Source organism: Paraburkholderia silvatlantica (assembly GCF_003096715.1).
GTDB lineage: Bacteria > Pseudomonadota > Gammaproteobacteria > Burkholderiales > Burkholderiaceae > Paraburkholderia > Paraburkholderia silvatlantica.
Genome location: NZ_QEOL01000016.1, coordinates 56,713 through 172,055 on the forward strand (window position 1 = coordinate 56,713; position 115,343 = coordinate 172,055).

99 protein-coding genes and 4 pseudogenes (2 of these 103 only partly in view) are annotated in these 115,343 nt (G+C 66.2%); 52 read left to right on the forward strand and 51 right to left on the reverse strand.

Annotated features, from left to right (window positions below):
* Positions 1-74, forward strand: partial view of a DUF4410 domain-containing protein gene (locus C7411_RS21105; RefSeq protein WP_110386114.1) — the final stretch only. Its footprint begins 586 nt before the window's first position; only the last 74 of its 660 coding nucleotides appear in the window; its start codon lies beyond the left edge, outside the window; it ends in the stop codon at positions 72-74.
* 13 nt (positions 75-87) lie between these two features.
* Here the strand turns inward: C7411_RS21105 and C7411_RS21110 are convergent, their stop codons facing one another.
* From C7411_RS21110 to C7411_RS21125, 4 genes are all read right to left on the reverse strand, one after another.
* Positions 88-792, reverse strand: a complete 705-nt coding sequence (locus C7411_RS21110) for a glutathione S-transferase N-terminal domain-containing protein (RefSeq protein ID WP_110386006.1) — start codon at positions 790-792, stop codon at positions 88-90.
* 151 nt (positions 793-943) lie between these two features.
* On the reverse strand, positions 944-1,717 hold the full coding sequence (locus C7411_RS21115) for a bestrophin-like domain (protein WP_110386007.1): 774 nt from the start codon (positions 1,715-1,717) through the stop codon (positions 944-946).
* A 126-nt stretch (positions 1,718-1,843) separates the two neighbouring features.
* On the reverse strand, positions 1,844-2,566 hold the full coding sequence (locus C7411_RS21120) for a dienelactone hydrolase family protein (RefSeq protein ID WP_110386008.1): 723 nt from the start codon (positions 2,564-2,566) through the stop codon (positions 1,844-1,846).
* Positions 2,567-2,652: 86 nt separating this feature from the next.
* Positions 2,653-3,072, reverse strand: coding sequence for a secondary thiamine-phosphate synthase enzyme YjbQ (locus C7411_RS21125; protein WP_110386009.1), 420 nt, complete (start codon positions 3,070-3,072; stop codon positions 2,653-2,655).
* A gap of 180 nt (positions 3,073-3,252) precedes the next feature.
* On the opposite strand from C7411_RS21125, the gene nfsB reads away from it, so the two are divergent.
* Positions 3,253-3,903 carry an oxygen-insensitive NAD(P)H nitroreductase gene (gene nfsB / locus C7411_RS21130; protein ID WP_110386010.1) on the forward strand — a complete coding sequence of 217 codons (651 nt, stop codon included), beginning with the start codon at positions 3,253-3,255 and terminating at the stop codon, positions 3,901-3,903.
* A gap of 88 nt (positions 3,904-3,991) precedes the next feature.
* Positions 3,992-4,447: a PACE efflux transporter gene (locus C7411_RS21135; protein WP_110386115.1), complete on the forward strand. Its 456-nt coding sequence runs from the start codon at positions 3,992-3,994 to the stop codon at positions 4,445-4,447.
* Positions 4,448-4,475: 28 nt separating this feature from the next.
* Here the strand turns inward: C7411_RS21135 and C7411_RS21140 are convergent, their stop codons facing one another.
* From C7411_RS21140 to C7411_RS21155, 4 genes are read right to left on the reverse strand one after another with little or no spacing between them, the layout of a single operon-like run.
* The gene (locus C7411_RS21140; RefSeq protein WP_258365436.1) at positions 4,476-6,110 is read right to left on the reverse strand and encodes an efflux transporter outer membrane subunit; all 1,635 of its coding nucleotides are present in this window, start codon (positions 6,108-6,110) and stop codon (positions 4,476-4,478) included.
* Complete coding sequence (locus C7411_RS21145) at positions 6,107-9,421, reverse strand: efflux RND transporter permease subunit (protein ID WP_110386012.1); 3,315 nt, start codon at positions 9,419-9,421, stop codon at positions 6,107-6,109. Before C7411_RS21145 ends, C7411_RS21140 begins: the two co-directional genes overlap by 4 nt.
* Positions 9,418-12,564 (reverse strand): efflux RND transporter permease subunit, encoded by a 3,147-nt coding sequence (locus C7411_RS21150; RefSeq protein WP_110386013.1) that lies wholly within the window; start codon positions 12,562-12,564, stop codon positions 9,418-9,420. Before C7411_RS21150 ends, C7411_RS21145 begins: the two co-directional genes overlap by 4 nt.
* A gap of 18 nt (positions 12,565-12,582) precedes the next feature.
* Entirely contained in the window at positions 12,583-13,908 is a 1,326-nt protein-coding gene (locus C7411_RS21155; protein ID WP_110386014.1) for an efflux RND transporter periplasmic adaptor subunit, read from the reverse strand.
* 378 nt (positions 13,909-14,286) lie between these two features.
* On the opposite strand from C7411_RS21155, the gene C7411_RS21160 reads away from it, so the two are divergent.
* Positions 14,287-14,508, forward strand: coding sequence for a hypothetical protein (locus tag C7411_RS21160; RefSeq protein WP_110386015.1), 222 nt, complete (start codon positions 14,287-14,289; stop codon positions 14,506-14,508).
* Between the two features lie 24 nt (positions 14,509-14,532).
* On the opposite strand, the gene C7411_RS21165 is transcribed toward C7411_RS21160, so the two are convergent.
* Positions 14,533-15,348, reverse strand: coding sequence for an AraC family transcriptional regulator (locus tag C7411_RS21165; protein WP_110386016.1), 816 nt, complete (start codon positions 15,346-15,348; stop codon positions 14,533-14,535).
* A 175-nt stretch (positions 15,349-15,523) separates the two neighbouring features.
* Between C7411_RS21165 and C7411_RS21170 the strand changes: the two genes are divergently transcribed.
* The 3 genes from C7411_RS21170 to C7411_RS21180 all read left to right on the forward strand — a co-directional run bounded on the left by C7411_RS21170 (position 15,524) and on the right by C7411_RS21180 (position 19,794).
* Positions 15,524-16,756 (forward strand): AAA family ATPase, encoded by a 1,233-nt coding sequence (locus tag C7411_RS21170; RefSeq protein ID WP_110386017.1) that lies wholly within the window; start codon positions 15,524-15,526, stop codon positions 16,754-16,756.
* 14 nt (positions 16,757-16,770) lie between these two features.
* Complete coding sequence (locus tag C7411_RS21175; RefSeq protein WP_243413267.1) at positions 16,771-18,546, forward strand: cobaltochelatase CobT-related protein; 1,776 nt, start codon at positions 16,771-16,773, stop codon at positions 18,544-18,546.
* Positions 18,547-18,663: 117 nt separating this feature from the next.
* On the forward strand, positions 18,664-19,794 hold the full coding sequence (locus C7411_RS21180) for a J domain-containing protein (protein WP_110386019.1): 1,131 nt from the start codon (positions 18,664-18,666) through the stop codon (positions 19,792-19,794).
* Between the two features lie 19 nt (positions 19,795-19,813).
* Here C7411_RS21180 and C7411_RS21185 read toward each other — a convergent pair.
* Together C7411_RS21185 and C7411_RS37590 are read right to left on the reverse strand one after the other, a co-directional pair.
* Positions 19,814-20,038 (reverse strand): annotated as a pseudogene (locus C7411_RS21185) (DHCW motif cupin fold protein); the annotation flags it as partial.
* A 188-nt stretch (positions 20,039-20,226) separates the two neighbouring features.
* On the reverse strand, positions 20,227-20,403 hold the full coding sequence (locus C7411_RS37590) for a hypothetical protein (RefSeq protein WP_165822850.1): 177 nt from the start codon (positions 20,401-20,403) through the stop codon (positions 20,227-20,229).
* Positions 20,404-20,968: 565 nt separating this feature from the next.
* On the opposite strand from C7411_RS37590, the gene C7411_RS21200 reads away from it, so the two are divergent.
* Positions 20,969-22,594, forward strand: a complete 1,626-nt coding sequence (locus tag C7411_RS21200) for an AMP-binding protein (RefSeq protein ID WP_110386116.1) — start codon at positions 20,969-20,971, stop codon at positions 22,592-22,594.
* A gap of 26 nt (positions 22,595-22,620) precedes the next feature.
* On the opposite strand, the gene C7411_RS21205 is transcribed toward C7411_RS21200, so the two are convergent.
* From C7411_RS21205 to C7411_RS21215, 3 genes are all read right to left on the reverse strand, one after another.
* The gene (locus tag C7411_RS21205; RefSeq protein WP_243413268.1) at positions 22,621-24,078 is read right to left on the reverse strand and encodes a PucR family transcriptional regulator; all 1,458 of its coding nucleotides are present in this window, start codon (positions 24,076-24,078) and stop codon (positions 22,621-22,623) included.
* Positions 24,079-24,108: 30 nt separating this feature from the next.
* The gene (locus C7411_RS21210) at positions 24,109-25,287 is read right to left on the reverse strand and encodes a porin (RefSeq protein ID WP_110386021.1); all 1,179 of its coding nucleotides are present in this window, start codon (positions 25,285-25,287) and stop codon (positions 24,109-24,111) included.
* 121 nt (positions 25,288-25,408) lie between these two features.
* Positions 25,409-27,325: a bifunctional sugar phosphate isomerase/epimerase/4-hydroxyphenylpyruvate dioxygenase family protein gene (locus C7411_RS21215; protein ID WP_110386118.1), complete on the reverse strand. Its 1,917-nt coding sequence runs from the start codon at positions 27,323-27,325 to the stop codon at positions 25,409-25,411.
* A 307-nt stretch (positions 27,326-27,632) separates the two neighbouring features.
* Between C7411_RS21215 and aroQ the strand changes: the two genes are divergently transcribed.
* The 11 genes from aroQ (at position 27,633) to C7411_RS21270 (ending at position 40,359) form a co-directional block, all read left to right on the forward strand.
* The gene (aroQ, locus tag C7411_RS21220; protein ID WP_110386022.1) at positions 27,633-28,088 is read left to right on the forward strand and encodes a type II 3-dehydroquinate dehydratase; all 456 of its coding nucleotides are present in this window, start codon (positions 27,633-27,635) and stop codon (positions 28,086-28,088) included.
* Positions 28,085-29,005: a shikimate dehydrogenase gene (locus C7411_RS21225; protein WP_110386023.1), complete on the forward strand. Its 921-nt coding sequence runs from the start codon at positions 28,085-28,087 to the stop codon at positions 29,003-29,005. Before aroQ ends, C7411_RS21225 begins: the two co-directional genes overlap by 4 nt.
* Positions 29,006-29,145: 140 nt before the next feature.
* Positions 29,146-30,432, forward strand: a complete 1,287-nt coding sequence (locus tag C7411_RS21230; protein ID WP_243413275.1) for an MFS transporter — start codon at positions 29,146-29,148, stop codon at positions 30,430-30,432.
* A 121-nt stretch (positions 30,433-30,553) separates the two neighbouring features.
* Positions 30,554-31,222, forward strand: coding sequence for a TetR/AcrR family transcriptional regulator (locus C7411_RS21235; RefSeq protein WP_110386025.1), 669 nt, complete (start codon positions 30,554-30,556; stop codon positions 31,220-31,222).
* Positions 31,223-31,539: 317 nt separating this feature from the next.
* Complete coding sequence (locus C7411_RS21240) at positions 31,540-33,213, forward strand: methyl-accepting chemotaxis protein (RefSeq protein WP_110386026.1); 1,674 nt, start codon at positions 31,540-31,542, stop codon at positions 33,211-33,213.
* A 13-nt stretch (positions 33,214-33,226) separates the two neighbouring features.
* Positions 33,227-33,721, forward strand: a complete 495-nt coding sequence (locus C7411_RS21245; protein ID WP_110386027.1) for a chemotaxis protein CheW — start codon at positions 33,227-33,229, stop codon at positions 33,719-33,721.
* The gene (locus C7411_RS21250; RefSeq protein WP_110386028.1) at positions 33,718-35,202 is read left to right on the forward strand and encodes a CheR family methyltransferase; all 1,485 of its coding nucleotides are present in this window, start codon (positions 33,718-33,720) and stop codon (positions 35,200-35,202) included. Before C7411_RS21245 ends, C7411_RS21250 begins: the two co-directional genes overlap by 4 nt.
* Entirely contained in the window at positions 35,195-35,887 is a 693-nt protein-coding gene (locus C7411_RS21255; RefSeq protein WP_110386029.1) for a chemotaxis protein CheW, read from the forward strand. Before C7411_RS21250 ends, C7411_RS21255 begins: the two co-directional genes overlap by 8 nt.
* Positions 35,884-38,166 carry a hybrid sensor histidine kinase/response regulator gene (locus tag C7411_RS21260; protein WP_110386030.1) on the forward strand — a complete coding sequence of 761 codons (2,283 nt, stop codon included), beginning with the start codon at positions 35,884-35,886 and terminating at the stop codon, positions 38,164-38,166. The genes C7411_RS21255 and C7411_RS21260 overlap by 4 nt, the downstream gene beginning before the upstream one ends.
* Positions 38,163-39,188 carry a chemotaxis response regulator protein-glutamate methylesterase gene (cheB, locus tag C7411_RS21265; RefSeq protein WP_110386031.1) on the forward strand — a complete coding sequence of 342 codons (1,026 nt, stop codon included), beginning with the start codon at positions 38,163-38,165 and terminating at the stop codon, positions 39,186-39,188. The genes C7411_RS21260 and cheB overlap by 4 nt, the downstream gene beginning before the upstream one ends.
* Before the next feature lie 187 nt (positions 39,189-39,375).
* Positions 39,376-40,359, forward strand: a complete 984-nt coding sequence (locus tag C7411_RS21270) for a diguanylate cyclase (protein ID WP_207786555.1) — start codon at positions 39,376-39,378, stop codon at positions 40,357-40,359.
* A gap of 12 nt (positions 40,360-40,371) precedes the next feature.
* On the opposite strand, the pseudogene C7411_RS21275 reads toward C7411_RS21270, so the two are convergent.
* Positions 40,372-40,593 (reverse strand): annotated as a pseudogene (locus tag C7411_RS21275) (hypothetical protein); the annotation flags it as partial.
* A 148-nt stretch (positions 40,594-40,741) separates the two neighbouring features.
* Between C7411_RS21275 and C7411_RS21280 the strand changes: the two are divergent.
* The 3 genes from C7411_RS21280 to C7411_RS21290 are packed head-to-tail and all read left to right on the forward strand — an operon-like array spanning position 40,742 to position 43,111.
* Positions 40,742-41,695, forward strand: coding sequence for a transcriptional regulator (locus tag C7411_RS21280; RefSeq protein WP_133253685.1), 954 nt, complete (start codon positions 40,742-40,744; stop codon positions 41,693-41,695).
* A 55-nt stretch (positions 41,696-41,750) separates the two neighbouring features.
* Entirely contained in the window at positions 41,751-42,269 is a 519-nt protein-coding gene (locus tag C7411_RS21285; protein WP_110386034.1) for a sigma-70 family RNA polymerase sigma factor, read from the forward strand.
* Positions 42,266-43,111 (forward strand): anti-sigma factor family protein, encoded by an 846-nt coding sequence (locus tag C7411_RS21290; protein ID WP_110386035.1) that lies wholly within the window; start codon positions 42,266-42,268, stop codon positions 43,109-43,111. Before C7411_RS21285 ends, C7411_RS21290 begins: the two co-directional genes overlap by 4 nt.
* A 99-nt stretch (positions 43,112-43,210) precedes the next feature.
* Here C7411_RS21290 and C7411_RS21295 read toward each other — a convergent pair whose 3' ends face one another.
* The 4 genes from C7411_RS21295 to C7411_RS21310 all read right to left on the reverse strand — a co-directional run bounded on the left by C7411_RS21295 (position 43,211) and on the right by C7411_RS21310 (position 46,904).
* Positions 43,211-44,983 carry a trypsin-like peptidase domain-containing protein gene (locus C7411_RS21295; RefSeq protein WP_110386036.1) on the reverse strand — a complete coding sequence of 591 codons (1,773 nt, stop codon included), beginning with the start codon at positions 44,981-44,983 and terminating at the stop codon, positions 43,211-43,213.
* Positions 44,984-45,302: 319 nt separating this feature from the next.
* Positions 45,303-45,635, reverse strand: a complete 333-nt coding sequence (locus C7411_RS21300; RefSeq protein ID WP_110386037.1) for a DUF4148 domain-containing protein — start codon at positions 45,633-45,635, stop codon at positions 45,303-45,305.
* 130 nt (positions 45,636-45,765) lie between these two features.
* Positions 45,766-46,335: a chromate transporter gene (locus tag C7411_RS21305; RefSeq protein WP_110386038.1), complete on the reverse strand. Its 570-nt coding sequence runs from the start codon at positions 46,333-46,335 to the stop codon at positions 45,766-45,768.
* Positions 46,332-46,904, reverse strand: coding sequence for a chromate transporter (locus C7411_RS21310; protein ID WP_110386039.1), 573 nt, complete (start codon positions 46,902-46,904; stop codon positions 46,332-46,334). Before C7411_RS21310 ends, C7411_RS21305 begins: the two co-directional genes overlap by 4 nt.
* A gap of 22 nt (positions 46,905-46,926) precedes the next feature.
* On the opposite strand from C7411_RS21310, the gene C7411_RS37090 reads away from it, so the two are divergent.
* The 6 genes from C7411_RS37090 (at position 46,927) to C7411_RS21335 (ending at position 53,938) form a co-directional block, all read left to right on the forward strand.
* The gene (locus C7411_RS37090; protein ID WP_133253686.1) at positions 46,927-47,181 is read left to right on the forward strand and encodes a hypothetical protein; all 255 of its coding nucleotides are present in this window, start codon (positions 46,927-46,929) and stop codon (positions 47,179-47,181) included.
* A 30-nt stretch (positions 47,182-47,211) separates the two neighbouring features.
* Positions 47,212-48,315 carry an extracellular catalytic domain type 1 short-chain-length polyhydroxyalkanoate depolymerase gene (locus tag C7411_RS21315; protein ID WP_110386040.1) on the forward strand — a complete coding sequence of 368 codons (1,104 nt, stop codon included), beginning with the start codon at positions 47,212-47,214 and terminating at the stop codon, positions 48,313-48,315.
* 224 nt (positions 48,316-48,539) lie between these two features.
* Complete coding sequence (locus C7411_RS21320) at positions 48,540-49,793, forward strand: YbiU family protein (RefSeq protein ID WP_110386041.1); 1,254 nt, start codon at positions 48,540-48,542, stop codon at positions 49,791-49,793.
* Positions 49,794-49,895: 102 nt separating this feature from the next.
* On the forward strand, positions 49,896-50,939 hold the full coding sequence (locus C7411_RS21325) for a transporter (RefSeq protein WP_110386119.1): 1,044 nt from the start codon (positions 49,896-49,898) through the stop codon (positions 50,937-50,939).
* 271 nt (positions 50,940-51,210) lie between these two features.
* Positions 51,211-52,821: an EAL domain-containing protein gene (locus tag C7411_RS21330; protein ID WP_110386042.1), complete on the forward strand. Its 1,611-nt coding sequence runs from the start codon at positions 51,211-51,213 to the stop codon at positions 52,819-52,821.
* A gap of 139 nt (positions 52,822-52,960) precedes the next feature.
* The gene (locus C7411_RS21335; protein WP_110386043.1) at positions 52,961-53,938 is read left to right on the forward strand and encodes a sulfonate ABC transporter substrate-binding protein; all 978 of its coding nucleotides are present in this window, start codon (positions 52,961-52,963) and stop codon (positions 53,936-53,938) included.
* Between the two features lie 37 nt (positions 53,939-53,975).
* Here the strand turns inward: C7411_RS21335 and C7411_RS21340 are convergent, their stop codons facing one another.
* From C7411_RS21340 to C7411_RS21360, 5 genes are all read right to left on the reverse strand, one after another.
* On the reverse strand, positions 53,976-54,917 hold the full coding sequence (locus C7411_RS21340; protein ID WP_110386044.1) for an ABC transporter substrate-binding protein: 942 nt from the start codon (positions 54,915-54,917) through the stop codon (positions 53,976-53,978).
* Between the two features lie 113 nt (positions 54,918-55,030).
* Complete coding sequence (locus C7411_RS21345; RefSeq protein WP_110386045.1) at positions 55,031-56,074, reverse strand: ABC transporter permease subunit; 1,044 nt, start codon at positions 56,072-56,074, stop codon at positions 55,031-55,033.
* A 41-nt stretch (positions 56,075-56,115) separates the two neighbouring features.
* The gene (locus C7411_RS21350; protein WP_110386046.1) at positions 56,116-57,669 is read right to left on the reverse strand and encodes a sugar ABC transporter ATP-binding protein; all 1,554 of its coding nucleotides are present in this window, start codon (positions 57,667-57,669) and stop codon (positions 56,116-56,118) included.
* On the reverse strand, positions 57,656-58,915 hold the full coding sequence (locus tag C7411_RS21355) for an ROK family transcriptional regulator (RefSeq protein ID WP_110386047.1): 1,260 nt from the start codon (positions 58,913-58,915) through the stop codon (positions 57,656-57,658). Before C7411_RS21355 ends, C7411_RS21350 begins: the two co-directional genes overlap by 14 nt.
* A 327-nt stretch (positions 58,916-59,242) precedes the next feature.
* Positions 59,243-60,370 carry an MBL fold metallo-hydrolase gene (locus C7411_RS21360; RefSeq protein WP_110386048.1) on the reverse strand — a complete coding sequence of 376 codons (1,128 nt, stop codon included), beginning with the start codon at positions 60,368-60,370 and terminating at the stop codon, positions 59,243-59,245.
* Between the two features lie 88 nt (positions 60,371-60,458).
* Between C7411_RS21360 and C7411_RS21365 the strand changes: the two genes are divergently transcribed.
* The 6 genes from C7411_RS21365 to C7411_RS21390 all read left to right on the forward strand — a co-directional run bounded on the left by C7411_RS21365 (position 60,459) and on the right by C7411_RS21390 (position 65,998).
* Positions 60,459-61,076: a TetR/AcrR family transcriptional regulator gene (locus C7411_RS21365; protein WP_110386049.1), complete on the forward strand. Its 618-nt coding sequence runs from the start codon at positions 60,459-60,461 to the stop codon at positions 61,074-61,076.
* Between the two features lie 213 nt (positions 61,077-61,289).
* Positions 61,290-61,712 carry a YciI family protein gene (locus C7411_RS21370; RefSeq protein WP_110386050.1) on the forward strand — a complete coding sequence of 141 codons (423 nt, stop codon included), beginning with the start codon at positions 61,290-61,292 and terminating at the stop codon, positions 61,710-61,712.
* Between the two features lie 31 nt (positions 61,713-61,743).
* Entirely contained in the window at positions 61,744-62,166 is a 423-nt protein-coding gene (locus C7411_RS21375) for a VOC family protein (RefSeq protein WP_110386051.1), read from the forward strand.
* On the forward strand, positions 62,109-63,467 hold the full coding sequence (locus C7411_RS21380) for an RNA polymerase sigma factor (protein WP_243413276.1): 1,359 nt from the start codon (positions 62,109-62,111) through the stop codon (positions 63,465-63,467). Before C7411_RS21375 ends, C7411_RS21380 begins: the two co-directional genes overlap by 58 nt.
* A 113-nt stretch (positions 63,468-63,580) precedes the next feature.
* A complete protein-coding gene (locus tag C7411_RS21385) occupies positions 63,581-64,651 on the forward strand; it encodes a hypothetical protein (protein WP_110386053.1) in 1,071 nt (356 codons plus the stop codon).
* A 147-nt stretch (positions 64,652-64,798) separates the two neighbouring features.
* Positions 64,799-65,998, forward strand: coding sequence for a DUF2235 domain-containing protein (locus tag C7411_RS21390; protein WP_110386054.1), 1,200 nt, complete (start codon positions 64,799-64,801; stop codon positions 65,996-65,998).
* A gap of 60 nt (positions 65,999-66,058) precedes the next feature.
* On the opposite strand, the gene C7411_RS21395 is transcribed toward C7411_RS21390, so the two are convergent.
* Positions 66,059-66,721, reverse strand: coding sequence for a hypothetical protein (locus C7411_RS21395; RefSeq protein WP_110386055.1), 663 nt, complete (start codon positions 66,719-66,721; stop codon positions 66,059-66,061).
* A 336-nt stretch (positions 66,722-67,057) separates the two neighbouring features.
* Between C7411_RS21395 and C7411_RS21400 the strand changes: the two genes are divergently transcribed.
* Together C7411_RS21400 and C7411_RS21405 are read left to right on the forward strand one after the other, a co-directional pair.
* Positions 67,058-68,299 (forward strand): hypothetical protein, encoded by a 1,242-nt coding sequence (locus C7411_RS21400; protein ID WP_243413277.1) that lies wholly within the window; start codon positions 67,058-67,060, stop codon positions 68,297-68,299.
* An 82-nt stretch (positions 68,300-68,381) separates the two neighbouring features.
* Positions 68,382-69,200, forward strand: a complete 819-nt coding sequence (locus C7411_RS21405; protein ID WP_110386057.1) for a peptidoglycan-binding protein — start codon at positions 68,382-68,384, stop codon at positions 69,198-69,200.
* A gap of 136 nt (positions 69,201-69,336) precedes the next feature.
* Here the strand turns inward: C7411_RS21405 and C7411_RS21410 are convergent, their stop codons facing one another.
* The 6 genes from C7411_RS21410 to C7411_RS21435 all read right to left on the reverse strand — a co-directional run bounded on the left by C7411_RS21410 (position 69,337) and on the right by C7411_RS21435 (position 76,460).
* The gene (locus C7411_RS21410; protein ID WP_110386058.1) at positions 69,337-70,269 is read right to left on the reverse strand and encodes a PfkB family carbohydrate kinase; all 933 of its coding nucleotides are present in this window, start codon (positions 70,267-70,269) and stop codon (positions 69,337-69,339) included.
* Positions 70,266-71,714, reverse strand: coding sequence for a purine-cytosine permease family protein (locus tag C7411_RS21415; RefSeq protein ID WP_110386059.1), 1,449 nt, complete (start codon positions 71,712-71,714; stop codon positions 70,266-70,268). Before C7411_RS21415 ends, C7411_RS21410 begins: the two co-directional genes overlap by 4 nt.
* Before the next feature lie 34 nt (positions 71,715-71,748).
* Positions 71,749-72,792 (reverse strand): ADP-ribosylglycohydrolase family protein, encoded by a 1,044-nt coding sequence (locus C7411_RS21420; RefSeq protein ID WP_243413269.1) that lies wholly within the window; start codon positions 72,790-72,792, stop codon positions 71,749-71,751.
* A gap of 5 nt (positions 72,793-72,797) precedes the next feature.
* Complete coding sequence (locus tag C7411_RS21425) at positions 72,798-73,526, reverse strand: GntR family transcriptional regulator (RefSeq protein ID WP_110386061.1); 729 nt, start codon at positions 73,524-73,526, stop codon at positions 72,798-72,800.
* A gap of 158 nt (positions 73,527-73,684) precedes the next feature.
* On the reverse strand, positions 73,685-74,710 hold the full coding sequence (locus tag C7411_RS21430) for a porin (protein WP_110386062.1): 1,026 nt from the start codon (positions 74,708-74,710) through the stop codon (positions 73,685-73,687).
* A gap of 439 nt (positions 74,711-75,149) precedes the next feature.
* Positions 75,150-76,460 carry an MFS transporter gene (locus C7411_RS21435; RefSeq protein ID WP_110386063.1) on the reverse strand — a complete coding sequence of 437 codons (1,311 nt, stop codon included), beginning with the start codon at positions 76,458-76,460 and terminating at the stop codon, positions 75,150-75,152.
* A 567-nt stretch (positions 76,461-77,027) separates the two neighbouring features.
* On the opposite strand from C7411_RS21435, the gene C7411_RS21440 reads away from it, so the two are divergent.
* Positions 77,028-77,471: a MarR family winged helix-turn-helix transcriptional regulator gene (locus C7411_RS21440; protein ID WP_110386064.1), complete on the forward strand. Its 444-nt coding sequence runs from the start codon at positions 77,028-77,030 to the stop codon at positions 77,469-77,471.
* A 78-nt stretch (positions 77,472-77,549) separates the two neighbouring features.
* Here the strand turns inward: C7411_RS21440 and C7411_RS21445 are convergent, their stop codons facing one another.
* The 5 genes from C7411_RS21445 to C7411_RS21465 all read right to left on the reverse strand — a co-directional run bounded on the left by C7411_RS21445 (position 77,550) and on the right by C7411_RS21465 (position 83,482).
* Positions 77,550-79,838: a xanthine dehydrogenase family protein molybdopterin-binding subunit gene (locus C7411_RS21445; protein WP_110386065.1), complete on the reverse strand. Its 2,289-nt coding sequence runs from the start codon at positions 79,836-79,838 to the stop codon at positions 77,550-77,552.
* Positions 79,839-80,063: 225 nt separating this feature from the next.
* Positions 80,064-80,708 (reverse strand): isochorismatase family protein, encoded by a 645-nt coding sequence (locus C7411_RS21450; protein WP_110386066.1) that lies wholly within the window; start codon positions 80,706-80,708, stop codon positions 80,064-80,066.
* Positions 80,709-80,745: 37 nt separating this feature from the next.
* Entirely contained in the window at positions 80,746-81,777 is a 1,032-nt protein-coding gene (locus C7411_RS21455) for a 2,5-dihydroxypyridine 5,6-dioxygenase NicX family protein (RefSeq protein WP_110386067.1), read from the reverse strand.
* 24 nt (positions 81,778-81,801) lie between these two features.
* Positions 81,802-82,683, reverse strand: coding sequence for an alpha/beta fold hydrolase (locus C7411_RS21460; RefSeq protein ID WP_110386068.1), 882 nt, complete (start codon positions 82,681-82,683; stop codon positions 81,802-81,804).
* A gap of 46 nt (positions 82,684-82,729) precedes the next feature.
* Positions 82,730-83,482: a maleate cis-trans isomerase family protein gene (locus C7411_RS21465; RefSeq protein ID WP_110386069.1), complete on the reverse strand. Its 753-nt coding sequence runs from the start codon at positions 83,480-83,482 to the stop codon at positions 82,730-82,732.
* 295 nt (positions 83,483-83,777) lie between these two features.
* On the opposite strand from C7411_RS21465, the gene C7411_RS21470 reads away from it, so the two are divergent.
* From C7411_RS21470 to C7411_RS21485, 4 genes and pseudogenes are all read left to right on the forward strand, one after another.
* Positions 83,778-84,962 (forward strand): FAD-dependent monooxygenase, encoded by a 1,185-nt coding sequence (locus C7411_RS21470; RefSeq protein ID WP_110386070.1) that lies wholly within the window; start codon positions 83,778-83,780, stop codon positions 84,960-84,962.
* 129 nt (positions 84,963-85,091) lie between these two features.
* Positions 85,092-85,595 (forward strand): (2Fe-2S)-binding protein, encoded by a 504-nt coding sequence (locus tag C7411_RS21475; RefSeq protein ID WP_110386071.1) that lies wholly within the window; start codon positions 85,092-85,094, stop codon positions 85,593-85,595.
* 6 nt (positions 85,596-85,601) lie between these two features.
* Entirely contained in the window at positions 85,602-88,064 is a 2,463-nt protein-coding gene (locus tag C7411_RS21480; protein ID WP_110386072.1) for a cytochrome c, read from the forward strand.
* A 63-nt stretch (positions 88,065-88,127) separates the two neighbouring features.
* A pseudogene (locus C7411_RS21485) lies at positions 88,128-88,321 on the forward strand (XdhC family protein); the annotation flags it as partial.
* Positions 88,322-88,455: 134 nt separating this feature from the next.
* On the opposite strand, the gene solA reads toward C7411_RS21485, so the two are convergent.
* From solA to C7411_RS21500, 3 genes are all read right to left on the reverse strand, one after another.
* Positions 88,456-89,613 (reverse strand): N-methyl-L-tryptophan oxidase, encoded by a 1,158-nt coding sequence (gene solA, locus C7411_RS21490; protein WP_110386073.1) that lies wholly within the window; start codon positions 89,611-89,613, stop codon positions 88,456-88,458.
* A 182-nt stretch (positions 89,614-89,795) separates the two neighbouring features.
* Positions 89,796-90,893, reverse strand: a complete 1,098-nt coding sequence (locus tag C7411_RS21495) for a porin (RefSeq protein WP_243413270.1) — start codon at positions 90,891-90,893, stop codon at positions 89,796-89,798.
* A gap of 456 nt (positions 90,894-91,349) precedes the next feature.
* Positions 91,350-92,909 (reverse strand): SH3 domain-containing C40 family peptidase, encoded by a 1,560-nt coding sequence (locus tag C7411_RS21500; protein WP_110386074.1) that lies wholly within the window; start codon positions 92,907-92,909, stop codon positions 91,350-91,352.
* A gap of 357 nt (positions 92,910-93,266) precedes the next feature.
* On the opposite strand from C7411_RS21500, the gene C7411_RS21505 reads away from it, so the two are divergent.
* Complete coding sequence (locus tag C7411_RS21505; RefSeq protein WP_110386075.1) at positions 93,267-93,494, forward strand: hypothetical protein; 228 nt, start codon at positions 93,267-93,269, stop codon at positions 93,492-93,494.
* 11 nt (positions 93,495-93,505) lie between these two features.
* Positions 93,506-93,641, forward strand: a pseudogene (locus tag C7411_RS38315) (CmcJ/NvfI family oxidoreductase); the annotation flags it as partial.
* Positions 93,642-93,755: 114 nt separating this feature from the next.
* Here C7411_RS38315 and C7411_RS21515 read toward each other — a convergent pair.
* The 6 genes from C7411_RS21515 to C7411_RS21540 all read right to left on the reverse strand — a co-directional run bounded on the left by C7411_RS21515 (position 93,756) and on the right by C7411_RS21540 (position 99,245).
* Positions 93,756-94,583: an ABC transporter permease gene (locus C7411_RS21515; protein WP_165822853.1), complete on the reverse strand. Its 828-nt coding sequence runs from the start codon at positions 94,581-94,583 to the stop codon at positions 93,756-93,758.
* Positions 94,576-95,766: an ABC transporter substrate-binding protein gene (locus C7411_RS21520; RefSeq protein ID WP_110386077.1), complete on the reverse strand. Its 1,191-nt coding sequence runs from the start codon at positions 95,764-95,766 to the stop codon at positions 94,576-94,578. Before C7411_RS21520 ends, C7411_RS21515 begins: the two co-directional genes overlap by 8 nt.
* Before the next feature lie 28 nt (positions 95,767-95,794).
* Positions 95,795-96,559: an ABC transporter ATP-binding protein gene (locus C7411_RS21525; protein WP_110386078.1), complete on the reverse strand. Its 765-nt coding sequence runs from the start codon at positions 96,557-96,559 to the stop codon at positions 95,795-95,797.
* Positions 96,556-97,635 carry an acyl-CoA dehydrogenase family protein gene (locus C7411_RS21530; protein WP_110386121.1) on the reverse strand — a complete coding sequence of 360 codons (1,080 nt, stop codon included), beginning with the start codon at positions 97,633-97,635 and terminating at the stop codon, positions 96,556-96,558. The genes C7411_RS21525 and C7411_RS21530 overlap by 4 nt, the downstream gene beginning before the upstream one ends.
* The gene (locus C7411_RS21535; protein WP_110386079.1) at positions 97,632-98,198 is read right to left on the reverse strand and encodes a carboxymuconolactone decarboxylase family protein; all 567 of its coding nucleotides are present in this window, start codon (positions 98,196-98,198) and stop codon (positions 97,632-97,634) included. The genes C7411_RS21530 and C7411_RS21535 overlap by 4 nt, the downstream gene beginning before the upstream one ends.
* 90 nt (positions 98,199-98,288) lie before the next feature.
* Positions 98,289-99,245, reverse strand: coding sequence for an AraC family transcriptional regulator (locus C7411_RS21540; protein ID WP_110386080.1), 957 nt, complete (start codon positions 99,243-99,245; stop codon positions 98,289-98,291).
* Between C7411_RS21540 and C7411_RS21545 the strand changes: the two genes are divergently transcribed.
* From C7411_RS21545 to C7411_RS21565, 5 genes are all read left to right on the forward strand, one after another.
* On the forward strand, positions 99,244-99,441 hold the full coding sequence (locus C7411_RS21545; protein WP_110386081.1) for a hypothetical protein: 198 nt from the start codon (positions 99,244-99,246) through the stop codon (positions 99,439-99,441). The two genes, C7411_RS21540 and C7411_RS21545, sit on opposite strands and share 2 nt — an antisense overlap.
* A gap of 266 nt (positions 99,442-99,707) precedes the next feature.
* Positions 99,708-101,405: an ABC transporter substrate-binding protein gene (locus C7411_RS21550; RefSeq protein ID WP_110386082.1), complete on the forward strand. Its 1,698-nt coding sequence runs from the start codon at positions 99,708-99,710 to the stop codon at positions 101,403-101,405.
* A 1-nt stretch (position 101,406) separates the two neighbouring features.
* Positions 101,407-102,336 carry an ABC transporter permease gene (locus C7411_RS21555; protein ID WP_110386083.1) on the forward strand — a complete coding sequence of 310 codons (930 nt, stop codon included), beginning with the start codon at positions 101,407-101,409 and terminating at the stop codon, positions 102,334-102,336.
* Entirely contained in the window at positions 102,333-103,193 is an 861-nt protein-coding gene (locus C7411_RS21560) for an ABC transporter permease (protein ID WP_110386084.1), read from the forward strand. The genes C7411_RS21555 and C7411_RS21560 overlap by 4 nt, the downstream gene beginning before the upstream one ends.
* A complete protein-coding gene (locus C7411_RS21565; RefSeq protein WP_110386085.1) occupies positions 103,190-104,953 on the forward strand; it encodes a dipeptide ABC transporter ATP-binding protein in 1,764 nt (587 codons plus the stop codon). Before C7411_RS21560 ends, C7411_RS21565 begins: the two co-directional genes overlap by 4 nt.
* A gap of 112 nt (positions 104,954-105,065) precedes the next feature.
* Here C7411_RS21565 and C7411_RS21570 read toward each other — a convergent pair whose 3' ends face one another.
* From C7411_RS21570 to C7411_RS21585, 4 genes are read right to left on the reverse strand one after another with little or no spacing between them, the layout of a single operon-like run.
* A complete protein-coding gene (locus C7411_RS21570) occupies positions 105,066-105,641 on the reverse strand; it encodes a peroxidase-related enzyme (protein WP_110386086.1) in 576 nt (191 codons plus the stop codon).
* Positions 105,638-106,183, reverse strand: a complete 546-nt coding sequence (locus C7411_RS21575) for a hypothetical protein (protein WP_110386087.1) — start codon at positions 106,181-106,183, stop codon at positions 105,638-105,640. The genes C7411_RS21570 and C7411_RS21575 overlap by 4 nt, the downstream gene beginning before the upstream one ends.
* Before the next feature lie 23 nt (positions 106,184-106,206).
* Positions 106,207-107,682, reverse strand: a complete 1,476-nt coding sequence (locus tag C7411_RS21580) for an NAD(P)-binding domain-containing protein (RefSeq protein WP_110386088.1) — start codon at positions 107,680-107,682, stop codon at positions 106,207-106,209.
* Positions 107,679-108,680 carry a LysR family transcriptional regulator gene (locus C7411_RS21585; RefSeq protein ID WP_110386089.1) on the reverse strand — a complete coding sequence of 334 codons (1,002 nt, stop codon included), beginning with the start codon at positions 108,678-108,680 and terminating at the stop codon, positions 107,679-107,681. Before C7411_RS21585 ends, C7411_RS21580 begins: the two co-directional genes overlap by 4 nt.
* A 331-nt stretch (positions 108,681-109,011) precedes the next feature.
* On the opposite strand from C7411_RS21585, the gene C7411_RS21590 reads away from it, so the two are divergent.
* From C7411_RS21590 to C7411_RS21605, 4 genes are read left to right on the forward strand one after another with little or no spacing between them, the layout of a single operon-like run.
* Positions 109,012-110,211, forward strand: a complete 1,200-nt coding sequence (locus tag C7411_RS21590; protein WP_373682621.1) for an ABC transporter substrate-binding protein — start codon at positions 109,012-109,014, stop codon at positions 110,209-110,211.
* A gap of 26 nt (positions 110,212-110,237) precedes the next feature.
* The gene (locus C7411_RS21595) at positions 110,238-112,061 is read left to right on the forward strand and encodes an ABC transporter permease (protein WP_110386090.1); all 1,824 of its coding nucleotides are present in this window, start codon (positions 110,238-110,240) and stop codon (positions 112,059-112,061) included.
* 10 nt (positions 112,062-112,071) lie between these two features.
* The gene (locus C7411_RS21600) at positions 112,072-112,944 is read left to right on the forward strand and encodes an ABC transporter ATP-binding protein (RefSeq protein ID WP_110386122.1); all 873 of its coding nucleotides are present in this window, start codon (positions 112,072-112,074) and stop codon (positions 112,942-112,944) included.
* Between the two features lie 43 nt (positions 112,945-112,987).
* On the forward strand, positions 112,988-113,728 hold the full coding sequence (locus C7411_RS21605; protein WP_110386091.1) for an ABC transporter ATP-binding protein: 741 nt from the start codon (positions 112,988-112,990) through the stop codon (positions 113,726-113,728).
* Between the two features lie 266 nt (positions 113,729-113,994).
* Here C7411_RS21605 and C7411_RS21610 read toward each other — a convergent pair whose 3' ends face one another.
* Both C7411_RS21610 and C7411_RS21615 read right to left on the reverse strand, forming a co-directional pair.
* Positions 113,995-114,822: an amino acid ABC transporter permease gene (locus tag C7411_RS21610; protein WP_110386092.1), complete on the reverse strand. Its 828-nt coding sequence runs from the start codon at positions 114,820-114,822 to the stop codon at positions 113,995-113,997.
* Positions 114,812-115,343, reverse strand: partial view of an amino acid ABC transporter permease gene (locus tag C7411_RS21615; protein ID WP_110386093.1) — the 3' portion only. Its footprint extends 212 nt past the window's final position; 532 of the gene's 744 nt are visible here — the last part of the coding sequence; the start codon falls outside the window, past its right edge — the gene reads right to left on this strand; the stop codon is at positions 114,812-114,814. Before C7411_RS21615 ends, C7411_RS21610 begins: the two co-directional genes overlap by 11 nt.

Here is a 115,343-nt window from a genome sequence, read left to right on the forward strand (position 1 = left end):
GCAAGAACGTGGACCGCGCGGCGGCCGAAGTGGCCGACTCGGTTGCGGCGCGCGTGAAAGCGGCGCCGCAATGACGCCCCGGGCGCGTTAGCCGCGCGAGGGAATGTTGAGCCCGCGCGCGACCGCCGGCCGTGCGACGAATGCTTCGAGCACGCGCGCGACGTTTTTGAAATCGGCGTAACCCACGAGATCACTGGCCTCGTAGAAGCCAACAAGGTTGCGCACCCAACCAAACGTGGCGATGTCGGCGATCGTGTACTCGTCGCCCATGATCCACTTGCGCCCCTCGAGGCGCTGGTCGAGCACGGCGAGCAGACGCCGCGACTCGGCGACGTAGCGGTCGCGCGGACGCTTGTCCTCGTACTCCTTGCCCGCGAACTTGTGGAAGAAGCCCACCTGACCGAACATCGGCCCAATGCCGCCCATCTGGAACATGACCCACTGGATCGTTTCGTAGCGCGCCGCGCCTTCGCGGGCGAGGAAGCGGCCGCACTTGTCGGCGAGATAGATGAGGATCGCGCCCGATTCGAACAGCGCGAGCGGCTCGCCGCCCGGGCCGTTCGGATCGAGGATCGCGGGAATCTTGTTGTTGGGGTTCAGCGAGAGGAATTCCGGCGACATCTGGTCGTTCGAGTCGAAGCGCACGAGATGCGGCTCATAAGGCAGGCCGCTTTCCTCCAGCATGATGGAGACCTTGACGCCATTGGGCGTGGGCAGCGAATAGAGCTGGATGCGATCGGGGTGAAGCGCTGGCCACTTGCGGGTGATGGGAAATGCGGAAAGGTCGTTCATGCGCGGTCCTTGAAGTCCCTCAGCGACGGGGCGCGGGCCACGAAAGGCGCGCCACGGCCTGCCGGGGAAGCGGGAGTGGAGTCAGGCCGCCAAGTTTAGTGGAAATGGCGCGCGCCGTCTTTTCGCCTCAAGGCGCGGCGTGGCGCGGCGCTCAGGGATTGGCGGGCATGGATTGCGCGAGGCTCAGCAGATTGAGCGGCGCGACGCGAATGAGGCCGCCGCGCGGGCTGTCGATATCGGCGATGAGCGTGAGCGAAAGCGTCACCGTGATGGGCAGGACGAGCAGCAGCACGCGCCGGCCGACCTGGCCGTGCGCGCCGTAGCCCTGCATCAGGTTGCTGAAGACGGCGATCAAGATCATCAGCGCCCACGCGGCGACGGGAATGCGATTGATCCACGCGGCCTGCGTATAGCCTTGGGAGTTGATGACGTCGTTCATGCCGGCGAGCACGAGCGCCATCACCGGATTCGGCTGCGCCTTCGCGGCGTCGCGCACGTTCGCCCAGAGCTGCGCCTGAAGCTCGGTGGTGTTGCGGTTGATCTCGTCGAGTCCGGCGGCGTCGTGCACGACATAGAACTGGATGCGCGCCTGGAGGTAGCGGGCGAGCAGCGCCTTGGTCTGGGCAGCCGCCTCGCCGCCAAGCAGCTCGGCGCGCAGGTACTCCGTGCCGATCGCATTGGCTTCCTCCTCCTCCAGGTTCTTGCGCTGGTCGTAGCGGCTCACGGCCATCGAAAGCGTGAAGCCGATCAGGAGTGCGAGCAGCGTGAGCGTCGCGCCCTGCACGATCTTGTAGTTTTCGCGGGCTTCCTCGGCGAGCGGGAAGTATCGGTGCAGCACGCTCGTGCCCAGCCAGGCGGCGAGCGGCAGGACCACAATGAGCACGATGAGCAGAAGCGCAGGGCGCTGGAGGATTAGCGGCGTCATGGAGTCTCCGCGAAAAGCGTGAGAGGGACGAAGGCGCTGCAATGCCAATCGGCGTCGCCCGCGCGAGGCGGGGCGACGCCGATTCTACGACAGGTCCGCACGGCGGCGCGGGCCGCTGCCGGCGTTTCAGCGCACCGTGCGCTGCGGCCACATCGTGCGGCCCCAGAACGTCAGCGAGCGGTCCCACGCGAGCTGCGCCCAGACCGGGTCGTACTGCGTGATGGCGATGCGGCTCGGACCCACGGCGGTCTCGTTCGCGAACGCGTGGTGGGCGAAATAGCGATGGAATTCGACGTCGACGTTGGCGCCCTTGAGCTTCGTTTCGAGCTCCGCCACGGTTTCGATGCTGAACGCCTGGTCCTGGGTCGCGAAGTGGCCGAGGATGGGCGCCGTGATCTTGCTCGCATCGAGGTATTCGAGCGGCGGGAAGCCGTACCACACCACGGCGCTCGCCAGGCCCGGCACCATGGTGGCCGCGAGCAGCGTGAGCGCGCCGCCCATGCAGTAACCCGTCACGCTCACGCGGTCCGTGAGCGTCTTCAGGTAAGTGACTGCGCCGTACACGTCCTGCGAAGCGGCGTCCGCGAAGTCGAGGCCCGTCATCAGATGGTGGGCCTCTTCCTGTTCGACGGTGCTCTTGCCGCGATAGAGGTCGGGCACGAGCGCGAGGTAGCCCGCCTGCGCGAGCCGGTCGGCCACGCCGCGGATCTGGTCGTTCAAGCCCCACCACTCCTGGATCACGACGATGGCGGGTGCGCCCTCGGTCTTTTCCGGTTTGGCGAGATAACCCTGGAGCGACTGGCCATCAGGGCGGGTAAAGGAAATCATGGAACCGGCGGACTGTTTCATTTGGGGCAACCCTCGCTGAGTCGGTTGAACGAAAGACGCAAGCATAGCGCTTGCGTACGGGATTTGTGTGTAAGCGCCTGAGGGGCTCATTCTCCGATCAAATGCAGCACGATGTCGCGCGTATGCGCCGCGCGCCGGTGCTCGAACACATAGATGCCCTGCCACGTGCCCAGCACGGGATTGCCGTGCTCGACCGGGATGCAGAGTTGCGTGTGCGTGAGCACCGTGCGCAGATGCGCGGGCATGTCGTCGGGGCCTTCGGTGTCGTGCTCGTAGCGCTGCGGATCTTCGGGCGCGAGCTGCTCGAAGTAACGTTCGAGATCGCGGCGCACCGAGGGATCGGCGTTTTCCTGGATGACGAGCGACGCCGACGTGTGGCGGCAAAAGAGGGTGAGCAAGCCGGTGGCGATGCGCTGTTCGCGCACGAACGCGCGCACCTCATGGCTGATTTCGACGAGCCCGCGCGTGCGCGTGCTCACCGGCAGATGATGGATGGCCTGGCGCATGATCGGTATTCTCCTGACGGGCGGCGGCGCATGGCTCGTGAGCCGTCGCGGCGATTCGAGCCTTCAAGCATAGCGCAGGCGGGCTGGGCGCGCAGAGCGCTCCCGCAGCCGGCGCACGATGCTGGTACGATGTCGGCCTGGCCGGCTACTGGCCCGACCGCACATGAAGGAGAAAACCACTTGAACCTTACCCGCTTCGCCAAAGCCCGCCACGCCACCAAGGCGTTCGATCCCGCCCGCAAGATTCCCGCCGCTGTCATCGACGAACTCAAGGAGCTGATCCGCTTCAGCCCTTCCTCGGTGAACTCGCAGCCGTGGCATTTCGTGGTGGCCGCAAGCGATGCGGCGCGTGCGCGCATCGCCAAGGGCATGGAAGGTTTCGCGTACAACGAACCTAAGGTCTCGCGTGCCTCGCACGTGTTGGTGCTGTGCGTGCGCACCGACATGGACGAAGCGCACCTCGCCGAGGTGCTCGCGCAGGAAGAAGCGGACGGCCGCTTTGCCAATGCCGAGGCCAGGGCCGGCCAGGAAAAGACGCGCTCGTTCTACGTGAACCTGCATCGCGAGCGCAACGACCTGCCGGCGTGGATGGAGAAGCAGGCGTATCTCGCGCTCGGCACGCTGCTGATCGGCGCATCGACGCTCGAAATCGACGCCTGCCCGATGGAAGGCTTCGACGCGAAAGCGCTCGACGAGGAACTGGGCCTGCGCGAGCAGGGCCTCACCGCGCTCGTGGTGGTCGCTCTCGGCTACCGCAGCGCCGACGACTTCAACGCGAAGCTGCCGAAGTCGCGTTTGTCCACGGCTTCGGTATTCACCGATCTCGGTTGATTCGCGAAGGTCTTCGCCGCACTCGCAGCAGGCGCGGCGAATGACACGGCCCGAAGCCACGCGGGAGCCGCATCAGGAGCATTCGTCCATGCAGGGTATCAAACGCCGGATCGTGTACGTCACGCTGTTCGAAGGCATTGCGATCCTGATTACCGGCACGAGCTTCGCGTCGCTCTCGGGTAGCGGCATGGACCGCGCGGGCGCGGCGGCGGTGTTTTCGTCGCTGATCGCGGTGGGCTGGAACTTCGTCTTCAACCTGCTGTTCGAGCGCTGGGAAGCGCGCCAGACAAAACGCGGCCGCAGTGTCGCGCGCCGCATTGCGCATGCGGTCGGCTTCGAGGGCGGGCTCGTGGTGCTCCTCGTGCCGATGATCGCGCTCACCCTGCACGTGTCGTTGATCGAGGCGTTCGCGATGGATATCGGCCTCTCGGTGTTTTTTCTCGTCTACAACTATGTCTACAACCTGATCTTCGACGCCGTATTCGGCCTGCCGGCTTCCGCCATGCCGGTGACGAGCGCTTCGGAAACGCAGCCGCGCGCGTAGCGCGGGCGCTTTCGATCAGGGGCTGAGGTCACGGGTTCGCAGCGGCGCCCTGCGTCCGGCTCGCTTCCACGTTCGCGGGACCACCGGTCGCGCTTGCGCCCGCCGCCGCGGCGTCGGAGGCCGGCGTCACCGCACGCGCGGGATGCTGCGCATCGTGCAGCTGCCCGGACCAGCCACCGCCCAGGTCGCCGATCAGCGAAGCCGTGTCGAGCAGCCGCTGCTGACGCACGTTGAGCGCGCTCTGCTGGTTGGTCACCTGGGTAGCCAGCGCCGTGGCGACCGTCGTGTAGTCTACGGTCCCCGCCACGTATTCGTTTTGCGCGATCTGCGCGCCGCGTATGGCGTCGCGTACGGCGGCGTCGAGCACGTCGGCCTGCTGCGCGAGGATGCGCAACCCCGAGAGATCGTTCTCGACACCCTGGAACGCCGTCAGCACCGTGCCACGATAGTTCGCCACCGCCGCGTCGTAGCTCGCGCGCGCGGCCGCGACCTGGCCGCTGCGCTGGCCGCCGTCGAAGATCGTCTGGGTCGCGCTCGCGCCGAGCGACCACACATAGTTGCTCATGTGCAGCAGGCCCGAAAGCGGCGACTGCGTGAAGCCGTCGAGCGCGGTGAGCGAGATCGACGGATAGTATGCGGCCACGGCCACGCCGATCGCCGCATTGGCCGACGCCATCTGGCGTTCGGCGATCGCAATGTCGGGCCGCCGCTGCAGCAGCGTGGAGGGCACGCCAGCGGGAATGGCGGGCAGCGCGGGAAGCTGCGTGCTGTGCGGGATATCGACCTCTTCGGGGTTGCGGCCCACGAGCACCGCGATGGCATGCTCGTTTTGCGCGCGCGCCACGCCCAGCGCGATCAGGCTCGCGCGCGCCGATTCGAGCTGCGTGCGCGCTGAAATCAGGTCGGACGGCGGCACGGTGCCGGCCTGGTCCTGGTTGGCCACTACGCGCAGGAAGTCCGTGTACGCCTGCACGGTATGCGTGAGCAGGTCGATATCGGCATCGGTGATGCGCAGATCGATCACGGCGTTTGCCAGTGCGATTTGTTCGGATAGCGTAGCGTTCGCGAGCGTCGCCTCGCTCGCCTGGGCCGTGGCCGACTGTTCCTCGATCTGGCGGCGCACCTGACCCCAGAGGTCGATGTCCCAGCTCGCGTTCGCTTCGAGCGTGCCGCCGTTGACGATGCGCGCGCCGCCCGGCGTGGATGTGATGCTGCTCACGCTGCTGAGCGTGCCGGTGGAGGAGCGCTCGCGCGCGAGCGAGCCGGTGACGCCGATGACCGGGAAGAGGCTCGCGCGCGCGACGCGCACTTCGGCGAGCGCTTGCTGGTAGTTAGCGTAGCTCTGCCGCACGGTCTGGTTCGAGACCTGGACGAGCGGTTCCAGCTCGTCGAGCAGCGGGTCCTGGAAGGCGGTCCACCAGTCACCCTTGGGTCCCTGAGCGGCTTCGGGTTCGGCCTGGGTCCAGCCGGGCAGTTCCTTCCACGTGGCGGGCACGGCGACCTGCGTGCGGTGGTAGTCCGGCCCGACCATGCAGCCCGCGAGCAGCAGCGCCGCGATGAAGGGGGTAAATGGCAACGCGGGCGGCAGCGCGCGCGTGGCAGCGCTTGCGGCGGCGCAGATCAGCATTCGCATGAGCGATGGATTAGGGCGAGTCTTCATCATGATGCGCTCTCATCGGCCTGGCGATTCCACGGCAGGCGCGCGGCCCAGCGCGCGAGGCGTGCGCGCAGGCGGTCGAGGAACAGGTAAATCACCGGCGTGGTGTACAGGGTAAAGACCTGGCTCAGGAGCAGGCCGCCCATGACCGTCACGCCGAGCGGCTGGCGCAGCGAAGCGCCCTGGCCGATGCCGATGGCGAGCGGCAGCGCGCCGAGCACGGCCGCGAAGGTCGTCATCATGATTGGGCGCAGGCGCACCACGGCGGCTTCGTGAATCGCGCGGCGCGCCTCCAGGCCCTCGTTGCGCTGCAACTGGATGGCGACGTCGACCATCATGATGCCGTTTTTCTTCACGATGCCAATGAGCAGAATGATGCCGATCATCGCGATCACCGAGAACGGCGTGCCGAAGATCAGCATGGCGAGAATCGCGCCAATGCCGGCCGAAGGCAGTGTGGAGAGGATCGTGAGCGGGTGGATGGTGTTTTCGTACAGCACGCCCAGCACGATATAGACCACGGCGAGCGCGGCGAGAATGAGCAGCGGCACGACGCTCATGGACTGCGCGTAGGCCTGCGCCGCGCCCGCGAACGCACCGTGGATGGAGGCCGGCATGCCGATGTCGCGCTCGGCCTGCTCGATGATCTTGCCGGCCTCGGAAAGCGAGCCGCCCTTGGGCAGATTGAACGAAATCGTGCCCGCCACTTCGGTGCCCTGGTGATTGACCTGGGTGGCCGTGTGGCGCGTTTTCCAGTCCATGAGCGCCATGAGCGGCACCATGGTTTCGGCGGCCGTGCTGTCCGCGCTGCCGCTGGAGCTGCCGCCCTTGCTGTTCGCGATCGCGTTGTTTTGCTGGTTGGCCACCGCGTTCGCGTTGCGCTCGTTGGTGTTGCCGCTCGTTGCGCCCCTCGTGGTCACGGCCGTGAAAGGCGTGACGCCCGAGATGACGCTCGCGGGCATTTGCGTTTGCGCGGCGCCGCTGGCGTTGCCCGCTGCCGTGCTCAGCCAGATATCCTGGAACGACTGCGGAAACTGCCAGTACTGCGGCGCCACTTCCATCACGACGAAGTACTGGTTGATCGCGTTGTAGATGGTCGAAACGGTGCGCTGGCCAAAGGCGTCGTAGAGCACGTTGTCGATCTGGTTCGGGTCGAACCCGTAGCGTTTGGCGGTCGTGCGCTGCACCGTCATGTAGGCTTCCAGACCGTTTTGCTGCAGGTCCGAGTTCACATCCGACATCTGGCCGCGGTGCTTGTTCAGTTCGTCCACAAGGCGCGGCACCCAGGTGAAGAGGGCGTTGGCGTCGTCGCTCGTGAGCGTGTACTGATACTCGGCCGCCGACTGCCGCCCGCCGATCTGCAGGTCCTGTTGGGCCTGCATGAATAGCCGTGCGCCCGAAACGGCATTGAGCCTGGGACGCAGGCGGTTCACGACCTCGGTGGCCGAAAGACGGCGCTCCGCGATCGGCTTCAGTTCGACGAACACGGTGGCCGAATTGAGCGCCCGTCCGCCCGTGAAGCCCGCCACCGATTGCACGGCCGGATCGGCCTTCACGATGGCCTGCATCTGCGCGAGCTTCTTCTCCATGGCGGTGAACGAAATGCTCTGGTCCGCGATGATCTGCCCGATCAGAATGCCGGTGTCCTGCTCGGGGAAGAACGTGCCGGAAAGCAGCCGCGCGAGGAACACATTGCCCACCAGCAGCGCGAACAGGACGAAGATCGTGAGCCGCGCGTGATTGAGCGCGACGTCGAGCGTGCGCGAGTAGAACTGCTTGAAGCGCTCGAACTGCGCGTCTATCCACACGGCCACGCGCGAGGGCTTGCGATGCAGCGCCTCGCGCTTTAGCACGTACGCACACATGGTGGGCGTGACGGTGAGCGAGATCACGAGCGAGATGAGGATCGCGATGGAGAGCGTCATCGCGAACTCGTGAAAGAGCAGGCCGACGATGCCCGGCATGAGCAGAATGGGCAGGAACACGGCGATGAGCGAAAGGCTCATGGAAAGCACCGTGAAGCCCACTTCGCCCGCGCCTTTGAGCGCCGCGTCCTTCGCGTCCATGCCCGCCTCGAGGTGGCGCACGATGTTCTCCAGCACCACCACGGCGTCGTCCACCACGAAGCCCGTGCCGATGGTGAGCGCCATGAGCGAGAGATTGTCGATGCTGTAGCCGAGCAGGTACATCGGCCCGAACGTGCCCACGATGGAAAGCGGCAGCGCCACGGCCGGGATGAGCGTGGCGCGCGGCGAGAGCAGGAACACGAACACCACGCCGACCACGAGCAGCACGGCGATGAAGAGCGTGCGTTCGGTGTCGGCCACGGAAGCGCGCACGGACTCGGAGCGGTCGATCGCCACGTCCACCTTGATCGTGGCAGGCAGCGCGGCCTCGATGGAGGGCAGGCGCGCGCGGATCTGCTGCACCGTCTTCACGACGTTGCTGCCGGGCATCGGGTAGACGATCACGAGCACGGACGACTTGCCGTTGTAGAGGCCCGCGTTGCGGATGTTTTCGTTGGAGTCGACGACGGAAGCCACGTCGCGCAGGAACACGGGCGCGCCGTTGCGATAGGCGATCACCACGTCGCGAAACGGCGCGGCCTTGCTGATCTGGTCGTTCGAAATCACCGTATAGCGCTGGTCGCCCTGGTCGATATGGCCTTTCGCGCTGTTCGCGTTGGCCGCGCCAATCGAAGCGCGCACGTCTTCGAGGCCGATCCCGTAGCTGTTGAGCTTGCCCGGCTGCAGCTCCACGCGCACCGAGGGCAGTGCGCCGCCGCCCAGCGTGATCTGGCCCACGCCGTCCACCTGCGAGAGCTGCTGCTGGATGACCGAATCGGCGGAATCGTAGAGCTGCGCCTTCGTGAGCGTGTCCGAGGTGAGCGCGAGCACCATGATCGGCGCGCTCGCGGGGTTGTACTGGCGGTACGTCGGGTTGCTGCGCAGCGTGGTGGGCAGGTCGGCGCGCGCGGCCTGGATGGCCGCTTCCACGTCGCGCGCCGCGCCGTTAATGTCGCGGTTCAGGCCGAACACGACCACGATGAGCGCGGTGCCGGTGTTGCTGATCGACGTGAGCTGGCTCACATCCGCAATGGTGCCGAGGCGGCGCTCGAGCGGCTCGGCCACGGTGGACGCCATGATGTCCGGGCTCGCGCCCGCCATGTTGGCCTGCACCACGATCACCGGGTAGGCGATGTTGGGCAGCGGCGCGACCGGCAGCCGGAAAAAGGCGAGCATCCCCGAAATGAGGATCGCGATCGCGAGGAGTGACGTCGCGACCGGCCGCCGGATGAAAAGCGCCGAGAGGTTCACGGCGTGCCCTCGGGCGCGGGGGGGGCGCGATTGCCGGTACCGCCGTCCTCGTGGCTATCAGGCGTGCGCTTGCGGCCGAAGCGTTCGGCCAGGCGGTCGAAGAACAGATAGATCACGGGCGTCGTAAAGAGCGTGAGCATCTGCGAAAGCGTGAGCCCGCCGATGATCGCAAGACCCAGCGGGCGGCGCAGCTCCGACCCCGTGCCGCTGCCGAGCAGCATGGGCAGCGCGCCGAGCATGGCCGCGAGCGTGGTCATGAGAATGGGCCGGAAACGCAGCAGCGACGCCTCGAAAATCGCCTCGCGCGGCGGTTTGCCCTGCACGCGTTCGGCTTCGAGCGCGAAGTCCACCATCATGATGGCGTTCTTCTTGACGATGCCGATCAGGAGCACGATGCCGATGATGCCGATCACGTCCAGGTCCTTGCCCGCGATCATCAGCGCGAGCAGGGCGCCAATGCCGGCCGAGGGCAGCGTCGAAAGAATCGTGACCGGGTGCACGTAGCTCTCGTAGAGCACCCCGAGCACGATATACACGGCCACGAGCGCCGCGATCAGCAGATACCCCTCGCTGGCAAGCGAATCCTCGAACGCCTGCGCCGCGCCCTGGAACGACGAGGTGATCGAGGGCGGCAGGTTCGCGGCGGCTTCTGCCTTGCGCACGTCGCGCACGGCGGCGGAAAGCGACGCGCCATCGGCGAGATTGAACGAGATCGTGACCGAAGGGAACTGTGCGAGGTGGCTGATCATGAGCGGCGAGCGCGTAATGCTGATCTTCGCAATGCCCTTGAGCGGCACCTGGCCTTCGCTGCTCGTCTGGCTCGGCAGATACAGGTCGCCGAGCGATTCGACCGTGGGCAGCGCCTCAGGCTTCGCCACGAGAATCACGCGGTACTGGTCCGACTGCTGGAAGATGGTCGAAACGATGCGCTGGCCCAGCGCATCGTAGAGCGCGTTGTCGATCGTCGCCGCCGTGATGCCGTAGCGCGCCGCGAGCTGGCGGTTCACTTCGACGTTCACGGAAAGGCCGTCCGTGTTGAGGTCGCTCGTGACGTCGCGGATCGACGCGATCTGCTTCATGCGCGCGATGAGCGCAGGCACGTACTGCTCGAACGCGTCCTGGCTCGGCCCGCGCAGCACGAAGTTGTACTGGTTGCGCGAGACCGTGGTGTCGAGCGTGAGGTCCTGCTCGGGCTGGATGTAGAGGCGCACGCCCGCGACCTTCGCGACCGACTGCTGAATGCGCCGCCCGATTTCGTCGGCGGTTTCGGAGCGGTCGTCGTGCGGCTTCAGGTTGATGAGGAAGCGCCCGTTGTTGAGCGTGTTGTTGATGCCGTCGATGCCCACGTACGAGGTGAGCGACACGACATCGGGGTCCTTGAGGATTTCCTCGGCCAGCGCGGACTGGCGCCGCACCATCGCCTGGTAGGAGATGGAGTTGTCGGCCACGCTGATGCCTTGCAGCACGCCCACGTCCTGCACCGGGAACAGGCCCTTCGGAATCACGACGTAAAGCAGTCCGGTGAGCACCACCGTCACCAGGAACACGACGAGCGTGAGCGTCTGGTGGTCGAGCACCCAGCGCAGGCCACGCTCGTAGGCGTTGAGCGTCTTGTTGAAAAGCCCTTCGCTGATGCGCTCGAAGCGGCTGGGGTGGCGCTCGGCCTGAGCGCGCAGGATGCGCGCGCACATCATCGGCACGACGGTGAGCGAGACGACGGCCGACAGCACGATGGTCACCGCGAGCGTGACGGCGAATTCGCTGAAGAGGCGTCCGATCACGCCGCCCATGAAGAGCAGCGGAATCAGCACGGCGATGAGCGAGATCGTCAGCGAAAGAATCGTGAAGCCGATCTGGCCTGCGCCTTTTAACGCCGCCTGCAAGGGTTTGTCGCCTTCCTCGAGGTAGCGCACGATGTTCTCGATCATCACGATAGAGTCGTCCACCACGAAGCCCGTGGCGATGATGAGCGCCATGAGCGAGAGGTTGTCGATCGAGTAGCCCAGCTCGTACATGATCGCGAGCGTGCCGATCAGCGAGACCGGCACCGAGATGCTCGGAATGATGGTCGCGGGCAGATTGCGCAAGAACACGAAGATCACGGCCACCACGAGCGCCACGGCGAGCACGAGTTCGAAAGCCGCGTCGCTGACCGAGGCGCGGATCACGCCCACGCTGTTCGACACCACCGTGACCTGCATGCCCGCGGGCAGCGCCGCTTCGAGCTGCGGCAACTGCCGCATGATCTGGTTGACGGTGGCGATCACGTTCGCGCCCGGCTGGCGCTGCACGTTCAGCACAATGGCGGGCGTCTTGTTGTACCAGGCGCCGCGCTCCACGTCCTGCGCGGCCGTGGACACGCGCGCCACGTCGCGCATGAACACGGGCGAGCCGTTCTGATAGGCGATGACGGTGTCTTCGTAGTCTTTCGGGTCCGAGATCTGGTCGTTCGAATTGATCGTGTAGTTCAGCTCGGGGCCGTCGAAGTTGCCCTTCGGGTTGCTCACGTTGACGTTGGCGAGCAGCGTGCGCAGGTCGTCGAGATTCAGGCCGAAGGCGGCGAGCTTCTGCGGGTCGGCTTCGACGCGCACGGCGGGCACGTTGCCGCCCGCGGTGGTGACGAGGCCCACGCCCGGCACTTCGGAAATCTTCGTGGCGAGGCGGTTGTTGGCCGCATCCTGCAACTGCGTGAGCGACATCGACTTCGACGTGACCGCGAGCGTGAGGATGGGCTGGTCGGCCGGGTTCACCTTGGCATAGGTCGGCGGCGCGGGCAGGCCGCTCGGCAGAAAGCTGTTGGCCGCGTTGATGGCCTGCTGCACGTTCTGCTCGGCCACGTCGAGGCTCAGCGAGAGGTCGAACTGCAGCGTGATGACCGAGGCGCCCTCGGAGCTGTACGAGATCATCTGCTGCAGGCCCGGGATTTCGCCGAGCTGCACTTCGAGCGGCGCCGTGACGGTGGTCGCCATCACGTTCGGGCTCGCGCCCGGATAGAAGGTCTGCACCTGGATGGTGGGATAGTCCACCGCGGGCAGCGAGGAAACCGGCAGGAACTTCATCGCGACGAGGCCGATCAGCACCATCGCGATCATCAGGAGCGAAGTCGCGACCGGCCGCAGGATGAAGAGACGCGAAATATTCATTGGCGCTGGGTCCGGGGCTCAACCCGCTTGCGAGGCCGCGGCGCTCGCGTCGGAGGCGTTCGGCGCCGTGGCGCCGGGCTCGCTCGACGCGCCCGGGGCGCTGCCATGATGCGGCGCGCTGGCGGCGCCCGCGTGCGTGGCGGGCCTCGGCCCCGCGGGCTGGATCTTCGCGCCGTCGTTGAGGCGGTCGAGGCCGTCGGTCACGACATGCTGACCCTGCTGCAAGCCCGCGGAGATCACCGTGTAGCGGCCATCGCTCGGGCCGAGCGTGACCTTGTGGACCGACACCGTGTTGTCGGCGTTCACGAGGTACACGTAGTCGCCGGGCGCGCCAGTCTGCACGGCGGGCGTCGGCACGAGCACGGCGTTCTGCAGCGTGTCGACGAGCAGCCTTACGTTGACGAACTCGTTGGGAAAGAGCGCCTCGTCGTCGTTGGGCACGCTCGCGCGCAGCGTGACCGTGCCGGTGGCCGTGGCCATCTGGTTGCTGAGCGCGAAGAGCGTGCCGGTGGCGATCTGGCGGGTGTTGTCGCTGCTGAAGACGGTGATCGGCAGCTTTGCGCCGGCGTTGACGCGCTCCAGCACGCTGCCGAGCGACGTTTGCGGTATGGCGAACTGGACGGTGGTGGGCTTCATCGTCGTGATGACGGCAATGCCCGTGGAACTGGACGACGTCACATAGTTGCCCGGATCGACCAGGCGCAGGCCCACGCGCCCCGACACCGGCGCGGTGATGCGGCAGTAGATGAGGTCGAGTTCGAAGAGCCTGACGTTGGCGATATCGGCCTTCACGGCGGCCTCGTTCTGCATCACGAGAAACTTCTGGTCGGTGAAGGTCTGCTCGGCGATGGACCGCTGTTCGTGCAGCTGGGTAAAGCGCACGAGGTCGGCGCGCGACTGGGCGAGCAGCGCCTCGTCCTTCGCGAGTTGCGCCTGCGCCTGCTCCTTGCTGATCTCGTACTGGCGCGGGTCGATCTGTGCGAGGAACTGGCCCTTCACGACATCCTGGCCTTCCTTGTAGCCCACCTCGGTGAGGTAGCCGCTGATTTGCGGCAGAACCGTGACAGTCGCGATCGGCGTGACGGTGCCGAGCGCGTTGAGCGTCACGGGCATGGGTCCGAGCGTGGCGGCGGCCACGGTCACGACCTGCGGCGCCGCGCCATGCTCTGTCTTCTTGTTGCGCATGATGTGCACGATCACGAGCACGATCAGTGCGATCACGACAATGGCGAGAATGATCGGGCCGAGCCGGCGGCGCCTGGGCGCCTGCGGGGGAGGAGCGGGCGGTGGCGGGGGCGGCGAGGGTGGCTGGGGCGCGGGTTGCGTCTGCGGGACGTCGCTCATGCCTGCCTCCAGGAGGTCGGACCACCGCGCGAGGCGATGCGGAGAAACCCTATCGGCGCGCTCAACGGCTTGGCCGCTGCGAATTGCTGCCGGGGACTGTCGAGTTGCTGCATACGCATTCTCATGATTGTTATGCCGTCGATGCCGGGCCATCGTGCGGTAAAGGTGCAGCGAGGGCCGAGACCCGCAGTCTAACCAACTCGTGCGCCAATTTCGAAACGTTAGTGATTTGTAAGGTTTTCCGGCGTTTACAACGTTCGGGCCGGTTGGAGTGCGTGCGTCGGCCGCGGTGTGCAATGCATCGCAGAAATGCTTGTTTGCGTGCACGCCTTTGACTGTCTAGATTGGAAGGGGTCAACGCCTCGCAAGGAGTCCGCAATGTCGAAGCTGTCGATGCTGTCCGTGCCGGCGTGGTTCGCGCGGCTCGGCCGGACGAATCACCCGCCGCCCACGTCGCAAGCCGATGAGCCCGAACTGCGCGACGCGTCGCGCGAAACCGAGCATCTCGAACGAATCGCCACCTATGCACGGGCCGGTTACTTCAATATGGGCTATACGCCCGACATGTTTCCGCTAGTGGGCGATCTGCCACCGCATTGAGCCGCGCCACGGTCTACGCACGCGTTACTGCGCCGCGCTTTCCTCTGCTGCGAATCCCGCTGCACCGCCAAGGGTGCCGGTGGGCCGGAACTCGCTGGGCGGCACGCCCAGTTCGCGGCGGAACATGTCACTGAAGCTGCTGGGGAGATAGCCCAGCAAACGCGCCACGGCGCTCACGGGCTCGCCTTGCGCGAGGCGCGACACCGCGAGCGCGAGCTGCACCTGGCGGCGCCACTCCGCAAACCCCATGCCAAGCTCGCGCGTGAAGAGCCGCGAGAGCGTGCGCACGCTCGCGCCCACCCACGCCGCGTGCTGTTCGAAGCCAATATCGGCCGAGGGGTTGTCGATCACCGCGCGGCACAGCGTGGCGAGGCGGCGGTCAGACGCATCGGGCAGCGGGATGCGCAGCGTGGAGCGCGGCGCCTGGGCGAGTTCGATCGATGCGAGGCGATAGGCAGCGTCGAGCCAGGCGTCGTCTTCGCGCGCGCGTTCCGCGAGGCCCGTGATGAGTTCGCGCAGCAGGCCGTTGACCTCGAATACTTCGCACCGCTCGCTCAGGTGCCGGCTGTCGCGTTCGTGCAGATAGAGATTGCGCATTTCGACGGCGCTCAGCATGTGAATGGCGTGCTGCGTGCCGGGCGGCAGCCACACGGCACGCTGCGGCGGCACGACGAGCGCCTCGCGCTCCACCTCGACCCACATCACGCCGGAGACGGCGTAGAGGACCTGTGCCCAAGTATGCGTGTGCGGCTCGATCCGGAGGCCGCGCGGGTATTGGCGAGCGAGCGAACGGCCGCGCCCGGGCTCGTCGTCGAGTTCGGGCGGCGCGGCTTGGGGCATTGGGGGTCTCCGGGTGACAGGTGAGGCGTGCGAGCCTCGTGTGGCGATCGTCACGCTAGCATGGTTGGACGTGTGCCGGAAGCGCGGCCGAGGCGCTGCCGCGCTGTCGCGGTGCGCCAGGCACCGGTAATATGAGACGATTGGCGGATCGCGCCAGCGCCCCGTATCCCCCTTCATGAACGCAACCGATCCGGCACTGCAAGACGAAGACCCGTTGGGCCTCTACACCCGCGGCGCCGGCCGGGCACGCGAATGGTGGCGCGTCTCGCCTTCCGGGCGCGCGCATATGTACCGCATCGAGCACGGCCAGGGCGAAGACGGTGCGGTCGGTGAAGTCGACATCGACACCGAAATCGATCTGGACAATCTCGAAGCGAAGTTGCTCAAGTGGCGTCGCGAGGGCTTCGTTTCCGAAGCGCAGCGCGCCGATGAAGCGCGAGCCGCACAGGCGGGCAGCGCATTTTCCGTGGCCTTGCAACGGGCTGTCGAAGCGGCGTGCGAGGCCAAAGCGGCTCAAGTCAGGCTGCAAACCCACACGCCCTTCGTGCGCATCGGCAATGTAGACCTGCCGCGCGGCGAGCCGAACGCGCTCGTGCCGCGTGTGAACGCGGCCTACCTCTTCACCGGACGCGGCGGCGACATCGTTCAGGATATCGTAGAAAATCGCCGCGTCATGCTGATCGGTCATACAGGTTCGGGCAAGACGAGCTTCATCGAGCAGGTGGCGGCGCGCGCGGGCTATGGCGTGCTGCGCGCGAACATGAACGGCCAGACCACCATCGGCGACTTTGTGGGCTTCTGGACCGTGAAGGGCGGCGAGACGATCTGGGTGGACGGCGTGCTGCCCGTGGCGATGCGCGAGGGCTACTGGCTGATCATCGACGAACTCGATTTTGCCGAGCCGTCCATTCTCGCCGTGCTCACCGCCGTGCTGGAACCGAACGGCCGCCTGCTGCTCAAGGAGCGCGGCAACGAGATCGTCGAGCCGCATCCGTCGTTTCGCCTCTTCGCCACCGCGAACGCCGCGGGCGCGATGAGCGCGTACCGCCACCTGTACCAGGGGGCGAACCTGCTCAACGAGGCGTTTCTCGACCGCTGGCGCGTCTACCTGTTCGACTATCTCTCACTTGAAGAGGAAACCGAAGTATTGCTGCGCACGCTGCCGGTGATCACGCGGCAGCTCGCGCACACACTCGCTGCCATCGCCGCCGACTGCCGGGCCGCGTTCGCCCGCGAAGATCTTGCGAGCGCGTTCTCCACGAGGCGCCTGATCGACTGGGCCGAACTCATGCTGCGCACCGGCGATGTCGAACGGGCGGCGGGGCCGGCGATCTACGCGAAGGTGAGCGCGGACGATGCGGCGCTTATCCGCAGCGTCATCCGGCATCACGTGATCTTCGACGCGTGAGTGCGGAGGCGCCTGTGTCCAGCTTGCAGAACGAAACAGCGAGTTTGCCGGCGAGCGCCGATCCCGCGGGCGCGCTCGGCCGCCTGGCGCGGGTGCTGACCGGCGACTCGCGCGTGAGCGTGACGTTCGGCGCTGGCGAGCCGCGCGTGGAAGGCGAACGCTTCGTGCTGCCCGCGCCCCTCGCGCGTGACGGCGCGAGTGAAGCCGCACTGCTCGGCGCGCTCGATTTGCTGGCGGCGCGCCATCGCTACAGCGAAGCGGCGCGTCTCGACACGCCGCAAGCCGGCATGACGGGGCGCATTGCGCAGGCGATCGAGGACCGTCGCGTGCTCGCTCGACTCGCGCGGGCGTTTCCCGGCGCGCGACGCTACGCGCAAAGCTGGCGTACGCAGCGCGGCGAGGCAGTCGCCAGACGCTGGCCGAAACTGGCGTGGCGCGAGCGCCTTGCCTGGGCGATCGAGCGTACGCTGTGGGATGAAGCGCCGGGCATGCTGGAGCGCGATGGCGCAGCGCTTGCCGCCGCGCTGCGCGCGATCGACGCCGAGCTAGGCGCGGCCCGCGCGAGCCAGTCGACGCGCGCGAGCCTGAGCGCCGCCGCAGCGATCGTGGCGGGCGTGCGCTCGCTCGCGTCGCGCGGAGCGAACAACATGATGCAGGCCGCGGGCCCGGCCGAAGGGCTCGACGACGACTCGGCGCGGCTCGCGCAGGCGATGGACGAATCCGTCGAGGACGACGGGGTCGAACCGCCGGCCGGCACTGCGCAGCCGGATGACGCCCGTGACGGTGACGACGGCACGTCAGCACGCGCGCGCGCCGCGTCCGATTCCGCCGCTGGCGCTCCGCTTTCCGAAGCGGATGCGCCGCACGCCGCCACGCATCACCGCCCCGCGCCAGGGCGCCCACATCTGTCGATTCCGCTGACCACGGATTACGACGTCGTCACCGATCTTACGGGCCGCGGCGACGCCGCCGCCTGGCGCAGGCTGCGCGCATTGGCGCGCGCGGAGACCGGCGCGCTCAGGATCCAGCTCGAGCGCTTGCTCAAGGCCGACGAACTCACGCACTGGAAGCGCGAGCAGGAGCGCGGCGAGATCGACCGCGCGGCGCTCGCGCGTCTCGCCGCCTCGTGCGGCTACCGCACGCCGTTTCGCGTGGCGCGGCATGCGAGCGGGCGCGACACGGTCGTCACGCTGCTGCTCGACCTGAGCGGCTCGATGGCGGGTCGCAAGATCGAGCTGGCGCGCCTGTGCGCGGCGGCGCTCGCCGATGCGCTCACGCAGCTCGCCTTCGATTCGGAAGTGCTCGGCTACAGCTCGCTCGAAGCGCCGGAATTGCGCGCGCGCTACGAGCGCGCACGCGCGGCCGGCGTCGATCTGCGGGCCTATAACCGCTTCGTCGAGCGGCTGGATCTGCGCGTATTCAAGCGCTTCGACTCACGCGACCTGAGCGGACTCGCGGCCATCGAGTGCGGCCATGAAAACCCCGACGGCGAAGCGCTCGCCTGGGCGGCGGCGCGGCTCGCGCGGCGCAAGGCGCGCCGGCGGCTGCTTTTCGTCCTCTCGGACGGCTATCCTTCGACGAGCGACGGCGACCCGGCTGTGTTGCGCAGCGACCTGCTTGCGCGCGTGCAGGCGGTCAAGGAGCAGGGCATCGAGCTGGTCGGCATCGGCATACTGGACGACGCCGTCGAGGCGTTCTATCCGGATGCCGTGGTGGTGCGCAAGCTGCACGAGCTGCCGGCCACCGCGTTCGCGACGCTGAGCCGCCTGCTCGCGGGCCGGCGGCACTGAAACCGCGCGGGCAACGGCGGCGGCGCTTTCCTTGCCGGACTGGGCACGTTGCGCTAACTTGAGCGGACAGGCGTTGCGCCGCCTGCCAACCCATCCATTGACGAATAGATACAGGTCATGCCAGGCCGCGATTACCGACCCGTGGATTACGACCGCCTCTACTACCGGCTCGATCTCGAGCCGGGGGCGAGCGAGGCGGACATCAAGCATCACTATCGCCATCTCGCGCAGATCCTGCATCCCGACAAATGGCGGCATCCTACCGCCGCCTCGATGCGCTGGGCCGACGACCAGTTCAAGCGCGTCAAGGAGGCGCGCGAGCTGCTCGAGGCGTACTGGTCCGTGCATCATGCGCCGCCGGTGAGCCGCTCCGCGCTAAGCGTCGCGCAGGCCGAGGCGCTGCACGCGCAGATGCAGGCGCTGCTGGCGCAGCGCGAACGCGTGCGCGCCGAACTCGACGGCCTGCGCGCCGAGCGCACGCGTACCCTCGACGAACTCCAGCGCATGCGGACCGAACGCGACTCGCTGCACGGCGAACTCACGGGGCTGCGCGACGAAGCGGATGCCGCGCAGCCACGCGAGCCGCACGCCGCAACCGAGTCTCAAACCGATGACCTGCACGCGCGCTCAGGCGGCGTGCGGGATTTCCTGTTTGCGAAATTCGACGACCCGTCGCGGGGCTGGCTGCTGACGCTCTCCGCCAGCGTGTTCGCGTGCGTCGTGATCTTCGTCGTTGCGCACTGGATCGCGGGCTTGCTGCTCGCGCCCATTGCGCGCTTCGAGCTTGGCCGCTGGCTCACGCATATTCTTCAGTGGGCGCTAGTGGCGGGCGGCGTGGTGCTGACGTTCGGCTGGGGCTGGTCGCAGCGCACGCTTTATCGCGCCGCGCGTGCCGGGCGCGAGCACCCGGTGGCTCTGCCTGCCGATGAAACGCGCCTGCGCGTGAGCGCCGCATTGCGTCATGAGGCGCACTACGGAGCCGAGTGGAGCATCGAATCGTACGAGGCCGCGCCCGACGAAACGCAATTCACGCTGCGTGCGGTCATGCGTTTCTCGCCAGGCTCGCAAACTGGCATACGGCGCCACATGGTGGCGTTCCGCTGCCGGGCGCAGACGACCGGCGCCGCGCAGACGGCGCTCGTGTACGACTTCTCTGTGGCGGCTCCCACGTGGTGGCTCGTACCCGCCGCGCGCGTGGTGCGTGACCTGCGCAAGCGGCTCGACGCCGATCTCGGAGCGCCGCGCTGAAGCGGCAGCGCCATCGCTTTCAGTCGATGATGAAAAGTTTTGCACCCGTGCGGGTGTACGACGGGTGCACCTCGGCGTTGTCGCCCACCTGATAGCTCATGCGGAGCGTGAGGACGCACTTGCGCCCGTCGTCGAGCGTCGTTTCGAATTCGCCTTCGAGGCTGAACAGAATGCGCCCCCTCTTGCACCAGTGATCAGCGAGGTAGCGCGGCGAGTAGTCGACCATGCGCACGCGGATCGGGTTCGGGGGTATCCGTTGATTTTTTCGTCGGGTGCCTCTTACGGCTCGACCGCTTGATCAGGCGGGGGAAAGGCGAGTGCATCGGCGGGAAGCGTCTCGCGATGATCAGTAACGTGTCGGCTGCCATTCGCCAGCCAGTAGACCGTTCCCCTGAAGTCGGGCACTACCCGCCACTGGTCATCGACGATGTCCTATCCTCGATCAGGCGAGATGGTGAGGCAGTGGTTGCGGTAATCGAAGGCAAAGCGCATGCGCTGACCGGGCACAAAGCTCGCCCGTTGCAGCCAGATATCGGCAACCTGCATCCAGGGGATGAAGGCCTGTGTTGAGTTGGTGGTGGTCAGCGGGTCGTATGGGTTGCCGCCCATGCGGCACGCGCTTCGTTTACGGTACTGCGGGACTCCCTTCCTTAACGGCTTCGTTTGCCGGTCGGCTGCGTGGGCGCCGCCGGTGCAGCGGCGAGTTGCGCCCATCGCTTGGCGTCGTGCATGTGCAGGACGCTGGCAATCACGGTCCCGATGGCTTCGCGTTCCTTCGGATCAAGCCTGGAGACGGCTTCGAACTGGAGTTTGAGTCGTTCGTCCGGACCTCGCATCCCGCGGGGGCTATCTCTGGCATGAAAGCGCTGCTCTGATCAATCCGCTTCTGGGAGCGCCTCGGTACAGCATGCGCAGGTTAGCAAACGTGCGCGGCGCGATGCCGCGTCGGCACGCCGGAGAAGCGATGCGGACGAGACGACACAATGTCGCACAAGTGACAGAAATCAGACACAGACCTGACGCAGCACAGGCCCGCGCGCGGGCGTGCTTTTTGTGACTTTTCACAATCACCTTATCCGCTTTCCCAGTTCTCCTGGCGCGGACAAGCCCGTAGCATGGACATGAAACGCGGCACCTCGCACACAAGCCGCGACTTGATTTCATGGAGACGAACGTGTCGAAAGCCCCCTGGCTCGCCAGCTATGGCGAGATCCCTGCCACCATCGATCCCGATCGGCATCTGTCACTTGCGCATATGTTCGACGAAGCGATGCGCGAACATGCGCACCGGCCGGCATTGCGCGCAGGCGGTGCCACGCCGGGCGACGCTTCGCTCAGCTACGCCGACGTCGATCGTCTTTCGCGCAATTTCGCGGCGTATCTGCAGCACGCGGGCGTGAAGAAGGGCGACCGTGTCGCCGTAATGTTGCCGAACCTGCTCGCGTTTCCCATCGCGCTGATCGGCATCGTGCGGGCAGGGGCGGTGCAGGTGAATGTGAATCCGCTCTATACGCCGCGTGAGCTTCAGCACCAGTTGGCTGATTCCGGCGCCCAAACGCTCGTGGTGTTCGACGGTGCGTTGCCGACTTTCGATGCGATCAAGGCGAATACGGCCGTGCGGACCGTGTTGAACGTTGCCGCAAGCGATTGCACAAACGCGAGCGGCGAGCGCGCCGCGCAGCCCGGCTCGTTTGCGGCGGCGCTCGCACAGGGTGCCGGCTTGCCGTTCGAAGCCCCCACGTTGTGCGGCGCCGACCCGCTCTTCCTGCAATACACGGGCGGCACGACCGGGCTTTCCAAGGGCGCGCTGCTCACGCATCGCAACCTCGTCGCCAACGTCGAGCAGTTCAAGACCTTCATGCCGGGCTTCATGAACCCGGGCGAGGAAGTCGTCGTCACCGCGCTGCCGCTTTATCACATCTTTGCGCTCACGGTGAATCTCATCGTCTACTTCTCGATCGGCGCAGAGAACTGGCTCATTGCGAACGCGCGCAATCTCGATGGCGTGATCGACGTGTTCAAGGCCGCGCGTCCTACGAGCTTCATGGGCGTGAATACGCTCTATGCCGGGCTCGTTGCACATCCGCGCATCGGCGAAGTCGATTTTTCGCGCCTGCGGCTCGCGGGCGGTGGCGGCGCGGCGATCATTCCGACGGTGTCAGAACGCTGGCAGGCCATGACGGGCGGTTTCATCCGCGAAGGTTACGGGCTTTCGGAGACGAGCCCGGTGCTGTCGTTCAATCCGGGGAGCGTCGACCGTTTCACGGGTACGACGGGACTGCCGGTGCCCTCCACGGACATCAAGCTGATGAACGACGGCGTCGAAGCCGCGCCGGGCGAGCCGGGCGAGATCTGCGCGAAGGGCCCGCAGGTGATGCACGGCTACTGGAACCAGCCCGAGGCCACGCGCGCCGCCTTTACGGACGATGGCTACTTTCGCACCGGCGACGTGGGCGTGTTCGACGCGCGCGGCTTTCTGCGCATTGTCGATCGCTCGAAGGACATGATCCTCGTTTCGGGCTTCAACGTGTATCCGAATGAAATCGAGGCGGTCGTGACCGCGCTGCCGGGCGTGGCCGAATGCGCGTGCGTGGGCGTGGCCGACGAACGAAGCGGCGAGGCCGTGCGCGTGTTCGTGGTGCCCGCGCGTGAGGCGGTGCTGAGCGAGGCAGCCGTGATCGCGCATTGCCGGGCACAACTCGCGGCGTACAAGGTGCCGCGCGTGGTGAGCTTCGTCGAGGCGCTGCCGAAGTCGACGGTAGGCAAGATCTTGCGGCGGGAACTGCGCGACACGGAGTGAGGCGAGGGCGCGGCGCGCCGCGTCATTCAGCGCGCCGCGCTCTTCGCCCTCTTCGCCGCGAGGCGCCCCTTCTTCTCCGTCTTCTTGCCCGCGTGCTCCGAACCCTGCGTCGCCCCGCGCAGCTTGAGCGCGATATCCAGCCGCGCAATCCAGTGGGCATCGGCGAGCTTCGCGCCCAGCAACGTCTCGATGCGCTCAAGCCGGTAGTCGAGCGTATTCGGATGCACACCTAACGTTTCAGCTGTCTGACGCCGGCGCTGTCCGCTCGCGAACCACGCTTCGAGGGTGGCGATCAGGTCCGCCTCGGTCGCCAGTTGCTCGGCGAGCGAGACGAGATAGCGCAGCACGTTGGTACTGCTGCGCACACTTTCCTCGATGGCAATCGACGAAAAGCGGTGCACGCGCAGGAGGCTGCCCAGTTCGGTGCCGTTGTTGTCGCCGTCGTCGAGCCGGCTGCCGCGAGGCGCAAAGTCCACGGCCTTGAGCGCTTCTTCCACCGAAGCCGCCCAGCCGCGCGCCCCTTCGTTCATGAGCCCGATGCCGATGCTGCGCACGCGGGGTTCGGCACGTGCGAGCGCGGCCGCGCGCTCGGCCACGCGCTGATCGTTGTGCGTCATCGAATCGCCGCGCACGCACGGCAGCCAGAACACGAGCCGCTCGCGGTGCCACGCGCGCACCAGCGCGTCGGGCTTCAGCTCGAAGTGCCGCGCGGCGCTCAGTGCGAAACGGTCGAGTGCATCCTCGCGCACCGAAGGCGCGTGGTCGTGCAAGTCCAGATCGACCGCGAGCGCAATGCGCGGCAGCGTGGCATCGAGGCCGAGCGCCTCGACGGTCTCGCGAAAGCGCGCGGCGTCGTCGGGGGCATGGAACACGAGGTCGTAGAGCTGCTGCAGCAGCGAGCCGCGCCAGCGCGCTTGCTGGTGCTGCTCGTCGAGATAGGCCTCGGCGATGTGCTCGGCCATCGCATCGAAGTAATCGAGCAGATAAGGCGAAATTTCGAACAGCAGTTCGTGCGCGAGCGCCGGGTCGGCCTCGGCGAGCTCCGTGCAGGTGCGCCACAACTCGCGCGCGCCAAGGCGAAACGCGCGCAGCAGCGAGCGCAGCGGCACGTTCTGGTGCACGCGGCGGCGCGCGAACCCCGCTGTCTGGTCCATGACCTCGGCGGCGGGCGGCGTGCCGTCGAGCAGGCACTGGAACCACAGGCCCGCGGAAAACGCGATCGACGAGAAGATATCCTTGCGCGCCGCCGCCGAAAGCGCGCTATAGCCTTCGAGCGAAAGCAGCGTATCGTAGGTGCGCTGAACGGCCTTGGGCTGGGTTTTGACGAGCGTGCGCAGCTTGCTGCGCAGGCGTGGGCTGATGGCGGGAACGGGCAGCGGCACGGTGAGTTGGCGAATTTCGCTCGGGTTAGTTTGGGCGATATCCGCGAGTGTACTCAGCGCCGTGCCACTGCGTCGAGGGGCGAGCGAAACCGGGGGCGGCAAGGCGGCCCCGGTGGTGCATTGGAACAACGATCAGAACAACAGCGCGATGCCGGCCATACCGACGAACTGCGAGCGCGTGGACGAGGGCGTGGAGTTCTGCGAGTCGCCCACGGCCGGGCTCGCGTTGACAATGTTGCCCGCGCCGTTCGCGCCGAGCGTCTGGCCGCCCGCGTGCTGATAGGCCTGCAGCGCATAAAGCGTGGTGCGCTTCGAGAGGTGGTACGACTCCTTGAGCGAGTACTGCTGATAACGCGCCGCGCTCGTGATGCCGTTGGCCTGCGAGGCCAGCGTATAGGCGAAGCCGCCGCCCACGTCGAAGGCCGGCGTGAAGCGATACACGGCGAGCGCCGCCCAGGTGTTGAAGATGGCCGTGTCGTGGAAGATCGACTTGCCGCCCGCAATGTACTGAACGTTCGAATACGACGCGCCGAGAACCAGGTTGCCGATCGTGTAGTTGCCGGCAGCCGCGATGTGCTGGACCGCGCTCGCCGAGACATAGCCTGTGTTCAGCGACGACTTGCCGAAGCTGCCCGTGGAGGCGCTGTCGAATCCGCTTGTCGACTGCGTGTTGTCCATCCGCAGGATGGCCGCGGCGAGGCTCACCGGGCCGGCGGAATAGCGCAGCGCAGCGCTCCACGTCTGGCCCTTGCCGGTGCTGCCCGCAATGCCGCCGAGCGCGTACATGGCGCTGGCCTGCACGCCGTAAAAGATCGGCGAGGTGTAAGTGGCCGAATTGTTGATGCGCACGGTCGTGTCGAGACCGTCGATATCGCCGGGGTGCGCGCCGGTTGCACCGGTGAGCCACGAGCTTCCCGTGAGCGGCCCGACGAACAGGTAATACGGCGTGTACTGACGGCCAGCCGTGAACGTGCCCAGGCTCCGGTTCTGCAGGCCCACGTAGGCCTGGCGATTGAACATCAGTCCGCTCGACGACAGCGCGCCCGTATTGAGGTCGAAGCCGTTCTGCAGGTCGAAGATCGCGAACGTGCCGCCGCCGAGATCTTCCTTGCCCTGCAAGCCGAACTTCGACGCATACAGGTTGCCCTGGCGCAGATACACGTTCGAGTGACCGTTCTGGTTGTTGACGTAGGTGATGGCGTCATCGACGGCGCCGTAAAGCGTGACGCTGCTTTGCGCGAACGCGGGGCTGGCCGCGAGGGCCGCGCTGGCGGCGAGGAACGTGCCAAAACCAAGGCCTGCTTTCTTCATTGTTGAGTGTCTCCGTGTGAGATTTGGACTGCTTATATTTTTCTTTGCTGCGCCGCATGATCTTCGAGTCGATGCGGCGTGCGTACTGCTGCGCGAAGTGACTGCGGTGACTGCGGTTGAATCAATCCTGGGGTTTGCGCGTGCCCTGTGCGGCGAGTGCGCGCTGGCGCGCCTGCGCCGCGAGGCGCACGGCTGCGTTGGGCGCCCCGTAGCCGTCGTAGCCGCCGCGCCGCTCCACGATCTCCAGGAAGAAGCGCTGGTCGAGTGTTTCCGTGTAGGCGTGCAGGAACTCGCCGCCGCGCTCGTCGCGGTCGTAGAGCAGGTTGTGGTTGCGCAGTGCGTCGAGAAGCTCCGGGTCGAGTGCGTGGCGCGCGTCGAGATCGTCGTAGTAATTCGCGGGTACGCGCAGGAGCGGCACGCCGGCCGCCTCGAATTCGGTCACGGCGCGGAAGATGTCGCTGGTGCTGAACGCCACGTGATTCAGGCCGGTGCCGTGGTAGGCGCGTACGGTTTCTGCCGCGGCCGTGTGCTGGTCCACCGAGGCGTTGAGCACGACGCGCAGCCCGCGGTCGCGGCTCATGAGCGCGCGGCTGCGCACGAGCCCGTATGGATCGGGCAGCAGCACGGCGGCCGTCGCTTCGAGCCCGAATGCCGACTTCAGGAACAGTACCCACGAGTCGAACGAGCCGGCAGGCAGGGAAAGGCTCACGTGATCGATGCCCGCAATCGGTCCCACCTCGACGGGACCATCGATATCCGTGAGCGCGAAATCGGCTTCGAAGAGCGTGGGCTGGCCAGGCTCTTCGTTCACGAAATAGTTAAGACTGCCGTCCGGACCCTGGACGGCGGGCACCATGCGCTCGTTCGGACCCACGCGGCCCGAGAACGGCGGGTAGCCGAAGCCCGCGGCGCGTTCGAGCGCCTCGCGCGCATCGTGCACGCGAAACGCCGAGGCGCAAAGCGAGAGCCCATGGCGCTGGAAAAACGCGTTGGCGAACGAGTCGGGCTCGGCGTTGAGCACGATGGCGGCCAAGCCGTGCCGATAGAGCGTCACGTCTTTCGAGCGATGCTGGCCCGCGCGGCGGAAATGCAGCTTTTCGAGCCAGTTCGCCACGTGCGCGCGCGCAGTATCGTCCACGGCGAATTCCAGGAACTGCCACTGCGCGTTTGCGGGCGCGGCACTCGGATGGTAGAGCGCGTTTGCTTCGACATGCTCCGCTTGCAGGGTTTCGCGCGTGAGCGATTCGAGCAGCAGCAGCGAGCGATGACCGTCGGCGGCCGTGGCGGCGGGCGGCGCGCCGCGAAAGCCGTCGTTGAAGATTTCGAGCGAGAGCGGGCCCGTGTAGCCGCTTTTCACCACCTGCGCCGTGAAATCCGCGAGCGCGAAGTCGCCCTGGCCCGGGAAGCAACGATAGTGCCGGCTCCATTCGAGCACGTCCATCCGCATTCTCGGCGCATCGGCGATCTGCACGAAGCCGATGCGCGAGCCCGGAATCGCGGCGATGCCGTCGGGCGCGTCGTCGAGCGAGAGCGTGTGGAAGCTGTCAAGCGCGAGCGTCAGGTTCGCGTGATCGACGGTGTTCACGAGCCGCCACGCATGGCCATAGGTGCGCACGTGGCGCCCCCATGCAAGCGCCTCGTAGCAGATCGTCACGCCCGCTTCTCCGGCGGCTCGCGCGAGCGCGCCAAGCTGTTCGGCGGCGAGGCCGTCGTCGCAGATCGTGTCGGGCGAAACGTTGCTGCACACCAGTAAGCGGTCCGTGCCCAGTTCATGCATTACGTCGAACTTGCGCTTCACGCGTTCGATGTAGCGCACGAGGCGCTCAGGCGCGACGCCCTCGAAATCGCGGAACGGCTGGTACAGCACGATATCGAGGCCGAGATCGCCAGCCATGCGGCGCACGTCGGCGGGCGAGCCTTCGAAATAGAGCAGATCGTTCTCGAAGATCTCGACGGCGTCGAAGCCGGCGGCGCGAATGGCGGCCAACTTTTCGGCGAGCGTGCCGCTGACCGACACCGTGGCGATCGAGCGGCGCAGCGCGCGAGAGAGGGCGTGGAGGGGCTTGGACATGGGCATGGCGAATGGGGCTGACTGCGACTTCGGTGTTGAACAAGGGTCCGGCGCAGCGGCATGGAACGGGCGTTTAACTAACTGGCGCAACGCAGACACACTGCCCGCTGGAGTGGTCGCAGGATACGACAAACTAACTAGTTAGTACAAATTCTGGCAAACCCCAGGTGACCGGCGGACGGCTTCGCGGCACACTTTCGACCATGCGGTGAAACATGCAGCGGTTCTTCAGCATGCGCCGTACCGGCCGTCAAGCTGTTCTGGAGTGTGTGTAATGGGAATGCCTTCGGTGCTGGTCCTGAACGGACCGAACCTGAATCTGCTGGGAACGCGGGAGCCCGCGATCTACGGCGCTGAAACGTTAGATGACGTCGCCAGGCTGTGCCACGAGGCTGCAGCGCGTCTTGGGCTCGAGATCGATTTTCGCCAGTCGAACGCCGAGCATCAGCTAATCGACTGGCTGCATGAAGCACGCACGCGCGTTGACGGCATCGTCATCAATCCGGCTGCCTATACGCATACGTCGGTGGCGATTGCCGATGCGCTTTCCGCCATCGCGAAGCCTGTGATCGAGGTTCATATCTCGAACGTGCACAAGCGCGAGGTGTTCCGGCACCATTCCTTCGTTTCGCCCGTTGCCGAGGCGATCATCGTCGGCTGCGGCACGCAAGGGTATGGGCTCGCGCTGGAGCGCATGGCCACGCTGCTTGCCAGGGAGGCGACGAAATGAGCGCCCGGAACAACGTTAAAACGAATGCGCTGGGCGCGCGCGCAACCGCCAACTCGTTTCTCTGCGGCCTGATCGGCTCGGGCATCGGCGGTTCGCTCACGCCTGCGATGCAGGAGCGGGAAGGCCGCGAACTCGGCTTCAACTATGTGTACCGGCGCATCGACCTCGAAGCGCTGAAGCTCACGCCCGCCGCGCTGCCCGAACTGTTGCTCGCCGCCGAGCGCATGGGTTTCGACGGTTTGAACATCACGTATCCGTGCAAGCAGGCCGTGATCGAACTGCTCGACGAACTCTCCGACGACGCCCGCGCGCTCGGCGCCGTGAACACGGTGTTGTTCCGCGACGGCAGGCGTATCGGCCACAACACCGACTGGTCGGGTTTCGCCCGCGCGTTCCAGCGCGGCCTGCCCGACGTCTCGCTCGAAGCGGTCGTGCAGCTGGGCGCGGGCGGCGCGGGCGCGGCGGTCGCACACGCGGCGCTGCAGATGGGCGCCCAGGCGCTCACGCTGTTTGACGTGGATGCGTCGCGCGCCGGGCCGCTCGCCGGCGAATTGCAGGCGCGCTTCCCGGCGGCCCGCGTGAGCGCGGGCGGCGATCTGCGCGAAGTGCTCCAGCACGCCACGGGCCTCATTCACGCCACGCCCACCGGCATGGCGAAACTGCCCGGCATGCCGCTGCCCGCGGAGTATCTGCACGAGCGGCTGTGGGTGGCGGACATCGTGTATTTCCCGATCCGTACTGCGCTGCTCGAAGCGGCTGAGGCGCGCGGCTGCCGAACGCTGAGCGGCGGCGGCATGGCGGTGTATCAGGCAGTGGATGCGTTCCGGCTGTTCACGGGCGTCGAGCCCGACGCGGAACGCATGTATGCGCATTTGCAGTCCATGCTGGCGGCGGATGCTGCAAGCGCAGGCGAATAACAACGACAGCGGCCCGGAGGGCGTCAGGGTTAAAGCGCTGACATCCGCGACATATCGGAGACAAAGACATGGCACCACCCGTATCGACGGGGCGCGGCGACGCGCCGAACCTTTCCGCAGCCGCGCCCGTCGAGGGCGCCATGCGCCGCTCGAAAGCGCGCTACCGCATCCTCGGCCTGCTGGCCGTCGGCACGATGATCAATTACCTCGACCGCACCGTGCTCGGCATCGCAGCGCCGCAGCTCACCAGGGAACTGGGCATCAACGCGGCGCTCATGGGCCTCGTGTTCTCGGTGTTCTCGTGGAGCTACGTCGTCGCGCAGATTCCTGGCGGCGTGTTCCTCGACCGCTTCGGCAGCAAGTTCACCTACTGGCTGTCGATGACGCTCTGGTCGATGTGCACGCTCGCACAGGGCTTCATCAGCGGGGTGGGCGCGCTGTTCGCGTGCCGCCTCGGTCTCGGCGCCGCGGAGTCGCCGTGCTTTCCGGCCAATAGCCGTGTGGTCGCCACGTGGTTCCCGCAAAGCGAGCGCGCGTTCGCCACGGGCACCTACACGGTGGGCGAGTACATCGGCCTCGCGTTCTTCAGCCCGTTCCTCTTCGCGCTGATGGGCGCCTACGGCTGGCGTTCGCTCTTCTACGTGGTGGGCGGCGTGGGCATTGTGTTCGGCCTCGTGTGGTGGCTCCTGTATCGCGAGCCGCACGAGCACCCCGCAGCCAACCGCGCCGAGCTCGATTACATCGAGGCGGGGGGCGGTCTCGCTCGTCACGAGCGCAAGGCCGACAGGCAAGCCGCTGCCGGGCAGCCGAAAAAGCAGGGCTTCGACTGGCGCATGGCCGGCAAGCTGGTGCGCCGCCGTCAGCTCGCGGGCATCTGCCTCGGGCAGTTCGCGGGCAACTCCACGCTCGTGTTCTTCCTCACGTGGTTCCCCACCTACCTCGCCACCGAGCGCCACATGGGCTGGCTCAAGATCGGCTTCTTCGCGATCATGCCGTTCATTGCCGCGTCGATCGGCGTGATGTCCGGCGGCACCTTCTCCGACTGGATGCTACGCCGCGGCATCTCGGCCAACGTGGCGCGCAAGCTGCCGATCATCGCCGGTCTGCTGCTCGCTTCGACCATCATTCTCGCGAACTTCGTCGAGAGCAACGTAGCCGTGATCGCGATCCTCTCGGTGGCGTTCTTCGCGCAAGGCATGGCCGCGCTCGGCTGGACGCTCGTCTCGGATATCGCGCCGGCCGGCATGCTCGGGCTCACGGGCGGCATCTTCAATCTGGCGGGCATCATCACGCCGCTGGTCGTGGGGCTGATCGTGGGCGCGACGGGCTCGTTCGTCTGGGCGCTCGTGTTCATCGGCGTGATCGCGCTGACCGGCGCGGCTTCGTATATCTTCATCGTGGGCGATATCAAGCGCATCGAACTGTAAGGCTCGCAGGCCGCCTCCGGGAAGCTTTTAGCGTGATAGCGGGGCGCGGCGCCTTCTGGAGGGCCGCACCCCGCGTGCTAGAATCCCCCGCATCCCATCCCTGCTGCGGGCCCAAAAAAACATGGCAAGACCGGCGGCTTCGGCCGAACGCAACGATGCTCAATCCGAAAGCCGGCGCAAGTACGATCCCGAGCAGACCAGGCGCAATATCCTCGAAGTGGCGACGGCCGAATTCTCGGCCATGGGTCTCGCAGGCGCGCGCGTAGACGCGATCGCTGAGCGCACCAACACCACCAAGCGCATGCTGTATTACTACTTCGGCAGCAAGGAAGGGCTGTACGAAGCCGTGCTCGACAAGGTCTACGGCGACATCCGTGCGCTCGAACTGGACCTGCACATCGACGAACTGGACCCTACGGAAGGCCTGCGCCGGCTTGTCGAATTCACCTTCGACTATCACGACCGCCACCGCGACTTCGTGCGCCTCGTCACCATCGAGAACATTCACGGCGCGAAATACATCGAGCGCCTGAAGACCTTCCGCAGCCGCAACGCGAGCGCGATCCGCACGATCGAGGACCTGCTCGCGCGCGGCGTGGCGAGTGGCGCGTTCCGCGACGACATCGATCCCATCGACCTGCACCTGCTCATCAGTTCGATGTGCTTTCACCGCGTGAGCAATCGCCACACGTTCGGCGCGGCGTTCGGGCGCGACCCGTCGCATCCGCGCCTGCGCGCGCGCCATCGCGAGATGGTCGTCGACGCCACGCTGCGCTTCGTCAAGAAGTAAGGCGGGCCCGTCCGCGCGGGCTATTTCCCGCGCCTGCCGATGCGTGACGCATTGGCCGCGGCGCGTCCTCATTCCCGCACGGCGCCGCGCAAGGCTGCCAAAAGGCCCCGGCGAACCCTGCAGATTCATCTCCAAAAGCCCGGCAAGCCCCGTCCTACGTGGCTGACAGCTAGCATCGCTTGTCCCATAAAAGTGCCCAAACGCATTACACTACGGCGGTCCAGGCCGCCGCGCGCGGCCTCGCCCTGCGCAGCCGCGCCCCGCCTTGCCGGCAGGGCGGGCGCGCCGGTCCACGCCACCGGAGAGTCTTTAGCGCAATGAGCACCGCCATGCCCCGTTCCGGCCAAGCCGGCCTGCCTCGACAGACTCGGGGTCGCTACACCCTCGGCACACGCATCGTCCTCAGCTTCGGCTTGCTGTTCGTGCTGATGCTCGCGATGGCCGCCGTCTCCTGGGATCGCCTGCGCTCCATCGACAGCGAGGCGATGAGCCTCACGACCGACTCGGTGCCGGGCCTGTTCTACGCGACCTCGCTGCGCGCGGCGGCCAATCAGACCTACAACCTCGTCGAACGCGCGGCTTTCGTCGATGCCGACGCGGACAGCACGGCGCGCGATCTGTCCGGCCTGCCCGCGGCCATGGCGCAGGTGGAGGAGATCTCGCGGCAGTACGAACGCACGCTTTTCCGTACTGAAGACCGCGAGCGCTTCCAGCGCTTTCGCGACGCCTACGCGCGCTATCTGCCGATAGCGAAAGCGGTAGCGAGCCAGCTGCCCGCTTCGCGCCCGGCCGCGCAGGCCGCGTTCGCGCAGATCGGCCCGGCCTGGCAGGAGGTGCTCGCCACCGCCAACTTGCTCGTCGACGAGAACCGTCAGCAGGCCGACCTGTCCGCGCAGACCATCCGCAACTCGGTCACGGGCACGGAAATCACGCTCGCCACGGCGCTGGGCGTCGTGCTGATTGCCGCGCTCGCCACCGGGTACGCGCTGTATCGCGCGATCACGGTGCCGATGGCGCGGCTCGTGCAGGTGCACGACTCCATGCGCACCGGCAACCTTTCGCAGCGCCTCGCGTTGAACCGCGGCGACGAATTCGGCGTGCTGGAAGACGGCTTCAACCGCATGAGCGACGAACTGGCGAGCCTCGTGGCCCAGGCGCAGAAGTCGTCGTTGCAGGTCACGACCTCGGTGGCCGAAGTGGCCGCGACGTCCAGGGAGCAACAGGCCACCGCGAGCGAGACGGCGGCCACCACGACCGAGATCGGCGCGACCTCGCGCGAGATTTTCGCCACGGCGCGCGACCTCGTGCGCACCATGAGCGAAGTGGCAACGGTGGCCGAGCAGTCGGCCGGACTCGCCAGCACGAGCCAGAGCGGCCTCACGCACATGGAAGACACCATGCGCAGCGTGATGGAGGCGGCGGGCTCGGTGAACGCGAAGCTCGCCATCCTCAACGAGAAGGCAGTGAGCATCAATCAGGTGGTCGCGACGATCACGAAGGTTGCCGACCAGACCAACCTGCTGTCGCTGAACGCGGCGATCGAAGCGGAGAAGGCGGGCGAGTACGGCCGCGGTTTCTCGGTGGTCGCCACCGAAATCCGGCGCCTCGCCGACCAGACGGCGGTCGCGACCTACGACATCGAGCAGACGGTGAAGGAAATCCAGTCGGCGGTCTCGGCGGGCGTGATGGGCATGGACAAGTTCGCGGAAGAAGTGCGGCGTGGCATGCACGACGTGCAAGCCGTGGGCGCGCAGCTTTCGCAGATCATCGGCGCGGTGCAGACGCTCGCGCCGCGCTTCCAGGTCGTGAACGACGGCATGCAGGCGCAGGCCGCGAGCGCCGAGCAGATTACCCAGGCGCTCACGCAGCTGTCCGAAGCCGCCCAGCAGACGGCGGAGTCGCTGCGCCAGTCGTCGCAGGCCATCGACAATCTCACGCTCGTCGCCAACGAACTGCGCACCGGCGTGTCGCGGTTCAGGATCGAGGCGTGACGCGGGAGCGGCGATGCTCTTCCTGGTGTTCGAACTGGACGGCGAGCGTTACGCGCTCGATGCCCGCGAGATCGCGCACGTGCTGCCGCTCGCGCCCGTGCGCGCGTTTCCGGGCACGCCCGCGTACATCGCCGGCGTGATCGATTACGAGGGCGCGCCCGTGCCCGTGGTCGATCTGCCGATGCTCGCGCTCGGGCGCCCCGCGCGCACGCTCATGTCCACGCGGCTCGTGCTCGTGTACGACCGTGCGGACGCCGCTGACCCGGCTTCCTCGCATGCGCCGCCGCGCCATCTCGCGCTGCTGCTCGAAAGCGCGACGCGCACGCAGTCGATCGCGCCCGAGCGCTTTGCCGAAGGCGGCATCGCCACGCCCGAAGCGCGCTGGCTCGGCCCTGTCGCGCGCGATGAGCGCGGTTTCGTGCAGTGGGTGAAAGTCGCCCAGTTGCTCGACGCGCGCGTGCGCGCGCTGCTCTTTCCCGATCCGCCGTCGTGGCAAGGCGCGCCATGAGACCGGCCGACCCGCGCTTCGCCGCCTGGCTGCTCGACGAAACCGGCATCGACGCCGAATCGCTGGGCGCCAACGCGCTCGCTCGCGCGGTGGGCGCACGGGCGGCGGCGACGCTCGAGGTCCAGGCGGATCTGCATCCGGCCGCGACGCGCAAGGACTGGATGAGCGGCGCCGCGCTGCCCGAATGGGCGTACGAAGCGTACTGGCAGCGTCTCACGAGCACACCTGCCGAGCGCCAGGCGCTGATCGACGCGCTCGTCGTGCCCGAGACCTGGTTCTTTCGCGAGCGCGAGGCCTTCGCCGCGCTCGCGCGCCTTGGCGCGAAGCGGCTGGCCGTGCAACCGGGCGACGTGCTGCGCGTGCTGAGCGCGCCGTGCTCGAGCGGCGAGGAGCCATACTCGGCGGCCATGGCGCTGCTCGACGCGGGGCTCGCGCCCGGGCAGTTCGCCATCGACGCAATCGACATCAGCGCGCAGTCCATTGCGGCGGCCGCGCGCGGCGTGTATGGCCGCAATGCGTTTCGCGGCGACGGTCTCGCGTTTCGCGAGCGCTATTTCGAGGCGACGCCGGACGGATGGCGTATCGCCGCGGCGGTGCGGCGCGCCGTGACGTTCGAACGCGCGAACCTGTTCGACTGGCTCGCGCCGCACCCCGTGCGCTACGACTTCATTTTTTGCCGCAACGTGCTGATCTATTTCGACCGCGCCTCGCAGGACCGCGCCATCGACCTGCTGCGTGCGCGCCTGACGGCGGGCGGCATGATCTTCGTCGGACCGGCGGAAACCGGGCTGATGATGCGTCGTGAGATGGTCTCCGCCTATATTCCGCTCGCGTTCGGTTTTCGCGCGCCGGAACCCGGCGCGACGGCGGATCATCATCCGGCGAGCCCGGTGGCGGTACCGCCTGCGCTCACGCCGCTGCCGGTAATTGCCGCGGCGGCAGCGGCGCCCGCATTCGGCAGCGCGCCGGTGTTCGCACCGATGTTCGCACCGCTGGACGCGCCCCTGGCCGCGGCGGCGCGCGCTCCCGCGCCGCCGCGGCTCTCGCTGCGGCCCTTGCACGGTGCGCCTGCTCCGCGCACGGCGGCCGTGGTCAACGCCCATGCGGTCCCCCGCCAGTCCGCCGGTTCCACGCCCGAAGCCGCGCTCGCCGACGCGCGGCGCCTCGCCGACGCCGGCGCGCTCGATGAGGCCGAACGCCTCGCCGCGCAAGCGGCGCAGGCGCTGGCGCAGAACCCGGACACCTGGTACCTGCTGGGCCTGATCGCCGATGCGCAGGGCCGCGCCGCCGTTGCGCTCGCGCATTATCGCAAGGCCATCTATCTGGAGCCTTCGCACTACGAAGCGCTTACGCATCTGGCGGCGCTGCTCGAAGTGCAGGGCGATGCCGAAGGCGCGCGCCGGCTCATGCGCCGTGCGCAGCGCGCAGCGCAGGAAGTCGGCTCGCGCGGCGCAGCGGACGCAGGAGGCTCGCATGCCTGAGCGCGACTTGACAGAGGACCGGGTGCTCGCAGCGCAAACCCACAATGCATGCTGGAAGACCATCGGCACGCTGGGCGACAACTCGTGCCCGCGGCTCGAGGCGTGCGTGCGCTGCCTGAATTGCCCGGTTTTCGAAGAGGCGGCGGCGCGCATGCTCGATCGTCCCGCGCCGCTTGCGTCGTCCGCGCCTGGGCCCGAACGCGTGCCTGACTCTGCCGGCGCGCAGACGCGCCACGAAGGCTCGCTCGTGTTTCGCGTGGGCAGCGAGTGGCTCGCGCTGCCCGCTACCGTGCTGCGCCAGGTGCACGAGGCGCGCGCCATTCACACGCTGCCGCACCGGCGCAGCGCGGCCGTGCTGGGCGTCGTGAACGTGCGCGGCGTGCTTACGCTGGCGGTGTCGCTGGCCGCGCTGCTGCGCATCGATGCCGCGGCGCCCGGCGCACCGTCGCGCGCCGCCACGCCGCGTCTGCTCGTGACCGAATGGGCGGGTGCGACGACGGCGTTTCCGGTCGATGCCGTGGAAGGCGTGGCGAGCTTCGGCGCCGACGCGCTCCTGCCTGCGCCCGCCACGCTCGCGCAGTCGGCCGGGCGGCACGTGCGCGGCGTGACGCACTGGCGCGGGCGTTCGGTGGGCGTGCTCGATGCCGGGGTGCTATTCGATGCGCTTGCAAGGAGTCTGCGATGAGCGACGACGAACTGAGCCGCCGCTCGCTGCTCGACCTCTTCCATGAGGAGGCGGCGGCACAGACGCGGACGCTTTCCGCGGGCCTGCTCGCGCTGGAGTCCGCGCCCGCGGATGCCGCCACGCTCGAAGCCTGCATGCGCGCGACACACTCGCTCAAGGGCGCGGCGCGCATCGTCGGCTTGCCGGAGGCGGTCGAGGTGGCGAGCGCGATGGAGGACTGCTTCGTGGCCGCACAGCGCGGCGAGTTGCACATCGACGCGGCGCGCATCGATGCACTGCTCGTCGGCATCGACTTGCTGACCGCGGCAGGCGACGCCACGGCGGCGCCGCTTGCGCACGAGGCAGTCGAGGCGTTCGTCGCACGCCTGAAGGGCGGGGCGCAGCCCGACTCGGCCGTGAGCGCACCCGGGACCGACGAGCTCGCCGCGCTGGCGGCGTCGCTGCGTCTGCCCGAGCCGCAGCGCGAGGCGGTGACTTCGGACGGCGTCGAGCCCGCACCGTCGGCGCAACCCCCGCAACCCCGTTCGGCCGACGCCGGGCGCGTGCTGCGCGTGCGCGCCGGCACGCTCGACCGCCTGCTCGGCTTCGCGGGCGAAGCGCTCGTGGAGTCGCGCCGCATACGGCCGTTCGCGCAGGGTCTCTTGCGCACGCGCCGCGCGCAGGGCGACGTGCTCGCGGCGCTGGGACAGTTCCAGGAACGCCACGGGGATGCGCTCGACGTCGACGCGCGCGCCGCGCTCGCCGATATCCGCAATGCGGTTGCGTCGCTGGATCGTCAGCTATCCGAACGATTCGACGACCTCGATCGCATCGACCGGCGCGGCACGCAGCTCGCGCAGCGTCTCTACGACGAGGCGCTGCAGTGCCGCATGCGGCCGTTCGGCGACGCGGCGCACACCTATCCGCGCGTGGTCCGCGACCTCGCGCGCTCGCTAGGAAAGCGCGTGCGCTTCACGATTGCCGGCGAGTCGACGCAAGTCGACCGCGACATCCTTGAAATGCTCGACGCGCCGCTCGGCCATCTGCTGCGCAACGCGCTCGATCACGGTATCGAGGACCCCGAAACGAGGCGGCGCGCGGGCAAGCCTGAAGAGGCAAGTCTCACGCTCGAAGCGCGCCATAGCGCCGGCAAGCTGCTGATCGCCGTGGCCGACGACGGCGCAGGCATCGATCTGGACGCACTGCGCGCGAGCATCGTCGCTCGTTCGCTCGCGCAGCCCCAGGCCGTTGCCGCGATGTCCGACGCCGAGCTGTTCGACTTCCTGCTGCTGCCGGGCTTCTCGCTGCGCGACACCGTCACCGATGTGTCGGGGCGCGGCGTAGGCCTCGACGCCGTGCAGAACTTCGCGAAGGCCGTGCGCGGCACGGTGCGTATCGAGAGCGCGGCGGGGCAGGGCACGCGCTTCGTGCTGCAGTTGCCGCTCACGCTTTCGGTCGTGCGCAGCCTGATCGTCGAGGTCGCGGGCGAAGCCTATGCGTTCCCGCTCGCGCACGTGCGCCGCGCGCTCAGCGTGCCGCGCAGCACGATCGAGATGCTCGAAGGCCAGCAGCACATTGCCTTCGAAGGGCGGCCCGTGGGGCTCGTGACGGCGCGCCAGCTGCTCGGCGCGGGCGCCGAAGCGATGACTGCGGAAGACCTGAACGTCGTGCTGGTGGGCAGCGAGGCGGGTCTCTATGGCGTGGCCGTGGACCGTTTCGCGGGCGAGCGCACGCTCGCCGTGCAGCCGCTCGACGCGCGTCTGGGCAGGGTGCGCAACGTCTCGGCGGCGGCGCTGCTCGACGACGGCGAAATCGCGCTGATCGTCGACGTAGAGGACATCGTGACGTCGGTTGGGCGTCTCGTGCGCGAGGGGCAGCTCACGGGCGTGGCGCGCGGCGGCGCGCACGATGGGGCGAGCGCGCGCAAGCGCATTCTCATCGTCGAGGACTCCTTGACGGTGCGGGAGCTGGAGCGCAAGCTGCTCGAAAAACGCGGCTACGACGTCACGGTGGCGGTGGACGGCATGGACGGGTGGAGCACCTTGCGCAACGCGCACTTCGACCTCGTCATCACCGACGTCGACATGCCGCGCATGGACGGCATCGAACTCGTCACGATGATCAAGGGCGACGCGATGCATCGCAACGTGCCGGTGATGATCGTCTCGTACAAGGATCGTGAAGACGACCGGCGGCGCGGGCTCGACGCGGGCGCCGACTACTATCTGACCAAGGGCAGCTTCCACGACGAAGCGCTGCTCGACGCGGTGAACGACCTGATCGGAGAGGCGACGGGATGAAAATCGGTATCGCCAACGACATGCCGCTGGCGGTCGAGGCGCTGCGTCAGGCCATCGCGACGCGGCCGGGCCATCGCGTGCTGTGGGTCGCCGCGAACGGCGAGGATGCCGTGCAGTTCTGCGCGGCGCAGGTGCCCGACGTGATCCTCATGGATCTCGTGATGCCGAAGGTCGACGGCGTGGAGGCCACGCGGCAGATCATGGCGCGCTCGCCGTGCCCCATCCTGATCGTCACGAGCAGCGTGGGCGCGAACGCCTGGCGCGTGTACGAGGCGATGGGCGCCGGCGCGCTCGATGCCGTCGATACCCCCACGCTCGCCGGGCCCGACACGCGCCGCACCATGGACTTGCTGCTCGCGAAGATCGAGCAGATCGGGCGCGTTTCAGGCGCGCCCGATCTCGCCGCGCGCGCGCCGGCGTTCGCGCCTGCCGGCATGCCGAAAGCGCCGCTCGTCGCGATCGGCGCCTCCGCGGGCGGCCCCACCGCCCTCGCCACCGTGCTCGGGGCGCTGCCCGCCGGTTTCGGCGCGGGCATCGTGATCGTGCAGCACGTGGACCAGTCGTTCGCCGCGGGCATGGCCGCCTGGCTCGACGGCCAGACGCCGCTCACGGTGCGCATCGCGCTCGAAGGCGAGCAGCCCCTGCCGGGCTGCGCGCTGCTCGCCGCGACCAACGATCATCTGCGCATGACAGCGGGCGGCAAGCTGGCTTACACTCGCGAGCCGGCCGACACACCCTACCGTCCCTCCGTCGATACGTTCTTTCACAGCCTCGTCGAGTGCTGGACGGGCGAGGCGATCGGCGTGCTGCTCACGGGCATGGGGCGCGACGGCGCCATCGGCCTGAAGGCGATGCGCGCCAAGGGCTGGCACACCATCGCCCAGGACGAGGCGACGAGCGCCGTATACGGCATGCCCAAGGCAGCGGCGGCGCTGTTCGCCGCGCGCGCGATCCTGCCGCTCGACGCCATTGCTCCCGAGCTTGCGAGCCGGGTGACACCACCGCATCAACCTGCTGGCTAGACGCCGGCCACCAAGAGACGCGACCGATATCATGACCGAGAAGCCCACTCCTCCAACCAGCGCAAACGTTGCCGACAGCACCGTGCTCGACGCGGGTCTCGACCCCGGCAGCGCCGACGACGCTTCGCTTGCCGTCGCGCTGGAGGCCGTGCGCAGCGCGCTTGAGCAAACGCTGCCCGCCGCCGACATGCCGGTGATGGTGCTGCTGGTGGACGACCAGGCGATCGTGGCGGAGGCGGTGCGCCGGGCGCTCGCCAGCGAACGCGAGATCGACTTTCATTATTGCGCGCATCCCGACGAGGCCGTGCGCACTGCCGAAGAAGTGCGCCCGACCGTGATCCTGCAGGACCTCGTGATGCCGGGCACCGACGGCCTCACGCTCGTGCGCGGCTACCGCGCGAACGAAGCGACGCGCGACGTGCCGATCATCGTGCTCTCCACCAAGGAAGAACCCGCCATCAAGAGCGCGGCATTCGCTTCGGGCGCAAACGATTACCTCGTCAAGCTGCCGGACAGCGTCGAGCTGATCGCACGCGTGAAATACCATTCGCGATCCTACGTAAACATGCTTCAGCGCGACGAGGCCTATCGTGCGCTGCGCCGCTCGCAGCAGGAACTGCTCCGCGCCAACCTCGAATTGCGGCGCCTCACGCATTCGGATGGCCTGACCGGCCTCTCGAACCGGCGCTATCTGGACGAATTCCTGAGCGCCGAGTGGAAGCGGGCGGAGCGCGAGCGCACCGAAATCTCGCTGCTGATGATCGACGTGGACTACTTCAAGCCCTATAACGACACCTACGGCCACGTGGCGGGCGACAACGTGCTGCGTTCGGTGGCGACGACGATCCGCCGCGAAATACGTCAGCCGCGCGACCTCGTGGCGCGCTTTGGCGGCGAAGAGTTCGCCGTGGTGCTGCCGGGCACGGGCAGCGCGGGCGCGCGGCTGCTCGCCGAGAAAATGCGCCGCGACGTGGCGGGGCTCGCGTTGCCGCACGTGGGCTCTGCGGTGAGCGAGCATCTCACGATCAGCATTGGCGTGGCGACGCTCACGCCCGCGCCGGGGCTCGCGGAAACGGCGCTGATCGAGGAAGCCGACGCCGCGCTTTACCGCGCGAAGCGCGACGGGCGTAATCGCGTGGCGTTTTCCACGGGCGTGTCGGGGCGGGCATAAAGGCGCTGCGTCTCAACCCGGCGTCCAGTCGTACATCAGGATCCTGGCGCGCGCGTCGTCCTCCACGAGCACCACGTAATCGCCGTTATCGCGCAGCGCGGCGCTCATGCCCATATAGATGTCCACCCATCCGCTCGTGCTGCCCACGTTCGCACCGGGCGTCATCGAGCCGACGATCTGGCCGCTGCGCGCGTCGTACACGTCGATCTTCTGCGTGCATAGCTCCGCGATGAACTCCAGGACGTGGTGTAGCTGAGCGTGCCTTGCGCAACGCCGGGTTGGATGGCGAGACCTTGCAGCACGAGTGACAAGGCAATGAGGCGAGCGGCATTTTTCACTTGAATTCCCGTCAATCACGAACCTGCGGCAGGGTGCGCGGCAGTTGGGCGTGATGCTCGCACGCACTTTTAAGGAAATAATTCAAATATTATTCAGTGCGGGTAATGTGGAGTTTTTTTATGCGGATGCGATGAACGGGGCGTCCGGCGAGCGCAAAATCCCCCGGATGCCGCGCAAAAGAAGAATTTCGCCGCCCGGTGGAATAATCCGCGCCCGCCGCGTGTTAGTCCCCGCATCGCCACCCAGACAGCATCGATTCACGATCATGAAGTTTCGCGGGCCGCTCGACGAGCCGCCGGTTTCCGAAGCCGATATCCAGGCCTATAGCGACGGCACGCTCGCCGGCGCGCGGGCGGCGCACGTGCGGCGCTACCTTGCAGGCATGCCCGGCGAATGGCATCGCATCCTGTTTTACCGGCGCCTGAATACCCAGATCCGCGATGCTTACCCGGCGCCGGCCGCGCAGGCGCAGCACTCGCGCCCCGCCCGAGCCCGAAGCAGGCGGGTGTTGCGCTACGTTATCGCGCTGGCGGCTGCGCTGGCGGTGGCGGGTGCAGCCTTGGCGTGGATTGGCGTGACCGAGCCGTCGCAGCAAGTGTTGAACAACGCCGCGGTGATGGCGCTGATGGAAGCTGAAAACGCGCAGCCCCAGGCGCTGGAAGCAGGCGCGGCGCGGGCGCCGTTCGATTTCGGCGCGGCGGGCCTGCATTTTCTCGGCGGCGGCGAAGTGCGGGTTGGTCCGTTCGCGAGCGCGCAGCGCTATGTCTACGAGAACGACCAGGGCGAACGCGTGGTGCTGCTCGCGACTCGCGCCTGGCTGGCCGGCGCGGCGCCGCAGTGGAGCGCACACCGTGCGGGTCCGCTGCGGCTCCTGATGTGGCGCGAGCGCGGCACGCGCTGGGTGCTCGCGGGCAACGCCCAGACGCGCGGTTTGATGCGCGCGGCGGACCTCGCGACGCTCACCGCGCAGCCGGCGCGCGAACGCGAGGGATCGTGAACCTGCCCGACGATGCCGACCGCGCAATGACCCTTGCGGCAATCCAGGATGAAACATGGACATCCGTGACGAGCTGATAGAACACGTGCCGCGCCTGCGACGCTATGCGCGCGCACTGATCAACAACCGCGAGCTCGCCGACGACCTCGTGCAGGACACGCTCGAGCGCGCAATTGCCCGCACTGAGCTGTTTCGTTCGGGTACCGACCTGCGCGCCTGGCTTTTCACGATCATGCACAACCTGTTCGTGAACCAGGTGCGCAAGTCGGCGGCGCGCGGGACGCACGTTTCCGTCGACGACGACAGCGTGCCCGAAACCGACTACGCCGTGCCCGCCACACAGACGGGCGCACTCGAAGTGCGCGATCTGGACTTCGCGCTGCAGCGCCTGCCCGTGGAGCAGCGCGAGGTGGTGCTTCTGGTAGGACTGGAGGAGATGAGTTACGCCGATGTCGCATTGGCGCTCGACATACCGATCGGCACGGTCATGTCGCGTCTGTCGAGGGGACGTGAGCGCTTGCGGGCGCTCATGGCCGGTTCCGTCCCGCGTGCGAATCTGAAGGTGGTGCGATGAGCGAGCAACAGAATCCAGTGACGCAAGACGAGATCCACGCCTACGTGGACGGCACGCTTTCCGAGGCGCGCCGCGCCGACGTGGAGCGCGAGCTCGAGCGCAACCCGGAGTTCGCCGCGCGCGCGAGCGACTTCTTCGCGCTCAACAACCTGCTGCACGAACGTTACGACCGCGTGCTCAACGAGCCGCTGCCCGCGCGCCTGCGCGTGGCCGGCCCCGGGCCCGGGACGCAAACGGTGCGAAACGCGCGCCCGGCGGCGAACTGGCCGCGTTTCGCGGGCCTCGCGGCAGCGCTGGTGCTGGGCGTGGGAATCGGGTGGGGCATGCACTATGGCATGAGCGGCACGGGAGGCCCCGCGGGCGCGGCAGGCGGCGGTGAACTGCGCGCGGTGAGCGCGGACAGTTCGATGCGCTTTGCGCAGCAAGCGGCGCTCGCGCATGTGGTCTACATGCCGACGGTGGCGCGGCCCGACACGATGGGCGACGGCGAGGAGCAGGACTTCGTGAAGTGGCTCGCCAACCGGCTCGGCACCAACGTGCGCGCGCCGATGCTCTCGAAGAGCGGCTTCGAGCTTTCGGGCGGACGCCTGTTGCCGGCCGACGACGGCGGCGAAGTCGCGCAGTTCATGTATCACAGCGCGCGAGGCGAGCGCGTGACGCTGTGTATCTCGCACCGCAAGACGAGCGCCAACACGACCGCGTTCAAGCTCTACCAGGATGGGCCTGTGAATGTGTTTTATTGGGTGGATGGCGACTTTGGCTACGCGCTTTCGGGTGGGATCGATCGCAAGGCGCTGCTGCAGCTTGCGCATGATGTTTATGCGCAGTTGACGCCGCGGTGAGGGTTGGTTTGCTGGTTTCCAAAGCGGCCAGGAACCGCGAATCAACCCTCAAGCACACGCCGGACATGAACGCACCCCGCGCAGCGCGTGCAGCGCCCATCACCTGAGCTTCACCGCAACGAAGCTACGCGCATTGTTCCGCTGAATCAGCAGCGACATACTCTTCGTCGCCTTTGCCTCGAGCGCGACAGCTTCCTCTTGCGATTCGACCAGGGTGTCGTCGAGCGACAGCACGACATCGCCGGCCCGCACGCCCGCGCTCGCGGCGGGTCCGGTCGAGGCTTCCACCATCAAACCAAGCGGCAGCCCGGTCGAGCGTTTTTCCTCGGCGCTCAGCGCATGCGCGATCAGACCGAGGCGGTCGGCGGCATGGCGCGGGGCCGGTGCTGCCGCGGCGGCGGGCTGCGCGCTCGGGTCCGTCATCACCGTTTTGACGGCGTGCACGTCGGACGGTGGCGCCTTGCCCACCGCATCCGCTACGGCGGTCGCGACTGGCGCATCGGTCTTTTCCGCCGCCTGTGCGGCTGCGGTTGCCTGTGCTGCGGTCGCCCCTTCCGCCCCTGTTGCTCCAGTAGCCGCCGCATCCGCATCCGCCGCCTTCGGATCGAACGCCGTATTCGAGAAGCCAGCCACGGCGGGCTGGCGGTTGCGGATCACCTTGAGCGATGCCGGCGTGGCGGGCGGCACGGCAGCGAGCGCGGCAGCGAGCGTCGCGGCCCGGTCGACGGGTTTGGTGCCGACCTGCACGATCACGTCGCCGGTCCGGATGCCCGCTTTGCCGATCGGCGAGGCGGGGTCGACGGCGTCGACGAGCGCGCCGCCCGCATGCGGCAAGCCGAGCGCTGCCGCGAGCCCGGGGCTCACGTCTTCGACCTGCATGCCGAAGGTGCGGATCGTGCCGCCATCGCCCGGGTTGGTTGTCTTCGCGGCGGGCGCCGCCTTGCGCGCCTGCAACTGGGCACGGAACTGGTTGGCGGCGTCGATCGGAATCGCGAAGGTCAGGCCCTGGTAGCGGCCGCCGTCCGCGTAAATCTGCACGTCGATGCCGATTACCTCGCCCGCGCGATTGAAGATCGGACCGCCGGAGTTGTCCGGGTTGACCGCCACGTCGGTCTGGAGGAACGGAAACGCCTTGCCGTCGGGCAGCGTGCGCGAGGTCGCGCTGAGGATGCCCGTCGTCACGGTGTTCTGATAGCTGTCCGGCGACCCGATCGACAGCACGGGCTCGCCGGGGTGGACCTTCGCCGTGTCGGCGAGTTTCACGAACGGCAGATCGTGGGCGTCGATCTGCAGCACGGCAACGTCGCTTTGCGGGTCGACGGCGACGACCTCCGCCTTGAACTCGCGCTTGTCCGTGAGCTGCACAATCACCTGCTCGGCGTTGTCGACGATGTGCGCCGTGGTGAGCACGACGCCATCGGGGCTGACGATGAATCCGGAGCCCGCGCCCGTCATCACGCGCGGTCCGCTGGCCTCGGCGTCGGACGCCGGCTTCGGCGCGCGCCTGAAGAACGCGAAGAAAGGATCGTCGGCGTCGATGGCCTCCTGCTCGGGCGGCGCGGACGGGTCGTCGGCGCTGTGCGCGATCACGTGCACGACGGCGGGGCCGTAGCGCTCGGCGAGCGAAAAGAAGTCGGGTGCGGCCATGGCCGCAGGCGCGGATGCCTCGGCGGTGGCCTTCGGCGAGGCTACGGCTTTATCGCCTGCCGCCTTGTCGTTGGCCGCCTTGTCGACGGCGGCTTTGCTTGCGGGCGGTTTGGTGGCGGCCGGAGGCGGCGTTGCGGCGTTCGCCTCGTAACAGAAAGCGCTGGCAAGCGCGAGGACAAGCGCCGCCGCAGGGCGCGAAGTGCGGGCGAAGATCAGGCGGAGCACAGCACACCTCCCAGTGGTCATCGTGCTGGCGGGCGGCACACGAACGCGGATAGCAAACGAATGCCGACGACCATAGTGTAGTCACGCCACAAGAGAATTGGGGGGCAGGGTTTGTCCTGTAGCGCACGCAAATCCGCGCGCAGGCTTAACGGTGCATGCGCGGCGCATCGAAGATGACGCCTTGCTGAGTTTGCGGCGGCGAGGACGCTCAGGGAAAGGGGGGCGGTGCTGAAAAAGTGCGTGAGATGCCCCGCTCGCTCGTCGCGAGCGGGGCATTCGGCCGGGGCGCCGGGCGGCTGGCGGGATTCGGCGATCGCTTTCAGCTACCCGAATACAGGTTGCAGAAGCTCACCGGCCCGACACACGCCGTATGCGGCGCGCCGGCGTCGCTCGTGCCCTGCATGGGCGCGCCCATGCCGCTGGGTTGCTGCTGCTGTTGATGCTGTGCCTTCGCACGCGCGACTTGCTGCGCGAAGATGGGGCTCACGTCCGGATACGAGCTGTCGGTCACGAATTGCGAGCCGTTGGCCTGCGCTTCGATCAACTGTTCGCGCACCTGGGCACGCGTGAGTCCCTGTGCGGATGCGGTAGATGCAGCGCCGATGCAAGCCGTCACGACGAGCAAGGCGAAAAGCGGGCGGCGGATGATCATTTCGAACTCCTGATGAAATAGCATGGTTCGGCGACCGGCTGGAGCGCGGTCGAATCAACGGAGACTGCAATGGGTATACCGCTGAAGGCGGACTGCTATTCCCGTGAAGTTGCAGCGGCGGGATGTTTTTCTACGTGAGCTGCACCTGGAGCCAATGCGGCAGGCCCGCGCCGACCAGGCTGACGCCAACGAGCGCGAGCGCGCCTGCAACGAGAAGAACGAGCGGACTGACCCGCGTTCTGAGCAGCACGCAAAGCGACACGACGGCAATGGCCTTCGCGGGAAGGCCGCCGTTGAGCGACTTGAGCAGCACCCAGCCCGCCGCGAGCATCATGCCGGCCGCGATGGGGCGCAGGCCGCGCTCGAGCGCCAACTGCCACGCGGCGCCCTGATAACGGCCCCAGACATGCGTGACGCCGTAGATGAGGATAGCGGTTGGCAGCAAGAGCGCGGCGGTCGCCACGAGCGCGCCCCAGAAGCCGGCAACCTGCCAGCCGATCAACGTGACGAGCAGCGAGCCAGGACCCGGGGCCATGCGCGAAATCGCGAAATCGGCGGCGAATTGCGAATGCGTCATCCACGGATGCACTTCGACGACCTGGCGCTGAATCTCGGCGACGATCGCCTGGCCGCCGCCGATCGTCACGAGCGAAAGTGGCACGAAAATGGCGGCCAGCTGACCGAGCAGGCGCGAGTTCATCGCGCACCCCGGCGGATCGCCACGTATTCGTAGAGCACGCTCACGGCGCCGCCTGCCACGACCACCCACACGAGCGACAAACGCAGAATGCCGATCGCAAGGAATGTCGCTGCCATGAGCAGCAGCGGAAGCCCTTGCCGCCGCACGCGCCGCGCGGTGACGACACCCATCGACAGCGACAATCCCGTGGCCGCCGCGGCAGCGCCGGCGATCAGAATCTGCGTGAGCGGATGGAAGATGAGCGCGCCGACCACGCTGCCAATCACGACGATCAGGCACGCGGGCGGCACGACGATGCCCGTTACGGCCACGGCGGCGCCACGCCAGCCCAGCAGCCGGTGCCCGATCCAGATCGCCATGTTTTTCACGTTGATGCCGGGCAGCGCCTGCGAGATTGCGAGACCGTTGAGAAAATCTTCTTCGCTGATCCAGTTGCGATCCTGGACGAATTCGCGCAACAGCCAGCCGCTCAAGCCGCCGCCAAAGCTCGTCATGCCGATGCGGCTGAAGATCAGAAAGAGTCCGAACAGCGTGGGGCGCGGCGATGCGTTTGGCGTGGAAGCAGTCACGGAGGATGACGGAAAGCGGGTAATGCCGAACAGTTCGGCTGGCGTCTCGGCCTTTCTTTCCGGTTTCAGCGCGATTGAGTCGTTCTTTTACCGGTGTTCGAATGGGCATCGCAGCAATGATTCCCGAAATTATAGCGCCGCAGTACTTGTGGCGCGGCGCGGTCAGCAGCGTGCGGTCACGCAGAATTCAGCACGAGGTCTGGGCCGCTATGATGGTTGGACTCGCAGCGGCTCGATCGCTGTATTCGCGCTGTCCGCCGCGTGCCGCCTGGCGTGACGTGAACAAATCGCCTTGTCGCCATTGCTCATGCCCAGGAAAACGACCAGCGTCTGGCTCGAAGGTCTCGAACTGCTCACCCGCATGAGCGCAACGCGGCCGAAGAAAAAGGCCGCGGCACGCAAAACGGCGCCCGCAAAGGCCGCTCAGGTCGTGAGTCCGGCAGCCAAACCGGCGAAGCGCGCCGGCAAGGCGCACGTGGGGCGTGCGCAACCGGCGGGCGCGGCCGGCAGGTGGATCCGCTCCTGGCATTCCGCGCCGCCCAGGGCCGGGCATCTCGTCAATCATCTCGCGTATGCGCTCTATGTGCCCGCCGGCGCGGCCGGGGGCGCGGGCCTGCCGCTCGTGGTCATGCTGCACGGCTGCAAGCAGACGGCGGAGTCGTTCGCCGCGGGCACACGGGCTTGCCGGCTGGCGGATCGCGCAGGCTTCGCCGTGCTGCTCCCCGAGCAGGCGAAAACGGCGCACGCGCAGCGATGCTGGCACTGGCACGGCGATCATGAGCAGTCGGAGGCGCCAGCGGTCGCGTCGCTCGTCGACGCCATCGTGCGCGAGCACGGATTCGATCGCGAGCGCGTGTACCTGGCGGGCATCTCGGCGGGGGCGGGTCTCGCGTCCGTGCTCGCCATGCACTATGCGTGGCGCTTCGCGGCCGTGGGCCTGCACTCGGGACCGGTTTTCGGCGCAGCCAGTTCCACGATGAGCGCGATGAGCGTCATGCGCCACGGCAGCCGCGAAGACCCGGTGCATCTGGTCGATGCCGCTCTCGACGTCGCCGGACATCCCGGCATGCCGGCCTTCATCGTGCAAGGCGAAATCGACGCGATCGTGGCGAAGCGCAACGCCGCGCAACTCGGCGTGCAGTTCGCGCGTGTCAACCGGCTGCTCGACGTGCAGGGCGAATTGCGCGTTGGCGAGATCCGGACCTATAGCCGCGACGCGGTGGCGTACACCGATTACGTCAGGTCGGGCAGGCTCGCCGTGCGGGTGTGTGTCGTTCGCGGGCTCGGGCATGCATGGAGCGGCGGCGATCCGCGCGAAGCGTTTCATTCGGATCGGGGCCCCGACGCGATAGCGATGATGTGGCAGTTCTTCCGGCGGCAGCGCCGAAGCGCGGCAGGCGAAAGGATGTGACCGGTGCGTTAGCCCCCGTTTGCGCGGCGCACTCAGCGCCGATGCGTGAAGGTCGGGAAGGCAAGGCCCGGGGAGAGGGATGCCAAACGATGCCAAACGATGCCAAACGATGCGAAACGATGCGAAACGATGCGAAACGATGCGAAACGGGTAACGCCGGACGTTCGCCATTGAAGCGTATGCTTGCCACCAAACGACGGCATTCAACCCCGATGGAGACATGCATGGCGGCACTTCAAATCGACGACGTCCCGGGCGCGATCCGGCAGGCCAAGCGCATGTTGCGCGCGCAACTGCCGAGCTATCGCGAAGTGTTCGAGGAGGTCGCGCAGGCCATAGGCGAAGAGGCGCGGCACATTGCCCGGCTGCACGAGGCGGGCGAAGCCGTGATCCCGGAGATCGCGTTTGCCGACATCGCCGCGCAGCGCGTGAGCGCCGAGGCGATCGCGCTCGTGAAAGCGCGTGGCGCCTGTGTGATCCGCCGCGTGTTCGAGCCGGAGCAGGCCGCGCGCTGGGACGCCGAAATTGCCGCGTACGTGGCGCGCAACGATCTCGACGCGCGTGCCGCCCAGCGCGCGGCGCAGCGCAATGCCCTCCCGCCGCAGGTGAGCCGGCCGTTGATTTATGGTGTCTACTGGTCGCGCCCGCAGGTGCAGGCGCGCGAGTCCGCCGAACTGACCGCCGCGCGCGTCTTCCTCAACCGCCTGTGGCGCCACGAGAGCGAGGGGCGCGTGCATTTCGATCCTGACGTCGTGCCCGCCTACGCCGACCGTCTGCGGCGCCGGCCGCCCGGAACGGCGGCGCCCGGCCTCGCCGCGCATTGCGACGGCGGCGCGGTCGAGCGCTGGCTCGACGAGCATTTCCGCCAGGTCTATCGCCACGTATTCTCGGGCGACTGGCGGCGCTACGACCCATTCGACGGCGCATACCGCACGCACGCGAGCGAGATTCCCTCGCGCATCGCCTCTTCGATGTTCCGCACCTTCCAGGGCTGGACCGCGCTCACGCCGCAGGGCCCCGGCGACGGCACCCTGCAGATCGTGCCCATCGCCAACGCCATGGCGTACGTTCTCTTGCGCGCGCTGCAGGACGACGTGGCCGAGGACGACCTGTGCGGCGCGCAGCCGGGCCGCGGGCTGCCGATCAGCCCCGAGTGGCATGCGCCGCTGTGCGATGCGCTGATATCGATTCCTCCAATGCAGGCCGGCGACGCCGTGTTCTGGCACTGCGACGTGATTCACTCCGTCGAAGACGAGCACCGCGGCAGCGGCTACAGCAACGTGATGTATATTCCGGCCACGCCGGGTTGCGCGAAGAACGACGCGTATTTGCAGCGCCAGTTGCCGAGCTTTCTCGAAGGCCGCAGCCCGCCAGACTTTCCCCCCGAGCATATCGAAGCCGATCTGGCGGATCGGGCCGGCGTGGCCGATCTCACGCCGCTCGGCCGCACCCAGCTCGGCTTGCCCGGCGTTGCATAGCATGCGTCCATGACACGCGCGTGTCGGTGCATCGATTCGTGCGCTTGCCTGTAAAAGCGCACGTATGGCATGCTGTGCGCCGATCAACCGGCCATGACGACCATGGATTTCGCTTCGTCCGTCGCAACGTATGGCGCCGACCTGTCGGGCCTCATTTGCGGTTTTCGCTTCACGCCGGGGCAGCCTGGGCAGCCCGTCACGTGCGACGATGTCCTCGAGGCGCTGCGGCTCGCGCACGAGAGCGGCGAGCCGCAAGCCGCGCGCGACGACACGTTTTACTGGCTGCATTTCAATCTCGCCCACGCCGCGGCGCAACCGTGGATGCGCGCGCATCTCGAGCTGCCCGACGCCTTCTTCGAGATGCTCGTGGAAGGCTCGCACTCCACGCGTATCGAGCACGTGGACAACGGGCTATTTGCCGTGGTCAACGACGTGATGTTCGATTTCGAACTCACGCCCTCGCAGATCGCGACGCTCTGGTCGTACACGCACGAGCGCATTCTCGTCACGGCGCGCCTGAAACCGCTGCGCTCCATCGACCGTCTGCGCGGTTACGTGCGCAACGGCGAGACGTTCCGCTCGCCGGCAGAATTGCTCATCCACCTGATGCGCGACCAGGCCGACCTCATGGTGGAGATCGTGCGCCGCACGAGTGTCGACGTCGATCGCGCCGAGGACCAGTATCTCGCCTCGCGCCGCTCGGCGAGCCGCCACGATCTCGCGGCCATGCGGCGCATCCTGGTGCGCCTGCAACGCATGCTCGCGCCGGAGCCGGGTTCGATTTTCCGTCTGCTCGCGCGCCCGCCGCGCTGGCTCCAGACACCCGACATGCAGGACCTGCGCGAGGCGACCGAAGAGTTCTCGCTCGTGCTGGGCGACATGGCCGGACTCGTCGAGCGCATCAAGCTGTTGCAGGAAGAAATTGCCGCGCGGCTCGAAGAACAGAACAACCGCACGCTTTTCACGCTCACGCTCGTCACCGTGCTCGCGTTGCCGATCAACATCGTCGCGGGCTTTTTCGGCATGAACGTGGGCGGCATTCCGCTCGCGGAAAACCGCCACGGCTTCTGGCTCATGGTGGTGCTGGTCGCGACCTTCACGGCGCTGCTGGGCTGGTGGGTGTTCCGCCGGCGCGGCGACACCTGAGGCTTGCGGGGTGCCGCCGGAGTGCCCGGCGCGGCATCACGCTCATGATCGCCGCCGACATGAGCGCCGAAGCCGCGCTCACGCGCAGCGACCTCGCGCTCTACGGCGCGAAAAAGGGCGGCCGCAACCGCATCGAATGCGCATGATGGGCGTTCACGTTAGCTGACGTTGGCGTGCGCCGGGCACCGCGCGCGCCCGCAACCGGCGCGTTGGTGTATGTTGGCGTCATACCGTAGCCGCTCCCCATGACGGCCCTGGTGCGGAGAACGCCTTGCCCGAAGTCTCGCCCAAACCCGGCGCGGTCCGCTCGCGAGTGTCGCGTTTGCTCGTGCTGCTGGTCGTGGCGCTGATCCCGATCCTGCTGTGCGTGGCGCTCGGACGTTACGAGGCCGAGCGCTTTGCGCAGCGCGAGGCGACGCTCGCTTCCGCGATTATCGTCGGGCAGGTTGTCTCGATCGTCGAGACGGCGCAGAGCGCGGCGCGCTCGTTCGCGCCGCGTGCGAACGAAGCGTGCGGCACGCTCTCGCCGGATCTCACGCGCAAGGCCGCCGCCGTGCCCTATGTGCGCACGCTCAACATTCTTTACGAAGGCCGCGTCGACTGCTCGTCCGCGTTCTCGCAACAAGCGGTTCCCAATGGCGGCTGGCTCAATGGCGGCGTCCCGGCCGCGCAGGGCGAATGGCTCATGATCGTCGAGGACACGCCGATGGTGCGCAACCGTCCCTCGCTGCTGGTTGGCGTCGCGGGCGAAGCGGGGCGCTCGGTGGTGGCCGTGGTGGACGTGCAGTATCTGCTGGACCTGCTGCATGGGGCGGCGCCGCTCGCCGTGTTTCGCCAGGCCGAACTGAGGGTGGGCGAGGGCACGGTGTTGCGTGAAGCCATGGCGCTCGTTAGCGTGCGCGGCGCGCCGTTGCTGGTCGATATGCAAAAGCGCATGTCGGGCGCTACGATCGATCTGAAGATCTACGGGCGGCCCGAGCGCATTCTCGAAACCTGGCGCGGCCTGCTGCTGCGCTATCTGCCGTGGGCGGCCGCCTTTTCCGCGTGGCTCGTCTGGCTCGTGCGCCGCTTGCAGCAAAACGGCCAGTCGCGCCGCGAACAACTGCTGCGGGCCATCCGTGCGAACGAATTTCATGTCGAATACCAGCCGCTCTACGGCGTCGAGACGGGGCGCTGCGAGGGCGTGGAGGCGCTGCTGCGCTGGGTGCGGCCGGGCACAGGCGCGATCCGTCCGGACGAGTTCATTCAGGTAGCCGAAGAAGAGCACGTGATCGTGCCGCTTACGCAGCATCTGCTGAAGCTCATCGGGCGCGACGTGGCCACGTGGGACGTCGCGCCGGGCTTTCACCTCGGCGTCAACTTCGCGCCCGAGCATCTGTCGGGCGTCCAGCTCGTGAGCGACGTACAGGCGCTGCGCGCGGCCGTGGCGCCGCACGGCGCGACGATCACGCTCGAGATCACTGAGCGCACGCTGGTGCGCAATACCGGGCAGGCGCGCAACAATCTGGTGACCTTGCGGCGCGAGGGCGTGAAGGTCGCCATCGACGATTTTGGCATGGGATATTGTTCGCTCTCGTATCTCGAGAAATTTCCGTTCGACATCCTGAAGATCGATCGAGGCTTCGTGCTGACCATCGATGCGCAAGGCAGCAAGGCAACCGTGCTCGACGCCATTATCGATCTCGCGCATAGCCTTGGCGCGCGGATCGTGGCCGAGGGGGTGGAAACGCAGGTGCAGCGCGACTATCTGTGCGCGCGCGGCGTCACGTATATCCAGGGCTTTTTCTACGCGAAGCCCATGTCGTCGGAGGCGTTCGTGCGCTGGTATCGCGCGAACGGGGCGCATATGTCGCCCGATCCGCACGCGACGGCTGGCGCATAGGTCGCCCGCGTATTCCTGCCGGCGTGATTTGCTTAGCGCGAAACGTCGGTTCCGCGCACGCGTGCGGCCCGGTAGCATCATCGCTTCGATGGCTGCGCCGTGTGGGTGCACGCCCCATGCCAACACGGAAGCGCTGAAGATGAGCACGCCGCCAAGACCCCATATCCGCCGATATACCCGCCGCCATTTCCTCGCCACGCTCGGCGCGACGCTTGCTGGCGCGGCGCTGCCCGCCACCGCGTTCGCCAGGTATCAGCCCGGCCAGTTCCGCATCGGCTACCAGAAGGCCGCGAGCACGCTCGTGCTGCTCAAGGCCAACGGCACGCTCGAAACGCGTCTCGCGCCGCTCGGCATCAAGGTGTCGTGGACCGAATTCCCCGCCGGCCCGCAATTGCTCGAAGGCCTGAACGTGGGCGCGATCGACTTTGGCTATGTGGGCGAAGCCCCGCCCGTATTTGCTCAGGCTGCGGGCGCGGATTTTGTCTATACGGCGTATGAATTGCCCACGCCGCACGCGGAAGGCGTGGTGGTTGCGAAAAATTCGCCAATCCATGACGTGGCAGGACTGAAGGGCAAGAAGATCGGCCTGAATCGCGGCTCGGATGTGCACTGGTTTCTCGTCGCGCTGCTGCAAAAGCAGGGCCTTTCCATTGCCGACGTGCAGCCCGTGTATCTGGCGCCCGCCGACGCGCGCGCGGCGCTGCAAAGCGGCGCCATCGACGCGTGGGCGATCTGGGACCCGTTCCTGGCTGCCGTCGAATCGCAGGACGGCGCACGCCTGCTTGCCGACGCCAGCGGCGTGGCGAGCCATCATCAGTTCTTCCTGAGCCAGCGCGAATTCGCGCAAAACCGCAAGGACGCTCTAGCGATCGCGCTGGACGAACTCGGCAAGACGGGGCAGTGGGTGCGCGCCAACACGGCGGCGGCGGCCGCGAAACTCTCGCCAATCCAGGGCCTGGATGCGGCGACGATCCAGACCGGCCTCAGCCATTACGCGCATGAATACCGGCCGATCGACGCCGCGGTGATCGCGCAGCAGCAGAAGATCGCGGACACGTTCTACGACCTGAAAATCATTCCGCGCCGCGTGGTGACGAAGGACGCCGTGCTCGCATGACCGTCGCGAAGCACAGGCGTCTGTGCTCATGCGACGCTTAGTGCGACGACCAGCCCTTGTAGCTGCCTACGTTGTCGCGCGTGACGAGTTGCGGCGTCATTTCAATCATCGGATTGGCGGGCTTCTTGCCGTTCATGATGTCGTAGCCCACCTGCACGGCCGTCTGCGCCATCTTGTACGGGTCCTGGCTGGCCGAAGCCTGCACGAGCGTGTCGGTCTTGAGCGCCGTTTCGATATCGGGCGCGCCATCCACCGACGTAATCACGATGTTGCTGCGATGCAATTGCTTCGCGGCCAGGTCGCTGCCGATGGCCTGCGGATCGTTGATCGCGAACACGCCGGCAATCTTCGGGAAACGCGTGAGGTAGCCCTGCATCGCGTTCATGCCGCCTTCGCGCGAACCCTTGCCGTCCTGATCGTCGGAGAGGATCTTGATGCCGGGCGTTTTGGCGAGCACCTGCTTGCAGCCGTTCACGCGGTCGATCACGGCCGAGACCTGCGGCCCGTTCTGGATGATCACATTGCCGGTGTTGTTGATCTTTTTCGCGAGATATTCGCACGAAATCTCGCCGGCCTTCACGTTGTCGGTCTGCACGGTGGCGTCGGCGCCCGCGGCGGCCACGTCCACGGCCATCACCACGATACCGGCCGCCTGCGCCTTCTTCACCGCCGGCAAGATCGCCTTCGGATCGGTCGCGTTCAGGAGAATCATGTCCACGTGCGCCGAAATGAAGTTGTCGATCTGCGTGAACTGCTTGTTGAGGTCGTAGTCGGCCGAAACGGCCGTGACCCTGGCATTCGGGTTGATCTGCTTCGCCTTCGCTTGCGCACCCTGCACGATCGTTACGAAGTAGGGGTTGCCGAGCGAACCCACGGTAATGCCGACCGACTTGAGCTGTTTGTCGGCGGCATGCGCGCCTTGCAGTGCGAATCCGAACGTGAGGGCGGCAGCGGCGAGAACGGCTTTTTTCTTGAACATGAGGTTGTCTCCTGAGGGGGCCTGCTTGGGTCCTGTTTGGGTGCTTTACCGGCAAGCGCAGCAGGACCGCCTGCGCTCGCGCCTGTTTCTGGCTGATGCTGTATAGGCGCCGCTTACGTGCGGGCCGAGCCGCGCTGGCGGTAGCGGTCGAGCGCCACGGCGCCGACGATCACGAGGCCCTTGATGATGTACTGCCAGATGTCCGAGACGCCGAGCAGCACGAGGCCGTTGGTGAGGACGGCGATGATGAGCGCGCCGATCAGCGTGCCGATGATCGAGCCCACGCCGCCCACGAAGCTCGTGCCGCCCAGAATCACCGCGGCGATCGCGTCGAGTTCATAGGACTGGCCCAGTTGCAGGCCGTTGGCCGCGTAGAGGCGCGCCGCCGACATCACCGCGCCGAGGCCCGCGAGCAGGCCCGAGACGGCATAGACGAACATCTCGATGCCCCATACCTTGATGCCCGAGAGGCGCGCCGCTTCCGGGTTGCCGCCCACCGAGTAGATGCGCAGACCGAGCACGGTACGGCGCAGCACGAACCACGAGCCGGCCACCACCACGAGCGCGATGATCACGAGCCAGGGCACGCCGAGCACGGTGCCGTTGCCGATGAACGCGAACGGCAGCTGCGGGTTGAAGATCGTCGTGTCGTGACCCATGAGGCGCGCAATGCCGCGTACCGCCGTGAGCGAGCCGAGCGTGACGATGAACGGCGGCAGGCGCAGGAGCGAGATGAGTGCGCCGTTGACGAGGCCGAAGCCGAGGCCCACCGCGAGCGCCATGGGCACGCCGAGCCAGCCCCAGCCCGCGATGTTCGAGCCGATCATGGCGGCCATGGCGGCGGCGGCCAGCACCGAACCCACCGAAAGATCGATGCCGCCCGTGAGAATCACGAACGTCATGCCGGCGGCGAGCACGATGTTGATCGACGCCTGCTGCGTGACGATCGAAAGATTTTCCAGCGTGAAGAATCCGTCGTTGAGCAGACCGAAGCCGATGCACAGCAGCACCAGCACCGGCAGCATGCCGGCGGTGCGCACGAGCGACTTCATGCGCTGGCGATGACCGTCGACCGCGACGCTGCGTGCGGGTTGAGCGCCTTGCGCAGGCTGCGTGGGCGAGGCCGCGACACCGTGCCGGGGAAGAATGCTTTTCATGTCGTACTCCTGAGGGACGTTTCTTGCGTATGCGATGAAGGTCAAGCGGCTTCGTCGAGCGGGTGCTGCGAGCCGGTGGCGAGTTCGATGATCGCCTCCTGCGTGATGGGTTTGCCGGTGTAGCCGCCAAGCTCGCCGGCGAACACGCCTTCGCGCATGACGAGCACGCGGTCGGCCACGCCGATGATCTCGGGCAGTTCGCTCGAAATCACGATGATGCCCACGCCGGTCTTGGCGAGGTCGTTGATGATCCGGTAGATCTCGGACTTTGCGCCGATATCGACGCCGCGCGTGGGCTCGTCGAGTATCAGCACGCGCGGCCTGGTTTCCAGCAGGCGCGAGAGCAGCACCTTCTGCTGGTTGCCGCCCGAGAGCGCGCCCACGTTCACGCGCGCGCTCGGCACGCGAATGGAGAGCGAACGGATGGCTTCCTTCGCGCGCTCGCCGCCGCGGGCGAGGTCGAGCACGCCCATGCGCGCGTCGCGCCCGGCCACGGCGACGTTGATGTTGTCGCGCACGCTCATGTCGAGAAAGAGGCCCTGATGCTTGCGGTCTTCGGTCAGATAGACGAGGCCCGCGTTGATCGCGTCGCGCGGCGTGTGCACGTTGAGCCGCTTGCCGTCGATGGCGATCTCGCCGCGCACGCGCGGCTCCGCGCCGAAGATGAGGCGCGCAAGCTCGGTGCGGCCCGCGCCCACGAGACCCGCAATGCCGAGCACTTCGCCCGCGTGCAGGTCGAGGCTGCAGCCGCGCACGCGCTTGTCGTCGGCCACATCGCGCACGGTAAGCACGGCCTTGCCCGGATCGTAGGGGGCGTGCGCCTTTTTGTAGAAGCCCGAAATATCGCGGCCCACCATCATGCTCACGAGGCTTTCCGCGTTGAGCGCGTCGCGCATGAGCGTGCCGACGTAGCTGCCGTCGCGCAGCACGGAAACGCGGTCCGACAGCTCGTACACCTCGGCCATGCGGTGGCTGATGTAGATGATCGCAAGGCCTTCGTCGCGAAGCTGGTTGATGAGCTTGAAAAGGCGCTCCGTTTCGCGCGAGGAAAGCGGCGTGGTGGGCTCGTCCATCACGATGATGCGCGCGTCGCTATGGACGGCGCGTGCGATTTCCACGAGCTGGCGCTCGGCGATGGAAAGCGAGCCGACCAGCGTCGTGGGCCCGAAGCTCGCGCCGAGGCGCTTGAGCACGTCTTCGCAGCCGCGCTCCATGGCGCGCCGGTCGACCGTGCCGAAGCGGCGGTTGCCCTTGCGCAGTTCGCGGCCCGCATGAATGTTCTCGGCAACGGAGAGATTGGGCGCGAGGCTCAGCTCCTGGTAGATCACGGCCACGCCCAGCTCGCGCGACGCATGCGGCCCGTCGATCACGACCGGCTTGCCCTCGATGAGAATCTCGCCGCCGGGGTCGGCCTGGTAGGCGCCGGAGAGAATCTTCATCAGCGTGGACTTGCCCGCGCCGTTCTCGCCCATGAGCGAGTGGACCTCGCCGGGGTAGACAGTGAGGCGCACATTGTCGAGCGCGCGCACGCCGGGAAAGGTCTTGGTGATGCCCCGCATTTCCAGCAGCGGCGGCGTGGACTCAGAGGGCGACATGGCTCTCCTCCTGCGCTTGTGTGTAAGTTTGTGCGCCGGCGCCCATGAGGATGCCCGCGCGCGGCGAAAAGTTGAAGAACATGGGGAGCGTGGCTGCGCCGAGCGCCCCCGCGTCGGGACCGAAGGTGCCGCGCACGAGGGCGGGCGTGCCGCGCGCTTCGGGCGCCGTGGCAGCGACCGCGAGGCGCAGGCGCTGCATGAGCGTGTCGATCAGGCCCGCGTCCACGTCGGCGTCGAGCACCACAGCCGGCACGTCGAGCACGCAGAACGCCGAGCGCAGAGCGGGGGCGAGCGCGTCGACGCAGTCGTCGAGCCATTCCTGCACGCCGGGGTGGCCGCGCGCGATGCACGCTTCCAGATCGGCGCGGCTGTCGATAGTCTCGCCGCGATACTTCAGATGGCGGCGCAGCGCAATGAGCGACGCGCGCGAAAGCAGGATGTCCCACTGACCGGGCGGCTTGTGCGCCGAGGGCAGGCGGCTTGGCGGCACGGGCATCACAGCGAAATCGCCCGCGTTGCCGGTGAGGCCGCGCACGCAGTCGCCGTCGATGGCGATGCCGCCGCCGATCGCCGGGCCGAGAAACAGGTAGAGGAAGTCGTCGCGCTGGCGTCCACAGCCGTAGAAGAGCTCGGCGATGGCAGCCGCGTTGCCGTCGTTTTCGCTGAACACGGGCAGCGCCGTGGCGCGGGCGAGTTCGCCCGCGAAATCGACGTCGTTCCATACGCGAAAGGTATCGGCAGGCAGGCCCAGTTCGCGCAGCCAGCTACCGAGGTTGTACGGCTGCGCCACGCCGATGCCGGCGAGGCGGCTGCGTTCCTCCGTCGTGAGGATGCCTAATAGCTCGGCGATGTCGCGCTGCACGATTTCCTGTGCGACCGAGGGTTGCGGCAGCAGCATGTCGCGCGAACGGCGCTCGATCATCTGGCCCGCGAAATCCACGAGCACGGTTTCGATGTTGGTCCGGTCGAGCCGCACGCCGATGGCGAACGCGCCGCGCGGCGAGAGGCGCAGGAGCGAGGCGGGCTGGCCGCGCTGGCCGTCGCGGCGGCCGCTCACCTCGATCAGGCCATTGGCCGTGAGCGACGTGATGATGGTGCCCACCGCGGTGCTCGTGAGATTGGCGAGACGCGCGAGATCGGCCTTCGACGCCTCGCCCGCACGACGCAGCGCCTGCAGCAGCAGGCGTTCGTTGTAGCGGCGGACGTTGGCGGAATTGCTGCCCTGACCGACATGCGGACTTCTCACGTGTCTCCTCCTGGCGAGCCGGAGTTGGCGCTGTAGCGCTGCTCCGGTCTCATGTAAAGCTGAACGAGGGCATCGGCTTTTGTTGCACTCGGCGCCGACTAAATAAATCAAGTTGATTTATTTAATGCCAGAAATCGGAGACTGTCAGCCTGGGGAAATCCCGTTAAGGGTAAAGGGGGCGCTGAAGGGTCCCGGCGCGATGCGGGCCCTGATGCAAAAGCTTAGGAGACTTTTGCAGCGATGGGGAAGAAGCGGGGAGCGAGCAGCAGGCGTGCCCGCGCGCTCGTGCGGCGCGCGGGCTGCGGGGAGAAAGGAATGGGACTGGGGTTACGACCGCGCTTCGCCCGCATCGCGGCAAGCGAACCACCGGCGCGCCGCGCGCCGCGGCTCTGCACTCTGCACGACCTCACGCCACCAGCGCTCCCCACGATGCGGCTCGGCCAGATCGAGCCGCTCGCCCATGCGCGGCGTGGAGAGCGTCACGCCGCGAGCGAGCGCGAGGCCGGTCACGCGCTCGAACGGGTCCTGCCAGCGATGCATGGCGAGATCGAACGTGCCGTTGTGAATCGGCACGAGCCACTCGCCGCGCAAGTCCACGTGCGCCTGCACGGTTTCCTCGGGCTGCATGTGGACATAGGGCCATTGCGGGTCGTACGCGCCGGTCTCGATGAAGGTCGCGTCGAACGGACCCAGCCGCTCGCCAATCGCACGAAAGCCGTCGAAGTAACCGGTATCGCCGCTGAAGAACACGCGCATATCGGCATCGGCGATCACCCACGACGCCCACAGCGTGCTGTTGCCGTCGAACAGGCTGCGTCCCGAGAAATGCTGCGCGGGGGTGGCCGTGAACTCGATGCCCTCGACATTCGCGCCTTGCCACCAATCGAACTGGCGCACCTTCGCACCGTCGATGCCCCATTCGATCAAGCGGTCGCCCACGCCAAGCGGCGTGAGAAACACGCCCGTCGTGGCGGCGAGCGCGAGCACTGTTTCGCGGTCGAGGTGATCGTAATGGTCGTGCGAGAGGATCACGCCGCGCAACGGCGGCAGGTCTGCAAGCGCGATGGGCGGCGCATGAAAGCGCTTCGGCCCGAGGTTCTGGAACGGCGACGCGCGCTCGGCGAATACCGGGTCGGTGAGCCAGAAGTGGCCGCGCAGCTTGAAGAGCAGCGTGGAATGGCCGAGCCGGTAGACGCTGCGATCGGGCGCGGCCTCGAGCTGTTCGCGCGTAAGCGCGTGAACGGGCAGCGCGCCCGCGGGCGTGGTGCCGCCGGGCTTGTGGAAGATCATGTTCCACATGATCTTCAGCGTCTTGCCAAGCCCCTCGGCCGGGCGCGGACGCACGTTGCGAAAGCGCTCGCCGTCGTGTTGCGGCGAGGCAGACGAGAGCTCGCGGCTGCGTTGTGCGGCGTTCAGGCCCAAGGTACGGCTCAGCGATGCGAAAGGCGAGGTCATGTCGGCGGCTGCCTTTGAAAACAGGAAGTAGACTGCACAGTGTAGTTTATTCTGGCGAAAAGTAAACTGTGTGGTGTAAGATTTCGAAATGGATTGCACCCCAGCCACCCCTCAGCGTCTGACCGACCGCAAGCGCGCCGCCATCGTCGCGGCGGCCATCGACGAATTTCTGGCCTCTGGCTTCGACGCCACGAGCATGGACCGTATCGCGGCGCGCGCGGGCGTCTCGAAGCGCACGGTCTACAACCATTTCCCGAGCAAAGAGGCGCTGTTCGCGGCGATCCTGTGCCAGCTCTGGGATGCGAGTGCGACCGCCGAAGCGCCGGCCTACCGCGCGGGCGAGCCGCTGCGCGCGCAACTCGTCGAGTTGCTGATGCGCAAGCTGCGGCTCTTGAGCGACGAAGCGTTTTTCAAGCTCGCGCGCGTGGCGATCGCAGCGGGCATCCATTCGCCGGAGCGCGCGCGCGATATGGTGGCCCGCATCGGCGAGCGCGAAGAGGACCTCACGGTCTGGGTGCGCGCCGCCGCCGCCGATGGCCGCCTGAAAACGTCCGATCCGGCATTCGCCTCGCAGCAATTGCACGGCATCGTCAAGGCATTCGCCTTCTGGCCGCAGGTCGCGATGGGCCAGCCCCCGCTCGACGAGGCGCGGCAGCGCCAGGTCGCCGAGTCGTCCGCCGATCTCTTCCTCGCGCGCTACGCGTGAGCGCCTGACTGCGCGCGCGGCCCCGACGCGCGACGGTTCTTCTGGAATAGACTCTTGCCTGGGCGGCGCTTCACCAGGTACTTTCCCCTGGCATGTAAAAAATTTCGCTGTCGGTTGTCGATTTCCGTGCGCCCCGCGCGTCGTGTTCATGAGCGCACCCATGGTGCGCCGCTTGCTTCGAGTGTCCCCAAACGTCACATTCAGGAGAAGACAATGCGATTCATGATCATGGTGCGCGCCAACGCGTTGACCGAAGCGGGCGAGCCGCCCGACGACGTGGAAGTATTCGCCGAGATGGCCCGCTATCACGAGGCGCTGGCGAAGGCCGGCGTGCTGCTCGACGCGTCGGGCCTGCACCCCAGCTCGCGTGGCTTTCGCGTGCACTACACGGACGGCAAGCCCACGGTCCTCGACGGTCCGTTCGCTGAAACGAAGGAACTGATCGCCGGCTATACGCTGATCCAGGTCCGCTCGCGCGACGAAGCGCTCGAATGGGCGCGCCGGTTCCCGTCGCCCTTCGGCAAGCACACCGAAGGCGAGGTCGAAGTGCGGCAGCTCTATGAACTCGACGAACTTCCGCAGTGCGAGGGCGTCGAGAGTTTTCGCCAGCTGCAGGAACAACTTAAGGCATCCTGAGCACTTTTTCGATCACCGTGAGGCTCCAAACATGCATAAGCACATCTTCGTCAATCTGGGCGTGCGCGACCTGAAGCGCTCGATGGACTTCTTCGGCAAGCTCGGCTTCGAGTTCGACCCCAAATTTACCAACGACCAGGCCGCCTGCATGGTGCTGGGCGAGAACATGTACGCCATGCTGCTCACCACGGATTTCATGCGCGGCTTCACCGACAAGGCGCTCGTGGACGCTCGCGAAAGCACTGAGGTGCTGACCTGTCTCTCGTGCGTGTCGCGCGAGGAGGTGGACGCTCTCGTCGACAAGGCGCTCGCGGCGGGCGGCACGTCGAAGCGCCCGCCAATGGAATGCGGCACCGACATGTACGGCCGCAGCTTCGAAGACCCCGACGGCCACATCTGGGAACTGATGTACATGTCGCCGGCCGCGATCGAAAAGGGTGCGCACGGCTCGTGACGCAAGCGCGCGACCCTCACGACCCTTTCACGGCGACGCGCCGCGCGGTCGAGGCCGTGTGGCGCATCGAGTCGGCCAAGGTGATCGCCCACGCCGCGCGCATCGTGCGCGACGTGGGCGTGGCCGAGGAAATCGCGCAGGACGCGTTCGTCGCCGCGCTGGAGAGTTGGCCCGCGAGCGGCATTCCCGAGAACCCCGGAGCCTGGCTCATGACCGTCGCGAAACATCGCGCGCTCGACCGGCTGCGTCGCGCTGCCTCGCATGCACGCGCGCACGAGGCGATGGGCGCGGATCTCGAAGCGCTCGAAGCGCACTTCGCGCCCGACTTCGTGGAGGCGCTCGACGCCGCGCGCGAGAATGAGATCGGCGACGATTTGCTGCGGCTCGTGTTCGTGGCGTGCCATCCCGTACTGCCGAAGGAGGGGCGCGCGGCGCTCACGCTGCGCCTGCTGGGCGGCCTAACCACGGCTGAGATCGCGCGTGCGTTCCTCGTTCCCGAGGCAACCGTCGCGCAGCGCATTGTGCGGGCCAGGCGTACGCTCGCGGCCGCGAAAGTTCCGTTCGAAGTGCCGCGCCTCGCCGACCTGGAGTCGCGACTTGATTCGGTGTTCGAAGTGATTTATCTGATCTTCAACGAAGGCTATACGGCCACGGCTGGCCCGGACTGGACGCGGCCCGCGCTGTGCGAAGAAGCGCTGCGGCTCGGCCGCATACTGGCGGAACTCGTTCCGCGCGAGGGCGAGGTGCACGGCCTCGTTGCGTTGATGGAACTGCAGGCTTCGCGCCTGCCCGCGCGGGTGGACCGGGCCGGGCGCGCTGTGCTGCTCGCCGATCAGGACCGGAGCCGCTGGGACGCGCTCCTGATTCGGCGCGGGCTTGCCGCGATCGCGCGCGGCGCGGCCTGCGCGGGTGCGCCAGGGCCGTACGCGCTGCAGGCGGCGCTGGCGGCTTGCCATGCGCGCGCTCCGAACGCGGCGGCGACCGACTGGGTGGAGATCGTCTCGATCTACGACGCGCTGCTCGAACTCGATGCCTCGCCCGTCGTGCGCCTGAATCGTGCCGTGGCGGTGGGCATGGCGCATGGGCCGCAAGCGGCGCTCGATCTCGTCGATGCGCTGTGCGCGGAGCCCGCGCTGCGCCACTATCCGTGGCTGCCGGCCGCGCGCGGCGATCTGCTGGAAAAGCTGGCGCGCCGTGCCGAAGCCTGCGCGGAATTCGCGCGCGCGGCAGCGCTCACGCAGAATGTGCGCGACCGCGAAGTGCTGCTCGCGCGGGCGCAATCGTGCGCGCCGCGCGCTTGAGGGTGTCATCGCCGGAAGGGTCACGCTTGCGCTTCTGAAATATCGGGGCACAACGCTTGCTGCCTGTGCGCGCAAACTCACTCTCTTTGCGCGGCCCGGCGCGCAGACTCGCGATGATTTCAAAAGCAACGATTCTGGCGGTTTCGTGCTCGGCCTTGCTGGGCACGGCGTGTGTGCATCTCGGCCCGACGCGCTTGCGCGCCGATCAGGTCGATTACGCAAGAGCGCTCGGCGATGCAAAAAAGCGCGAAATACTCGCGGCCGTGGTCGGGTTGCGTTACGGCGACGCGCCCGCCTTTCTCACGGTGAGTTCGATCATCGCCGCGTATCAGTTCGATTCGACAGCGGGGGCGACCGGCAATGTCGGTTCGGGCTCGCAGCCGAACTATGCGCTCGCGACCGGCAGCGTCTCCTGGTCGAATCGCCCGACCTTCACGTTCTCGCCGACCACGGGCGAAGCGTTCGCCAACGCGTATATCCGGCCGCTCGCACCGGAACTCGTGATGCCGCTCGCCGAAGGCGGCATACCGGTCGATTTGCTGCTGCGTATCAGCGCGCAATCGATCGGCGGACTGCAGAACGGCAGCGCGCTCGGCGAAGAGGGCAGCGCGGGCTCGGCGGGCTTCTTCCAGTTGTTGCAGACGCTGCGGCGCCTGCAAGTGGCCGGCGAGCTGAACGTGGAGTCGCGCAGCGAGAACGGCAGGAACAGCGTGCATCTCGCGCTCGGCGCGACGAACAGCGCGCAGTCGCCGCAAGTTTCGGCGGACCTGGCGCGCGTGCGCGAACTGCTCCATCTCGCAGCGGACACGCGCACTTACGAGATCGTCTATGGACCCTCGGCGCAGGGCGGCAATCGCATTCCCATGGTGACGCGCTCGGTGCTCGGCATCCTCACGAATATCGGAGCGCAGGTCCAGGTGCCGGACGCCCAGGTGCAGAGCGGCGCGACGAAACCGACGGTCGGGATGATTGGTGGCGAAACGCGGCCGATCATCATCGTGCACCAGGGGCCGAGGGCGCCCGCGGACGCCTATGTCGCGATCGAGTACGACGGCACGGCGTATTGGGTCGAACGCGCCGACTTCGACTCGAAATACGCGTTCACCGTCCTGCAGAACCTCATGGCGCTCGCCGAGGCCGATACGAGCAGCAAGGCGCCGGTCGTGACGATTCCCGCGAACTGAAGCGAAATCCGTAACGTGCGTCGATGTGATTCCGTACAAATGTTCGGTGGCGCACATTCCGTTTTCGAATATTGATGGCGATTTACGTGGGACACCTTAGATTCGAGGATCGAAGCAAACGCACTCGAACCTGCGAGGAGTCCCGTGATGAGCAAGAATATTGTGTTGTGTCTCGACGGTACCTGGAACGGTCCCAACTCTCAGGACCGAACGGGCGGTCTGACTCCCACCAACGTGGAGAAGTTGTTTGAAAACCTGAAGGGCTCGGCACCGCTGGGACCGAACGACAACGAACTCGAAATCGCGGCCCCCGAATCCGCAGGCGGGCCCGCGCAGGTCGCCAAATATATTCACGGCGTAGGAAACGGGGACAACCCGCTCGATAAAGTGGCAGGCGGCGCAGTCGGGCTCGGCCTCATTGCGCGCATTGTTCGCGGTTATACGTACCTGTCGCGGCAGTATCAACCGGGCGACAGGATCTATATCGTCGGATTCAGCCGCGGTGCCTACACGGCGCGCTCGCTCGCGGGATTCGTGACGAACAAGGGCTTGCTCGACTGGACCGCGATGGGACTCCTGGCGGGGTCCGAATCCAGCTATAGCGCGGGGCTTGCCGCGTGGCACGAATACAAGCAGACGATGCACGCGGGTGCAACCGGTCTCCTGCATGCGCTGGCGGATAGCGTGACTTCGTTTTCCGACTATGTCGAACTCGGGCTCCATCCGTCGCCCCCGTTGAAGTTCGTAAGCGACGTGCCTGTCGAGGCGGTTGCGGTGTGGGACACGGTCGGCGCGCTCGGCATACCGACCATTCGCAACGACGACGGCACGCCGGTGCGGCTCGATGAGTTCCAGTTCTGCAACAACGACCTGAGCGCGCACGTCAAGTACGGATTCCAGGCGCTCGCGGTGGACGAGGAGCGCGTCGACTTCACCCCGACGTTGTGGAATGCCCGTGCCAATGTCGTTCAGGTCCTGTTCCCCGGCGCGCACGCCGATGTGGGCGGGGGCTACGGTCTCGGCGAATCGGGGCTGTCGAATGGTCCGCTTGTCTGGATGACGAACCGTCTCGCGGCGGCAGGGGTCGTGTTCGAACGCCCGGCGCCGTGGCAGCCAAATGCGTGCGATATCTCGCATCGCCCATGGGCCGGCGCGCCTTTCGCGACCGGCCTGCGCAAATTTCCCGCAGCGCTCGGACTGAGCCAGCACGTAATGCAACGTCTCGCTGCGAACGCGGTGCCGGTAGAGGGCGGGGCGCCAGGTCTTTATCGGCCCGCCAATCTTTTCACGAGCTATATCAATCTCGACTGGACAGGTCCGGCAGCCAACGTTCAGATCGAGCTATAAACGCTGACGCGGCACGCGGCTCAGTGGGGGCGCTGCATGGTTCTCAACGAGCCGCCGGCATCACATGCGCTGAAACACAAGTACTTTCGCGAGCGGCGCGCGTCCGCTTTGGTCGATAAAGTTCGTAAGGGCTTCCACGCGGATATGATCGTTCGGCGCCGGGTGGATGGTGAGCGCGAGCTGTCGGACATTGTTCCTGAATTGCGCTGTGACCTCACGCACGCCCGTGCCCGGCTGCGAGTCCATGTTGCTCCCGATTCCTTGCGCTTGCACCTCGCCAAAATCGCAGTTGGTAGGGCGGCACTTGCCCCACGCATGCACGAACATCGTGGAATCCGCTATGCGAATCTGGATCTTCAGGATTCCCGCCGTCGCGGGATGGATGTTCTGCCAGCTGCCAGCGAAGTAAGTCATGTTGCTGCCGATTTCGCCACGCGTCGAAGAAACGGAAGCCGGCACTGCGGAAGCGAGCGGCGGGGTGTTTTCCGTCTGTGGGTGCGTTACGGTAGCTGCCGCCACGTCCTTCACCGGCGCTGACGGGGCCTCCGGCGCCGAAGCCACCGAAGCCACGACGGGAGGCGTTGCGGGCGCTGGCTTGTGAAAGAGACCTTGTTGGCCAAGAATCGCGATCAGACCGCCAACAGCGGTAATCGCCGTCGCGGAGGCGGTCAATAGTCCGGGCAGCGTGGTCCACCAACCTTGAGGGCTCTTTTCGTCGCTCATGTATCGCCTCCCCAGGGTTGGCCTGCCTGCCCTTAAATTAGATCAAATTTCACGAAAATCAGTGCGGGTTTTATCGCATGGAAAAGCCGCGGATAGTGTTTGCTAGCGCACAGACGCATCAAAGGAAAATCACCTTTATATCGACCTGTGCGGGGTATTTTGCGCAGCCGATCGGCGTATTTCACGCAAGCGTTCTGTTCAAAGCTGGCTCCGATACCGCTAGCGGAGGCTTGTCTTGCCATGGTCACAGCCGCAGGAACACTACCCGGACGTATCGCGCAAACGCCGAATGAGGGGCATCTCGGAGCGCTTTCGCGTGCGCTTTTATTGAGCGCGGTGCTGGCGGGCATCAACATCGCTGGTGGCATCTTTCTCTGGAAGCTGACCGGCCGGACGTTGGCGCAGATCGAAACGGCCATCACGCTCGCGGCGTTCGTGACCGTCTTGACTGGCGCACCGCAAATCGCATTCTTGTGTCTTGGTTGGTACGCGCGCTATCGCGAGTTCGAAAACAGCCTCAAAGGCAAGGCGCTGTCAGCCTATCTGCAGCGCTACTGGTCCAAGCGCCTCATTCAGGCGCTGGTAGCCGAGCGCGCGGTCCCGGACATTTCCGATGGCCTCTTCCCCAGCGACGAAAGATGGCGGGAGGCAGCGGACCAGAGGCTCGAACTGTGTGACCGGTTGTTCGCTCGCATTTATCACGAGCAATACGGCTTGCCCGCGTTCGTGCCGCCTTTCGTCATCATGCTCTGTGTGGTCTACGCCGCGGCGGCGCTTGTCGGCTGCAATTACGACTTCGGGCAGAGCGATATTGCGGCTGAAAGAACCGGTGTTTACGGCATCACGCAACAGGTGTTGGTCGCGTCCTTCGGCGGCGCACTGATGTTCGTCGTGAGCGACTCGGTGCTCAGCATTCGCCGTAGGGCGTTGAACGTCTCGGATGTGTACTGGTACGCGCTGCGCGTGTTCCTTGCGACCCCGCTTGCCATGGTGATGGGCGGAACTGACGGCGCCGGCGCGGCGCTCGTCTTCGCACTGGGCACGTTTCCCGTTGAAGCCTTGCTCAAGATCGTTCGCCGCTTCGGATTTCCTCAACTCACGCCGTTCGAGAAAGCGGAAAACCCGCCCGACAAGCTGCTTTCGCTAACCGGCGTCACCATTCCCATTGTTTCCGTATTTGAATCAGAAGGCATCAACTCCGTCGAGCAGGTCGCGTCGGCGGACCCTGTCATCCTTTCCATCCGAACTGGCTTCCCGTTCCGCTTCACGCTTCGGCTGTGTTCACAGGCGATCGTGCGCCGCCACTTCGGCGAAAGCGCGGCGTCGCTGATTCCTGTCGGACTCGTCGACGTCGTGCCGATCTGGCTACTGATGAAAGCTGAGGATGGCGAAACGTCTGCGAACATGCCGAAGATCGACGACAGCGGGAGCGTGCTCGAAGACGCCGCGAACCGGCTCCTCCCGGACGATCCGCCCCAACAGCGCATGGCCGTGGTCAAGATGAAGTTCCGGCAGATCGCCGCGGAAGAATTCACCGTCATGCTCGCAAGAATCACGCCTCTCGATCCCTCTCTCTGAGCGAGATGCAGGCGAATGGGTGCGAGGCTCGAGCATCGATTTTCGTGTCGCCAGGAATGGCAACCATGTTGAGGAGACCGTCATGATCGCGGGCCCGTTGAAGCAGGGAGACAACGACGATGATGTGAGGACGTTACAGCAAACCCTGGCGACACACGGGTTCAGTCCAGGCGCTATCGATGGCATGTTCGGACAGGGAACGGTAGCAGCGGTCATGGCGTTCCAGAAGAGCGAGGGCCTGCTGCCCGACGGCATAGCCGGTCCGCGCACGCTCTCGGCGCTCGGTCTGGCCGATTCGACTACGCTGCCGAGCGCCATTCCTGCCGTGAGCGTCCAGATCGTCAGCCAGATTTTCCCCGTTACGCCGATAGGCAACATCAAGTCGAACTTGCCCTCGGTGCTCTCAGCGCTGGTGCAGTCGCGCATATCCGACAAGCCTATGGTCTTGATGGCGCTCGCGACAGTGCGCGCCGAAGTGGAGTGCTTCGAGCCGATTGCCGAGGGGGAGTCGAGATTCAATACTTCACCGTCCGGACATGCCTTCGACCTCTACGACAATCGCAAAGACCTCGGAAACCGCGGTGCGCCGGATGGCGCCGCCTTCAAGGGCCGTGGATACGTTCAGCTGACGGGGCGGCTCAACTACCAGACCTACGGTCCGAAACTCTCCACGCCCGTTGACCTCGTGAGCGATCCCGATCGCGCTTCCGATCCCACCGTCGCCGCGGAGCTGCTCGCACTGTTCCTTGCAGACCGCGAACTAGCGATCAAGAAAGCCTTGCTGGCTGGCAACATGGCGATGGCACGGCAACTGGTCAACGGCGGCACGAATGGGCTGGACCGGTTCGAAGATGCCTTTGAGCGCGGTTCCTCGCTGATCCCGGATCTGGCGGCCGACTGATCTGGAGCGGCGTGGCGAGGCCGCGCTGTTCCGAGGGCGGCGGCCAATTGCCTGAAAGCGATATTCAGGGTATGCATATCAGTTCATTCAATGACGGATGCCGCCGTCAGAATTTGCACCTGCTCACAATGAGCGGCTATCGTGTTCGGATCAACCGGTCGATTTCCTCGCGCACAGGCGCCGTCGCAGGACCGAAACGCGTAACTGCAAGCGCTGCAGCAGCATTGGCGCGTCGCGCTGCCTCCAGGGGAGCGCGACCTTCTGCTAGCGACGCGAGCAGAACACCCGTGTGCGCATCGCCTGCGCCATTGCTGTCGACGGGCGTGACTGCGAAGCCGCCGACGCGATGCACCGCGCCTTCCATCCACACGAGACAGCCGCGCTCACCGTCGCGCACGATCGTCAGGGCGCCGGCCGGCATTTGCGCGGCGATTTCGGCGATGGCATCGCTCGCCGTCGCACGTCCTGAATGACGCAGCGCTTCGCCGCAATTGGCGGTCCAGATATGCGTACGTCGCATTACGCGCGCGAGCAGTGCCGCATCGATCGTCCCGACCAGCGGGCCTGGATCGAACGCCACGCACACATCGCCAGGCAGGGTCTCGAGCCAGTCGGCGAGGGTCGCGCACTTGCCCGGCACGCACAGGCTGTAGCCGCTGACATAAACGATGTCGCGCGAGGTCGCCGCGAGTGCGTCGAGCACGCCGCGATCGAGTTCGGCCTCCGCGCCGAGATGCGACACGAAGGTGCGCTCCGCGCCCGCATCGATGATCGCGACGCAAATCCCGGTGTCGCGGCCCGTTGTGCGCGCAGCCGCGATCTCGACGCGCTCGGCCAAAAGCGCTTCGCGCGCCAGTTCGCCGAAGCGGCCGTCGCCGTGGCCGCCCGCATAGACGACATCCATGCCGCTGCGTCTTGCGGCAGCCATCACGTTGAAGCCGCCGCCCACTTCGAAACTCGCATCCGATGCGAGCACGTCGCCGCCGTGCGGCGGAAGCGCGCCCACGCGCATGACCAGATCGACGATGACCTGTCCCGTGTGAATCAAACGGGGAACTGCCAGCTTCATGTCGTGCTCTCCTGCAAACATTGGGTGCGGCGCGCGCCGCCCAGCATCGCGTAAAGGCCGCCCGCGACCGTGAACGTCACGACCCAGCCAAGGCCGTTGTGTCCGAGCCAGCTATCGGCGAACGGCCCCCGAAAACCATGCTCGCCGATCGAAAGGAAGCAGAAGCCCAGCACGATCGCGATCGCCCACGCGCCGAGTGCGCGCCACTCGATGCCGTTGCGATACCAGTAGGCGCTGCGCGGGCTTACGTCGAGCAGCGCTTCGGCGCGATAGTGATCGCGGCCTGCGAGATCGACGATGAAGATGCCGACCCACGCCGTGATCGGCACCGCGAGCAGCGAGATGAAGCCGATAAACGGCCCGTAGAAGCTACCCTCGATCAGCATGAAGTAGACGGAGCCGCTCGTGATCGCCACGATGTCGACCACCACTGCCTGTACGCGCTTGACCTTCAGGCCGAGCGTGAGCGTCGTGAGGCCCGCCGAATAGACCGACAGATAGTTCGACAGCAGCAGCCCGCCGAACGCAGCGATCAGATACGGGATCGCCATCCAGTGCGGCAGCAACTCGCGGATCGCGGCGATCGGGTCGGTCGCCGAAGCGAGCGTGTCGTTGCCGACCGAAAGCAGTGCGCCGAGCGTGACGAGCAGCACCAGCGGAATGCCCGCGCCGAACGCCGCCGATGCCACCAGCGCGCCGGCCTTCACGTCGCGCGCCTGATAGCGCGACATGTCCGCGCCGGCGTTGGCCCAGCCGATGCCGGTGCCCGCCGCGATCGTGCCGATGCCGATGACGACAGCGCTTGCGGGCGCCGGCGCGGCGGCGAACACCGCATGCCAGTCGATCGAACCGGCGAGGAACGCCCCGACCACCAGATTGAGCGCGCCGAACACCCACGTCGACCATTTCTGGATCACGAGCAGCGTCGCGTGGCCGAGGCCGGACACCACGAGCGTGGCCGCGACGAAAACCGCGATGAAGCCGAGCGTGAGCGCAGGCGAGGCCTTCGCGTCGGCGGACGTGCCGAACACGATCGAGCACAGCGAGAGCAGTACGAACGCGCCCGTGGTTGTGTTGACGGTTTCCCAGCCCAGGCGCGACAGCAGCGAGACGATGGTCGGGCCGATATTGCCGCGCACGCCGAAAATGGCCCGCGAGAGTGTCAGGCTCGGCGCGTGGCCGCGCCGCCCGGCGATCGAAATCACGCCGACGATGGCGAACGAGCCCGCCGCGCCAATCACGGCGACCAGCATCGCCTGCCAGAACGCGAGATGCTGGAAGGCGACCAGCGTGGCGCCGAGCGGCAGCCCGAGAATGCTGATATTGGCGGCGAACCAGACCCAGAAGAGTTGCAGCGGATGGCCGCGGCATTCGTCCTCGGGCACGGGTTCGATGCCGCGCGCCTCGATTTTGCCTGCGTTGGCGGAATTGCTTGACGAAGCCATCGGTGAGTCTCCTGGGTCGTAGGGTTGCAGCGCCTTAGCCGCGCGGGCCGCGCAGATCGAGCAACTGCCGGATGAGGGGATCGAGATCGAGCGCGTTGACTCGGCGTACGGTCTCCACGGGTTCGCGCGGCAGCGCGTCGTAGCCGGCACAGGCGCCGAGCATGGCGCCGAGCATGGCCGCGATAGTGTCGGTGTCGCCGCCGAGGCTGGCCGCGGTCGCGAGCGAGCTTTCGATGGGGGTGCCGCGGTGCGCGGCGTCGTGGGCGAGGGCGAACGCCGCGACCACCGATTCCTGCGAGGCGACTGAGGTGCCGACCACGTCGTAGAGCAGGTCGGCGAGCGTGTCGCCGACCATCTGCGCGGTGAGTTCGGCGACCCAGCGGATGCGCGCGCCGATGCGCGCGCCGGCGACCCAGAAGCCGCGCTGTTCGCCGCGCTGCGCGAAGTCGGCGCCGATAGCCAGCGCTTCGGGCAACGTGGCGCCTGCGATGCCTGCGGATACGGCTGCCGCAACGGCGGCCGCGCTCGCGATGCCGAGCGTGGTGTTGTGCGTGACGATGCATGAGCCGACCACGGCGTCGACGAAGGCGTCCGGGCTGGCGAGCGAGGCCGCGATGCCCACCGGCGTCACGCGCATCGCGGCGCCGTTGGTCGTGCCGAAGCGGCCCGCGACCAGGACGTTCTCGCCGTCGACGATCGCCTGGGTGGCGCGGCGCGTAGACGGGCCGAGCAGGTCGAGCGAGCCTTTCGCCTTCATCGCCGCCTCCCATGCGATCAGCCGCCGCGCGAACTCGAGCGGCTCGATCGTGCCGTCGCCGTCGACGAGCAACTGTGCGACCAGCACGGCCTGCTCGGTGTCGTCGGTGATCGAGCCGGCGGGCATGCTGGGGGCGATCGGTTGGTCGGCGTCAGCGTCGAGCAGCGCCGCGACGCGACCGTAGCGCGTGTGAATCTGCTCGCGGCTTAGCGACTGGGTGGGCATGCCGAAGGCGTCGCCGAGCGCGAGGCCGTAGAACGCGCCGCGTGCGCGGTCGAAGCGGGCGTCTGCGGAGGCAGCAGAAGAGGGGGAGCGGGACATCGACATCAGAATTCCAGGTGCAGGGCGAAGTGAGCCGGGTCGAGCAGGCTGACCACGTACTCCATGATGCGGTTGTCGCGATCGCGGGTCAGACGCCGCGAGCGCAGGAACGAGGTGCCGGCGCGGCGCTTGAGCAGTTTGGCGTCGCCGGCTTCGAGCCCGACCACCTCGGCCCATTGCTCGCCGTGATCGGCCACCATGCCGTGGGCCGCGAGCGTGCGGTACAGCGAGCCACCCACCAGACCTTCGAGCGGCAGCGCCGCGAGTTCGTCGGAGAACGGCAGGCGGCTGCGTTCGAGCGAAATGAAGGTGGAGGGGTCACCGATCAGGCGCATCCGGTCGATGGCGACGAAGCGCGAACTACGCAGGCGCAGCTCCTTGGCGAGCGCCTCGTCTTCGACGATGGCGATCTGCAGCAGCTTCGTCTGCACGCTGCCGCCGGCCTGTTCGATCGCGGTGGTCCAGCCGAGCGAGCCGTCGATCGCCTGGCCGTTGAACGTCACGAACGAGCCGACGCCACCCTTGCGGGTGATCAGGCCGTTGGTCGTCAGCAGGTCGAGCCCCTTGCGCACCGTGTTGCGGCTCACCGCGAAGCGCTCCACCAGTTCGCTCTCGCTTTCGAGCTGCTGACCGTAGGGCAGCCGCCCGGTCAGGATGTCGCGCTCGAGCGCCGCCGCGACCATGTGCGCTTTCGAGCGCCCGACATCGGACGCCTTGGCCGATTTTCGAACCATCTTCAGTCTCCCGTGAGCAGTCGGTGCAAGTGCGCGCCGGCGGGAGCCGGTGCGCTCATCGCGCCTTGTAAAAGGCACAAGTATGCACATGTTTTCTGACGGGTGGCATCGGGTGGGGAATCGGCTTGCGCGCAGCATGATCGGCCTGGCGGTTCGAATCAGAAGCGATGGACGAAGCCAAGCTGGACACCGCGCGCGTCCGCGCCCGCGTAGGCGAGCGGCAGGCCCGCGTTGGCGGAGCCCGCGAGGCGATATGAGGCTTCGCCGCGGTTCTGCAGAAACGACACTGCGCCGTACAGCGAGGTGCGCTTCGAAAGCGTATAGGTGTAGAGCGCGGCGATCTGCCGGGCGTTGTCGCCCTGGCCGGTTTCGTCGTGCAGCAGCGTGCCGCCGAGCGCGATCGCCTGAGCGGGCGTGAGCTGATACAGCGCGGAAATGCCGTAGATATTCACGTCGAGCGCAAGATCGTCCCACTTCGCGCCGCTCCAGCCCAGATAAACGGTGGTTTTGCCGATCTGGTACGACGTGCCGACTTCCGCCGTGTGGTCGAGCGTGCTGTTGTCGGGGCTGCGCACGCCCTGGATGGCGGCGACTGCCGAGAACGGCCCGTTCGCGTAGGTAACGTCCGCCTGATAGCTCGCGCCCGCGGAGCGCAGGCCCCCGGCGTCGCCGAAGCCGACATAGACACTGAACTGCAGGCCCGACATCGTCGGCGAGGTGTACGACACGGTGTTACTGGTGCGCACCGCGTAGGTCATCATGTTGCTGAAGCCCGAGGCCTGGGTCGACGCGCCGAACGCATCGAGGCCGCCCTGATCGTTGAAGATCGGCGAATTCTGGCGGCCGAGTCGCACCTCACCCCAGTTGCCGCCGATGCCGACCCACGCCTGGCGGTTGAACATCGAGCCGGGCGAGGCGAACGTGCCATCGTTCGGATTGAAGCCGTTTTGCAGGTCGAAGCCCACGTAGTTGCCGCCGCCGATGTCTTCGTGCCCGCGCAGGCCGATGCGGCTCGCCCACTGTCCCGACGAGCCGACCGCGGCGGTGTAGCCGTTACCGGTGTTCACGTACTGAACGAACTCGTCGACGATGCCGTACAGCGTCACGCCCGAGTCGGCGCGTGCAACGGGCGGCAGCGCGCAGACAGCGAGAACGCAAGCGTGACGAAGTGGACGGGTGGACATTGGAGATCCTTGTGACCGGTTGAGTGGGGCCGTTTCATTGGCCAGCCTGTTCTCTAAAAAAGTACATGTAGGAACAAGTTCAAAGTTAAGGTTCCAATTAGCACAAGTCAAGCGACTCAATATCAGGGAAAACCTTGGGTTGTGGTGTGTGGCACGGTGCCGCTACGGACGCGTCGTGATGCGCTGCGTTGGGCGTGCCGGAGATGCGGATGTCGTGGGGGACGAGACGAGCGAAGCGTGTGTTCAGGCGAACGGAGCGCGTCGCGCGATAGTGGGGCAGAAAGGGACGCGTGGGGCAGCGGGAAGGTCTGTGCGCCCTTGGGGCAGGGGTACTGTCGAAGGCTGCCGCGCCCGAAGCGAGCACGGTGAACCTCCGAAATGGTGCGGGAAAACTATGGGGAAGGCACCTGGCGAGTGCCTTTCCCGCGGGCCGCGATAATCAGCGGTTAACCACCTTCTTCGGATACGACAGCGCCAGCGCGCTTCCGATCACCATGCACACCGCAAAGCCATAAAGTCCCGCGCTTTGCGAGTGGAACGTGTCGCGCAGCCAGCCTATGAAATACGTGCTGCCGAAGCCGCCGAGATTCGCAATCGAACAAGCGAACGCGATGCCGCCCGCCGCCGCGGAGCCCTTGAGGAAGGTCGAAGGCAGCGACCACACCACGGGCATAGCCGCTGCCGCCCCTGCATTGACGAGCGAAAACAGGATCACTGTGGAGAGCGTGCCGTGGGTGCCGCTGGCGGCCACGACGAGCGCCACCGTGGCGACGAGGAACGGCACGACGATATGCCAGCGGCGCTCGCGCTGGCGATCCGAGCTCGCTCCGCACCAGAGCGTGCCGATCACGGCGACCGCGTTGGGCACGGCCATCAGCCAGCCGATCGTGTAGGCATCCTTGACGCCGGTATCGCGCAGAATCGACGGCAGCCAGAAGCTCACGGCGTAGAGGCCGAGCAACACGCACAGATCGATCAGGCCGAGCGCCCACACCTTCGGATCGACGAACGCTTTGCCGAGCGCGTGGCTCTTGTTGCCGGCCGGGTCGGCGTCGAGATTGGCGCGCAACGTCTTTTTCTCGTGTGCGTCGAGCCACGGCGCCGACTCGATACTGTCAGGCAGCCAGAGCAGGATCGCGAAGCCGAGCAGGATCGACGGCAGCGCTTCGATCAGGAACAGCCATTGCCAGCCGCCGAGGCCGTGCGCGCCGTCGAAGAAGCGCATGATCCAGCCGGAGATCGGACTGCCGATCATGCTGGAGAGCGGCAGCCCGACCATGAAGAGCGCGACGATGCGTGCGCGTCGGGCGTCGGGATACCACTGCGTGAGATAGAGCAGCACGCCCGGCAGGAATCCGGCCTCGGCCACCCCCAGCAGGAAGCGCACGATGTAGAACTGCATCGGCGTGGTCACGAACAGGGTCGCGCCCGAGAGGATGCCCCACGTGATCATGATGCGCGCGATCCACAGTTTCGCGCCTACGCGCTGCAGGATCAGATTGCTTGGCACTTCGAACAGAATGTAGCCGGCGAAGAACAGGCCTGCGCCCAGACCGTAGATGGTGTCGCTGAACTTGAGCGCGTCGAGCATCTGCAGCTTCGCGAGGCCGATGTTGATTCGGTCCAGATACGCTGCGAAATAACACAGACAAAAGATGGTGATCAGGCGGAACGTGACCTTGCGGTATAGCTCGCCGTGTTGCGCGCCGGCAGGGGAGAGGGTGGCGCTGCCGGATTGCACGGTTGACATAGATGGGCTCCCAGTTGGGACAAGTCGGATTGAGGTTGGCCGTCCGATGCGTGCACACATCGAGCGCTCACAAGTGCATGTATAGCACGTCAAAATACAAGCGTATACGCTATAAAAATACCTGGACGAAGAAAGCATTCCGGTTTTCGTACGCGTGCACTTAAAAGCGCGATAGTGCCGATAATTCAGGTGTATTTTTCGTACTGGTTGCCTGTTTGGAGTGCCGTGAAATGGTGCTGTCAAGCACGGTATTTGTGCGTGTGCGCTCAAATATGCAGTGTTGTCGCTGGATCGCTTGTGCGGTGCTTCTTGCGCGGGCGTTGGGTGCTGTCGAGGGCTCTGCGTGCGAAGGGGCGTGCGCGGCACGCTTCGGCTGGGCGAACGCAGAACGTATCAGGCCCTCAATCTAGCGCTGCGAGATTGTTTCGATGCGTTTGTACGTGAAGTCGTCTCCAGAGCGTGCGTGCTGACTTCGAGCAAGTCTTCTCGTCGCTCACATGCTGTCGGACTATCTCGACGGTGTACACTATATTTTTCTTCATCGAGGCCCGTCAGGGCTGCACGTTCATGCCGTCGCACAAGGACTCTTACGACTTCCACGATCAGGTGGGCCATCTGCTGCGCCGCGCCTATCAGCGTCACGTCTCCATCTTTCAGGAGGCGATTCCCGACTCCGACCTCACCGCCGCCCAGTTCGTCACGCTCTGCGCCGTGAAGGAGACCCACGGCTGCTCGCTCAACGACATCGTCAAGGCCACGGCCATCGACCAGGCCACGATCCGCGGCGTGGTCGAGCGGCTGAAAACACGCGCGCTCATCGAAGTCTTGCCCGACCCCGTCGACGGCCGCAAACTGCTCGTGCGCACCACACCCGCCGGCATCGCGCTGGTCGAGCGCACGGTGCCGTTCGCGAAGCAGGTCACCGAGCGTACCTACGGCACGCTCAACGCGGGCGAGCGCGTGGGACTGCTGTTCCTGCTGCGCAAGATGATGGAATCGGGCAACGAGTGAGTGCCACCGGGTGTCGTTCTTGCTGTTCTCGCTGCTGTCGTTGAATCTTCGGTAGAAAAAAAACAGCAAAAATGCCGCTCAGGCAGGCGTCGCGTGCTTCGCTTCCAGCACCACGCCGGCCTCAATCAGCCCCGCGCGGATCGTGTCCGGCGTGAAGGGCGGGGCGCAGAAACGCACGCCCGTCGCGTCGTAAATCGCATTTGCCAGCGCAGCCGGCCCCGGCACCGAGGCCGATTCGCCCGCGCCCAATGGCGGCTCGCCCTGGCGCGGCATCAGTACCACGTCCACGGCGGGCAATTCGGGGAAGGTCAGAATCGGATAGCTGCCCCATTCGCGGCTCGCCACCTTGCCGTCGGCGAAGCGCACGCGCTCTTTCAGCGAGCGGCTCAGCACCTGGATCACGTTGCCGTGGATCTGATGGCGCACGCCATCTGGATTGATCATCGTGCCTGTGTCCTGGCCCACCGTGATGCGCTCCACGCGTACCTCGCCCGTCACCCGGTCGACCACTACGTCGGCAACCCATGCGGACCACGCCGCGCCGAAGCCCGGAAAGCGGCTGTGCACGTAGCGCGCGTACGCGATGCCGCGGCCGCGCGCGTAGCGTTCGCCGCCGCGCAACGGTGCGCTGCGCGGTGCGCGGGCTTTCCAGCCTGCGCGTTGCGCCACCGCTTCGAGCAGTTCTGCGGCGCGCGTGTCGTCGAGATGGCGCAGGCGGAATTCGAGCGCATCGACGCCGCTCGCTGCCGCGAGCTCGTCGGCGAACGAATCGTGTGCAAACGAGTTGGGCAGCGCCGAGACGCCGCGCAACCACGACGCGCGCACGAGCGGCGCGAGATCCTCGCAAACGAAGCGTCGGTTCGCGCTCAGGTACGGCGAGACCGCCGTGCGGTCGCCCATTTCGAAGACGCGCGGCTCGCTCGCGACGGCGCCCGTGAGCAGGGACGCGAGCAACGGCGCATCGTTGGACGGATAGCGCGCGACGAAGTCATAGCCCGTCATGCGGCCATCGCGCGTCACGGTGCCGGTCACGTCCACCACCTGGCCCGTGCCTTTCGGCTCCCATGCGTGCTCGTCGCCGCGCGTGAGCTGCACGCGCACGGGCGCACTCACGGCGCGCGAAAGCAGGAGCGCGTCGCCGCAGACATCGTCGGCGCAATTGCGGCCGTAGCAGCCAGCCGCCTCCATACGCACGATGTCGATGTCGGCTTCGTCGCGGCCGATGAGCGTCGCGAGATCGTAGCGCAGCGAGACCGGATTCTGCGTGCCCGCCCAGACAGTGATGCGGCCCACGCCCGGTTCGCGATAGTCGGCGAGCGCGCACGATGGTCCGATCGAGCCGTGCATCTGGTACGGCCACACGTAGGTGCGCGAGATCGTCTGCGTGTCCGGCGCTTCGCGCGCGGCCTGCACGTCGCCTTCTTCGAGCAGCGGGCGGCGCTGCGCGGGCGCGGCCTTGATGGCAGCGCCGGGGTCGTCGAGCGAAGGCAGCACGGGCAGCGGCCTCCACTTCACGCGCAACTCGCGCGCCGCGCGCATCGCCTGTTCTTCGCGCTCGCACACCACGCCGATGAAGTCGCCGAGCGCCACCACAGCGCGCAAGCCCGGCACGTGCGCGACGGATTCGCGATCGACTTCGTCGAGCAGACGGCCAACGAACGCGCCGCTGTCGATGCCCGTGTAGGGCGGCCGCACCACGCGCGCGTGCAGCATGCCCGGCACGCGCATGTCGTGGACGAAGGTGAGCTGGCCGGTTGCCTTCGCAGGAATGTCGACGCGGGGCGACGACTTGCCGATCACACGATACGCCGACGGATCTTTCACCGGCGTCTTGAGGTCGAGATCGAGCGCGATACGCCGGCCCGCGACCAGTTCCGCGAAGCTCACGCGGCGCGTGTCGCCCGAGGTTTGCGCATCGGCGAAAAACACTTCGGCGTTGTCGGTCGCGAGCGCCTGCGCCTCCGCGCCGAAGCGCTCGGCGGCGAGTTGCAGCAGCGCAAGCCGCGCCTGGGCCGCTGCGCAGCGCAGCGGCGTCGCGGAAATCTGGATCGAGGCGCTCGCGATCGTCGGACCCTGATTCGGCGTGGCGGCCGTGTGGCCCAGCTGCATCGCCACGCGCGCGGCCGGCACGTCGAGTTCTTCGGCGACGATCTGCGCAAGCGAGGTGCGAATGCCCGTGCCCAGATCGACGTGCCCGTTGAACGCGAGCAGGCGGCCGTCGTCGAGCACGGCGACAAACACTTCGGCTACCGCGGGGACGAACGACGAGAGGCTGCCCGGCTGGCCGGGTGCGGGCTTGACTGGCGGGGCGGGCTGGCGCACGACGGTGAGGCAGCCCTCGCGCACGAGCAGTTCGGAACGGTTCACGGCAGAGAATTCCTGTGGGGCGGGGCGGGCGCCGTCCCGATCGGCTGCAGATAGTTGGCCACGTGCGTGCCCTGCGTGAAGGCTCGCGTGAACCCAGGCGTGCCTTCACGCAGGGCACGTGCGGCCACGCGTGACGTTAGGCGGCCAAAAAGATCGCGTCAAATGCCGGCGCAGGCGTAGCGGCCATCGCTACCCGCGCCGGCACTGTGCACATATCGCGCGCATTCAGCGCCGCGCCGCTTCGATTTCGGCGACGGCCTGCGCCAGCGGCATCACGGCCGCGTACTTCTGCTGCATGTCGAAGAGATTCGCGTTGTGGGGCTCGATCGCGCGGTCGCCGACGCAGTCGGACAGCACGAGCGGGCGGAAGCCATGCGACATCGCATCGACGACGCTCGCGCGTACGCAGCCGCTCGTCACCGCGCCGGCCACCAGCAGCGTCTGCACGGCGCGCTGCGAGAGCCAGGGCGCGAGCTGCGTGCCGAAGAAAGCCGAAGGCACCGTCTTGCGCACCACGAGTTCGCCCTTCGCGGGCGTGAGTTCCGGCACGATCGCGCTGTTCGGATGGTCCTCGGTGAGCGTGGCCATGCCGGGCACTTTCAGCGAGAACACGTTGTCGTCGCTGCCGTCCGCCGCGTAGACGATGCGGCTGTGCGCAACCGGCCAGCGATGCTGGCGCGCGAGCGCGAGCGCTTCCTGCGTGCGCGCGATGGCGGGCAGGATGTTGCCGCCGCCGAACGTGGCCGGATCGGCGAACCCGACCACGAAGTCGACGATGAGCAGGCCGATGTTGCCGAGCACGGGCAGCGGCGTGCCGAAGCCCTGCTGCCGATAAACCGCCGCTTCGGCGTGTTGCGAAAGATCGTTCATGTTGAAAATCCTGCGTAAATGAAGGGCGATCCTGCGATCAGGCGACCACACGGCCGTCTCGCACGACGGTCTCATCGTCGAGCTTGACCGTGCAGCCGCGCAGCGGAATGTCGATATGGCACGTCGTAGTGCGGCTGCCGCCGCCCTCGTTGTTCGGTCCGAGCGAGAACAGGAAGTTGCCTTCGAAGGCGCGCGCGTCCATGCCGATGGTGGCCTCGCGGTCGTAGAGACCGAGCGTCGACCAGCGCGCGCGCGGCTGCAGGCCCCAGCCGATGTGCGAGATCGCATAGCCCTCCGGATCGCGGAACGTTTCCATGTAATCGCGCAGCAGCGCGGCGTCCACGCCGCCTTCGATCTTCGTGGCGTAGCCACCTTCCACGGTCAGCACGATCGGCTCGTTCACGTAGCGTTTTTGCGGCAGCAGGATGTCGCCGCGATCGATCACGATGGTGCCGTGCGCGGTACGGTCGTCGGGGAAGGTCAGCGCGAAACCGCTGGGCCAGTGATCCCAGCGGCCCGGCTCGTCGACGAAACCGTATTCCGCGGTCGGGCCGAATTCGCCGAGCGGGCACACGAGCGCCGTGCCCGCGGGCGAGGAGACGCGCATCTCGCGAGCCGCGCCGATCTTCTTCGTGGCGGCGAGCACGCGCGTGCGGTCTTCGAGCGTCGGCACCAGGCGCGCGAGCACTTCGGGCGGCTCGACGGCCAGCAAGATCTTCGTGCCCGACTTGAGGATGTCGTGCTGCTCGGGCGAGAACAGTAACGTCATGAGATCGAGCACCAGATCGCTGGCCTTGAGCGCAGCAATGGCCGCGCGATTGCCTGTGAGCGGCGTGGTGCCGAGATAGGCGAGCGAGTCGCGGCTGAAGGCCTTGTCGCCGTTCACAGGCGGCAGATCGAGCCGATTGACGATCGCGCCCATCGACTGCGTCGCGATCAGCGCGCACGCGAGCGTTTGCGGATGCGTGGCGGCGCTGGTCAGGACCGTGACGGTCTGGCCGGCTTCGAGGCGCGAGAGCGTGAGCACTTCCTTCCACGCTTCGATTAGTTGATGGTCGCTGATGGGCATCGGGTGTTCTCCGGTTGGCGTGCGTCAGGCGACGGCGTTTTCGGCGGGCTGTGCGGTTTCGGCCGTTTCAGCGGTTTCGGTGCCGAGCGGCGCGCCGAGGAAGCTGCCGAACGCCGCATAGAAGCCGGCCGCGTTGTCCCACGGAATCATGTGGCCCGCGTCGGGCACGCGCACATGCTGCATGGCGGGCGTGGCGCGCTGCAGCTCGGCCACGTCCTCGTCGCGCACGACGTCGCCGCGCGCGGCCGTGACGAGCAGCGACGGCACCTTCAGTTGTGCGGCGTCGGCGTGAAAATCGTCGGTGTGGAAGCCTTCGTAGGACGCGAGCACGGCGCGCTCATCGCAGGTGTGCAGCCACTCGGCACGCAGGCGCAGTTCTTCGTCGGTCCAGGTGGGGCAGAACGCGCGCATGCCTTCGGCGTCGGTGCCCTTGCGCGCGAGCGCCATCGAATCGACATACCAGGGCAGCTTGCCCGGATACTCGCGGCGGCCAGGGCCCGAGACCGGCGGATCGACCAGCACCACCGAAGCGGGCCCGCGCGGCGCGCGCAAAGCGGCGCGCGCGGCGATGCGCGCGCCCATCGAATGACCCACCAGCGCGTAGCGCTCGAGCCCGAGCGCGGCGGCCAGCGCGACGACGTCGTCGGCCTGGGCGTCGAGGCTGTAGTCGAGCGTGTCCGAGGCTTCCGAGAGGCCGCGTCCGCGCACGTCGATCACATAGGTGTCGAAGGCGGCGCCGAACACCTCGCCGACAAAGCCCCACGTAATGGCCGGGCTTGTGATGCCAGGAATCACGATGACGGCCACACGCGCGGCGCGCGCGCCGCTGGCGCCGCCGTAGCGCAGATAGTGCTGGCGAATGCCGTTGGCGGCGACGTGCGCGCCGTAGAGAAAGGTGCTGGGCATGCTGGGCTCCGAGGAATGGCTCGATTGAATGACGCGGGCGGCTTCGTCAATACGCGCCCGAGAGCAGCGCGCCCGCGCCCGGCACGATCGGCTCGAGATCGAGTTCGCGCAGCATCGCGTACGTCGTGGCGATCGCGGCGGTGATGACGGGCTTGCCGGTCATCGCCTCAACCTTGGCGACGGCGGGCAGCGAAGGCATCTGCACGCAAGCCGAGAGCACGATGGCGTCGGCGTCGGCGTAGTTCAGCGTCTTGACGATCGCGGGCAGGCGCGCGGGGTCGTGGCGGCCCACGTCGAGATTGTCGGGGATTTCGAGCGCGCGATAGTCGAGCACTTCATAGCCTTCGTGGCGAATGTAGTCGACCACGAGTTCGGTGAGCGCCTTCATGTACGGCGCCACCACGACGATGCGCTTCGCGCCGATCACCTTGAGCGCGTCGACGAGCGCGCCCGCGCTCGTGAGCACCGGCGCCGCGGCACCGTTCTCGGCCGTGTGCTTCGTGAGGCGCGCCTGCGAGACGCGGTGATAGCCGCGGCCCATCGCCATGATCGCGACGAGGCACGCGTAGCCGAGCACGTCCACGCGCGCGTCGGACAACTCGACGGCGCAGCGGTCCGATTCGGCGTCCATTGCGGCAAGCTCCTCCTTCACGACCTTCTTCATGCGCATACGGCTCGAATGGAACGTGAAGCGCTCCGGGCGGATCGCCTCGCGCAGGCGCAGCATCGCCGGGATTTCGGTTTCCATTGTGGTGTTCGAGCTCGGCACGATCTGGCCGATGCGGTAAGTCTTGCTCATGACGCGCACTCCATTGCAGTTGGGCGGCGACGAGGCCCGCCTTCGCGGGGGTCGTCGAAATTTGAGAAAACTCTAGCGTGTACGTTTTAAATGTGCAACGGGGAAAATAACAGGATAAACGCGTCGCTTCATATATAGGCGAATTCTTGCGGAAATATTCAGGAAAGAACTGGGGGAAGTTTGTGCTTGCCGATTTATTTTCTAATGTGTACGCTACATTTAACTTCGCACCGTTTCGTACTCAACCTGGCCCGGCGGCACACCATGCGGCGCGGGCGCACGACCTGGAGAACCTATGAGCAAACCCCGTATCGCCATCATCGGCGCCGGTCTTGGCGGTGTGGCGGCTGCCGCGCTGATGCAGCGCCGCGGCTACGACGTCCGCCTCTACGAGCAGGCGCCCGCGTTCTCGCGCCTCGGCGCGGGTATTCACCTCGGGCCGAATGTCATGAAGATCATGCGGCGCATCGGTTGCGAGGACGCGCTCAACGCGATGGGCTCGCACCCCGATTACTGGTACAGCCGCGACTGGCAGACAGCGGAGGCTATCTCGCAGATTCCGCTCGGCGACTACGCCCTCAAGACCTACGGCGCGACCTACCTGACCGTGCATCGTGGCGACTTCCACAAGCTGATGAGCGACGCCGTCGCGCCGGGCACCATCGCGTTCGGCAAGTGCCTGCAGTCGGTCGAGGACACCGGCAGCGAAGTACGCCTCACGTTCACGGACGGCAGCGTGGAAGTGGCCGACATCGTGATCGGCGCGGACGGGGTGAACTCGAAGATCCGCGAGCATCTGCTGGGCGCCCAGCCGCCGCGTTACACGGGCTATGTCGCGCATCGCGCGGTGTTTCCGGCCTCGCTGCTCGGCAATCACCCGTATGACATGTGCGTGAAGTGGTGGTCGCAGGACCGTCACATGATGGTCTACTACGTGACCGAGAAGCGCGACGAGTATTACTACGTCACCGGCGTGCCGCAGGCCGAATGGCCCGCGGGCGTTTCGATGATGCAAAGCAGCCGCGAGGAAATGCGCGAGGCGTTCGAGGGCTATCACCCGGACGTGCTGAACCTGATCGACGTTTCGCCGTCCATCACCAAGTGGCCGCTGCTGGAGCGCGATCCGCTGCCGCTGTGGAGCCGCGGCCGCCTGGTGCTGCTCGGCGACGCGTGCCATCCGATGAAGCCGCACATGGCGCAGGGCGCGGCCATGGCGATCGAGGACGCGGCCATGCTCACGCGCTGCTTCGACGAGGTGGGCACGACCGACTACACGGGCGCGTTCGCCCTGTACGAGGCGAATCGCGCGGCGCGCGCGTCGAAGGTGCAACTGGTCTCGCACAACAATACGTGGCTGCGCACGAACGAAGACCCGGCGTGGGTGTTCGCCTACGACGTGTTCAACGTGCCGCTGGTTGCGCCACAAGCGACTGGCGCAATACAGGACGCAGGCCAGGAAGCCCTGAGCGCAGCGGGCTGAAGCACGCCGATTTTCGGCGGGTTATAAGGTCCTGTGCGGCGCGTCGTGTCTGAAGATCATGTGGCGCGCCGCCGGGGCTGCGGAACGGCATCCGCGCAGCCTGTGCTTACCCTAATTTCGAGTCAGTCCATGTTGCATTCCGGTTCCCACGCGGGGCCGCTCACGCTTAGCGTGAACGGCACGACACGCATCATCGAGGGCGCCACGCCCGACACGCCGCTCCTCTACATTCTACGCAACGACTGCGAGCTCAACGGCCCCAAATATGGCTGCGGGCTCGGCCAATGTGGCGCCTGCACGGTGCTGGTCGACGGCCTGGCTACGCGCTCGTGCGTGGTCCCGGCCGAGGCGGTGCGCGAACGCGAAGTCACGACGCTCGAAGGTCTCGGCACGCTCGACACGCTGCATCCGGTACAGCGCGCGTTCATCGACGAGCAGGCCGCGCAATGCGGCTATTGCCTCAACGGCATGATCATGAGTGCGGCGGCACTGCTCGCGCGCAATCGAACGCCCGACGAAGATGCGATCCGCGACGCATTGCGTTTCAATCTGTGCCGCTGCGGCACGCACCTGGAGATCGTGCGCGCGGTGAAGCGCGCGGCGCTGTATCTGCAACAGGAACAAGGGAACTGAGGCGCGATGAGCGAGCATGATCGGCAGGCATGGCGCCAGAGTGAAGACAATGCGCATGCGCTGACCACGCAGGACGACGATCGCGAAAGCGCAGCGGGTGCCCGACGGCGTGCGCAGTACGCGTGGCCTGCACAGGGTCTCGATGGCGATGCGCAACTCGCCGTTGCCGCGATCTTCGCGCCGGACGGCATCATGAAAACGTGGCATTACCGCGCGCGCATCGACGGGCATTCGGGCGCAGCGGCGATGCGCCCTTCGTCGCTGTCCGGGCCGCCGCTGCTCTATCGCCATGCGCAGGCGAGCGTCGCCGTCGACGATCCCGCGCAGGCGATACCCGTGCAGGCACACACCTTCGCGCGCGAGTCGTTCATCGACGAGATCGCGCACGAGGCGCATCGCGATCCTGTTGCGCTACGTCTCGATCATCTCGACGCGGCGCGCGACGCGGGCGCGCGCGAAGTGATTCGCATGGTGAGCGAGCGCGCGGCGTGGGGCGTAACGCCGCCCGTTGCGAGCGACCCGGCTTCGCCGTGGGTGCGCGGACGCGGCTTTGCGTTCGACGGTTCGAGCGTGCGGCATGGCACGCCTGCGAACGCACCTTTGACGCCGACGCTCGACTACACGCCGGCGCCCGCACAGGTGCAGGCGCCGGCGCAGGCGGCAAGCTGGTCCGCATGGGTCGTCGACCTGGACGTCAACCGCAAGACCGGCGATATCGCCGTGCGGCGCGTGGTGGCGGGGCAGGGAGAAGGCACGCCCGATGCGGCTGCGCTCGCCGGCATGCCCGCATGGCAGATCGAAGAGGCGATCGCGCGCGCGACGGGAACGCACCGCATCGCCCGGGCCAACTACGACGAGCCGGGCCGCGATCCGACGCAGCATGCGTCGATCGTTCACGACATCGTCGCGGCATCTGACGATACGGATAACGAAATAATTCATCGAGGCGCCGCCGACGACACACGCATCGACCAGGCTGCCGCGCCCGCCGCCGCCGCGATCGCCAACGCGCTCTACGACGCCACCGGCGTGCGTTTTCGCGCGCCGCCGTTCGACGCCGACACGATCCGCCGCGCGCTCGCCGAAGCAGGCCCGGCGGTTAGCCTCGAAGCGCCCGCCGCCAAACGCCGCCCGTCACGCTGGAGACGCTGGTTGGCCGGCGGCGGCATTGGCGGCGTGGCGGGCGGCCTGATCGGCCTTGCCTGCTCGATGCTGCCCGGCCCCCCGTCCATCGCGCCGCTGCCCGCGGGCGCGGACCCCGACGCCTCGATGTGGAGCGCGGCGATGCTCGAACGCGGACGCCAGGTCGCGCTCGCAGGCGACTGTGCCGTGTGCCATACCGCGCCCGGCGGTCAGACGAACGCGGGCGGCTTCGCGCTGGAGACGCCGTTCGGGACGGTCTGGTCCACCAATATCACGCCGGATCGCGAAACCGGCATCGGCGCGTGGCCCTACGAGGCCTTCGCGCGCGCGATGCGTCACGGCATCGCGCGAGACGGCCGCCATCTCTATCCAGCGTTCCCGTATACGGCGTTCGCGCGCATGAGCGACGCCGACATGTTGGCGCTCTACGCATGGCTCATGTCGCAGCCCGCGGTGAAGCAGGCCGCGCCGCAAACGCGCCTGCCGTTCCCGATGAACCAGCGTCGCCTCGTGGCGGGCTGGAACTGGCTCTTCCACGACGACGCGCAATATCAGCCCGATCCGCAACAGTCGGCGCTATGGAATCGCGGCAAATACCTCGTGGATGGCGCGGGCCATTGCGGCGCGTGCCATACGCCTCGCAACGCGCTCGGCGCGGAGAAGGGCGGCTTCGCTTATCTCACGGGCGGGAACGCCGAGGGCTGGGACGCACCCTCACTGATCGCCGTGCACGACAAGCAGCAAGGCGCGCCCGTGCCGTGGACCGAAGACGCGTTGTTCAGCTACCTGCGTACGGGCTTTTCGGCCGAGCACGGCGTGGCCGCAGGGCCGATGGCCCCGGTTGTTGCGGGGCTCGCGGAATTGCCCGAATCGGACGTACGCGCGATTGCCCATTACATCGCCTCGCTCTCGCCGCCCGTCGATACGGCCAGCGCCGCGCAGGCGGCGGCGCAACGCGCGGCAGGCGCGCCTGCCGACACGCTCACGGCGCTCGGCTTCCAGAACGGCCAGCGCATGTTCGAGGCGGCCTGCGCGGTGTGTCATGCGGAATCGGGCGGCGTTGGGCATCTTGGCGTGCGGCCGCTCATGGGGCTGAACACTAGCGTGAGCCAGGCAAGCCCCGGCAATCTGCTGCATGTGCTGATGCACGGCATCGACCAGCCGGCCACCGAAGGGCTCGGTTATATGCCGGGATTCAAGGACAGTTTCGACGATCGGCAGATGGCCGAGCTCGCGGGCTACATTCGCGCGCGCTATGCGCCGGGGCAGCCGGCATGGCGCGATCTCGCCGCGACGGCGGCGCGCGTGCGCGCGCAGACGCATTGAGCGCATGCAGCTCGAACGTGAAGCGCTAGCCGGAGCACGGCAGCCAGGAGGCCGAACGTGGACATGCAGGACGCGGATCGCGAAGTGTTCGAAGCGGCGGCGCGCTGGGTCGCGGCGGGCAGCAGCGCGTGGCTTTATACGGTCGTGCCACGTGGGGCTCGTCGCCGCGCCCGCTCGGTTCGATGCAGGCGCTGCGCGAGGATGGCCGCATGGCAGGCTCGGTCTCGGGGGGCATCGAAGACGATCTCGTCGACCGTCTGCTTCTTCGAACGGAATTCGGTGCGATTGCGAGATTGCGCCTCTGCAAACACGTCGCGGACATTAGAGCATATCGCCCCATACAGCGTGACCATACATGACGTCCGGGTGTACGCCCTGCCAGGCCGCGTCGTCATGCAAAGCGCTTGCGCGCGAACATCGCAAGGTCGATGCGGCTTTCGCCTTGCGTGATCCGCTCGGCGAGCGCCTCGCCAATCGCGCTGGCGAACTTGAAACCATGCCCGGAAAAGCCGGTTGCGATGTGTACGTTCGGGCAAGTGGGCACGCGGTCGATGATGAAATGCTCGTCCGGCGTCATGTCGTATTCGCAGACCCGGCCCACGCGCAGCTTCCCCGCGCCCGGTAAATAGCGTTGCAGGAAGGCTTGCAGATCGCCGAGATCGCCCGGCTCGGCGCCGAATGGCGCGAGCGGTGCGTCCGCTGCAACAGGTTCGCCGGCGTCGTGGCGGCCCAGCTTCAGGCCGCTGCCGTCGAGATCGGGAAACCCGTAATAGCCGCCCATTTCCGAGGCAACGAAAAAGCCCGGGAAGCGCTCCGGCGCAAAGAGGCCGGGGTCGCCTCCGAACCACGCGAAACTCTTGCGCACGCGCGTGACCGGAATCTCGAGGCCCAGTGGCGCGAGCAGATCGCGAGTCGATTTGCCTGCGCACACGATCAGGTCGCGCGCGGTGAACTTGTCGTTCGTGTCGGTCCAGACGTTGACGCTTTCCCGCCCGTGACACTCGATGCGCGTGACGCGCGTATTCGTGCCCAGCGTTGCGCCGAGCGCGGTCGCGAGCTGACGGTAAGCGCTGATCGCGCGCTCGCAATAGAGCACGCCCGCACCGGGTTCGAAGTTCGCGATCTGTTCCGGCCGCAGCCGCCACGCTGGCCAGCGTTTGCCGGCTGCGGCGGCGTCGAGCGTTTCCAGCGGGATGCCGTGGCTGGCTGCGCTCACCAGCACCTCGCGCATGAACGCGTCGTCGGGCGAGCCGATATTGACGACGCCCGTGCGCACGAAGAGGGCGGTTTGCGTCTGCTGCTCCAGGTCTTCCCAAAGCTGCTGGGCGCGCAAGGCGAGCGGCACGTAGGCGGCGCCTTCTCCATAGGCATGGCGAATGAGGCGCGTAGCGCCGTGATGCGCACCCTGATCGTGCGGAGGATCGCCGGCGTCGAGCAGCAGCACCTTGTTGCCGAGGCGGCTCAGATAGTAGCCGGCCGCCATGCCCATCGAACCCGCACCGACGATGAGCGTGTCGACATGTCGATTGCTTGCGTTTGTGTGCTGCATGGATTGCCCCGTGCGCGCCGCGGCGCGCGAACGTGTGTGCGCCTCGCCCCGCAGGGAGCGATGCGCGCCGTAAAGGGCATTTATTGTCGGCGCTTCGCCCGCAGCTGTCGAGCGAGGCCTGGCGCACGCAGGGTCAGGCCCGAGCGCGCCGTTTGCGTGGCCCCGCGGACCACTCGTGCGTATCAGAACAGGTGCCGGATGCCGATGCTCGTGCCCACCGTCGAGCCGGAGACTTCAAAGAGCGCGTTGTTGATCGACAAGCCCGTGTCCATGCGCCCGTGGTTGTTCACGTAGCCGACCTGCCCATAGAGCGTCGTGCGCTTGGACAGGAAGAACTGCACGCCGCTCGACGCCATCAGCGAGTGGTTGCTGCCGTCGTTGCCGTCGCGCGTGTACCAGACGCCCGCGTCGACGTCGAGATAGGGCGTGATCATATAGCTGAGTCCGCCGGAATAGACGCTGTTGTCGAACGACCGCGCAACCTTGTAAAGCGCATACGAAGCGGAGATCGTGAGCGCGTTCGGGAATCGGTAGCTCGCGCCGATCGTGCGGCCCACGAACTCCACGGTGCTCGGCACCGGCGTGGAGGCAGCGCTGCCTCCGGCGTTGCCGCTATAGAGCGCGCCTGTGAGCGTGAAGCCTGCGATGTGGTAGCGCAGGCTCGCCGAATACTGGCGTCCGGCCTGGAAGTTGCCGGCTGCGCCGCCCATGGCGAACATGCCCATTGCCTGGATGCCGGCGATTTCCGGCGACGTGTACGTGAGCGCATTGCTGTTGAAGAGGCCGGTCACATAGACGTTGTTCACGTAGCTCACGAGGCCGCTGCCGAAGTACGACATGCCGCGCGGGTCCGTCTGGTAGAGCGAGAGGAAGAACGGTGAGTACTGCAGACCGGCCTTGACCGTTCCGTACGGGCTTTCCATGCCGACCCACGCCTGACGCCCGAAGATGTTGCCGTTGGAATTGCCGAACCGGCCGTTCGCGATGCTAATGCCGCTTTCGAGTGCGAATACCGCGCGCATCCCGCCGCCCAGGTCCTCCGCGCCGCGCATGCCGAAGTTCGAGCCGGACATGCCGCTGTCCGTGAAGGAGAACTGGTGACCGGCGTTCTGGCCCGTCTGCGTGTTCATCGTATGGCTCGTGTAGAGAATCGACCCGTCGACGATGCCATACAGGGTGACGGTGCCCTGCGCGCTCGCGACACCCGCTGTGCCCATCAAACCGGCCGCCGCAAGGCAGCGGACCAGCCATTTCACGCCGAGGTTATCGCGTTGTAGCATTTCGTCATCCTTAGTGTTATTCGTGGATTGAGATTGATGTGACAGGGTGTTGCACACGCTTCAGGCAGTGCTCCAGGCAAAGTCGCGGATAAAGCTTCAGGCAAAAGGGAGCCGGGGTTCCTCGCGGAACCACACGAAACGGAATGCTGGGAGTGCTACGCGGAGTACTGCGCGTAGTCCTGTCTGGCGCGGCGGCCGGGGTCCTCTCGCGTGCGCAGGAGCGGCGTGGACGAGCGCGTGGTCATCGTGGGCTTGCGGCAAGGCATGGGCCGGACTGAATGCGCGTTCACCGATCGCGTCTCCCCTGGCGAGAGGTGTACAACGTTGACGGAGTGCTACGTTCGATGGGAGCTATTTTTGTACGACCGTGCGGAATCTGTCACCCTGGGAGAAACGATCACATTTACGCATCGATTTGATGCATCCGGCGCATGACTCTGCGCGAAAGCGCCTGACTTACCCCGCCGGATTCTCCTCGTCCTGCGGCGGCGCGCTCCCCGCGGGCGCGCCCAGAATGCTGACCTGGAACACGGGCGTGCCTGCGAGCGATTCGAGGCTCGGGTCTTCTGGGTAGGCGAGCAGCAAGGGGAAGATGACTGAGCCGCCGATCACGGCGCGGCGGCTGTTGTCGGCGGGGCGCAGGCCCCACACGTCCTGATAGACGAGCGGCGCCGTCTTGCCGTTGCGCCCGGTGTTGCCCAGGTAGAGCATGACATGCCCGCCGATATAGATGAGCGTGCGCATCGGAGCGCCATGCTGCACGAGCCAGTCGAGGCGTTGCGCGGGCGTGGACGCCGAAAGATCGGTCATCTCCCCGGCGTTCATTTGCGTGGACGAATGGCGCGGCAGCCACACGCCGAACGCCGCGAAAATGCTCTGCAGTTCGGCCGAACAGTCGTTGTCGAAGTTCGTGTTGCCCCAGCCGTAGGGGCGGCCGATCAGCGCCTTCATCAACTGCGCGAGATGGCGCGGCGTGGCCGCGAGCGGCGCGGGCACGATCGCGTTTGAATCGAACGGGGCCGTGCGGATCTGCGCGCGTCCGTTGATGTCGCGTGCAGGGACGAGCACTTCGCGAGGCGTTGCGCCTGAAGCTGGTCGCAGCGGCAGCAGCGTGCCCGCAGGCGCTTCGAAGCGGAACATGCCGCCGTCGTCGCGCAGCGCAGCGGAGGCCGCGATCACGACGCCGAGCGAGCGTTGCGCCGCCGCGCGCCACGTCGAAACGAAGATGTCGTCGACACTCGCCACGCCGTCGCTGCGCACCCAGCCCTGCACGTCCGGCGTCTGCACGTAGCGCCAGGCGCCGTCGGCGCTCGTGCCGAGCACGTAGAGCGGCGTGCCCGGCCGCACGGCGCTCACCTGCAGGTTGTCGAAGGGATAGCCTTCGCCCGCGATGCGATGTGAATAGAACGACGGGTCGATGGTGGGCAGTTCGCGCACATACAGGGCGGTCGTGGTGATGGCGCGACGCGTGGCGTCGAAGCCGCCGGCCTGTTCGAACTGGTTCACGTTGGCGTTGCGCTCGATGGCGTCGATCCACGCCTTGGTGTGCGGCCGGAAATTCATGCCGTAGCCAACGCGGCGCGGCGGCTTGCCGGTGTTGTCGAACTCGGCGAGGCGGCGCGTTTGCAGCGCAGCGATATCGCTGCCGCCGTCGCGGTACACGCGCTGCTCGACGAACGCGCGATTCCACGGCGAAGGATCGTTAGGACCCGCACCGAAATAGCGCGCGACGAGCGCATCGAATTGCGCGCGCTGGACGTCGGGCGAAAGGAAAGGCTTGTCGTAACCGGCGCTGGCCGGATCGATCCAGTGGTCGACGTTCTGGTCGTAATGCTCGATCGGGAAGAGCGTGACCGTATCGGGCGCGAGCGTTTGCCCGGCCTGACTTTGCGAGGCCGGGCCGGTTGCGCATCCCGGCAGCACGCACGCAGCGGCTAGCGCCAGGGCGACGAAACGGGCGCGCGGCGCGCGGGCGAAAGCGGAAAGACGCAAGGAAGCATCGAGGGTGGAGCGCATGGGCGAGCGGGCGGTTCGACAACCCGTGGATGATACAGGACGCGCCGCGGGGCAAAGCGATAAAAAGGGAAATCCGCCAGTGCAGGCGAGGCGGAGAGGATGACTTGACGTTCTTCCGGCCACTACGTATGGCGAAGCCTATGCATGGGAATGCCGTACGAACAGAACATTGCCCGATGCCGAGCATGGCATTCTGAAAACGGCGGTGGCGCGCATATTTGAGCCGCCGGGCCACGCGGCTTCGAACGGCCGGCTTATACATCGTCCGCACATGGCAAAGCAATGCACAAATGCTTGTTTGTGCATTGCCACTTCACTGACTAGATTCAACTGATATTGCCATGAGCAGGAGGGCGCATGACGTCGATGAGCCTCGCATCGTTTTACCGTCTGGCCGTGCTTCATCCGATCGAATTTGTGCGTCAGCGCGTGCAGGCGCGGCCCGTGCCGTCTGTACCCGAGCATACGTGCAAGAACGATCCGGAGCGCCTCGAACGCATCGCCCGCTATGCGCGCGCGGGGTATTTCAACATCACAGTCACATCGGATTCGTGTCAGATCATCGGCGAAATAGCGCCGGACTGAATTCGTTCACGCTGCTGAAAATCTACGATTCCGCTGGCGGCGACGTCGCGCGGCTGACGGCGCATACGGCATTCGATGATCCGTCGTCACCGCCGGATGCACGGGCCGCGCCCGAGTATCGAACTGCGCACGCTATCGTTTTTCTGAGGCTTACCGGAGCGTGTATGGGTATCCGGCCCGTGCCGCCAAAACCAAAACAGCCGCGCATCGCTCGGGACGGACAGATTCACCTCGTGCCTGCACGTCGGCGTTATCAGGGATCTACTGGTCCCGCACCGCCACGTCACTCGACAGGCGCGCGGCAATGGCGCGCGCCGCGAGATCGAGCAGAAAACCCAGCACGCCGATCACGAGTATGACGGCCGTCAGTTCGGAATACGCGAGCCGGTCGCGCGTATCGAGAATCAGATAACCGAGTCCCGCGCTCACGCCGAGCATTTCCGCAGGCACCAGCACGATCCACAAGATGCCGATAGCGAGTCTCACGCCAGTGAGCACATGCGCAGCGACGCCAGGCACATAGATATGCCAGAGCATTTCCGCGCGCGTGGCGGCGAGGCTTTCGCCAAGCTGGATCCAGCGCCGGTCGAGATGCGCGACGCCCGATGCCGTGCTCATCACCAGCGGCCAGACAGCGGCGAACGCGAGCAGAAAATACACCGCACGATCGCCGACGCCGAGCGACATTACGGCCAGCGGCATCCACGAAAGCGGCGAGATCATGCGCAAAAACTGCAGCGTGGGCGAGAGCGTCTGTTCGAGCCAGCGCAGACGGCCAATTGCAAAGCCTAACGGCACGCCGACCACGAGCGCCCACGCAAGTCCGACGGCAATACGCTTGAGACTGGTCGCCACATGCACGAATAGGTGATCGCTGGTGACGAGGGCAGGCAGGGCTTCCAGCGCGCGCTGCGGCGCGAACTGTGCAGCCATCGCGTTGTGGCCCGCGAGCAGCGTGACGGCGAGCCACCAGAGTGCCAACGTGGCGGCCAGGCCTGCGACGCCCAGCACGACACTGCGCCAATGCGCGGACGCCGGCCTGCGGCTGCGTGCCGGTGATGAAGCTTCGCGAACGAGCACGCTAGACAACGATCGTCTCCTTGCGGGAATAGCCGGCATCCTGACCGAACGCCGCGAGGCCGCCCGATGCTTCGATGCTCTTTTTCACGAAACGGTCATCGACGAGATCGCTTGCGACCTGTTTCGGATCGAGCGACGCGAGGAACTGGCTCGCGCCTTCCACCTGGGTCGCTTTCAGCCGGCGCACGAGTTCTTCCGTGTAGCTCGGATATGGATAGGGCTGGAAATCGATCCGCTTCGAGTTCCAGTCCGCGTGCTGGATTGCGTGGTCGCCGAGATAACGGCCCTGATCGGCGGCTTGTGGCGCCAGCACGCGCGCGAGCAGTTGCGGCGCGTGCGGCGTGTAGTGGTTGGGGCCTTCCTTCGACAGCAGCTTTGCCGCGTCTTGAGGATTGGCACGCGTCCACAGCTGTGCTTTGACGATCGCATCGACCACCTTCTGCGACCACGCTGCGCGCTGTGTCAGATCCTGCTCGTGCATGAAGATCACACAGCACGCGTGGTTGCGCCACACGTCGCCCGTAAAGCGCAGAATCTTGCCGATGTTCAGTTGCTCGGCCGCCGCATTGAACGGCTCGGCCACGATATAGCCCGCAATCTGGTTCGAGGCCAGCGCCGGCGGCATGTCGGACGGCGCCATCACGATCAGGTTGACTTCCTTCGGCCCGGGCGTTCCCGAATGCTTCAGCACGGGCGTGAGACCCTGCGCGCGCAGCATGTCTTGCAGCACGACGTTATGCACCGAATACCAGAACGGCACAGCAACCGTTTTGCCGCCGAGATCCGCCACCGTGCTCACACCGGGCGAAACGGTCAATGCCGATCCGTTCACGTGATTCCACGCCACCACCTTGGCGGGCGCCTTGCTGCCATAGCGCGCCCATACTGTCATCGGAGAGAGCAGATGCACCACGTTCACCTGTCCCGACAGGAACGCCTCGACGAGTTGCGCCCAGCTTCGCAACAGCGTCGGTTTTTCCGCCTGGATACCCGCCGCGTCGAAATAGCCGTTGTTGTGGGCGACGAGCAGCGGCGTCGCATCGGTAATGGGCAGATACCCGATGCGTACGGGTGCATCGGGATCGGCGGCAGCGCGCGCATCCAGCGACTTCAGCAGCGGCGCGGCGCCCGCGACGGTAAAGAGCGACGCGAGCTTGAGCCATTCGCGTCGTGACATCGGTACGTTGCACATGAAGATTCCCCGCTTGTGTCTGCCGGATTCAGGCTGCCTCTGATATCGAGTTTTGCAGCGCCTGAAGGATGGATATGCGCAACTCGCCGAGCGAGCGCACCTGGGTATGCCGTGGCTGCGGCAGTTCGACTGCCCAGCGTCCCACGAGCGTGCCGCGATTGCCGAGCAGCACGATCTGGTCGGCGACCAGCAGCGCTTCGTCGATGTCGTGCGTGACGAACAGCGCGGATGCACCTGTGTTGCGCACGGCGGCAATGAGCAGTTGCTGCATGTCGGCGCGGGTCACTTCGTCGAGCGCGCCGAACGGTTCATCCAGCAGCAATGCACGCGGTTCGCGCGCGAGGCAGCGAGCCAGCGCGACGCGCTGCGCCATGCCGCCGGAAAGCTGCGACGGCAGCCAGTGACGCGCATGTTCGAGCCCGACAGCGGCCAGCGCGTTCGTCACGCGTTCCTTGCGGACCGTGCGCGTGAGTTGCGGTTGACGCGCAAACGTCAGCCCGAAAGCGACGTTGCGCTCGACCGTGAGCCACGGCAGCAGACACGGATCCTGAAACGCGAGCGCGACTTCGGGACGCGGCCCGTCGACCGTTTCGCCATCGACGCGAATCGCGCCGGACGTGGTTCGCGTCAGCCCCGCGATGACACGCAACAGCGAAGACTTCCCGCAACCGCTTGGTCCGAGCAGCGCAACGAGTTCGCCCGGCGCGACCGCCAGGTCCACGCCGTTCAGCACGCCGCGCGTGGCATAGCGCAGCGTAACGCCGCTCGCGACGATATGCGCGCCTTGCGTCATGCCGCTGCCGCCCGTCGATGCCGCGCGAGTTGCGACTTCAACTGCACGAGGCTCGGTGTGACGATGGGTATGAACGACGCCTCGCGCACACGCCGCGCCCCGCCGCTCTGACCGCGCAGATAACCGCGTCCACCCGTCGCCTGCACTTCGAGCGAGACGGCTTGCGTAACGGTATCGACGAGTGCGATGCGCAGTTCGAACATCGTCGCGGGCGCGTTGAAGAAGGTGCCGTCGAGCACGCCTTGCTTCAGTTGCGACGACTGATTGGCGAGCGTCGCTTCGAGCGAGCGAATTTCCTCGCGGATCGACCCGCGCGACGCTTCGCTCGCTTCCAGCGTGGCAAGCAGTGCACGCCGCGCGAGTCCAATTGACATCCCGCATTGCAGGCCGAGAAATGCCGGGCGTACGCGGGCAAGCCACGCGGGGGCATTGGCGGCGAGGCGATACGTGTCGTCGAGCACGGTGCCGTTCACGCGCAGCGCAGCCGTATTGCTTGCGCGCAGGCCAATCAGGTCGAGATCGTCGCTGCGCACGACGCCAGGCGCGTCGTGCGGAATCGCAAAGATGGACGGCGGCGAGCCGTCGTCGTGATCGAAGGCTGCTGCGGCGATGAAACCCTCACGCCGCAGGTTCGTGATCCACGGCAGGCTGCCGTTCAGCGCGAACGCGTTGCCGCTGCGCGCCGCATGCATCTGCAGGGGCTCGATGTCGGACAGATACTTCATCGCGTTCGACAGTCCCGTGGCGCCCGCGCTCTCGCCCACCAGAAGCGGTGTCAGCCAGCGGTCGCGCAGCGCGTCGTTCTCGCTTTGCAGTACGTATTCGATGAAGGTGCGATGTCCCCATAGCACGAACGCTGCCGTCAGAGAACGTTGCGCGACGGCGGCGACCGTATCGATTGCGTCCGCGATGCTGCCGCCCGTGCCGCCCAGCGCTTCGGGCACGCCCACGGCGGCGGCACGCGAGCGCACCAGTTGCGGCAGAACTTCTGACGCACGGGATGGGTCGGCGTCGAGTGCCTCGGCGTTCGCGTCGAGCCAGGCATCGAGCGCCTCGAAGCTCACGGAGGCGGTCATGCCGCCTGCGCCTTCGGCTCCCACCGATACGCCTCGAGCTGCGGATTCAATTCGTTGCGCGCCAGGTTGTTCGCGAAGTTGCACAGTGTTGCGAGGCTCACGCCGAGAATCACTTCGAGTGCGTTGGCGTCGCTGTAACCAGCGGATTTGAACGCGGCGAACGCGTCATCGGACACTGCGCCGCGTGTGGCGATCACTTCGCGGGCGAACGCGGCGACGGCGTTCAAACGCACATCGGACACAGTGCCTTGCGCGCGGATTTCATCGACGATCGCTTCGGGCAATTGCGCCTTTTTCAGTGCGACAGCCGTATGACCGGCGACGCAGAAACCACAGCCGTGAATCGAGGCGGCCGTGATCTGTACGACTTCGCGCTCGGCCAGTGTAAGACCGCTGCGCGAATTGATTTCGCCGACAGTCAGATACGTTTCGAGCGCAACGGGGGCATTGGCGAGTGCCGCAACCAGATTCGGCAGGAAGCCGTTCGCGGCTTGCGACTTCTGCAGAAACGGACGGCTCGCTTCGGGCGCGCTATCGATGGTTTGGAGAGGCAGACGGTTCATGGCATCCTCGATCGGAAAGCCTCATTGTCGACGCCGCAAGGCGGGCCGGCAATGCGCCGCCGTCTCGCTTTCATGCGCATTCGTCTCAAGTCAATGGACGGGCGTCTGCGCGCTGCCTGCGGGCTCGCGGCGGCATGTGCCCGGCGGCAGACCTGTAACGCGTTTGAAGGCCTGCGCGAAGGCGGATTCCGATTGATAACCGACATGCTCCGCCGTGCTGAGCGTCGAAGCGCCGTGCCTCAACATTTCCGCTGCGACCTTCATGCGTAGCAGCGCGAGAAACTGCACGGGAGGCTGTCCGCACGCTTGCGCAAACTGCTTGCAAAAGCGCGCGCGCGACATGTGGCAAAACGCTGCCATCGTGTGCGTGGTCCATTCCTCGCCGGGTCTCTCGATGATCGCGCTCACGAGTGGCGTAAATTCGGCACGCCGCATCACCGACCACAAGCCCGGCGCGAAATCGCCGGTACTGGCGACGGCGCGCAGCGCATAGAAGAACAGCGCATCCGTCAGACGATGAATGAGCGGCGAGGGCGCATCCTGCACGCGGGCGGCTTCCGCGCGGATCAGATCGAACAGCGTGCGGGCGCCTGCGAGCTTCGCATCGTCGTGACGCGCGAGAATGTGATCGGGCAGCAGGCCGGTGATGGCTTCGCCAAGATCGGAGCGGAATTCGAAGAAGCCGCACGCCAGCGCGACGCCATCGTGCGATTCGCCAGATGCGTCGAGCGGCGTCATGGCGCCGATGCGCACGGTGTATTCGTCGTCGGATGGCGCGTTTGAATCGGGCGTGAGGCAATGCTCGATGTCGTGCATCAGGAACACGGCATCGCCCGCCACGAGCCGCGTGCTTTGCGCGGCGCGGCTGTTTTTGGCCGGCAGATGAAGCCAGCACGTGCCTTCCAGCACGAGATGAAAGCTCGCTCGCTGATGACCTGCTGTCGACGCGCGATACGCCCCGCAGTAGCGCCCCACGTGGAACAGGGTGCTACGCAGTTCGAGTCCGGAGAGCAGCCAGTCGGCGGCCTGTTCGGCGGAGGTCGGCATGATGGGCGAAGGCGGTGAAGCCATTGGGAAGTCGATGGCGGATTCCGAGCTTAGCGTCGTGCCGCTGCGCCGTAAAACAAGCGATCGTGGAAAGCATATGTGTTTTCCGCATATGCTTTCCATGGCGGCGGGCGATTTTCTGCAGACGGGTGCGGCGCAGTGGTGGTGGGCGATAAGCAGAATGCAAGCAAGTTAAGCGAACGCCAGTCGTACACCGAATATCCGAAACCCCTAACGATATCCGGTGCTTTGCTATCGAGACGCGATGCTAAGCAGGTCGCCATATTCATGAAATAGAAAACATCGCATAGACATAAGGCGCAAAACCGGCTGAATGCATCGTTATAGCGGGCATGCTCGCGCACACCACATGCGCGGCACATATCGTTAGCAAGATTGATTCGTTGGAGAAGAGGAAAGTCTTTACTTAGGCTGCAGGATTGTTCTCCAAACTCTTTCCCGATGATTCACGACGTCTCTCGCCGCACGCGCGCACTTCATTCGAACACCACCACTTTCGCATTACTCGGCGCACTGGCTTTCGGCGCATCCTTGCTGCTGACCGGCTGCAGCAAATCGGACGCCGATACGAATGCACAACGCGCACAAGTGCTGAAGCCCGTTTCGGGCGGCTCACTGACCTGGGGTGTGACGACCGAGCCTGCGTGCTTTGATCCGCATCGCTCGTCGCAGCAGAACGCCTTCTGGGTGATCCGCAATTACATCGATTCGCTGATCAGCAAGAAGACAGACGGCACCTACGCGCCGTGGCTCGCCAAATCGTGGACGGTCGCCGACGACGGCAAGAGCTACACCTTCAATCTGCGCGACGACGTGCACTTCACCGACGGTACGCCGTTCGACGCGAACGCCGTCAAGGCCAATTTCGACTACATCCTGAAGAACGTCAGTACGACCTCGGCATCGGCCTCCTTGCTGGTGCATTTCGATCACGCCGAGGTGGTGTCGCCGTATGTCGTGCGGCTCGTGATGAAACAGCCGGATTCCACCACGCTCGAATCGCTGTCGAGCGTAAAACTCGGCTTCATCTCGCCGAAAGCGCTCGCCGACAACAAGGATCTATGCGGCGGCGGTCCGGGCATCGTCGGCACGGGGCCGTTTGTGTTCAGCTCGTATCAGCGCGGGCAATCGGCGACTTTCACGCGTAACCCTGCATACAATTGGGCGCCGGACAATGCGCAGCACCAGGGCGCCGCGTACCTCGAGCATGTGACCTACCGCTTCCTCCCCGAGGCCGCCGTGCGCACGGGCGCGCTCAGTTCGGGGCAGGTCGACCTGATAGAAGGCGTGCAGCCCACCGACGTCAGCGTGTTCGACAAGGCGGACGGCTTCCAGTATCTGACTGGCCCGTCGGCGACGACTTCGTTTACGTTGAACATCAACTACACGGTCGCACCCGCGAACGACGTGCACGTGCGCCGCGCGCTGCGCGACGGCTTCGACCTCGATGCGATCGTCAAGAGCGTCTATCTCGGCACGGTGCAGCGCGCGTGGTCGAACATCGGGCCGGACAATCCCGACTACAACGCAGAACTGAAGCATTCGTGGGGCAACGACGTCAAGGAGGCCAACCGTCTGCTCGACGAAGCAGGTTGGACCGAGCGCGACAGCGAAGGCTTCCGTACGAAGGACGGCAAGCGTCTGTCGATCGAAGTCGGCTACCCGCAGCCCTATGTGCGCGACAGCCGCGACGTGCTGATCCGCGCGATCCAGTCGGCGCTGCGCCAGAACATCGGTCTCGATCTTGGACTACGCATTACCACGGCGGGCGATTTCGCGAACCAGAAGGCCACGGGCAACTGGACCATCTACCCGAACACCGACAACCCGTCCGACGTCGCGATGGAACTGTGGGACATGCTGGGCGACCAGGGCTTCCTGTACAACGCGATCAAGACGCCAGACCCGACTATCGTCGATACGATCAACCGGGCGCGGCTGCAGCCGGTCGGCGACGAACGCCGCAAGCTGCTTGCCTTCGTGCAGAAGCGCGCAGTCGACGAGGCGTTCATCGTGCCGCTCTTCGCGCCTGCCTACCACCTGGCCGCGAAATCGACGGTGCATGGCGTGGGCTTCGAGCCACAGCTCGACGGCCCGGCGAGTTCGTACGACATCTGGGTCGAGAAGCAGGGAGGCTGACGTGATCAGGCAGATCGTCACGCGTGTGCTAACGGGTGTGCTGGTGATGTGGCTCGCGGCGACCACGGCGTTTCTCGCGATTCACGCGCTGCCTGGCCGTATCGAGGACGTGCTGGCGGGCGACCTCGCTTATCCAGGCTTGCGCGAAGCGATTGCTGCGCAGTGGGGCCTCGATCACAGCCTGCTATGGCAGTACGGACAGTTCCTGCTGCGCCTCGCGCGCGGCGATCTCGGCACGTCCTTCGTGATGCAGCAGCCGGTGCTGGCCGTGCTCGGCAGCCAGTTGTGGCCGACTATCCAGCTAGCGTGCGCGGCGGGTGTGCTGGCCCTCGTGCTCGCGCTGCTCGTTGCGACCTCGACGGCCGGACTGGCAGCGGGCCGCCATGCGTGGGCGAGCCGCATCGCATCGGCGCTCGAATTGCTGTTCACGTCGTCGCCCGTGTTCTGGCTCGGGCTGTTGCTGCTGATCGTGTTCTCGTTCCACTGGCGGCTGTTTCCGGTGTCGGGCGCGGCGGGCTGGCGCGCGCTGGTGCTGCCAGCCGTGACGCTCGCGCTGCCGACAGCGGGCGTGCTGTCGCAGGTCATGCGTGAAGCGCTGGAGGCCGTGTTCGAACGGCCGTTCGTGACGACTGTGCGAGCGCGTGGTGTGTCCGAAGTCGCGCTGCGCACACAGCATGTGCTGCGTCATGCGTTATTGCCCGTCGTCACGCTGGGCGGCTGGCTGATCGGCGGCCTGCTGGGCGGTGCGGTGATCACCGAGAAGATGTTCGGCCGCCCCGGCATCGGCAGCGTGACGCTGACGGCCGTGACGTCGCAGGACGTGCCCGTCGTGCTGGCTGTGGTGCTGCTGGCCGCGTTCGTGCACGTGGCGATCTCGACGCTGCTCGACGTGCTGTATCTGTTTATCGATCCGAGGCTGCGTGCATCATGAGTGATCTCTCCACGGCTGGCGTTGCACAGCGGCGTCGCCTGACAGTTGTCAGCCGTCTGCCCGCAGCGGTGCTGGTGTCGGCCGCATTTCTGCTTGCGCTGGCTTTCGCCCTGGCTTTTCCGCGCGCCGTCACGCCCTACGATCCGCTCGTGAGCGACGTCGCCCACGCGATGCAGGCGCCCGATGCCGCACACTGGTTCGGCACCGACCGCATTGGCCGCGACGTGTTTGCGCGCGTCGTGTATGGCGCGCGCTATTCGCTGCTGATCGGGCTTGCCAGCATGATCGTCAGCCTGCTGATCGGTCTCGTGATCGGCATGACGGCGGGACTGGGACGGCGTGCTGTCGATGAAAGCGCGTCGCGCGTGTTCGACGTGCTGTCGGCCTTTCCGCCCATTCTTCTGTCCTTGCTGGTCGTGACGTTTCTCGGCCAGGGCATCGTCAATATTGCGGTGGCGGTCGGCATCGCGGGGATTCCGAAGTTCGGCCGCGTGCTGCGTGCGCAGACGCTGGTGGTGCGCCGCGCCGACTACGTGACGCATGCGGTGGTGTGGGGCCAGACGCGCCGCGAGGTGTTTCTGCGCCACATCCTGCCGAACGTGCTGGCCGCGATACCCGTGATCGCCACCATCGATATCGGCAGCGCGATCATTGCTGTGTCCGGTCTGAGTTTTCTGGGTCTCGGCCCGCAGCCGCCGACGCCCGAATGGGGCGTGATGCTCGCCGAAGGCCGCGACGTGCTGCGCGTGGCATGGTGGCCGAGCGTGTTTCCCGGCATGGCGATCACGTTGACGGTGATTGCGTTCTCCGTGATCGGCAAGCATCTGTCCCGCGTCTACGGAGTCAAAGCGCGATGAAAAACGATTTCTCCACAGCGCGCACGCTCGTCGATGTGCGCGGACTCGATATCCGCTTTCCCGATGCAAACGACGGCGAGCCACTGGTGCGGGGCGTCGATCTGACGATACGCGCCGGCGAATGTGTCGCTCTCGTTGGCGAGTCGGGTTCCGGTAAGAGCCTGACGGCGCGCAGCCTGATCGGTCTGGCGGGCTATGGCGCGCGGATGTCGGCGCAACGCTTCGAGATCGACGGAACGAGCGCACTGCAGTTCCGGGAGCGCGACTGGCGGGGTGTGCGCGGCGGTTTCGCAGGACTCGTGATGCAGGACGCGCTGGTGTCGCTCGATCCGTTGCGCACGATCGGCGCCGAGATCGAAGAGACGCTCGCGCTGCATGTGCGATCTGGCTCGCGTGCGGCGCGCCGCGCGCGCGTGCTCGAGACGATGCGCGACGTTGGGATGCCCGAACCGGAGCAACGTGCGCAGCAATATGCGCATGAGTTGTCGGGCGGTTTGCGGCAGCGGGCGTTGATTGCGTCGGCGATCGTCGCGAGCCCGGCGCTCGTGATCGCCGACGAGCCGACCACCGCGCTCGACGTGACCGTGCAGGCGCAGATTCTCGATGTGCTGGCTGCGCGTCTGCGTGAAGGCATCGGTGTGCTGCTGGTGTCGCACGATCTTGCCGTGGTGGCGGAAGTGGCCGACCGCGTGCTGGTGATGCATCGCGGCAAGGTCGTCGAACACGGCGCGACGCATGACGTGTTGGCGCGCCCTGCGCATGCCTGCACGCGGCGGCTGATCGCTGCGCAGCCGTCCGCTGGCTCGCGCGGGCAGCGGCTGACGTCGGCGCGTCTCCGTAATGACGTGCCTTCCGGGCGTGCGTCGCTGATCGAGCGCGATCCGTTGCCGCCGCGTCAGCGGGTGTCGGATGAAGCGCTGTTGCAGGTCGAAGCGGTCGGCAAGCGATATCAGCGGCGAGGGGCACGCAAGCGCGCCGCGGACACAGGCGAGTTCATCGCGCTCGACAACGTATCGTTCGACGTGCGGCGCGGCGAGGTGGTTGGAATCGTCGGCGAATCGGGTTCGGGCAAGAGCACGTGTGCGAAGCTCGTACTCGGACTCGAAGCGCCGTCGGCCGGGCAGGTGTGCTTTCTCGGCACGCTATGGAATGGCGCGGGCGTGCATGAGGCGGCGCGCCGTGAGTTGCGTCCGAAATTGCAGTACATCCCGCAGGATCCGCTCAGTTCGTTCGATCCGCGTTATACCGTGAGGCAATTGCTCGCCGAAGCGTTGACCACTTCGGGACTCGATCCGCAGCAGATACAGGATCGCAGTGTCGAACTGCTCGAACAGGTCGGACTCGATGCGCACCATCTCGAACGGCGGCCGCTGTCGTTATCGGGCGGTCAGCGGCAGCGCGTGGCGATTGCGCGTGCGATTGCACCGCAGCCTGAGCTGATCGTCTGCGATGAGCCTGTTTCGGCGCTCGATGTCTATGTGCAGGCGCAGGTGCTCGATCTGCTCGGCACCTTGCAGGCGGAGTTGGGTTTGTCGCTGCTGTTCATCTCGCACGATCTCGATGTGATCCGGCATGTCAGCGACCGCGTGCTGGTTTTCAAGGACGGGCGTGTTGTCGAAGCGGGCGACGCGCAACGGCTGTCCGATGCGCCACAGCATGCTTATACCCGCTTGCTGATGGCGTCGGCGCCGTCGCTGCGGCGCGCGAAGGAAGCGGGCAGCGATGCGCTGGTGCGTGAGGTTGAATTGCATGCTGGTTAAGCAGCACTACCCCGCGACAACGTTTGCGCATATCAAAAGCAGGGCAGCGGCAATGCGATACGGCGATCAGCACGTGTTGACCATCCCGCCGAATTTTCCTGCATATTCAACATCATTCAGGAAACACAGGCTCGCCGAGCGTCAGCATCAAACGGTTGGCCCACGCGAAGATCGCAATCGCATGGCTCAGGTCGAGGATTTCACCGTGAGTGAGTCCGTTTTCCCTGAGTGCTGCAATCGATGCCGCATCGATCGTGTCGGGATGCAACGTCAGATCGATCGCGTAACGGACGATTGCCCGTTCGCGCTCCGTGGTGCCTGCCGTTTGCGGATCGGCGAACACCTGCTGAATGACGTCGTCGCGTTTCGCGAGTTGCTGGAACCGTTGGGCATGCACGGAAGCGCAGTAAACGCAGCCGTTCACCCGCGATACCACCGTGCTGGCGAGTTCGCGTTCCGCGCGCGGCAGGCCGCCAGGCGCATACATGATGCTGTTGAACGCGCCCGAGCGTTGCCGCAAGATTTCCGGCTCATGCACGAGCAGCAGATAGTAGTCGGAAGTCTTCGCTTGCGGATGGCTCGCTTCCAGAACGGCTGTCTGTTCGGGCGTGGCATCGGCGAGCGCCACCGTGTCGAGCCATGCCGACCAGCCGAGCTGCTGCGACGTGAAGCCATGTGACGTGCTCATGCTGTGGCCTCCAGTGCTCGCAGTGCGGCAACGATCCGGACCTGATACGTGACGAACGCTACGAGTTGCGAAAGCGCGACGATCTCGGGCGTGGACAGAGCGGCTTGTTTCACGCGCAGCAGTGCGGACTTATCGGGGTTTGGGGTGAGGGTCGCAAGCGCGTGCGTGTGCTTGAGAATCGCGGCGAGTCTGGCGTCTGTGTCCGCCGCGTTTGCATGCGCCACGCCCTCGGCGATGAAGCCTTCCAGCGCCGCAATGGCGCTCCTGGCCGACGAACCCAAAGCAGGCAGGCGCTCGCGATATGCACGCGCCGCCTCGGGCGCTGCCGACAATGCGGCTGCATAGCTGGCGGCCGCAAAACGCTCATCGAGCGAAAGCCCGGTGGCGTTCGGGTCGAAGAGGGCGTCGAAGCTGCCTTGCGTATAGCGTGTGGCATCGGCGCGGGCGGCGCGTAGCGCGGCGACCGAACCCGTCGATGCGATTCCGGCCAGACGCGCGGTGTCGTCGTCGGGTATCGGCGTCGGCTTGACTTCTGTTGTCATGCGAGATCCCCAGGATAAGGTGTTCACGATTCGTCGATGACGGACGGGGCGTCCGCGTCGGTCCATTCGTCGCCGGCAAGTTCGGCCTTGTCGAATGCCTGGAGCGCGGCGTAATGGCTTTCGCGGTCGGCGTCGAACAGCATCGACGCGATCGCACGCGCGAGGCGCTGCGCGCCGTCGCTGATGGCGGGGATGTCGCCCGCCACCTTGCCGTGCGAGAGACTCGCCGCGTGATTGAAGCAATGAATGCGGGCAAGCGCGGGACAGGCGCCGGGCACGCGCTCCTGAAAAGCAAAGCGGCTATCCAGATCGGGCGATGTCGCAAGCTCTTCGTTGTCGAGTTCCGTGCCCGGATCGAAACGATCACGCCAACGCCTCACATGTGGGGCAATGGCGGCGAATTCGTCGCGCGTGTCGATCTCCGAATGGAAGCCGGTTGCGAAAATCAGATAGTCGAGTTCATAACGCCCTTTGGGTGTATCGATGACGAGTCCGTCAGCATGAGCGGCAGCGTGATCGATAGGGCTCCCCAGATGCAGATACGCGTTCTCGTGGCGCGTGACACGCAGCACGCTGTCGCGCGGTGGCGGTGTCTGGCTTTGCGCCGAATAGTGCAGAAAGCGCCACTTCCATGCGTCGGGCAGATGCATGAAGCCATGCACCAACCCCGGGCTGCCAATCCCTGTCAGCTTGTTGATGCGAGGCAGTTCGCTGCGGCGGATGAACATATCGACGCGTGCGGCACCCGCTTCGAGTGCGCATGCCGCGTTGTCGAAGGCCGATGCGCTCGCACCGACGACGCCCACTCGCCGTCCGCGCAACGCGTCGAAGTCGATTGCATCGGACGAGTGTGCATGACGATGCGCAGGCAGATGCCGCGCAACGGGCGGCACATAGGCGCCGCCAAGACCTTCGCGGCCGGTTGCGAGCACGACGTGGCGCGCAAGCACGGTGCGCGTCTGCGCGTCGCCCGATGTGCGCAGTTCGAGCGTGAGCAGGCCATCCTCGCGTGGCTGAAGCCGCACGAGGTGCGTGTCGTTGACAACCGGCAGCGCCAGCACCTTCCGATACCAGCGCAGATAATCCATCCATTGCGTGCGCGGGATCTTGTTCAACGCTTCCCATTGCTCGCGCCCGAACTGCGCTTCGTACCATGCGCGGAACGTAAGCGCGGGAAAACGCAGCGCCGGCCCGGTCAATTGCTTGGGCGAGCGCAAGGTATTCATCCTCGCGTAAGACACCCACGGACCTTCGTGTCCTGCATTCGCCTGATCGAACAGCTGGATGTGCTCGATGCCGAGCATGCGCAGTTCTGCTGCCGCTGTGAGGCCCGCCATGCCCGCGCCGATGATCGCGACGTCGAGCACGCGTTCGTTTTCCGCGAAGCGCGGCGGCACCCACGCAGGCGCGGGCAGTTCGAGCCACGCGAGGTCTTCGCGCAGGCGTGCTTCGAGTGCGGCGAGTCCGCCGCTGTGAGCGGGAGATATCGTTTGGCTCATGTCGTGGCTCCCGTAGTTTTGCGAATTGTGCGTTTACTGTTGGCCGCGTCGCGATGAGCGGGGGACGACAGCAGCGCGTCATGCTGCGCCGCCTGATGACGCGTCGCTCCCGGCAGCAGTTCCTGGGAGACGAGCTCGATTGCCGTAATCAATGCCTCGATTGCGGGCGTGACGGGTTTGCCCGAAGCCGTGACGACGCCATAGTAGAAGGGGATATTCACGTCGATCGGCCGCACGACGACGCCCTGGACGGGCATACCGAAGGCCGTGGCAGGATCGACCACCGCCACCGCGAGCTTCGCCTGTGCGGCCATCACCGCGTTGAGCGAGGCATTGCTTTCGAATGCCACGGTCGATGTGAGGCCGGCTGCGTCGAATGCCGCGTCGATGCGGCAGCGCAGCCGGTAGCGGTTGGCGACCGTCGCAATCTTGCGTGCGGCGAGAACGTGCAAAGAGATCACGGGTGCGTCGGCCAGCGGATCGTCCTGACTGACGACGGCCACGCAAGGCGCCTCGATCAGATAGTGCAGATCGAGCGCGGCATGACCTAGCGGCAGCGTGGCGATGCCGATGTCTACCGAACGCGACAGCAGCGCCTGCACCACCTGCTCGGCGGACGCGCTGCGCAACTGCGTTTCGTGCGCTGCTGCATCCTGCTCGATCCGCGCGATGGCGCGAGGCACCAGCGCAGCCGCGAGCGCAGGCGTAGCGGCGATTCTCAGCGGCGGCGCTTCGTCTCGCCCGATGGCAAGCGCACTGGCGCGAATCCGTTCGAGTCCGACGAGCATGCGCTCCACTTCCGCGTAGAGCAGAAACGCGCGCTCCGTCGGCGTGACGCGCGGGCCTTTGCGATCGAAGAGCGGATAGTCGATCTCCTGTTCGAGATCCTGGATCATGCGCGAAACGCCGGGCTGCGATCTTCCGAGCAACCGGGCGGCGCCCGTCACGCTGCCAGCCGACATCACGGCGGAAAATGCTTCGAGCTGATGCAACTCCATACGACATTCCATTCATGTGGTGGATGCATTGTAGGAGGGCTTGCATGCGCAGTTCTTATAATAAATTCGGCTATCGAAAGAACTGGATTGCGACAGGCAAGACTCACTTACCACGCAGAGGATGGGCGATCCGATGCAGTCAGGAGCAGCAAAGCCTTGTCGCGTAACGCCTGGTGTCACATGCCGGCGATCAATTACGCGTCACGCGAATGCATTGCATGGAACGCGAAAAGCATTCCACCGAAAAGCGCATAACGATTGACGCTTATGTTGTTTGGTTCGCTTCTTTCCGACATGGTTACATCGCAGCATCATCATCTGATAGCGTGAGATCGACATGTCGAAAGAGCAGAACGAGGGAAGGCGGCGCATCGTACTGCACCGTATCGCGGGTGTGATGGCGCTGGGCGTTGCATGCGTATTGCCATTGACGCACACCGGTACGGCCCATGCCGCAGGCGATCCCTACTGGGTCGGCGTAACGGGGCCGCTCAGCGGTCAGGATGCGCAGTACGGCGAGCAATGGAAGCGCGGCTTCGATCTCGCGCTCGAGCAGATCAATGCGAACGGCGGCATCAACGGCCATCCGCTCAATTACGACTTCGAGGATAGCCGCAGCGATCCGCGCCAGGCCGTGGCGATTGCACAGAAGTTCGTCGACGACAAACGCATCCTGCTCGAACTCGGCGATCTGTCGAGCGGCGCATCGATGGCCGCTTCGCCGATCTATCAGCGCGCCGGTCTCGTACAATTCGGCTTCACGAATTCGCACCCTGACTTCACGAAGGGCGGCGACTATATGTGGAGCACGGCGATCAGCCAGGCGGAAGAACAGCCGTTGCTCGCCAGCTATGTCACGAAGGGACTCGGCTTCAAGAAGATTGCCGTGCTCTATCTGAATACCGACTGGGGCCGCACGAGCAAGGATATCTTCGCCAAGGCCGCGGCAGAAGACGGCGCGCAGGTCGTGGCAGCGGAAGGCTACCAGCCGAACGAAAGGGACTTCCGCGCCACGCTGACGCGTGTGAAGAGTGCATCGCCGGATTCGCTGGTGCTGATCTCGTACTACTCGGACGGCGCGCAGATCGTGCGCCAGGCGCGTGCTTCTGGCGTGCATGAACCGATCGCCGCGGTAGGCTCGGTGTACTCGCCGAAGTTTCTCGATCTGGGTGGCGACGCGGTGAACGGCGTCTACACGGAGTCGAATTTCTTCCCCGGCGACCCGCGTCCCGAGGTACAGAGCTTCGTGCAGCGCTATCGCGCGAAATACAACGCCGAGCCGGATACGTTCGCAGCGCGCGCGTATGACGCAATGACGTTGGCCGCCGAAGTGATCCGCCGTTACGGCCCGACGCGCAGTGGCGTGCACGACGGCTTCGCGAAGATCGACAACGTGCCGAGCGTGATCTTCGGCAAGTTCCGTTTCGATCCGCAGACGCGCCGCGTGGCGGGTGCAAAGAATCTCGATCTGGTGGTCAAGGACGGCAAGTTCGCGCTGTGGGACGGCAAGGGTGCGCCGCGCGCGCAGTAACCACGATATCGCACAGGACTGATGCTATGGCGGCGTGGTTCGATTACACGGTCAACGGGCTGATCGTCGGAAACATCTATGCGTTGCTCGCGGTCGGGCTGGCGCTGATTTTCGGCGTGTCGCATCTGATCAACTTTGCGCACGGTTCGGTGTATATGGTGGGCGGCTTCATCGGCTGGCTGTGCCTGACGCGGCTCGGCCTGCCGCTGCCCATCGCGCTCGTTGCGACTATCGGCGGCTGCGCGCTGCTCGGCATCGTGATCGAACGGATTGGCTTGCGGCCATTGCAGGGCGCAGCGCGCATCGCGCCGCTGCTCGCTACCATCGGCATCAGCTTCGTGCTCGATCAGCTTGCGCAGATCGTGTTCGGACCGGACCCGCGTCCTGTGCCGGGCTCGCTGCCGCAATGGACGGTGGCGCTTGGCGGCGCGACGCTCAGTTCGCTCGATGTGCTGATTGCCGCCATCGGTATCGGCGCGGCGGCTGTGTTGTACGCGTTTCTGCGCTTCACGCGCTTGGGCTGGGCGGTGCGCGCGACCGCGCAGGACCGCGACGCCGCGCAGCAGATGGGCGTGAACGTGCATGCCGTGAATCGCACGGTGTTCGCGATTGCATGCGGTCTGGGCGGACTCAGCGGTTTGCTGGTCGGCATGTACTACAACAGCATCGATCCGGCGATGGGCTTTCAGGCCACGCTCAAGGGTGTCGTGGCGCTACTGATCGGCGGCCTGGGAAATGTACCCGGTGCGATTGCCGGAAGCCTGCTGCTCGGGCTGGTCGAAAGCTATGGGGTCGCGCTGTTCGGAACGAGCTATCGTGATCTGTTTGCGTTCGTGCTGTTGCTGTTGTTTCTCGTGTGGCGTCCCAATGGGCTGTTCAGTTCGAACCGTCGCCCGCCGCCGGAACCGCTGACGGGCACCTTTCTGTCGAACAGCAAGGCCGTGCGCATCTCGCCGCGTCTGATCGGCATTCTGCTGACGGCCGCGTTTGCGCTGCCCTTCGTTGCGCCGTTTCCGTATCTGCTGCAGACGCTCACGAACGGCTGGATCTTCGGCCTGCTTGCGCTGAGCCTGACGCTGGTCGCGGGCACGGTGGGGCAGATATCGCTCGGTCATGCGGCATTGCTGCTGATTGGCGCGTATGCGTCCGCGTTGCTGTCGGTCGATCTGGGCTGGTCGCCCGCGCTGACGATCCTGCTGGCGGGCGCGATCACGGCTGTGATCGGCACGTTGCTGATCTATCCGTCGTTCCGGCTGCGCGGCCACTATGTGTCGATTGCGACGCTCGGTATCGGCGAAATCGTCGGGCTTGTGATTCTCAATTGGGACAGCCTGACGCGCGGACCGATCGGCGTGACGGGCATTGCGCCACTGTCGCTGTTCGGCTGGGAACTGTCGGACGCACGCGGGGTGTACTGGTTCACGCTGGCCGTGCTCGTCGTGCTTGCCGCGCTTCAACTGCGGCTGCTGCGCTCGCATCTGGGCCGTACGTGGCGCGCCATCCGTGAAGACGACGTGGCGGCGCGCGCGTACGGCGTCCGACCGAACCGCTACAAAGCCATCGCGTTCGCGTGCGGCGGATTTGCAGCAGGTATCGGCGGTGGGATTGCCGCGCATCTTTATAGCTACATCAACTACCAGACCTTCGATTCGCAAGTGTCGATTCTCGGCCTGACGATGGTGATACTCGGCGGCCTCGGCAACGTGCCGGGCGCGATCATGGGCGCCATTGCGCTGGTCGGTCTGCCGGAGCTGTTCCGTTTCGCCGCCGACTACCGCATGCTGGTCTATGGCGTGGTGTTGCTGCTGCTCGTGCGCTTCCGTCCACGAGGCCTGTTCGGCGCCGTCTGAGGAGATGACGATGGCCATTCAGAACAGTCAGGCGTCGCCCGGCATCCTGTTTGACGTGCGCCATGTGACGCGGCGTTTCGACGGCCTGACGGCGGTGGATCAGGTCAGCCTGTCCGTCGCCGAGGGCGAATGCGTGAGCGTGATCGGACCGAACGGTGCCGGCAAGTCGACACTTTTCAATCTGCTCGCGGGCACGGACAAGCCGGACGACGGCATCGTGCGCTTCGACGGCGACGACGTTACGGGCTTCGCGCCCGAAGCATTGGCGCAGCGTGGGGTGGCGCGCACTTTCCAGCATGGCCGCGTGTTCGCCAATTTGAGCGTGCTGGACAACGTGCTGATCGGCGCACATTCGCGGCTTGCGATGACGCGGCGCGGCTGGCCGCTGATCGGTGCAATCGCGGAGGTGTATCGCGCGCTCGTGCCGGGCACGCGGCTGCGCCACGAAGACGAACAGTTGCGCGACGAAGCGAAGGCCGTACTGGCACGCTTTGGAACGCGGCTTATGCCGCGCATCGATGCACCCGCGCACAGCCTTTCCTATGCAAATCGCCGGCGCGTCGAAATCGCACGCGCTTTGATGCTGCATCCACGCATCCTGTTGCTCGACGAACCGACAGCCGGAATGAACGAATCCGAAACCGCGGAGATGCTCGAACTGATCCTGCAACTCAAGCAGGAGGGGCTGACGATCCTGCTGATCGAGCACAAGCTGGATTTGGTGATGCGTCTGTCGGACCGCGTGATCGTGCTGGACGACGGCAGGAAAATCGCCTCGGGTCTGCCCGATGAAGTGCGCAACAACCCGCGCGTGATCGAGGCTTATCTCGGGCATCGGCATGTCGGGCAGCGGACGGGCCACGTCGTGCCCGCTGCTGCGTGAGGTTTCTCGTGCGAGACAAGAACGGCAATACGCGAGTCGTGCCATGACGGATATTTTGCTGAGGCTGGACAGCATCGACACTTTCTACGGTCAAAGCCAGGTGCATTTCGGCGTCGATCTCGCCGTGCCGCGCGGCGAGATCGTCTGCCTGCTGGGCGGCAATGCAAGCGGCAAATCGACCACGATGAAGGTGATACTCGGCCTGCACAAGCCGCGCTCGGGAGACGTGCTGTTCGAAGGCGCGTCCATCAAGGGGTTGCCGACGGCGCAGATTATCCGGCGCGGCATTGCATCGGTGCCGGAAGCGCGCCGCCTGTTCGGCGACATGACGGTGCGTGAGAACCTGCTGATGGGCGCGTTCTCGCGGCATGACCGCGATGGCATCGCGGCGGACTACGAACGCATGCTGGCACTCTTTCCGCGCGTCAAGGAGCGGCTCGCGCAGCGCGCCGGCACGCTGTCGGGCGGCGAGCAACAGATGCTGGCGATGGCGCGGGCGCTGATGAGCCGTCCGTCGCTGGTTTGCATGGACGAGCCGACCATGGGTCTATCGCCACTTTATGTCGACAAGGTGCTCGAACTGATCCACACGATCAATCAGCAGGGCGTGACGTTTTTTATGGTCGAGCAGAATGCGAGCCTCGCGTTGCAGATTGCGCATCGCGGGTATGTGCTGCAGACAGGGCGTGTGGTGCTCTCGGGCGAAGCGCGCACCTTGCTAGGCGATCAGCGTATCCGCGATGCGTATCTCGGCGGCGCGCTGGCCGCCGAGACGGCGTCGTAACGAACGCCGGGCTTCGATATGCCCGGCGTTGTCGTGCCGCGCTCTGGAGCGCCAGCGCGCTCAGGCGGTTCACGCGTGCACGAGTCCAACCGCGCGCCGTGCGTGAGTTCGCCCGGCAATGTGCGCGCCTGAGCTACATCGGCATGCGTGCCGCCGCGCAGGACAGTGAAGCCCGGTTCGGTGAAGTCTGCGATGGTCTGTTTGAGTGAACGTGCAGCTTCATGCCATTTTGCATTCGGCCGGCAATCGCGGCAGCGACCAAACCGCTATACGTTCCCCAGCCGCTTCTCCAGCCAACGCGTAAAGAGCGAAATCGGATAGCAGTAAGCGAAGAAGATAACCAGCGTCGCCAGATAGCTCAGCACAGTAAAGCTCGATCGCGCTACCGTGCTGCTCGCGACCTGCGCGGTGTCGATCAGATCGTGAATGCCGACCAGCGACGACAACGCTGTCCCCATCGTGATGATCGCGTAGACGTTCATCCATGGCGGCAGCATGCGTCGTATGCACTGCGGCAAGACGATATGCAACAGGATCTGCGCGCGTGAGAACGCGAGGGAACCGGCCGCTTCCCATTGTGTGGTCGGAATCGAAGCCACCGCGCCGCGAAATACCTCGGCGATGTTGGCGCTGGCGGGAAGCGCCAGTGCAAGCGTCACCTTCAGCCAGTCCGGAAACGGAAACGTTGTGCCGAACAGCGTGAACTCGAACGGAAACACATACGTCGTGAAATAGACCAGAACCAGCCACGGCGCATTGCGAAAGGCCTGCACCCACAGTTTTGCCATGCGTCCCGGCAGCGAATGCGCGAGTGCCAGCGCACCGACCGCCAGGCCGAGGATCGAGCCAATCGCAATCGCGCCGATGCTGATCGACACGTTTAGCGCAAAACCATGCGCGAGCGCAGGCGCCCACTCGACGAAGCGCGCCAGCGTTTCGCCCCGTGCGCCGGAGTCGGGCGCGAACGCCCATAGCAGTGCACCCGCAACCAGCACACCGAGCGCCGCAGCGACGCCAGGCGCGGGGCCGCGTATGCGCTTTGCCGGGCGGGTTTCTGCAACAGGAAAAGACGATGCAGCCGACCTAGGCGCCATAACCGGGAATCCATAAACGTCGTTCGAGCCAGCGTCCTGCGCGGCTCACCAGCCACGTGAGCAGGCCGAAAAAAAGCAGAATGACGATCATCAACGCGAGCACGTTGTCGCGCTGCGTCCAGATCATGATGGACTGGTAAGTGATATCGCCGACGGCAATCGCCGATGCGAGCGCCGTCGCTTTCACCAGTTCGACGACGTTATTGACCAGCGAGGGTAGCGCCGTGCGAAACGCGAGCGGCAGTTCGATGCGCCAGAAACGCGTGGCGCGGTCGAAACCCAGCGACGCAGCCCCCTCGAGCGTTTGCGCCGGCAACGCGTCGAACCCTGCGCGCAATGCCTCCGCGTGAAAGGCGCCCTTGTGCAGCGACAGCACCAGCACAACCCAGAAAAACGGCCTGAACGGGTTGTCGATATGACTCTCGCGCAGCCACTGGGTAATCAGCATGTTCAGCACGAGAAACGCGCAATACAGCTGCACCAGTGTCGGCGTGTTCCGCGTGAGTTCGACGTAGGCGCGC

Coding starts and splice junctions, on each gene's coding strand:
- C7411_RS21110 (WP_110386006.1), bottom strand. CDS start 792: ATGAACGACCTTTCCGCATTTCCCATCACCCGCAAGTGGCCAGCGCTT.
- C7411_RS21115 (WP_110386007.1), bottom strand. CDS start 1,717: ATGACGCCGCTAATCCTCCAGCGCCCTGCGCTTCTGCTCATCGTGCTC.
- C7411_RS21120 (WP_110386008.1), bottom strand. CDS start 2,566: ATGAAACAGTCCGCCGGTTCCATGATTTCCTTTACCCGCCCTGATGGC.
- C7411_RS21125 (WP_110386009.1), bottom strand. CDS start 3,072: ATGCGCCAGGCCATCCATCATCTGCCGGTGAGCACGCGCACGCGCGGG.
- C7411_RS21135 (WP_110386115.1), top strand. CDS start 3,992: ATGCAGGGTATCAAACGCCGGATCGTGTACGTCACGCTGTTCGAAGGC.
- C7411_RS21140 (WP_258365436.1), bottom strand. CDS start 6,110: ATGATGAAGACTCGCCCTAATCCATCGCTCATGCGAATGCTGATCTGC.
- C7411_RS21150 (WP_110386013.1), bottom strand. CDS start 12,564: ATGAATATTTCGCGTCTCTTCATCCTGCGGCCGGTCGCGACTTCGCTC.
- C7411_RS21155 (WP_110386014.1), bottom strand. CDS start 13,908: ATGAGCGACGTCCCGCAGACGCAACCCGCGCCCCAGCCACCCTCGCCG.
- C7411_RS21160 (WP_110386015.1), top strand. CDS start 14,287: ATGTCGAAGCTGTCGATGCTGTCCGTGCCGGCGTGGTTCGCGCGGCTC.
- C7411_RS21165 (WP_110386016.1), bottom strand. CDS start 15,348: ATGCCCCAAGCCGCGCCGCCCGAACTCGACGACGAGCCCGGGCGCGGC.
- C7411_RS21170 (WP_110386017.1), top strand. CDS start 15,524: ATGAACGCAACCGATCCGGCACTGCAAGACGAAGACCCGTTGGGCCTC.
- C7411_RS21180 (WP_110386019.1), top strand. CDS start 18,664: ATGCCAGGCCGCGATTACCGACCCGTGGATTACGACCGCCTCTACTAC.
- C7411_RS37590 (WP_165822850.1), bottom strand. CDS start 20,403: ATGGGCGGCAACCCATACGACCCGCTGACCACCACCAACTCAACACAG.
- C7411_RS21210 (WP_110386021.1), bottom strand. CDS start 25,287: ATGAAGAAAGCAGGCCTTGGTTTTGGCACGTTCCTCGCCGCCAGCGCG.
- aroQ (WP_110386022.1), top strand. CDS start 27,633: ATGGGAATGCCTTCGGTGCTGGTCCTGAACGGACCGAACCTGAATCTG.
- C7411_RS21225 (WP_110386023.1), top strand. CDS start 28,085: ATGAGCGCCCGGAACAACGTTAAAACGAATGCGCTGGGCGCGCGCGCA.
- C7411_RS21230 (WP_243413275.1), top strand. CDS start 29,146: ATGCGCCGCTCGAAAGCGCGCTACCGCATCCTCGGCCTGCTGGCCGTC.
- C7411_RS21235 (WP_110386025.1), top strand. CDS start 30,554: ATGGCAAGACCGGCGGCTTCGGCCGAACGCAACGATGCTCAATCCGAA.
- C7411_RS21240 (WP_110386026.1), top strand. CDS start 31,540: ATGAGCACCGCCATGCCCCGTTCCGGCCAAGCCGGCCTGCCTCGACAG.
- C7411_RS21245 (WP_110386027.1), top strand. CDS start 33,227: ATGCTCTTCCTGGTGTTCGAACTGGACGGCGAGCGTTACGCGCTCGAT.
- C7411_RS21250 (WP_110386028.1), top strand. CDS start 33,718: ATGAGACCGGCCGACCCGCGCTTCGCCGCCTGGCTGCTCGACGAAACC.
- C7411_RS21255 (WP_110386029.1), top strand. CDS start 35,195: ATGCCTGAGCGCGACTTGACAGAGGACCGGGTGCTCGCAGCGCAAACC.
- C7411_RS21260 (WP_110386030.1), top strand. CDS start 35,884: ATGAGCGACGACGAACTGAGCCGCCGCTCGCTGCTCGACCTCTTCCAT.
- cheB (WP_110386031.1), top strand. CDS start 38,163: ATGAAAATCGGTATCGCCAACGACATGCCGCTGGCGGTCGAGGCGCTG.
- C7411_RS21270 (WP_207786555.1), top strand. CDS start 39,376: ATGCCGGTGATGGTGCTGCTGGTGGACGACCAGGCGATCGTGGCGGAG.
- C7411_RS21285 (WP_110386034.1), top strand. CDS start 41,751: ATGGACATCCGTGACGAGCTGATAGAACACGTGCCGCGCCTGCGACGC.
- C7411_RS21290 (WP_110386035.1), top strand. CDS start 42,266: ATGAGCGAGCAACAGAATCCAGTGACGCAAGACGAGATCCACGCCTAC.
- C7411_RS21300 (WP_110386037.1), bottom strand. CDS start 45,635: ATGATCATCCGCCGCCCGCTTTTCGCCTTGCTCGTCGTGACGGCTTGC.
- C7411_RS21305 (WP_110386038.1), bottom strand. CDS start 46,335: ATGAACTCGCGCCTGCTCGGTCAGCTGGCCGCCATTTTCGTGCCACTT.
- C7411_RS37090 (WP_133253686.1), top strand. CDS start 46,927: ATGCCGAACAGTTCGGCTGGCGTCTCGGCCTTTCTTTCCGGTTTCAGC.
- C7411_RS21315 (WP_110386040.1), top strand. CDS start 47,212: ATGCCCAGGAAAACGACCAGCGTCTGGCTCGAAGGTCTCGAACTGCTC.
- C7411_RS21320 (WP_110386041.1), top strand. CDS start 48,540: ATGGCGGCACTTCAAATCGACGACGTCCCGGGCGCGATCCGGCAGGCC.
- C7411_RS21325 (WP_110386119.1), top strand. CDS start 49,896: ATGGATTTCGCTTCGTCCGTCGCAACGTATGGCGCCGACCTGTCGGGC.
- C7411_RS21335 (WP_110386043.1), top strand. CDS start 52,961: ATGAGCACGCCGCCAAGACCCCATATCCGCCGATATACCCGCCGCCAT.
- C7411_RS21340 (WP_110386044.1), bottom strand. CDS start 54,917: ATGTTCAAGAAAAAAGCCGTTCTCGCCGCTGCCGCCCTCACGTTCGGA.
- C7411_RS21345 (WP_110386045.1), bottom strand. CDS start 56,074: ATGAAAAGCATTCTTCCCCGGCACGGTGTCGCGGCCTCGCCCACGCAG.
- C7411_RS21350 (WP_110386046.1), bottom strand. CDS start 57,669: ATGTCGCCCTCTGAGTCCACGCCGCCGCTGCTGGAAATGCGGGGCATC.
- C7411_RS21360 (WP_110386048.1), bottom strand. CDS start 60,370: ATGACCTCGCCTTTCGCATCGCTGAGCCGTACCTTGGGCCTGAACGCC.
- C7411_RS21365 (WP_110386049.1), top strand. CDS start 60,459: ATGGATTGCACCCCAGCCACCCCTCAGCGTCTGACCGACCGCAAGCGC.
- C7411_RS21370 (WP_110386050.1), top strand. CDS start 61,290: ATGCGATTCATGATCATGGTGCGCGCCAACGCGTTGACCGAAGCGGGC.
- C7411_RS21375 (WP_110386051.1), top strand. CDS start 61,744: ATGCATAAGCACATCTTCGTCAATCTGGGCGTGCGCGACCTGAAGCGC.
- C7411_RS21385 (WP_110386053.1), top strand. CDS start 63,581: ATGATTTCAAAAGCAACGATTCTGGCGGTTTCGTGCTCGGCCTTGCTG.
- C7411_RS21390 (WP_110386054.1), top strand. CDS start 64,799: ATGAGCAAGAATATTGTGTTGTGTCTCGACGGTACCTGGAACGGTCCC.
- C7411_RS21395 (WP_110386055.1), bottom strand. CDS start 66,721: ATGAGCGACGAAAAGAGCCCTCAAGGTTGGTGGACCACGCTGCCCGGA.
- C7411_RS21405 (WP_110386057.1), top strand. CDS start 68,382: ATGATCGCGGGCCCGTTGAAGCAGGGAGACAACGACGATGATGTGAGG.
- C7411_RS21410 (WP_110386058.1), bottom strand. CDS start 70,269: ATGAAGCTGGCAGTTCCCCGTTTGATTCACACGGGACAGGTCATCGTC.
- C7411_RS21415 (WP_110386059.1), bottom strand. CDS start 71,714: ATGGCTTCGTCAAGCAATTCCGCCAACGCAGGCAAAATCGAGGCGCGC.
- C7411_RS21420 (WP_243413269.1), bottom strand. CDS start 72,792: ATGTCCCGCTCCCCCTCTTCTGCTGCCTCCGCAGACGCCCGCTTCGAC.
- C7411_RS21425 (WP_110386061.1), bottom strand. CDS start 73,526: ATGGTTCGAAAATCGGCCAAGGCGTCCGATGTCGGGCGCTCGAAAGCG.
- C7411_RS21430 (WP_110386062.1), bottom strand. CDS start 74,710: ATGTCCACCCGTCCACTTCGTCACGCTTGCGTTCTCGCTGTCTGCGCG.
- C7411_RS21435 (WP_110386063.1), bottom strand. CDS start 76,460: ATGTCAACCGTGCAATCCGGCAGCGCCACCCTCTCCCCTGCCGGCGCG.
- C7411_RS21440 (WP_110386064.1), top strand. CDS start 77,028: ATGCCGTCGCACAAGGACTCTTACGACTTCCACGATCAGGTGGGCCAT.
- C7411_RS21450 (WP_110386066.1), bottom strand. CDS start 80,708: ATGAACGATCTTTCGCAACACGCCGAAGCGGCGGTTTATCGGCAGCAG.
- C7411_RS21455 (WP_110386067.1), bottom strand. CDS start 81,777: ATGCCCATCAGCGACCATCAACTAATCGAAGCGTGGAAGGAAGTGCTC.
- C7411_RS21460 (WP_110386068.1), bottom strand. CDS start 82,683: ATGCCCAGCACCTTTCTCTACGGCGCGCACGTCGCCGCCAACGGCATT.
- C7411_RS21465 (WP_110386069.1), bottom strand. CDS start 83,482: ATGAGCAAGACTTACCGCATCGGCCAGATCGTGCCGAGCTCGAACACC.
- C7411_RS21470 (WP_110386070.1), top strand. CDS start 83,778: ATGAGCAAACCCCGTATCGCCATCATCGGCGCCGGTCTTGGCGGTGTG.
- C7411_RS21475 (WP_110386071.1), top strand. CDS start 85,092: ATGTTGCATTCCGGTTCCCACGCGGGGCCGCTCACGCTTAGCGTGAAC.
- C7411_RS21480 (WP_110386072.1), top strand. CDS start 85,602: ATGAGCGAGCATGATCGGCAGGCATGGCGCCAGAGTGAAGACAATGCG.
- solA (WP_110386073.1), bottom strand. CDS start 89,613: ATGCAGCACACAAACGCAAGCAATCGACATGTCGACACGCTCATCGTC.
- C7411_RS21495 (WP_243413270.1), bottom strand. CDS start 90,893: ATGCTACAACGCGATAACCTCGGCGTGAAATGGCTGGTCCGCTGCCTT.
- C7411_RS21500 (WP_110386074.1), bottom strand. CDS start 92,909: ATGCGCTCCACCCTCGATGCTTCCTTGCGTCTTTCCGCTTTCGCCCGC.
- C7411_RS21505 (WP_110386075.1), top strand. CDS start 93,267: ATGACGTCGATGAGCCTCGCATCGTTTTACCGTCTGGCCGTGCTTCAT.
- C7411_RS21520 (WP_110386077.1), bottom strand. CDS start 95,766: ATGTGCAACGTACCGATGTCACGACGCGAATGGCTCAAGCTCGCGTCG.
- C7411_RS21525 (WP_110386078.1), bottom strand. CDS start 96,559: ATGACGCAAGGCGCGCATATCGTCGCGAGCGGCGTTACGCTGCGCTAT.
- C7411_RS21530 (WP_110386121.1), bottom strand. CDS start 97,635: ATGACCGCCTCCGTGAGCTTCGAGGCGCTCGATGCCTGGCTCGACGCG.
- C7411_RS21535 (WP_110386079.1), bottom strand. CDS start 98,198: ATGAACCGTCTGCCTCTCCAAACCATCGATAGCGCGCCCGAAGCGAGC.
- C7411_RS21545 (WP_110386081.1), top strand. CDS start 99,244: ATGATGGGCGAAGGCGGTGAAGCCATTGGGAAGTCGATGGCGGATTCC.
- C7411_RS21540 (WP_110386080.1), bottom strand. CDS start 99,245: ATGCCGACCTCCGCCGAACAGGCCGCCGACTGGCTGCTCTCCGGACTC.
- C7411_RS21550 (WP_110386082.1), top strand. CDS start 99,708: ATGATTCACGACGTCTCTCGCCGCACGCGCGCACTTCATTCGAACACC.
- C7411_RS21560 (WP_110386084.1), top strand. CDS start 102,333: ATGAGTGATCTCTCCACGGCTGGCGTTGCACAGCGGCGTCGCCTGACA.
- C7411_RS21565 (WP_110386085.1), top strand. CDS start 103,190: ATGAAAAACGATTTCTCCACAGCGCGCACGCTCGTCGATGTGCGCGGA.
- C7411_RS21570 (WP_110386086.1), bottom strand. CDS start 105,641: ATGAGCACGTCACATGGCTTCACGTCGCAGCAGCTCGGCTGGTCGGCA.
- C7411_RS21575 (WP_110386087.1), bottom strand. CDS start 106,183: ATGACAACAGAAGTCAAGCCGACGCCGATACCCGACGACGACACCGCG.
- C7411_RS21580 (WP_110386088.1), bottom strand. CDS start 107,682: ATGAGCCAAACGATATCTCCCGCTCACAGCGGCGGACTCGCCGCACTC.
- C7411_RS21585 (WP_110386089.1), bottom strand. CDS start 108,680: ATGGAGTTGCATCAGCTCGAAGCATTTTCCGCCGTGATGTCGGCTGGC.
- C7411_RS21595 (WP_110386090.1), top strand. CDS start 110,238: ATGGCGGCGTGGTTCGATTACACGGTCAACGGGCTGATCGTCGGAAAC.
- C7411_RS21600 (WP_110386122.1), top strand. CDS start 112,072: ATGGCCATTCAGAACAGTCAGGCGTCGCCCGGCATCCTGTTTGACGTG.
- C7411_RS21605 (WP_110386091.1), top strand. CDS start 112,988: ATGACGGATATTTTGCTGAGGCTGGACAGCATCGACACTTTCTACGGT.
- C7411_RS21610 (WP_110386092.1), bottom strand. CDS start 114,822: ATGGCGCCTAGGTCGGCTGCATCGTCTTTTCCTGTTGCAGAAACCCGC.